This window comes from Streptomyces sp. LMG1-1-1.1, from assembly GCF_040815545.1.
Taxonomy (GTDB): Bacteria; Actinomycetota; Actinomycetes; order Streptomycetales; family Streptomycetaceae; genus Streptomyces.
In genome coordinates this window covers 1-112210 of record NZ_JBFPNH010000043.1, presented here as the reverse complement: position 1 = coordinate 112210, position 112210 = coordinate 1, and the positions used below count along the sequence as shown (strand labels likewise).

General features: G+C 71.0%; 106 protein-coding genes and 7 pseudogenes (1 of these 113 cut by a window edge). 70 read left to right on the top strand and 43 right to left on the bottom strand.

Translation table 11 applies throughout. The features are described 5' to 3' along the window. Window positions 1-227, top strand: partial view of a hypothetical protein gene (locus MRBLMG1_RS24555; RefSeq protein ID WP_367826264.1) — the 3' portion only. 46 nt of this gene lie to the left of the window's left edge; 227 of the gene's 273 nt are visible here — the last part of the coding sequence; its start codon lies off the left edge, out of view; it ends in the stop codon at window positions 225-227. 9 nt (window positions 228-236) lie between these two features. Here the strand turns inward: MRBLMG1_RS24555 and MRBLMG1_RS24550 are convergent, their stop codons facing one another. After that, window positions 237-2132, bottom strand: coding sequence for a hypothetical protein (locus MRBLMG1_RS24550; RefSeq protein WP_367826263.1), 1896 nt, complete (start codon window positions 2130-2132; stop codon window positions 237-239). Window positions 2133-2372: 240 nt separating this feature from the next. Here MRBLMG1_RS24550 and MRBLMG1_RS24545 point away from each other — a divergent pair, with 240 nt between their 5' ends. Continuing rightward, entirely contained in the window at window positions 2373-2780 is a 408-nt protein-coding gene (locus MRBLMG1_RS24545) for an isocitrate lyase/phosphoenolpyruvate mutase family protein (RefSeq protein ID WP_367826262.1), read from the top strand. Window positions 2781-2890: 110 nt separating this feature from the next. Here MRBLMG1_RS24545 and MRBLMG1_RS24540 read toward each other — a convergent pair whose 3' ends face one another. Continuing rightward, window positions 2891-3520 carry a DUF6368 family protein gene (locus MRBLMG1_RS24540; protein ID WP_367826261.1) on the bottom strand — a complete coding sequence of 210 codons (630 nt, stop codon included), beginning with the start codon at window positions 3518-3520 and terminating at the stop codon, window positions 2891-2893. Window positions 3521-3958: 438 nt separating this feature from the next. Between MRBLMG1_RS24540 and MRBLMG1_RS24535 the strand changes: the two genes are divergently transcribed. From MRBLMG1_RS24535 to MRBLMG1_RS24485, 11 genes are all read left to right on the top strand, one after another. Further along, window positions 3959-5254 (top strand): alpha/beta fold hydrolase, encoded by a 1296-nt coding sequence (locus MRBLMG1_RS24535; protein WP_367826260.1) that lies wholly within the window; start codon window positions 3959-3961, stop codon window positions 5252-5254. Between the two features lie 317 nt (window positions 5255-5571). Next, window positions 5572-6708 carry a hypothetical protein gene (locus MRBLMG1_RS24530; protein ID WP_367826259.1) on the top strand — a complete coding sequence of 379 codons (1137 nt, stop codon included), beginning with the start codon at window positions 5572-5574 and terminating at the stop codon, window positions 6706-6708. A 521-nt stretch (window positions 6709-7229) separates the two neighbouring features. Beyond that, window positions 7230-7979 (top strand): MarR family transcriptional regulator, encoded by a 750-nt coding sequence (locus tag MRBLMG1_RS24525; protein WP_367826258.1) that lies wholly within the window; start codon window positions 7230-7232, stop codon window positions 7977-7979. Window positions 7980-8076: 97 nt separating this feature from the next. Then, the gene (locus MRBLMG1_RS24520) at window positions 8077-8451 is read left to right on the top strand and encodes a roadblock/LC7 domain-containing protein (RefSeq protein ID WP_367826257.1); all 375 of its coding nucleotides are present in this window, start codon (window positions 8077-8079) and stop codon (window positions 8449-8451) included. 5 nt (window positions 8452-8456) lie between these two features. Beyond that, window positions 8457-8885 carry a hypothetical protein gene (locus MRBLMG1_RS24515; RefSeq protein ID WP_367826256.1) on the top strand — a complete coding sequence of 143 codons (429 nt, stop codon included), beginning with the start codon at window positions 8457-8459 and terminating at the stop codon, window positions 8883-8885. 136 nt (window positions 8886-9021) lie between these two features. Next, entirely contained in the window at window positions 9022-10728 is a 1707-nt protein-coding gene (locus MRBLMG1_RS24510; RefSeq protein ID WP_367826255.1) for a hypothetical protein, read from the top strand. A gap of 130 nt (window positions 10729-10858) precedes the next feature. Beyond that, complete coding sequence (locus tag MRBLMG1_RS24505; RefSeq protein WP_367826254.1) at window positions 10859-11788, top strand: squalene/phytoene synthase family protein; 930 nt, start codon at window positions 10859-10861, stop codon at window positions 11786-11788. A gap of 367 nt (window positions 11789-12155) precedes the next feature. Next, window positions 12156-13886: a lysyl oxidase family protein gene (locus tag MRBLMG1_RS24500; protein WP_367826253.1), complete on the top strand. Its 1731-nt coding sequence runs from the start codon at window positions 12156-12158 to the stop codon at window positions 13884-13886. A 361-nt stretch (window positions 13887-14247) separates the two neighbouring features. Continuing rightward, window positions 14248-14481: a hypothetical protein gene (locus tag MRBLMG1_RS24495; RefSeq protein ID WP_367826252.1), complete on the top strand. Its 234-nt coding sequence runs from the start codon at window positions 14248-14250 to the stop codon at window positions 14479-14481. Between the two features lie 293 nt (window positions 14482-14774). Continuing rightward, window positions 14775-15155: a nuclear transport factor 2 family protein gene (locus MRBLMG1_RS24490; RefSeq protein ID WP_367826251.1), complete on the top strand. Its 381-nt coding sequence runs from the start codon at window positions 14775-14777 to the stop codon at window positions 15153-15155. Between the two features lie 92 nt (window positions 15156-15247). After that, window positions 15248-15817 carry a DUF6434 domain-containing protein gene (locus MRBLMG1_RS24485; protein WP_367826250.1) on the top strand — a complete coding sequence of 190 codons (570 nt, stop codon included), beginning with the start codon at window positions 15248-15250 and terminating at the stop codon, window positions 15815-15817. Window positions 15818-15896: 79 nt separating this feature from the next. On the opposite strand, the gene MRBLMG1_RS24480 is transcribed toward MRBLMG1_RS24485, so the two are convergent. From MRBLMG1_RS24480 to MRBLMG1_RS24465, 4 genes are read right to left on the bottom strand one after another with little or no spacing between them, the layout of a single operon-like run. Continuing rightward, window positions 15897-16403 (bottom strand): GNAT family N-acetyltransferase, encoded by a 507-nt coding sequence (locus MRBLMG1_RS24480; RefSeq protein ID WP_367826249.1) that lies wholly within the window; start codon window positions 16401-16403, stop codon window positions 15897-15899. Beyond that, complete coding sequence (locus MRBLMG1_RS24475) at window positions 16400-16819, bottom strand: arsenate reductase ArsC (protein ID WP_367826248.1); 420 nt, start codon at window positions 16817-16819, stop codon at window positions 16400-16402. Before MRBLMG1_RS24475 ends, MRBLMG1_RS24480 begins: the two co-directional genes overlap by 4 nt. Beyond that, window positions 16819-17625 carry an aquaporin gene (locus tag MRBLMG1_RS24470; RefSeq protein ID WP_367826247.1) on the bottom strand — a complete coding sequence of 269 codons (807 nt, stop codon included), beginning with the start codon at window positions 17623-17625 and terminating at the stop codon, window positions 16819-16821. Before MRBLMG1_RS24470 ends, MRBLMG1_RS24475 begins: the two co-directional genes overlap by 1 nt. Beyond that, window positions 17622-18002 (bottom strand): ArsR/SmtB family transcription factor, encoded by a 381-nt coding sequence (locus MRBLMG1_RS24465; RefSeq protein ID WP_367826246.1) that lies wholly within the window; start codon window positions 18000-18002, stop codon window positions 17622-17624. The genes MRBLMG1_RS24470 and MRBLMG1_RS24465 overlap by 4 nt, the downstream gene beginning before the upstream one ends. Before the next feature lie 102 nt (window positions 18003-18104). Between MRBLMG1_RS24465 and MRBLMG1_RS24460 the strand changes: the two genes are divergently transcribed. The 5 genes from MRBLMG1_RS24460 to MRBLMG1_RS24440 all read left to right on the top strand — a co-directional run bounded on the left by MRBLMG1_RS24460 (window position 18105) and on the right by MRBLMG1_RS24440 (window position 23724). Next, entirely contained in the window at window positions 18105-18524 is a 420-nt protein-coding gene (locus MRBLMG1_RS24460) for an ArsI/CadI family heavy metal resistance metalloenzyme (protein ID WP_367826245.1), read from the top strand. 556 nt (window positions 18525-19080) lie between these two features. Next, window positions 19081-19377, top strand: a complete 297-nt coding sequence (locus tag MRBLMG1_RS24455; protein WP_367826244.1) for a hypothetical protein — start codon at window positions 19081-19083, stop codon at window positions 19375-19377. A gap of 130 nt (window positions 19378-19507) precedes the next feature. Beyond that, a complete protein-coding gene (locus tag MRBLMG1_RS24450; RefSeq protein ID WP_367826243.1) occupies window positions 19508-20977 on the top strand; it encodes a fibronectin type III domain-containing protein in 1470 nt (489 codons plus the stop codon). A 250-nt stretch (window positions 20978-21227) separates the two neighbouring features. After that, window positions 21228-22727, top strand: a complete 1500-nt coding sequence (locus MRBLMG1_RS24445) for a DHA2 family efflux MFS transporter permease subunit (RefSeq protein ID WP_367826242.1) — start codon at window positions 21228-21230, stop codon at window positions 22725-22727. Window positions 22728-23037: 310 nt separating this feature from the next. After that, the gene (locus tag MRBLMG1_RS24440; RefSeq protein ID WP_367826241.1) at window positions 23038-23724 is read left to right on the top strand and encodes a hypothetical protein; all 687 of its coding nucleotides are present in this window, start codon (window positions 23038-23040) and stop codon (window positions 23722-23724) included. An 88-nt stretch (window positions 23725-23812) separates the two neighbouring features. Here the strand turns inward: MRBLMG1_RS24440 and MRBLMG1_RS24435 are convergent, their stop codons facing one another. From MRBLMG1_RS24435 to MRBLMG1_RS24415, 5 genes and pseudogenes are all read right to left on the bottom strand, one after another. After that, window positions 23813-24940: an AI-2E family transporter gene (locus tag MRBLMG1_RS24435; protein WP_367826240.1), complete on the bottom strand. Its 1128-nt coding sequence runs from the start codon at window positions 24938-24940 to the stop codon at window positions 23813-23815. Window positions 24941-24987: 47 nt separating this feature from the next. Further along, a complete protein-coding gene (locus MRBLMG1_RS24430; protein ID WP_367826239.1) occupies window positions 24988-26739 on the bottom strand; it encodes a glycoside hydrolase family 35 protein in 1752 nt (583 codons plus the stop codon). Between the two features lie 151 nt (window positions 26740-26890). Continuing rightward, a pseudogene (locus MRBLMG1_RS24425) lies at window positions 26891-27232 on the bottom strand (sugar ABC transporter substrate-binding protein); the annotation flags it as partial. Window positions 27233-27476: 244 nt separating this feature from the next. After that, on the bottom strand, window positions 27477-28739 hold the full coding sequence (locus MRBLMG1_RS24420; RefSeq protein ID WP_367826238.1) for an MFS transporter: 1263 nt from the start codon (window positions 28737-28739) through the stop codon (window positions 27477-27479). Window positions 28740-28942: 203 nt separating this feature from the next. Further along, entirely contained in the window at window positions 28943-29116 is a 174-nt protein-coding gene (locus MRBLMG1_RS24415; RefSeq protein ID WP_367826237.1) for a hypothetical protein, read from the bottom strand. 193 nt (window positions 29117-29309) lie between these two features. On the opposite strand from MRBLMG1_RS24415, the gene MRBLMG1_RS24410 reads away from it, so the two are divergent. The 10 genes from MRBLMG1_RS24410 (at window position 29310) to MRBLMG1_RS24365 (ending at window position 40763) form a co-directional block, all read left to right on the top strand. After that, window positions 29310-30566, top strand: a complete 1257-nt coding sequence (locus MRBLMG1_RS24410; protein WP_367826236.1) for an ATP-grasp domain-containing protein — start codon at window positions 29310-29312, stop codon at window positions 30564-30566. Further along, on the top strand, window positions 30563-31396 hold the full coding sequence (locus MRBLMG1_RS24405; RefSeq protein ID WP_367826235.1) for a Rossmann-like domain-containing protein: 834 nt from the start codon (window positions 30563-30565) through the stop codon (window positions 31394-31396). Before MRBLMG1_RS24410 ends, MRBLMG1_RS24405 begins: the two co-directional genes overlap by 4 nt. Further along, window positions 31393-32502, top strand: coding sequence for a PLP-dependent cysteine synthase family protein (locus MRBLMG1_RS24400; RefSeq protein ID WP_367826234.1), 1110 nt, complete (start codon window positions 31393-31395; stop codon window positions 32500-32502). Before MRBLMG1_RS24405 ends, MRBLMG1_RS24400 begins: the two co-directional genes overlap by 4 nt. Next, entirely contained in the window at window positions 32499-33557 is a 1059-nt protein-coding gene (locus MRBLMG1_RS24395; RefSeq protein ID WP_367826233.1) for a mandelate racemase/muconate lactonizing enzyme family protein, read from the top strand. The genes MRBLMG1_RS24400 and MRBLMG1_RS24395 overlap by 4 nt, the downstream gene beginning before the upstream one ends. Continuing rightward, on the top strand, window positions 33554-34810 hold the full coding sequence (locus MRBLMG1_RS24390) for an MFS transporter (RefSeq protein WP_367826232.1): 1257 nt from the start codon (window positions 33554-33556) through the stop codon (window positions 34808-34810). The genes MRBLMG1_RS24395 and MRBLMG1_RS24390 overlap by 4 nt, the downstream gene beginning before the upstream one ends. Further along, window positions 34807-35631 carry a class I SAM-dependent methyltransferase gene (locus tag MRBLMG1_RS24385; protein WP_367826231.1) on the top strand — a complete coding sequence of 275 codons (825 nt, stop codon included), beginning with the start codon at window positions 34807-34809 and terminating at the stop codon, window positions 35629-35631. Before MRBLMG1_RS24390 ends, MRBLMG1_RS24385 begins: the two co-directional genes overlap by 4 nt. A gap of 137 nt (window positions 35632-35768) precedes the next feature. Next, complete coding sequence (locus MRBLMG1_RS24380; RefSeq protein WP_367826230.1) at window positions 35769-37409, top strand: ABC transporter substrate-binding protein; 1641 nt, start codon at window positions 35769-35771, stop codon at window positions 37407-37409. After that, complete coding sequence (locus MRBLMG1_RS24375) at window positions 37406-38359, top strand: ABC transporter permease (protein WP_367826229.1); 954 nt, start codon at window positions 37406-37408, stop codon at window positions 38357-38359. Before MRBLMG1_RS24380 ends, MRBLMG1_RS24375 begins: the two co-directional genes overlap by 4 nt. Window positions 38360-38400: 41 nt before the next feature. Then, window positions 38401-39207 (top strand): ABC transporter permease subunit, encoded by an 807-nt coding sequence (locus MRBLMG1_RS24370; RefSeq protein ID WP_367826488.1) that lies wholly within the window; start codon window positions 38401-38403, stop codon window positions 39205-39207. Continuing rightward, window positions 39183-40763: an ABC transporter ATP-binding protein gene (locus tag MRBLMG1_RS24365; RefSeq protein WP_367826228.1), complete on the top strand. Its 1581-nt coding sequence runs from the start codon at window positions 39183-39185 to the stop codon at window positions 40761-40763. Before MRBLMG1_RS24370 ends, MRBLMG1_RS24365 begins: the two co-directional genes overlap by 25 nt. A gap of 51 nt (window positions 40764-40814) precedes the next feature. On the opposite strand, the gene MRBLMG1_RS24360 is transcribed toward MRBLMG1_RS24365, so the two are convergent. Together MRBLMG1_RS24360 and MRBLMG1_RS24355 are read right to left on the bottom strand one after the other, a co-directional pair. Continuing rightward, the gene (locus MRBLMG1_RS24360; protein ID WP_367826227.1) at window positions 40815-41795 is read right to left on the bottom strand and encodes an ATP-grasp domain-containing protein; all 981 of its coding nucleotides are present in this window, start codon (window positions 41793-41795) and stop codon (window positions 40815-40817) included. Further along, a complete protein-coding gene (locus MRBLMG1_RS24355; RefSeq protein ID WP_367826226.1) occupies window positions 41792-43090 on the bottom strand; it encodes an MFS transporter in 1299 nt (432 codons plus the stop codon). Before MRBLMG1_RS24355 ends, MRBLMG1_RS24360 begins: the two co-directional genes overlap by 4 nt. A gap of 950 nt (window positions 43091-44040) precedes the next feature. Here MRBLMG1_RS24355 and MRBLMG1_RS24350 point away from each other — a divergent pair. Both MRBLMG1_RS24350 and MRBLMG1_RS24345 read left to right on the top strand, forming a co-directional pair. Further along, window positions 44041-44919: an AfsR/SARP family transcriptional regulator gene (locus tag MRBLMG1_RS24350; RefSeq protein WP_367826225.1), complete on the top strand. Its 879-nt coding sequence runs from the start codon at window positions 44041-44043 to the stop codon at window positions 44917-44919. Further along, complete coding sequence (locus MRBLMG1_RS24345; RefSeq protein WP_367826224.1) at window positions 44916-46205, top strand: MFS transporter; 1290 nt, start codon at window positions 44916-44918, stop codon at window positions 46203-46205. Before MRBLMG1_RS24350 ends, MRBLMG1_RS24345 begins: the two co-directional genes overlap by 4 nt. 75 nt (window positions 46206-46280) lie before the next feature. Here the strand turns inward: MRBLMG1_RS24345 and cs1 are convergent, their stop codons facing one another. From cs1 to MRBLMG1_RS24320, 5 genes are read right to left on the bottom strand one after another with little or no spacing between them, the layout of a single operon-like run. Beyond that, window positions 46281-47258 carry a clavaminate synthase Cs1 gene (gene cs1, locus MRBLMG1_RS24340; RefSeq protein ID WP_367826223.1) on the bottom strand — a complete coding sequence of 326 codons (978 nt, stop codon included), beginning with the start codon at window positions 47256-47258 and terminating at the stop codon, window positions 46281-46283. Window positions 47259-47260: 2 nt separating this feature from the next. Next, complete coding sequence (speB, locus tag MRBLMG1_RS24335) at window positions 47261-48163, bottom strand: agmatinase (protein ID WP_367826487.1); 903 nt, start codon at window positions 48161-48163, stop codon at window positions 47261-47263. Between the two features lie 53 nt (window positions 48164-48216). Next, window positions 48217-49500, bottom strand: coding sequence for an ATP-grasp domain-containing protein (locus MRBLMG1_RS24330; RefSeq protein WP_367826222.1), 1284 nt, complete (start codon window positions 49498-49500; stop codon window positions 48217-48219). Then, window positions 49497-51029: an asparagine synthase-related protein gene (locus MRBLMG1_RS24325; protein ID WP_367826221.1), complete on the bottom strand. Its 1533-nt coding sequence runs from the start codon at window positions 51027-51029 to the stop codon at window positions 49497-49499. The genes MRBLMG1_RS24330 and MRBLMG1_RS24325 overlap by 4 nt, the downstream gene beginning before the upstream one ends. 1 nt (window position 51030) lies before the next feature. Beyond that, window positions 51031-52752 carry a thiamine pyrophosphate-binding protein gene (locus MRBLMG1_RS24320; protein WP_367826220.1) on the bottom strand — a complete coding sequence of 574 codons (1722 nt, stop codon included), beginning with the start codon at window positions 52750-52752 and terminating at the stop codon, window positions 51031-51033. 144 nt (window positions 52753-52896) lie between these two features. Here MRBLMG1_RS24320 and MRBLMG1_RS24315 point away from each other — a divergent pair, with 144 nt between their 5' ends. The 6 genes from MRBLMG1_RS24315 to MRBLMG1_RS24290 all read left to right on the top strand — a co-directional run bounded on the left by MRBLMG1_RS24315 (window position 52897) and on the right by MRBLMG1_RS24290 (window position 60597). Continuing rightward, window positions 52897-53979, top strand: coding sequence for a GNAT family N-acetyltransferase (locus tag MRBLMG1_RS24315; protein ID WP_367826219.1), 1083 nt, complete (start codon window positions 52897-52899; stop codon window positions 53977-53979). Beyond that, window positions 53979-55607: an ABC transporter substrate-binding protein gene (locus MRBLMG1_RS24310; RefSeq protein ID WP_367826218.1), complete on the top strand. Its 1629-nt coding sequence runs from the start codon at window positions 53979-53981 to the stop codon at window positions 55605-55607. Before MRBLMG1_RS24315 ends, MRBLMG1_RS24310 begins: the two co-directional genes overlap by 1 nt. Before the next feature lie 97 nt (window positions 55608-55704). After that, on the top strand, window positions 55705-57357 hold the full coding sequence (locus MRBLMG1_RS24305) for an ABC transporter substrate-binding protein (RefSeq protein ID WP_367826217.1): 1653 nt from the start codon (window positions 55705-55707) through the stop codon (window positions 57355-57357). A gap of 221 nt (window positions 57358-57578) precedes the next feature. After that, window positions 57579-59675: a SpoIIE family protein phosphatase gene (locus tag MRBLMG1_RS24300; RefSeq protein ID WP_367826216.1), complete on the top strand. Its 2097-nt coding sequence runs from the start codon at window positions 57579-57581 to the stop codon at window positions 59673-59675. 121 nt (window positions 59676-59796) lie between these two features. Then, the gene (locus MRBLMG1_RS24295) at window positions 59797-60255 is read left to right on the top strand and encodes a DUF6325 family protein (protein ID WP_367826215.1); all 459 of its coding nucleotides are present in this window, start codon (window positions 59797-59799) and stop codon (window positions 60253-60255) included. A 57-nt stretch (window positions 60256-60312) separates the two neighbouring features. Beyond that, a complete protein-coding gene (locus MRBLMG1_RS24290) occupies window positions 60313-60597 on the top strand; it encodes an SHOCT domain-containing protein (RefSeq protein WP_367826214.1) in 285 nt (94 codons plus the stop codon). A gap of 122 nt (window positions 60598-60719) precedes the next feature. On the opposite strand, the gene MRBLMG1_RS24285 is transcribed toward MRBLMG1_RS24290, so the two are convergent. Together MRBLMG1_RS24285 and MRBLMG1_RS24280 are read right to left on the bottom strand one after the other, a co-directional pair. Continuing rightward, a complete protein-coding gene (locus tag MRBLMG1_RS24285; protein ID WP_367826213.1) occupies window positions 60720-61574 on the bottom strand; it encodes a universal stress protein in 855 nt (284 codons plus the stop codon). Further along, window positions 61571-62251, bottom strand: coding sequence for a CBS domain-containing protein (locus tag MRBLMG1_RS24280; RefSeq protein ID WP_367826212.1), 681 nt, complete (start codon window positions 62249-62251; stop codon window positions 61571-61573). The genes MRBLMG1_RS24285 and MRBLMG1_RS24280 overlap by 4 nt, the downstream gene beginning before the upstream one ends. A gap of 282 nt (window positions 62252-62533) precedes the next feature. Here MRBLMG1_RS24280 and MRBLMG1_RS24275 point away from each other — a divergent pair, with 282 nt between their 5' ends. The 5 genes from MRBLMG1_RS24275 to MRBLMG1_RS24255 all read left to right on the top strand — a co-directional run bounded on the left by MRBLMG1_RS24275 (window position 62534) and on the right by MRBLMG1_RS24255 (window position 66121). Beyond that, the gene (locus MRBLMG1_RS24275) at window positions 62534-63439 is read left to right on the top strand and encodes a universal stress protein (protein ID WP_367826211.1); all 906 of its coding nucleotides are present in this window, start codon (window positions 62534-62536) and stop codon (window positions 63437-63439) included. Further along, complete coding sequence (locus tag MRBLMG1_RS24270; RefSeq protein ID WP_367826210.1) at window positions 63436-64362, top strand: universal stress protein; 927 nt, start codon at window positions 63436-63438, stop codon at window positions 64360-64362. The genes MRBLMG1_RS24275 and MRBLMG1_RS24270 overlap by 4 nt, the downstream gene beginning before the upstream one ends. Before the next feature lie 155 nt (window positions 64363-64517). Then, the gene (locus tag MRBLMG1_RS24265; RefSeq protein ID WP_367826209.1) at window positions 64518-64976 is read left to right on the top strand and encodes an Hsp20/alpha crystallin family protein; all 459 of its coding nucleotides are present in this window, start codon (window positions 64518-64520) and stop codon (window positions 64974-64976) included. Next, window positions 64973-65476: a flavodoxin domain-containing protein gene (locus MRBLMG1_RS24260; RefSeq protein ID WP_367826208.1), complete on the top strand. Its 504-nt coding sequence runs from the start codon at window positions 64973-64975 to the stop codon at window positions 65474-65476. Before MRBLMG1_RS24265 ends, MRBLMG1_RS24260 begins: the two co-directional genes overlap by 4 nt. Before the next feature lie 48 nt (window positions 65477-65524). Beyond that, on the top strand, window positions 65525-66121 hold the full coding sequence (locus MRBLMG1_RS24255) for a hypothetical protein (protein WP_367826207.1): 597 nt from the start codon (window positions 65525-65527) through the stop codon (window positions 66119-66121). Window positions 66122-66217: 96 nt separating this feature from the next. Here the strand turns inward: MRBLMG1_RS24255 and MRBLMG1_RS24250 are convergent, their stop codons facing one another. The 5 genes from MRBLMG1_RS24250 to MRBLMG1_RS37390 form a co-directional block, all read right to left on the bottom strand. Beyond that, complete coding sequence (locus MRBLMG1_RS24250; RefSeq protein WP_367826206.1) at window positions 66218-67123, bottom strand: potassium channel family protein; 906 nt, start codon at window positions 67121-67123, stop codon at window positions 66218-66220. A 188-nt stretch (window positions 67124-67311) separates the two neighbouring features. Beyond that, window positions 67312-67680, bottom strand: coding sequence for a CBS domain-containing protein (locus MRBLMG1_RS24245; protein ID WP_367826205.1), 369 nt, complete (start codon window positions 67678-67680; stop codon window positions 67312-67314). Between the two features lie 80 nt (window positions 67681-67760). Beyond that, a complete protein-coding gene (locus MRBLMG1_RS24240; protein ID WP_367826204.1) occupies window positions 67761-67994 on the bottom strand; it encodes an MBL fold metallo-hydrolase RNA specificity domain-containing protein in 234 nt (77 codons plus the stop codon). A gap of 451 nt (window positions 67995-68445) precedes the next feature. After that, window positions 68446-69432 (bottom strand): Acg family FMN-binding oxidoreductase, encoded by a 987-nt coding sequence (locus tag MRBLMG1_RS24235; protein ID WP_367826203.1) that lies wholly within the window; start codon window positions 69430-69432, stop codon window positions 68446-68448. Between the two features lie 57 nt (window positions 69433-69489). Next, window positions 69490-69744: a CBS domain-containing protein gene (locus tag MRBLMG1_RS37390; RefSeq protein WP_414721639.1), complete on the bottom strand. Its 255-nt coding sequence runs from the start codon at window positions 69742-69744 to the stop codon at window positions 69490-69492. Between the two features lie 368 nt (window positions 69745-70112). Between MRBLMG1_RS37390 and MRBLMG1_RS24225 the strand changes: the two genes are divergently transcribed. Both MRBLMG1_RS24225 and MRBLMG1_RS24220 read left to right on the top strand, forming a co-directional pair. Beyond that, window positions 70113-71015, top strand: coding sequence for a universal stress protein (locus MRBLMG1_RS24225; RefSeq protein ID WP_367826202.1), 903 nt, complete (start codon window positions 70113-70115; stop codon window positions 71013-71015). Then, a pseudogene (locus MRBLMG1_RS24220) lies at window positions 71012-71572 on the top strand (hypothetical protein); the annotation flags it as partial. The gene MRBLMG1_RS24225 and the pseudogene MRBLMG1_RS24220, both read left to right, overlap by 4 nt. Here the strand turns inward: MRBLMG1_RS24220 and MRBLMG1_RS24215 are convergent. Further along, window positions 71510-71797 carry a hypothetical protein gene (locus tag MRBLMG1_RS24215; RefSeq protein ID WP_367826201.1) on the bottom strand — a complete coding sequence of 96 codons (288 nt, stop codon included), beginning with the start codon at window positions 71795-71797 and terminating at the stop codon, window positions 71510-71512. The pseudogene MRBLMG1_RS24220 and the gene MRBLMG1_RS24215 sit on opposite strands and share 63 nt — an antisense overlap. A 37-nt stretch (window positions 71798-71834) precedes the next feature. Between MRBLMG1_RS24215 and MRBLMG1_RS24210 the strand changes: the two genes are divergently transcribed. Both MRBLMG1_RS24210 and MRBLMG1_RS24205 read left to right on the top strand, forming a co-directional pair. Beyond that, window positions 71835-72065 (top strand): universal stress protein, encoded by a 231-nt coding sequence (locus tag MRBLMG1_RS24210; RefSeq protein WP_367826200.1) that lies wholly within the window; start codon window positions 71835-71837, stop codon window positions 72063-72065. Between the two features lie 185 nt (window positions 72066-72250). Further along, window positions 72251-73987, top strand: coding sequence for a GAF domain-containing protein (locus MRBLMG1_RS24205; RefSeq protein ID WP_367826199.1), 1737 nt, complete (start codon window positions 72251-72253; stop codon window positions 73985-73987). A gap of 153 nt (window positions 73988-74140) precedes the next feature. On the opposite strand, the gene MRBLMG1_RS24200 is transcribed toward MRBLMG1_RS24205, so the two are convergent. Then, entirely contained in the window at window positions 74141-74824 is a 684-nt protein-coding gene (locus MRBLMG1_RS24200; RefSeq protein ID WP_367826198.1) for a response regulator, read from the bottom strand. Window positions 74825-74890: 66 nt separating this feature from the next. On the opposite strand from MRBLMG1_RS24200, the gene MRBLMG1_RS24195 reads away from it, so the two are divergent. Continuing rightward, entirely contained in the window at window positions 74891-75097 is a 207-nt protein-coding gene (locus tag MRBLMG1_RS24195; protein WP_367826197.1) for a hypothetical protein, read from the top strand. Here the strand turns inward: MRBLMG1_RS24195 and MRBLMG1_RS24190 are convergent. Both MRBLMG1_RS24190 and MRBLMG1_RS24185 read right to left on the bottom strand, forming a co-directional pair. After that, the gene (locus tag MRBLMG1_RS24190; protein ID WP_367826196.1) at window positions 75078-76904 is read right to left on the bottom strand and encodes an alpha/beta fold hydrolase; all 1827 of its coding nucleotides are present in this window, start codon (window positions 76902-76904) and stop codon (window positions 75078-75080) included. The genes MRBLMG1_RS24195 and MRBLMG1_RS24190 overlap by 20 nt on opposite strands. Continuing rightward, on the bottom strand, window positions 76901-77503 hold the full coding sequence (locus tag MRBLMG1_RS24185; RefSeq protein WP_367826195.1) for a TetR/AcrR family transcriptional regulator: 603 nt from the start codon (window positions 77501-77503) through the stop codon (window positions 76901-76903). Before MRBLMG1_RS24185 ends, MRBLMG1_RS24190 begins: the two co-directional genes overlap by 4 nt. Window positions 77504-77711: 208 nt before the next feature. Here MRBLMG1_RS24185 and MRBLMG1_RS24180 point away from each other — a divergent pair, with 208 nt between their 5' ends. Next, window positions 77712-78509, top strand: coding sequence for a VOC family protein (locus tag MRBLMG1_RS24180; protein WP_367826486.1), 798 nt, complete (start codon window positions 77712-77714; stop codon window positions 78507-78509). 147 nt (window positions 78510-78656) lie between these two features. On the opposite strand, the gene MRBLMG1_RS24175 is transcribed toward MRBLMG1_RS24180, so the two are convergent. After that, a complete protein-coding gene (locus MRBLMG1_RS24175; RefSeq protein ID WP_367826194.1) occupies window positions 78657-79127 on the bottom strand; it encodes a GNAT family N-acetyltransferase in 471 nt (156 codons plus the stop codon). Window positions 79128-79507: 380 nt separating this feature from the next. On the opposite strand from MRBLMG1_RS24175, the gene MRBLMG1_RS24170 reads away from it, so the two are divergent. Together MRBLMG1_RS24170 and MRBLMG1_RS24165 are read left to right on the top strand one after the other, a co-directional pair. Next, the gene (locus MRBLMG1_RS24170) at window positions 79508-80911 is read left to right on the top strand and encodes a sulfatase family protein (protein WP_367826193.1); all 1404 of its coding nucleotides are present in this window, start codon (window positions 79508-79510) and stop codon (window positions 80909-80911) included. A gap of 264 nt (window positions 80912-81175) precedes the next feature. Continuing rightward, the gene (locus MRBLMG1_RS24165; protein ID WP_367826192.1) at window positions 81176-81817 is read left to right on the top strand and encodes a DUF998 domain-containing protein; all 642 of its coding nucleotides are present in this window, start codon (window positions 81176-81178) and stop codon (window positions 81815-81817) included. Window positions 81818-81827: 10 nt separating this feature from the next. On the opposite strand, the gene MRBLMG1_RS24160 is transcribed toward MRBLMG1_RS24165, so the two are convergent. From MRBLMG1_RS24160 to MRBLMG1_RS24150, 3 genes and pseudogenes are all read right to left on the bottom strand, one after another. Next, a complete protein-coding gene (locus tag MRBLMG1_RS24160) occupies window positions 81828-82433 on the bottom strand; it encodes a TetR/AcrR family transcriptional regulator (protein ID WP_367826191.1) in 606 nt (201 codons plus the stop codon). 33 nt (window positions 82434-82466) lie between these two features. Further along, window positions 82467-82658, bottom strand: a complete 192-nt coding sequence (locus MRBLMG1_RS24155; RefSeq protein ID WP_367826190.1) for a hypothetical protein — start codon at window positions 82656-82658, stop codon at window positions 82467-82469. 60 nt (window positions 82659-82718) lie between these two features. After that, a pseudogene (locus MRBLMG1_RS24150) lies at window positions 82719-82970 on the bottom strand (aldehyde dehydrogenase family protein); the annotation flags it as partial. Window positions 82971-83413: 443 nt separating this feature from the next. Here MRBLMG1_RS24150 and MRBLMG1_RS24145 point away from each other — a divergent pair. From MRBLMG1_RS24145 to MRBLMG1_RS24120, 6 genes are all read left to right on the top strand, one after another. After that, window positions 83414-83581, top strand: a complete 168-nt coding sequence (locus tag MRBLMG1_RS24145; protein WP_367826189.1) for a hypothetical protein — start codon at window positions 83414-83416, stop codon at window positions 83579-83581. Between the two features lie 4 nt (window positions 83582-83585). After that, window positions 83586-84185 carry a sulfite oxidase-like oxidoreductase gene (locus MRBLMG1_RS24140; RefSeq protein WP_367826188.1) on the top strand — a complete coding sequence of 200 codons (600 nt, stop codon included), beginning with the start codon at window positions 83586-83588 and terminating at the stop codon, window positions 84183-84185. Continuing rightward, the gene (locus MRBLMG1_RS24135; protein ID WP_367826187.1) at window positions 84185-84886 is read left to right on the top strand and encodes a ferredoxin reductase; all 702 of its coding nucleotides are present in this window, start codon (window positions 84185-84187) and stop codon (window positions 84884-84886) included. Before MRBLMG1_RS24140 ends, MRBLMG1_RS24135 begins: the two co-directional genes overlap by 1 nt. Window positions 84887-84920: 34 nt before the next feature. Beyond that, window positions 84921-85205, top strand: coding sequence for a DUF6510 family protein (locus tag MRBLMG1_RS24130; protein WP_367826186.1), 285 nt, complete (start codon window positions 84921-84923; stop codon window positions 85203-85205). Between the two features lie 27 nt (window positions 85206-85232). Further along, a complete protein-coding gene (locus tag MRBLMG1_RS24125; protein WP_367826185.1) occupies window positions 85233-85685 on the top strand; it encodes a DUF5709 domain-containing protein in 453 nt (150 codons plus the stop codon). 134 nt (window positions 85686-85819) lie between these two features. Then, window positions 85820-86788, top strand: a complete 969-nt coding sequence (locus MRBLMG1_RS24120) for an NAD(P)H-quinone oxidoreductase (protein ID WP_367826184.1) — start codon at window positions 85820-85822, stop codon at window positions 86786-86788. A gap of 103 nt (window positions 86789-86891) precedes the next feature. Here the strand turns inward: MRBLMG1_RS24120 and MRBLMG1_RS24115 are convergent, their stop codons facing one another. Continuing rightward, window positions 86892-88085 carry a PucR family transcriptional regulator gene (locus tag MRBLMG1_RS24115; RefSeq protein ID WP_367826183.1) on the bottom strand — a complete coding sequence of 398 codons (1194 nt, stop codon included), beginning with the start codon at window positions 88083-88085 and terminating at the stop codon, window positions 86892-86894. Window positions 88086-88230: 145 nt separating this feature from the next. On the opposite strand from MRBLMG1_RS24115, the gene MRBLMG1_RS24110 reads away from it, so the two are divergent. Continuing rightward, window positions 88231-89718: a long-chain-fatty-acid--CoA ligase gene (locus MRBLMG1_RS24110; RefSeq protein ID WP_367826182.1), complete on the top strand. Its 1488-nt coding sequence runs from the start codon at window positions 88231-88233 to the stop codon at window positions 89716-89718. A gap of 106 nt (window positions 89719-89824) precedes the next feature. On the opposite strand, the gene MRBLMG1_RS24105 is transcribed toward MRBLMG1_RS24110, so the two are convergent. Then, entirely contained in the window at window positions 89825-91285 is a 1461-nt protein-coding gene (locus tag MRBLMG1_RS24105) for a catalase (protein ID WP_367826181.1), read from the bottom strand. 165 nt (window positions 91286-91450) lie between these two features. Then, complete coding sequence (locus tag MRBLMG1_RS24100) at window positions 91451-92185, bottom strand: NUDIX hydrolase (protein WP_367826180.1); 735 nt, start codon at window positions 92183-92185, stop codon at window positions 91451-91453. A gap of 162 nt (window positions 92186-92347) precedes the next feature. Between MRBLMG1_RS24100 and MRBLMG1_RS24095 the strand changes: the two genes are divergently transcribed. From MRBLMG1_RS24095 to MRBLMG1_RS24085, 3 genes are all read left to right on the top strand, one after another. Then, on the top strand, window positions 92348-92782 hold the full coding sequence (locus tag MRBLMG1_RS24095) for an RICIN domain-containing protein (RefSeq protein WP_367826179.1): 435 nt from the start codon (window positions 92348-92350) through the stop codon (window positions 92780-92782). A gap of 236 nt (window positions 92783-93018) precedes the next feature. Beyond that, a complete protein-coding gene (locus tag MRBLMG1_RS24090) occupies window positions 93019-94680 on the top strand; it encodes an alkaline phosphatase family protein (RefSeq protein ID WP_367826178.1) in 1662 nt (553 codons plus the stop codon). Window positions 94681-94885: 205 nt separating this feature from the next. Beyond that, a complete protein-coding gene (locus tag MRBLMG1_RS24085) occupies window positions 94886-97033 on the top strand; it encodes a family 20 glycosylhydrolase (protein WP_367826177.1) in 2148 nt (715 codons plus the stop codon). A gap of 175 nt (window positions 97034-97208) precedes the next feature. On the opposite strand, the gene MRBLMG1_RS24080 is transcribed toward MRBLMG1_RS24085, so the two are convergent. From MRBLMG1_RS24080 to MRBLMG1_RS37380, 3 genes are all read right to left on the bottom strand, one after another. Then, a complete protein-coding gene (locus MRBLMG1_RS24080; RefSeq protein ID WP_367826176.1) occupies window positions 97209-98045 on the bottom strand; it encodes a class II fructose-bisphosphate aldolase in 837 nt (278 codons plus the stop codon). A 237-nt stretch (window positions 98046-98282) separates the two neighbouring features. Further along, window positions 98283-98642, bottom strand: coding sequence for a PfkB family carbohydrate kinase (locus MRBLMG1_RS37385; protein ID WP_414721638.1), 360 nt, complete (start codon window positions 98640-98642; stop codon window positions 98283-98285). Beyond that, on the bottom strand, window positions 98627-98986 hold the full coding sequence (locus tag MRBLMG1_RS37380) for a PfkB family carbohydrate kinase (RefSeq protein WP_414721637.1): 360 nt from the start codon (window positions 98984-98986) through the stop codon (window positions 98627-98629). Before MRBLMG1_RS37380 ends, MRBLMG1_RS37385 begins: the two co-directional genes overlap by 16 nt. A gap of 334 nt (window positions 98987-99320) precedes the next feature. Between MRBLMG1_RS37380 and MRBLMG1_RS24070 the strand changes: the two genes are divergently transcribed. The 8 genes and pseudogenes from MRBLMG1_RS24070 (at window position 99321) to MRBLMG1_RS24035 (ending at window position 106440) form a co-directional block, all read left to right on the top strand. Next, entirely contained in the window at window positions 99321-100121 is an 801-nt protein-coding gene (locus MRBLMG1_RS24070; protein WP_367826175.1) for a DeoR/GlpR family DNA-binding transcription regulator, read from the top strand. Window positions 100122-100442: 321 nt separating this feature from the next. Continuing rightward, a pseudogene (locus MRBLMG1_RS24065) lies at window positions 100443-101702 on the top strand (ABC transporter substrate-binding protein). A gap of 29 nt (window positions 101703-101731) precedes the next feature. After that, window positions 101732-102646, top strand: a complete 915-nt coding sequence (locus MRBLMG1_RS24060; RefSeq protein WP_367826173.1) for a carbohydrate ABC transporter permease — start codon at window positions 101732-101734, stop codon at window positions 102644-102646. Further along, window positions 102646-103551, top strand: a pseudogene (locus tag MRBLMG1_RS24055) (carbohydrate ABC transporter permease); the annotation flags it as partial. The gene MRBLMG1_RS24060 and the pseudogene MRBLMG1_RS24055, both read left to right, overlap by 1 nt. 191 nt (window positions 103552-103742) lie before the next feature. Beyond that, a complete protein-coding gene (locus MRBLMG1_RS24050) occupies window positions 103743-104225 on the top strand; it encodes an ABC transporter substrate-binding protein (protein WP_367826172.1) in 483 nt (160 codons plus the stop codon). 26 nt (window positions 104226-104251) lie between these two features. Further along, window positions 104252-105064, top strand: coding sequence for a hypothetical protein (locus MRBLMG1_RS37375; protein ID WP_414721636.1), 813 nt, complete (start codon window positions 104252-104254; stop codon window positions 105062-105064). Then, window positions 105039-105815 carry a hypothetical protein gene (locus MRBLMG1_RS24040; RefSeq protein ID WP_367826171.1) on the top strand — a complete coding sequence of 259 codons (777 nt, stop codon included), beginning with the start codon at window positions 105039-105041 and terminating at the stop codon, window positions 105813-105815. The genes MRBLMG1_RS37375 and MRBLMG1_RS24040 overlap by 26 nt, the downstream gene beginning before the upstream one ends. Then, window positions 105805-106440: a Fic family protein gene (locus MRBLMG1_RS24035; RefSeq protein ID WP_367826170.1), complete on the top strand. Its 636-nt coding sequence runs from the start codon at window positions 105805-105807 to the stop codon at window positions 106438-106440. Before MRBLMG1_RS24040 ends, MRBLMG1_RS24035 begins: the two co-directional genes overlap by 11 nt. A 53-nt stretch (window positions 106441-106493) precedes the next feature. On the opposite strand, the gene MRBLMG1_RS24030 is transcribed toward MRBLMG1_RS24035, so the two are convergent. The 3 genes from MRBLMG1_RS24030 to MRBLMG1_RS24020 form a co-directional block, all read right to left on the bottom strand. Next, the gene (locus MRBLMG1_RS24030) at window positions 106494-107276 is read right to left on the bottom strand and encodes an alpha-ketoglutarate-dependent dioxygenase AlkB (RefSeq protein ID WP_367826169.1); all 783 of its coding nucleotides are present in this window, start codon (window positions 107274-107276) and stop codon (window positions 106494-106496) included. Beyond that, entirely contained in the window at window positions 107260-108489 is a 1230-nt protein-coding gene (locus tag MRBLMG1_RS24025) for a hypothetical protein (RefSeq protein ID WP_367826168.1), read from the bottom strand. The genes MRBLMG1_RS24030 and MRBLMG1_RS24025 overlap by 17 nt, the downstream gene beginning before the upstream one ends. Before the next feature lie 408 nt (window positions 108490-108897). Then, window positions 108898-109329: a winged helix-turn-helix transcriptional regulator gene (locus tag MRBLMG1_RS24020; RefSeq protein ID WP_367826167.1), complete on the bottom strand. Its 432-nt coding sequence runs from the start codon at window positions 109327-109329 to the stop codon at window positions 108898-108900. 95 nt (window positions 109330-109424) lie between these two features. Between MRBLMG1_RS24020 and MRBLMG1_RS24015 the strand changes: the two genes are divergently transcribed. From MRBLMG1_RS24015 to MRBLMG1_RS24005, 3 genes and pseudogenes are all read left to right on the top strand, one after another. Further along, window positions 109425-109775, top strand: a complete 351-nt coding sequence (locus MRBLMG1_RS24015) for a DoxX family protein (RefSeq protein ID WP_367826166.1) — start codon at window positions 109425-109427, stop codon at window positions 109773-109775. Between the two features lie 165 nt (window positions 109776-109940). Then, window positions 109941-111177 (top strand): annotated as a pseudogene (locus tag MRBLMG1_RS24010) (IS701 family transposase). A 192-nt stretch (window positions 111178-111369) separates the two neighbouring features. After that, a complete protein-coding gene (locus tag MRBLMG1_RS24005) occupies window positions 111370-111942 on the top strand; it encodes a hypothetical protein (protein ID WP_367826165.1) in 573 nt (190 codons plus the stop codon). Here the strand turns inward: MRBLMG1_RS24005 and MRBLMG1_RS24000 are convergent. Then, window positions 111939-112210: pseudogene (locus MRBLMG1_RS24000) on the bottom strand (IS630 family transposase); the annotation flags it as partial. The gene MRBLMG1_RS24005 and the pseudogene MRBLMG1_RS24000 overlap by 4 nt on opposite strands.

Below are 112210 nucleotides of genomic sequence, written 5' to 3'. Positions count from 1 at the left end.
GTCGTCATGTCGACGACGTGTGCGGCGGGATGTCGGACCCTTCCTTCCACGTGTTGGAGGACGGCTCAGAGGCACGGGTGGCCCGGGTTTCAGGGGCGCAGGGTCGGGGTGACGCGTCACAGGTGGCGGGGGAGGTCGCCTTCTTCGAAGGCGGGGACGTCGTCGAGGGAGTCGACGAGGGCGCGGTCGAAGAAGTGGACGGCGCTCGCCGCGTGCTTCTCCCGTGACCGCCGACGTCACGTGCCGCCGCCCCGGGAGCACGCCCCGCAGCCGGATCGGCGGCCCCGACGGATGTCGGGCAAGGTGACCGTGGCCTCCGCTCCGCATGCGCAGCGGCAGGGCCAGCTGTCGGTGGTCTTGCCCGGATAGGTCTCCAGCGGCTCGAAGCCGGCGGCGCGGACCTCGGTGGCGGCTTTCGACGGGTCGGTCCTGCCGCCGGTGCGGGGGCACTTCTTGCAGCCTGTCGTTCCCGCTCGGATGAAGGAGAGCCGGATGGTCACCTCGTTGCCGCAGGAGCAGCGGCAGTTCCAGGGGGCGGTGGCCAGGCCGGGGTACGGTTCCAGGGGTTCGAAGCCGGCCTTGCGTGCGTCGGCTGCGGCGCGCTCGGCGTTCGACGATGTGGAGCTGCAGAACCGGCAGCGGCTCCGGCCGCCGTTCACGTTGGAGTACGTCGGGGTGCTCTCGCGACCGCAGGTGGTGCAGCGGCAGTGCCAGGGGGTCTGGCTGCTGCGGTACGGCTCAAGCGGCTCGAACCCTGCGGCTCGCATCACCTCACCGGCCCTGGGCGCGGTAGCGGCCGCACGCTTGGCCTGGGCGTTTCTGACCCGGCAGATGCGGCAGCCCTGGCCGGCGTTGCGTACGGCATTGAAGGTGGGGCGGCCTTCGTGCCCGCACGTGGTGCACCGTGAGGGCCAGGTCGCGTTCGTGCGGCCCGGGTAGGGCACGAGCGGCTCGTACCCGCGGGCGCGCATCTCGTCGGCGGCGGCTTCGGCGTCGAAGAGGAACGCGGCGCGGGGCCGGTCGCCGTCCCTGGGGGAGTAGGCGTCGGGGGCGCGACGGGACTCCTCTTCGACCATGGCCCACACCTCGGCCGCGCTCACCCGTTCGGCGGCGCAGGTCTCGCTCCAGCCGTTCGGCATGACCTCCTTGGTGAGGAAGGGGCACAGCTTGTCGCCACGCAGCCGCTCCAGCACGGCCTGCTCGACGTCGAAAGCAGCGGCCCCGGTGGGGTACTCGCGAGCCCTGTACAGCTCCCACCCGTGGCGCTCGTGCTGGACGAGACGGGAGGTGTAGCCCGTACAGGCACCGATTCCGACCTTGACCGCCCCCCACTCCCGATGGGTGATCACGTACAGCTTCGCCGCCCCGGCGAGGTCGATCCCGTGCGTCGCGCACATCCGGCAGCCCTTGCCGGTCCGGACACCGGTAAGCCGTAGGTGGACCTCGTGCCCGGACGAGCAGCGACACAGCCACCGCTTGTCACTGCCGGGATACGGCTCCAGCGGCTCGAACCCCGCCGCCCGCATCTCCGCCGCGCACACCTCGGGGTCGAGCGGAGCGCTTCCCGCGCAGTGGCGGCAGCCGTACCCCCGCCCCTTCACCCCGGAGTACATCGGCCTCGACTCCTTCCCGCACACGGTGCAGCGGCAGAGCCAACCCACCGACGCCCCGGGATACGGCTCCACAGGTTCGAACCCGTGTGCCCGCATCAGGGCACCGGCCTCGTCGGGGTCGACCCGCCGGGCCGCACCCCGCCGCTTGTACCCCTCCGCGCGGCACACGAGGCACGGCTCGTATCCGCTCCGCACGCTCGACGCCTTCACCCGCACGACCTCGCCGCAGACGGAGTGGCGGCAGCTCCACGGAGTCGAGGCGGAGACGTAGCCCTCCAGCGGCTCGTACCCGGCCGTCCGCATCATCGCCTCCGCCTGCTCGGCGTTGGCCCTGCGCTTCTGCTCCCCGCCCGCCTTGCGGTTGCAGGTGGCGCACCCCGACGTGGCCCCCTCCTTGATCAGGTTGCGGATCGTCGAGAGACGTCGCGTGCCGACGCCCCCGCACGCGGTGCAGCGACACCGCCACGGCGACTGACTGTTGACGTACGGATCCAACGGTTCGAGACCGACTGACCGCATGTCCGCCGCAGCCCCCTCGGCCCGCCCGGCCCCCTCTGCCTCCCCGGCCCCCTCCGCCTGCCGCGCACGCGCCGGCGGCTCGAACGCCCGAGGCCGCACCTCGTGATCAGGATCGTCATAGGTCACGACCAGGCCCCCGGCCACTCGGCGATGTTCCGTTCCCCGACCGGCCGACCCTACGTGACGTTGGTGTCGGATTCCTGCCAGACGCCGGGCAGACGCCCTTGGTTGGCTGACGGCATGGTCTCCACGCACACGGACAAAGCCCGGCTCTTCCGCTCCCTCCACGACGCCGCGCGCCCCCTGGCCCTCGCCAACGCCTGGGACGTGGCCAGCGCGCGTGTCATCGAGGCCGCCGGAGCCGACGGCATCTTCGTCCCCGGCGTCACCGACCCCGCCACCGTCACGGAACTCGCCACGGCCATCCCCGTACCCCTCAACATCATGGCTGTCCCCGGCGCACCGGACCTCGCCGCACTCGGGCGCCTGGGCGTCGCCCGCGTCAGCGTCGGCGCAGGCCTCGCCCAGACCGCCTACACCGCCACCCACCGCGCCGCCCGGGCCCTGTACGACACGGGCGACTACCACCCGCTCGCCGACGTCATCCCCTTCCCCGAGCTCGACGGGATGTTCCCCGGCACCAGCTGACCCACGACGGCATCCGCCGCCGCGGCCGACCCACGCGCGGCGTGCGATCAGGCGACATGACGCACGCTCCCGTTCGCGGCAGGACCACCCCCGCCGCAGCTCTGTCCGGCCTACTTCACCAGCCGGAAGGCGGGGTGCCCGACCCAGGCCCGCAGGAACTCCGACGTTCCCAGGGCCATCCAGTCGTCCACGATCCCCAGCACCCCCGGAAGGCCGCCGACGACCGCCGCCTGTCCGTCCAGCAGCTCGACCTCGGCCACACCCCCGATGACGTCCATGACGGCGGCGGTCAGCAGGGCCGTGGCCACGTGATCGATGTCGCGGTTGCAGCAGGCGCTGACATTGACGGCATGCGTCGGAGTGAACCCGAGGACGGCCTCCACCTCGGGTTCGTCCGCGTGCTCAGCCCTGAAGGTCTCCTCATCGCCGACATCCGGTCCCATCAAGTAGACGAGAAAAGGCCGCCGCCAGTCCTCGCGCCGCGGATCGAACCCCGCGAGGGCCGCGAGCTCCTCGTCCGCGGAAGCACCACCGAGGAGCGGAATCGGGAGCGCCTTCCGCCAGTCCCCGTCCCGCCCGTCCTGGACCCCCAGTCGCTCCGCGGGCACATGCACATCGAAGGACCCCGGCCGTTCCTCGCCGAAGTTGCAGGAGAGGTCCACCATCAGCGCCCGGAACTCCCGCAGCGCAGCCGGGGAGGGAGGCTCCGCCAAATCGATCACCAACGTCGGACCAGACATACCGGGAGCTTAGTTCGATCCGCTCCGCGACCGCTCGAACAATTCCCGCGCCGACTCCGGCAGGTCCGGGAGCCGGGGGCCTTTCAGGGGTGACCCTGCCCCTGTTTCGGGGATCCCCCGGAGGACGCGGGGTTGTCCGCCGACCTAGCGTGCAAGCATGGCAACTTCCCGACACATCAAGGCATTAGCGGCATACGTGGCAGTGCTCGCCGCGACCACGACCGCGACAACCCCACGACCGCGACAACCACCGCGACCGCGGCAACCACCGCGACCGCGGCAACGACCGCCACGGCAACGACCACCGCTCCCGCAACGACCAACACCCCCGCAGCGACCGCAGCCGACGCGCCGATCGGCGCCCGCTCAGACCCACTGGCCCGCTTCCGCGCCCAACACGTCTACTGGCACGCATGCGCCCTCGGGGCCGGCGACGAGATGGGCAAGGCGCTGGACGGGGCGGGCGCCGCCTGCGCCGACATCACCGTGCCGCTCGACTACGCCGACCCCGGCGGTCGTAGCCTCACCGTCGCCATATCGCGGCTGAAGGCCACGGACACCGCCCACCGCATCGGCGCGCTGCTCCTCAACGACGGCGGGCCGGCCGGTCCCAGCCTCCACATGCCGCTGACCAAGTCGCAGGTGATGGGGGACGTCGCCGGCCGGTACGACCTGATCGGCATGGACCCGCGGTTCGTCGGCCGGAGCACTCCACTGGACTGCGGCTGGGACATCGGCTCCGCCCTCGTCCGCTCCGCGGGTGCCGACCGGGCGGCGTACCGCGAGGAGGTCGCCCTCGCGCGCGAACTGGCCGCGCGGTGCAAGCGCGCGCAGGGCGACGTGCTGCCGTACGTCACCACCCGCAACACCGCCCGCGACATGGACGTCATCCGCGGCGCCCTCGGCGAGAACGCCCTCTCCTACCTCGGCTACTCCTACGGCAGCTACCTCGGACAGGTGTACACGCAGCTCCTCTCCGGCCGCACCGATCGCATGGTGCTCGACGGGGTCAACACCGCTGCGCACTACAGCCAGACCCTGCTGCGCGGCGCCGAGGCGGCCAACGAGGCCGCCCAGCGCGCGTGGGCGTCCTGGGCTGCCGCACGGCATGCCACGTACGGCCTGGGCGCCACGCGTGGCGAGGTCCTGGCGACGGTGCGGCACATCCTCGATGCCGCCGAGCAAGAGCCGCTGAGGATCGGGGCGAAGTACCGCCTGGACGAGCACGTACTGCCCGCCTTCCTCGTCGGCGGCCTCGGCAGCGACCTCGACCAGCGGCGCACCGATCTTGCCGAGACCGTGAGCCTCCTGGCGCGCGCCGCGACCCGCGAACCGGTCGAGCCGTCGGAAGCCCTCGCCGGTCAAATGGAGTTCCTCCTCACCGGTGCGGGATCGGCCCCCTCCAGCCAGATGACCGCGATCATCTGCGGCGACGTGGCCGAACGACGCGGCGTCGGCACCTACTGGCGCGCGGTCGAGAAGTCGCGCGACCGCTACCCCCTCGCCGGTCCCCTGGCCAACAACATCACCCCGTGCGAGTTCTGGGACCGGCCCGCCGCAGCCCCGACCGTGCTCACCAACGACGTCCCGGCCCTGCTCGTCAACGCCACCGAAGACCCCCGCACGCTCTACTCCGGCGCCCGCGCCATGCGCAAGCAGTGGCCGAGCTCCCGACTTCTCACCGTCGAGGGCGCCCGCCAGCACGGCCTGTACGGCGAGTACGGGAACGCCTGAGTCGACGACCGCGTCAACGCCTACCTGCGCACCGGACGGCTCCCCACGCACGACCAGACCTGCCAGGCGTAGTTCCGGCAGCGTCTGTCGGCGGTGCCCGGCGGTGCCCGGCGGTGCCCGGCGGTGCCCGGCGGCGCCCGGCGGCGCCCGGGCCGTGCCTGGCGGTGCCCCGCAGTGCCCGCGCGGTGCGCATGCGTCGCCGGGCCCACACACGCCGGAATGGAGCTCGGGCCGTACTTCGTCGTGCGAGGTCAGACGGCTCGGAAGCGTCACGGCCGCCGGCCCGCACGACGCCCCCCCTCACTACGCTGGCGACCATGATCACGCCGCAGCCCCACCCCCTGACCCTGGAATCGGCCCGGGCCCTTCAAAGCATGCTCCGAACCGAGGTCGGGCCGGGACTCACCGAGCGGGAGCTCGACGGCGTCGAGGCACGATTCGGCTTCACCTTCGCCGCCGACCACCGCGTCTTCCTCTCCGCGGGCCTCCCGTGCGGCTCGTCGCAGTGGCCCGACTGGCGTGACGGTGACGCCGAGGACCTGGCCGGGCGACTGGCATGGCCGGCGGAGGGCGTGCTCTTCGACGTGGAGCACAACCGGTTCTGGCACCCCGCATGGCCGCCACGGCCCGCGGAGACGGCCGACGCGCTCCGCCTCGCGCGGTCGGAGCTGGCGACCGTACCGCAGCTGGTCCCGCTCTACGGGCACCGCTACCTGCCCGGCACGGCGGGGGAGCACGGGCACCCCGTCCTGTCCGTCTGGCAGACCGACGTCATCCTGTACGGGAACGACCTCACCGACTACGTCCACCACGAGTTCGCCGGCCGAGCGAGCGGCCTCCCCGCCACCCGTACGAGCGTCGACTTCTGGGTGTACTTCGTCGAGGGCGGCCCGGGGTTCGACGTCACCGCGCCCACCCCGTTCTCGCCGTACGCGACGACCGCGGAGGAGGCCGTCGACTGCATCCGGATGCTCGCCCTGGAACGCCTGATCGGCCGACCGCACCACCCGGACCAGCTCGTCGAGGCCGGTCTCACGGCCCTGCTGCTCCACGTCGAGACGGAGTCCCTCGTCCTCCTCGCCGGCCTCACGCACGCCGAACACGAGCGGGCCGAAGCCCTGTTCGATGCGGTGTTGACCGAACTCGACCTGCTCCAGGGCCTCCCGGCCGACACGACCGACGTCCCTTGGGAGCACGCCCGCTGGGAACTGGTCCGCTGGTGGCTCCGGTTGATCGTGAACGGCAGCCTGGGGCCCGGTCCGGGCGGTGACCTGATCACGTACGAGGGGTGGGGTGCACTGGCCCGGCCGCGGCAGCTCAGGCCCCTCGTCGACAAGACCGACGCCCACAACGACGGGGCGGCGCTCCGGCGCGGCGACAGGGAAGTGCTGTCGGCCGCGATCGTCCAGGAGGCGGCACGTCTGCTCGCCGGCCCCTGGCCACCACTGGACTGATCTCACCGGCGACGGAGGATGCCCGGGGCGTGCGCCCGCGCGCCCCCGGCCGCCACGACAGCGACGGCCCAGGCGGTCCGCGCTCGGCCCGGCCGCTACGAGCAACCACGGCCCAGGGCGTCCGCGCTCGCGCCCGGCCGCCGCGACAACCACGACCCAGGCGGTCCGCGCCCGCGCCTTCCTGGACGCTACGACCATGATCGAATTCGTGCTCTTCCGGCCTTCCGATCGGTCTCGTATTAGACGTACTTCGACGGGAAGTTGCAGATTCTGTCGCATTCCATCTCTGATGGAATATTTGTCTTGTCGGCTGATACACCTTGCCGTGTCGGCGTCACACCTCGGGCGCCAGTACGAAATCCGGTGTGGCGAGGCTGTGTCGGGCATGGAAAGGGCGGGCTTTGCTGGATACGCGCAACTGCCTTCACCGCGCTGGACACAGACTGCTCCACCTCGCCCTGGCGCAATGCAGGGCGGCTCGCTCCACCATCGTCCTGCGGGTTCACGGCAGGCCGGGCGGGGTGTTCCACCTGCGGCACGGCCGGGTGATCGCGGTCGAGACGCCGGGCGCCCCGGGGGTGGAGGCACTGCTGCTGCGCTCCGGGCGGGTCAGCGCGGCGGACTGGGGGACGCTGACGCCGACCGGAAGGTTCATGCCGGGCGCGGAGCTCGTGGCGCGAGGATCCCTGGGGGCCAAGGAACTGCAGGTGGTCACGGTGATGGCCCTCAGGGACGCGGTGTTCGCCGTGGTCGCGGGGGACACCGCCGAGTGCGTCGCCGTTCCGCGGAGCGTGCCCATGGCACCCGCCCCCGGTGGGGAGGACCCGCTGGAGCTCCTGGACGAGGCGGCCCGGAAGGTCGCGGGGCTCGCGACACTGCCGCAGGCCGTCCTCCCCGACCGCGAACGGGTCATCGCCGGCCATGGTGCCGCGGGCCTCGCGGAAGGCCTGGTCCGGCACCGGAGGGAGATCCTCTTCCACGCCAACGGCAGGCGCACCGCGCGGGACATCGCCTTCGTGGTGGGCCGGGGCGTCTACCACGTCACGGTCGAGATCTCGCGGATGCTCGGCGACGGCCTCCTAGAGCGAGCGGGCCGGGGCGAAGTGCTCGGCACGGCGCAACCGTGGTCGGTCCCGGCGCTCGAACCACGACGCGCTGCGCACGGCCCGGACCCGGTGGTCATCGGCGGTGCGGACCTGCCGTACCGCATCCCCGGGGCCAGCGGTTTCACGATGAAAGCTCTCGTCGCGGACGACTCCGCGACGGGTTGAAGGGCTCCTCACCCGGAGCCGTACCCGAGCAGCGACCATCAAGGCCACCGGCTCCTGGCGCTCGGGGAATCCACGAAAAGGTGCGAAGGGAAACCGCATGGACCATGAGGCATTGACCGGGGAGATGAGGGGACTCCGCGATCAGATACCCGGAATCACCGACACGGCCCTCGCCGCCGTCGACGGAATCCTCATCGCGGCCGACACGGAAGACGGCATCGAACCCAACGGCCTCGCGGCCCTCGCCGCCGCCAGCCTCGGCCTCGCACGCCGCACCACCGGCGCGACCGGCCGCGGCACCCTGCGCCGCACCGTGGCCTACGGCAGCACCGGCTGCGCCGCCGTCTACGCCGTGGCCGACACGGCCCTGATGGTCGTCCTGGGCGACGAGGGGATGGACCTGGAACAACTCCACCTCGAATCCCAGCCGGTCCTGAAGCGCGTCGAAGCGATCCTCTCCGGAAGGAAGTGACGACGATGGTGACAAAACCCGTCGCGCAGGGATTCTCCGACGCCATCCAGGGACTGGTGAAGGAGCTACGCGTCGAAGCCCCCGACTGCGTCGCCGCCGGAGTGGTCGACATGGGCACCGGCATGCTCCTCTCCTACGAGACCGTCGACAGCCACCCCCCTGAGGTCCTCGACCTCCTCGCCGGAGCCACCCTGGACCTGTTCCAGGGCCGCACCGTGGTCCTCATCGAAGACGTGTTCAAAGAGCGCCGCGGCATCGAGAACGACCAGCACTACTTCCAGGAAATCCTCGTCAACAGCGCCAACCTGACCCATCTGTTCATCCGCATGACCGAAAGCCAGGACGTCGTCGCGGTCGTCGTCTGCCGCAAGTCGGTGAACGTGGGCATGCTCTTCGCCCAAGCCCGCCGCGTCGTCAAGGCCTACGGCCTCTGACCGAGCACCCGGTCCCACACCCCCCACACACAGTGCGCGCTGTCGACCCCGTCGGCGGCGCGCGCGGCCGCGTCCGGCTGCCTTGCGCACCTTCGTCCGGTCGGAGCCGGAAAGCCCCAGGGCCGATACTGCCCGCATGGGGGATCACGACACCGTCCGGGAACGTCTCCGCGCAGCCCTGCGCGCCGACGACCCGTGGACCGCACTGCTGGCACTGCACACACCGCATGCCCCGAACACGCCGCATGCACCGCACGCCCCGAGCACACCGCACGCACTCCACAGCGGCGAGTCCGAGCGCCTCGCCGAGGCGGTCGAGGAGCTGTACCGCTCGGAGCCTGACCGATCAGCCGCCCGCCGCCACCTCACCTGGCTCCTCCGAAGCCTCGGCGAACCCGGCGACGCGGTCCTCCTGCGCCTCCTCGCCGACGCCACGCTCGGTCCCGACGACCGGCAGGACCTGCTGAACACCGCCGTGACGCGCGGTCTGCGCCTGCCGGCCGAGCTGCTCCATACGTACGCGTCGGAGGCCCCGGGCTCCGACGCGCGCGGCGGCGTGCGCTCCGGCGACACACCGACCCCCGAACTCGTCGACGCCATGGGCCTCTCCGGCGACCCGTCCTTCGCACCCCGCCTGGGCGCCCTCCTGGCCGACCCCTCCGCCCCGCGAGGCCGCGCCGCACTCGCCCTGGGTCGCCTCGGCGCACGCGAGTGGACCCAGGCGATCGCCACACGGCTGCACGAGGTGACCGGACTCGACCACACCTCGTTCGCCGTCGCGCTGGAGCTGATGGGCGACCCCACCGCCGTGCCGCACCTCCTGCGATGGCTCACCGAGGGCGGCGAGCAGCGGGTGTACGACGTCCACCACGCCCTCGTCCGCCTCACGGGACACGACCCCCTCCTCCCGGAGCGCGCCAGAGGCGAGGCGTACGCGGCAGCTGTCCGCGCCGCCTGGTCGGACCACCGCCCCCAGCCCACGCCCGTAGCGATACGGGACGTCGTCATCGAGTCCGGCACGCGGGCCCGCTTCTCCGTCGACGGGGGAGCAGGGCGGATCCGCGTCGCCTTCGACCCGCCTTCGCCCGGTTCCTCCTGGCCCCGCTGGGACCGCTCCCTGACCTACGACCGCAAGCCGCTGTACCGGTTCGGCTCGATCTGCGACACCTGCGAGCTCGCCCTGTCCCTCCTCGGCTGGCCGGACGACACCGCGCCCCGCATCGCGGCCCGCATGCGCGAACGCCTGACCGACCTCCACCGGCTCGACGCCGCCTTGCTCGCCGAATGGAACCCCGTACTCGCCGAACTGGAGACCGGCCACTACCGCGCCCTCCTCCTCGACCTCCCCCTGGAACGCGTAACCGATCCCGCCCAGTCGTGGTGGCACCGCCGTGCGGCGGCCCGTACGGACGACGAGCCCGACGACACCGACGTCGCCGACGACCACCCCGAGTACGACTGGCCCGGCGTCGCACACTTCCAACTCACCGCGCCCGTCCCCCACGGCCGGATCCCGCGCACCTACGGCGTCCTCCTGCCCTCACAGCCGCCGGAGTCACTCGACCCCGCGACCATCGCCCGGCACACCTCCGCCATCACGACGGGCGCCCGCCCCGCAGCCGTGGTCCTCGGCTGGGTCGACGACCGTTACGTGCAGGCCGAACACGAGGAGCGATGGCTCATCGGCGCGGTCCTGGACGGCCACCACCGCCTCACCGCCTACGCGGAGGCCGGGGTCCCGGCCCGCGTGCTCCTGCTCGCCCGCGTCGACGGCGGCTGCGGCGAGGACGGCGGCCTGGAGGGACTCGCGGAAGTGACCACGGCGTACGGCTGCCGAGACTGACGCCGCTGCTGCTGCTGCCGCTGCCGCTGCCGCTGTGCTGTACGGCCTCGTGCCGACAGAGCGCCGGGGGGTCCTCCGAGTTCCCGCCGTGCGCACGTAGGCTCGCAGCCGACGACGAGGGGAGATCGGCATGTGGAAGAGGGCCCTCGACCGGGCCGGGGTGAGGGAACCGCGGCTGCGGGGGGAGTACACGGAGCAGCGGCGGGCGGTGCGGAGGTACAGGACGGCCGAGTACGCGGCGGCGCGGCTGCTGCTTCCCGCAGCGGTGCTGCCGCACGTCGTGGCCGCGGTCGCGTTCATGCACGACACCGACGACCGGATCGACCGCGGTGGACCGGAGGAGCGGGCCGCCGCGCTGGGGGAGTGGACCGGGCTCGTCGGGAAGGCCTTCGCCGGGGGTGACTCCGAGCTGTCCGTGCTGCGTTGCCTGGTGCGTACGGCCCAGCGGAACCCGGACGTTCGCGGTCACGTGGACGAGTTCCTGCGGGGCTGCGAGCGCGAGGTCGCGTGGCGGACCATCGCGGACGACGAGGAACTGGAGCAGTACGTACGGGAGTACAGCCTGCCCGCGCTGATGCTCACGGCCTGCCTCGTCGCGCCCGTGGACGCGACGGCGAGGGCGGAGTTCGAGGACGGCTGCCATCGGCTCATGCGGGCCATGCAGCGCATCGACTTCCTGGAGGATCTGCCCGAGGACGTCCGGGCGGGTCGGCCGGGTGTCCCCGTCGACGCGGTGGCACGCCACGGCGCGGACCTCATGCAGCCCGGCGTGGAGCTGGGCCGGCTCGTCGACGAACAGGCCGGGCGGGCCGCCGCGGACCTGGCGGCTGCCGCCCCGCTCGCGGGCGCGGTGGACCCCTCGTACCGGCCCTTCATACGGGCACTCGTCGGTGTGCAGCGCCTGCGGCTCGAAGCGGTGCGCCGAGCGGGCGCGTCCCTGGCGACGCGGTCCTCCGGTCCTTCGGCGCCGGCGGCCGCCGTACTGCTTCTGAGGGAGACGGTGGCGGCACAGGTCCGACGGGCTCCTCGGGTCGCTCACCAGGGAACTTCCGGCCGGTAGGGTCGCCGTGGGCGCGGCGACACCGCCGCCGGCGCTGAACCGATCGGCTTGCGGGCGGCGAGGCCGAGAACCGGAACCGTCCCTTCGGGACGGGCCGGCGGCCGGGCCCTTGACGCCGCGACGCCTTGCCGGCCGGTCGATTCAGCGCCGGCGGCGTCAACCGTCTGTTTTCGTCCACAGGGTCGCGATTCGGCCAACATCCTGATGATCTCGACCCTCCGGACAACCCGGCGTCGCCTCTCCTCCTCTCACCGCACGGGCGAAGCGAGTGCCTCCCACCACATCGGTCGGACGAATCTCCCGACCCGTCGGTCCGGGCCGCCCGCCGTCCGCTTCCTTGTCACAGCACCCGGAGAACGAGGGAACGATGACCACCACGCGCACCACCCGGCTGCGGCGTCCGCTGCTCGCCGGCACCACGGCCGTCGCCGCCATGGCCGTGACGGTCGGCTTCATGGCCGCCACGCCGGAGCAGGCGAAGGCCGCGGCGAGCCCCAAGCTGAGTCTCATCGCGGCGACCGACTCCGTCACGCTCACCTCCTGGAAGGAGGACCCGGGTGTGTACCTCGACCTGGGGACGTACCTGACGGCGGAGGGAACGCCCCTTGAGTTCAAGGTGACCCGGAAGTCGTACAAGGACCCGGTGACCATCACGCAGACCGTGTACGAGGGCGGCAAGGCCAAGGCGAAGACGCTGCCCCTGGGCACCGTGAAGGACTTCTCCGGGCTGCCCGGCTTTGCGGAGATCACCATCACCGACAAGGACGGCAAGAAGGTCGTCAGCCGGGCGGAGAGCTTCTGCCCGAACAACGCCAGCGGCCGGGTCCGGCCCGACGCGCCGTCCACCTCGAAGTATCCGGAGAGCTGCCCCACCAACCCGTTCACCCTCGGCTCCGTCTGGGGAGTCGAGAAGGGGTGGGCCGCCAACACCTACGGCGGTTCCTACACCCAGCCGGTGAAGCTCGCCGCCGGCGCGTACACGGCCAAGATCGGGGTCGCCAAGAAGTACCGGGACCTCTTCGGGATCGCCGACAGGCCCGCGACCGTGAAGCTCACCGTGCAGGAGCGCAGCTGGGAGGAGGGTCGCGGCACCGGAGGCGCCCGATCGACCGCCGCCGGCGCGCATCAGGCGCCGGCCGGCCACGCCGGGCACGGGCCGGGGCACGCGCCGACCCCCGCCCAGGCCGCCGCACCGGACACGAGCGGCGCGGGTCCCTCGTACAACGTCGGCCACGGCCCGCTGAAGGCCGCGCCGCCGGCGGTGCCGTGGGCGGTGAAGAAGCAGCAGGCCGCGCGCGCCGACATGCAGGCCGGCGACACCGCCGGACAGACCGACGGCTCGCGGCAGGCACCCGCCCTCACCCCGCAGACCAAGCGCCCCACCGGGACCCCGTCCGTCCCGAACGTCCCCAAGCCCGACCTGCGGTCGCTGCCGGCCTACGGCATCACCGTCAGCGACGGCGGCCAGAACGTCCCCGGCAAGGACTACCTCGCCTTCAGCGCCAACGTGTGGAACGCCGGACCCGCCCAGCTCGTGGTCGACGGCTTCCGCTCGCCCGGCAAGGACAAGATGGACGCCTACCAGTACTTCTACGACGCCAACGGGAAGCAGGTCGGCTACACCCCGACCGGCACCATGGAATGGGACCCGCGCCCGGGGCACGTGCACTGGCACTTCACCGACTTCGCCAGCTACCGGCTCCTCAAGGCGGACCAGAAGGTAGCGGTCCGCAGCGGCAAGGAGGCCTTCTGCCTGGCCAACACCGACGCCGTCGACTACACGGTGAAGAACGCCAACTGGCACCCCTTCAACACCGACCTCTCCACCGCCTGCGGCCAGGAGAACTCCATCTCCGTCCGCGAAGTCCTGGACGTCGGCTCCGGCGACACCTACACCCAGGACCTCCCGGGTCAGTCCTTCGACATCACCGACCTCCCCAACGGCACCTACTACATCCAGGTCCTCGCCAACCCCGCCAAGCGCCTCAAGGAAACCAACCTCGACAACAACAGCGCCCTCCGCAAGGTCGTCCTCGGCGGCACCCCCGGCGCGCGCACCGTCACCGTCCCCGCGCACGACCTCGTGAACGCCAACTGATCACCGAGCAGTCAGATCACCGAGCAGTCACGAAAGTGGCCGGGCCGGCGCCGAGTGGCGATGCCGGCCCGGCCTCGTGTGTGCCGACAGCCGACAGCCGACAGCCGACCGTCCACCGCCGGCTGGGCGACGTACGGACTCGTCGTGGGCGTGCAGCGGCAAGAGAGTGACAAACACCAGGTCACCGGGGTGAAGACGATTCCCAACGGGGCGTTGGAGAGCATCGTTTCTGCGCTCGCCGAACCTACGCGATCGACTGTCCGGCATTGGAGTGAGACGCCGTGTCTCGTGCCACCGTGGGGCGTTTGACCGCCCGACGAGCACTTCCTGGCACGTCATTCGGAGATATCGAGGAGTAGTTATGCGTTCTCTGGCCGCGTCTGTCCTGGCCGTTGGCATCCTGCTGGGCGGCGCCGGTGCCGCGCTCGCCCACGACGGCGTCGGAATCGGGGGCTTCTCCGAGGGTGGCGCCGGCTTCACTTCGCACTGTTCGGTGAGCGGCGTTCCCTCCGTGTACGGAACCATCTTCACCGGTTCCTGCTCGGACAGCGGCTGGGAAGAGGGCGCGGAGCACACCTACCTCGGCGCCCACTGACCTGCGGCCACGGCAGGCAGCGGGAATCGCTAACCGCTTGACCGCTTGACTGCTTGATCGCTCGACTGCTTGATCGCTCAGCAGTCCCGCGTGTACGTGCTTCGCGCACGGCCCGCGGCAACGGCCCGCCCTCGCACCCGAGAGCGGGCCCGTTTGTTCGGCTCCCGTGCCGTTCGGTGTGGCTTCTCGATGCTGCGGTACGAGTTCCGCCGTGGTACGAGTTCCACCGCGCAGGACGCCCGCAGACTGTGTCGCGGAAGGCGATCGGATGCCGCCCGACCTACGGTGGCTCCATGAGCGACCCGGAGAAGAACAAGGCCACGGCCAAGGCGTTCTACGACCTGATGTTCAACGAATGCCGCCCCGCCGAGGCTATCGACCGGTACGCCGGCGACACGTACATCCAGCACAATCCGCATGTCGGCGACGGCAAACAGGCGTTCATCGACTACTTCGAGCGCATGGCCGCCGAGTACCCGGGCAAGCGCGTCGAGTTCAAGCGCGCCTTCGCCGACGCCGACCACGTCGTACTGCACTGCCGCCAGGTCTGGCCCGACGAGGAGTACGCGGGCATCGACATCTTCCGCTTCGACGCGGACGGCAGGATCGTCGAGCACTGGGACGTCCTCCAGGTCATCCCACCCACGTCCAAGAACGACAACACCATGTTCTGAGTGGGCGGCCCGCGAAACACGTCGGTGACGTACCCGCTCACCACCGATGATCCGGCTCCGAGCCGAGGAGCGGCCGCTCCTATGGTGGGCACATGCGTTCGCATGCGGGTGGTGAGAGGCGGCCGGAGCTGAACCCGGCGTTGAGCGGGGACGAGCTGGCCCGCTGGTACTGGACGCTGGCCGAGCTGACCGTGCTGGCCCGGGAGCTGGGGGTGCCGCGCGGCGGCGGGAAGGCCGCGCTCGCCGACCGGCTGCAGGCCGCGCTGAACGGCGAGGCCCCACCGCCGCCGCGCCGGAGGCGCCCCGCCGGACGCCAGCTCGCCGCACCCGTGAACGGCTCTACCGTGATTCCCCAGGGGCAGCGATGCAGCCAGGTGCTACGCGAGTACTTCCGCCGCGAGATCGGCCCCGCCTTCCACTTCGACGCCTACATGAGGACGTTCGTGGCCGAACATGCGGGAGGCACCCTGGACGACGCCGTCGCCCATTGGCACGCCACGCGCCGGGCCGCCGCCCAGCCGCACGAGATCGGCTCTCAGTTCGAACTCAACCGCTTCCTCCGCGACTGGAACGCCGAACACCCGGCCGGCGGCCACACCGAAGCCCTCGCGGCCTGGCGCGCCCACCGCGACCGACCCCGTGGCGGATCGGCCGCGCGGTGAGCGCCCGAAGTCTGCGTGAGTCGAACGGCGTGTTTGCCCTCGGGGACGCCCGGCCCTGATCCGGCCGGGGGGCGGTAGGTCAGGTGAGGGTGGGGCTGCGGCGTTCGACGAGGACGACGTCGCGCCATGTGCCGTGGTGGCGGCCGATGCGTTCGCGGGTGCCGATGACCCGGAAGCCGGCGCGCTGGTGGAGGGCGAGGCTGGCGGTGTTCTCCGGGAAGATGCCGGACTGGACGGTCCAGATGCCGGCGGCGTCGGTGGAGGCGACCAGCGCGGTGAGCAGCGCGAGGCCCACGCCGCGGCCTCGCGCGTCGGGGTGGACGTAGACGGAGTGCTCCACGACGCCGGCGTACGCGCAGCGGTCGGAGACCGGCACCACGGCGACCCAGCCGAGCACCCTGGCGCCGTCGAGGGCGACCAGGCGGTGGGCGGGCAGCTTGGCGGTGTCGAACGCCTGCCAGGTCGGGGCGGCGGTCTCGAAGGTGGCGTCGCCCTCGTCGATGCCCAGCTGGTAGATCGCCAGAACCTGCTCCGCGTGCTCGGCCCGAAGGGGCGCGATGCGCACGCCGGCCTCGGCGGCCTTCACGCCGCGGGCTCGATGCCGAGTTCGGTGAGCAGACCGCGGATGCGTCCCTCGATCTCGTCGCGGATCGGGCGGACGGCCGCGACTCCCTGCCCGGCCGGGTCCTCCAGCGACCAGTCCAGGTACCGCTTGCCGGGGAAGTAGGGGCAGGCGTCGCCGCAGCCCATCGTGATCACCACGTCCGATGACTGCACCGCCTCCGAGGTGAGGACCTTCGGGGTCTCGGCCGAGACGTCGATGCCGGACTCCCGCATGGCCTCCACCACGGCCGGGTTCACCGCGCTCGCGGGGGCGGAGCCGGCGGAGCGGACCTGGACCCGGTCTCCGCCGAGGTGGGTGAGGAAGGCGGCGGCCATCTGGGACCGGCCGGCGTTGTGCACGCAGACGAACAGCACGGACGGGGTGGTGGGAGTGCTCATCAGGCCAGGGCGCTTTCTTCAGCGGAATGGGTGGCGGGCTGCGCTCCGCGACGGGGAACGACGTCCTTGCCATCGTCGTCCTCGTCCTCGCCCTCGCCCTCGCCCTCGCCACGGCCCTCGGCGGCCGGGTGGCCGAAGCAGACGGCGACCAGGCCGAGACCTGCGGCGGCGCCGAGCAGCTGGGCGGCGAGGAAGGGCAGCACGGAGGTGGGGGCGATGCCGGCGAAGGTGTCGGTGACCGCCCGGCCGATCGTGACGGCCGGGTTGGCGAAGGAAGTGGAGGAGGTGAACCAGTAGGCCGCGCCGATGTAGGAGGCGACCAGCAGCGGCGCCAGGTGCGTGCGGCCGGCGCGGGCCAGGCCGAAGACGAGCCAGACCAGCCCGGCGGTTGCCACGACCTCGCCCAGCCACAGGTGTCCGGACCACCGCTCGTGGGTGGAGAAGGCCACCAGCGGCTTGCCGAACATGGCGTCCGCCAGGATCGCGCCGACGACCGCTCCGGCTACCTGGGCGGGCACGTACGCGGCGACGTCACGCAGGGGGGAGCCGTCGCCGGTGCGGCGGCCGGTGAACCAGGCGGCCAGGGTGACCGCCGGGTTGAAGTGGGCCCCCGACACGGGGCCGAGCAGGGCGATCAGCACGCCGAGGCCGAAGACGGTGGCCAGGGAGTTGGCCAGCAACTGCGTCCCGACGTCGTGGGTCAGCTCGGTGGCCTGGATTCCGGAGCCGACCACCACCGCGACCAGCGCGGCCGTGCCAAGCCCCTCGACCGTCGCCCGCCGCGCAAGCGGCGCGGGAGCGCTCACGCGGGTGCCTTCGCGTACACGGCGGGAATCTCCAGCAGAGCGGACAGCTTCGTCAGCGCCTCGGGCAGCACCCAGTAGTACACCCACGTTCCGCGCCGCTCGGAGTCGACCAGCCCGGCCTCCCGCAGTACCTTCAGGTGATGGGAGATCGTCGGCTGGGAGACGTCGAAGGGGCCGATCAGGTCGCACACGCACGCCTCGCCACCCTCGTGTGAGGCGATCAGCGACAGCAGCCGCAGTCGGATCGGGTCCGACAGCGCCTTGAACATCCGCGACAGCTCGGCAGCCGCCTCCTCGCCCAGCGGCTCGCGGACCATCGGCGCGCAGCACGCCGCATCGTCCTGACCGATCACCGGCAGACCAGCTTGTTTCGACATTCCTCAATATTGACATCCGTCGATCGCAAGGGCAAGGTCGACTGTATCGACAGACGTCGAAGTAAGTCGGAACGAGTCGAAACAAGTCCTTGGGAGACCGCCATGTCCCGTGTCCAGCTCGCCCTGCGCGTCGCCGACCTCGAAGCCTCGATCGCCTTCTACTCCAAGCTCTTCGGCGCCGAGCCGGCCAAGCGCCGCGAGGGGTACGCCAACTTCGCCCTCACCGAGCCCCCGCTCAAGCTCGTCCTCATCGAAGGCGAGAGCGGTGAGGACACCCGCCTGGACCACCTCGGCGTCGAAGTCGCCTCCACCGAGCAGGTCAACGCCGCCACCACCCGCCTCAAGGACGCGGGCCTGGCCACCTTCGAGGAGAACGACACCTCCTGCTGCTACGCCCTCCAGGACAAGGTGTGGGTCACCGGCCCCGGCAAGGAACCGTGGGAGGTCTACGTCGTCAAGGCCGACGCCGACACCCTGGCCAAGAGCGCCGACGGCACCCCGGACGCGTGCTGCGGAAGCTGACCTTGGTGCTGCTTGGTGCTGCTTAGTTCCGCTTGGTGCCGGCGGGTGCCGGCTGGCGCTACTTGGGGGCTGCTTGGGCGCTCATCGCTGCTTCGTCGCACTCATGCCGTGTGCCGGAGGTGGCGGTGCCCACGGTCGCGTGGCGGCAGCCCGGTACGTCGGCTCTGACGGTCCGGCGCCACGGGACAAGGTCGGCATCCGGCCACTAAGCACGCGTCGCGGGGCGGCAGTGCGGCGTGGGGGTGGGTAGGGATGGAAGCATGAAGCACCGCACCAGCCGATCGAATGGACACGCGAAGTGAGCATCCCACCCGGACCGCGCCCGACGGGCAGAACCTGGACCGTCCGCCTTACCGGGCACCCTGACCGCTCCGCGACGGTGTCCTGCAGCACCGCGGCGTGCCGTATGCCGCCTCGGTCCAGGGACATCAACGCGCTGCGTCTCTTCGCCCATCAGCACGTCCAGGCCCACGCGCGCCTCGCCGTCCCGCGTGCCCAGACGACCTGTGCCTGTGCCGAGGTCGAGTGTCGGTACCACACGGCCAGGGCGACGTGCATGGGCCGAACCATGCTGCTCCTCATCCACAACCGCGCCGCGGGCGACGTGTGGACCCTCGCCGAGATCTGCCAGAGCTGCGCTCCGCACATCACCCACACCACGGTGATGTCCGGTGCCGCCGCTCCGGCCGGCCGCTCGGCTCCCGCGCCCAGGACGCCGCCACCGGCCCCCGTTCCGATCACCTTCTCCTCCGAGCAGACTGCCGGCCCCGACGACGCCGCCGCCGTCCGCCGCAGTCAGCGACCTCCGCGAAGCCGGTCCAGTCGAGGCAACACCGGCCGTCGCGCCCGGTAGCCCACACGATTTTCGTCTCTATGGCACCGCACGCCACACTTCGACTGCTGGAAGTGGTGGGACGACATGTGGGCGAGGAACGCGTGTTCTCCTCAGGATGGCGGCATCTCACCCCCACCTGGAGACGCGAATGAAGATCAGGAAGCTCCTCGTGGCCGCTCTGGCGGCCTTCGGAATCGCCGCGACGACGGTGGGTGGCGCGACTGCCGCCGTCCCGGCGCCGACCCCGGGTTCGCTGCAGCGGTACGACATCAGCGCGACGTACGTGAGCGGGCTCTCGTCCGGCGGGTTCATGGCCAATCAGATGCACGTCGCGTACTCCGACGTCTTCAAGGGTGCGGGCATCTTCTCGGCGGGCCCGTACGACTGCGCCCAGAACAACCTCAACACGGCTTTGTACGGGTGTATGGACACCTTCATGGCGCGCAAGACGCCCGCGCAACTGGAGCAGCTGACCCGGGACCGGGCCGCGGCCGGCAAGGTCGACCCGGTCGCCAACCTGGCGGGCGACAAGGTCTGGCTGTTCCACGGAACCAACGACAGCACGGTCAAGGCCCCGGTGAACGACGACCTCGCCACCTACTACCGTGACTTCGGCGCGGACGTGGTCTACGACAACACGTCGTCATCGGGCCACGCCTGGGTGAGCCCGCTCGGCCCCAACTCCTGCTCCTCCACCGACTCGCCGTACATCAACAACTGCGGCGGGGACCCGGTGAAGGACATGCTGACCCACCTGTTCGGCAGCGTCGCCCCCGCGAGCGCCGCCGCCCTGACGGGGAAGCTGGTCACGTTCGACCAGAGCACGTACGCCCCCGGTGGCAGCCCCAGCGCGATCAGCATGGGAAACGAGGGCTTCGCCTACGTCCCGAAGTCCTGTGAGGGCGGTGCCTCCTGCAAGCTGATGGTCACCCTCCACGGCTGCTACCAGTACTACGGCCTGGTCGGAAACGCCCTCATGGACAAGGGCTACCTCAACGAGTACGCCGATACGAACAACATGATCGTCCTCTACCCGCAGGCCACCACCATGACCGGCAACCCGCGCGGCTGCTGGGACTGGTGGGGATACAAGTCGGCCGACTACGCGCAGAAGAGCGGCCCGCAGATGACGGCCGTGATGAACATGGCGAAGGCCCTCGGCGCCACGACCACCGGCGCCCCGGCGACACTGCCCGCCCCGACCGGACTGGCGGTCACGGGTACGACCGCCGCCGGCGCCTCGCTGGCCTGGAACACCGTCTCGGGCGCGGCGTCGTACAACGTCTACCGTGACGGCACCAAGGTCAACGCCACCCCCGTCACGGCCGTCACCTTCACGGATACCGGCCTGACCGCCGGCACGACGTACAACTACACGGTCGCGGCCGTCGACGCCTCCGGCACCGTCGGCTTCAAGGCCGCTCCCGTCACCGCCACCACCACGACCGCACCGACGTGCGTGACGGCGAGCAACTACGCCCACACGCAGGCCGGCCGTGCCCACCAGACCGGGGGCTACGCCTACGCCAACGGCTCGGACCAGAATCTCGGGCTGTGGAACCTCTTCACCACCAGCACCGTGAAGGAGACCTCCCCGGGGTACTGGGTGACGTGCTGACCCTGCTGACCCCGACGCGCTGAGAACACGCCTTGCCCGTGATCCCTCACGGGCAAGGCGTGGGTCGGACTGGCGTAATCAGGACGCTAGTTGGCTCATCGGCGATGCTTCGGCCATCCGTTCGGCAAAATGATTTGAGCGTCGGCGGTGGCACCGACAGGATGGGGGACATCGATGAGTTCTTCCCGGGGCCGCGGTCTGTCAGGGTGACCCGCCCCGTGCGGAGGACACTCACATGACGGAAGGCGCCATGCTCGCTCCAGACTCAACCCCCACGCTCGCGCCCGCGCGCGTCACCGCCGTACTGCGGATCCTCGTGCTGTCCACGTTCGTCGTCCTGCTCAACGAGACGATCATGGTCAACGCGATCCCGCGACTCATGCGCGAGTTCGAGGTCACGGCGGCAGCCGCAGGATGGCTGTCCACTTCCTTCATGCTCACCATGGCCGTGGTCATCCCGGTGACGGGATGGTTCCTCCAGCGCGTGACCACGCGTACCGCCTTCGGCCTGGCGATGGCGCTGTTCCTCGCCGGTACGGCCCTGGCCGCGGCCGCGCCGGCCTTCCCCGTGCTGCTCGCCGCCCGTGTCGTCCAGGCGAGCGGCACCGCCGTCATGATGCCGCTCCTCATGACGACACTGATGACCCTCGTGCCCCCGCACGACCGCGGCCGGGTCATGGGCAACATCACGCTCGTCATCTCCGTGGCACCCGCGCTCGGCCCCGCGGCCTCCGGCGTGCTGCTGCAGCTGGGGACCTGGCGCCTGCTGTTCCTGGCCGTTCTGCCCATCGCGGGTGCCATGGCCCTGTTCGGACGGCGCGAGCTGGTGAACATCGGCGAGCCGCAGGCCGGCCCGATCGACTGGCCGTCCGTCCCCCTCGCGGCAGCGGGCTTCGGCGCCCTCGTCTACGGCCTCAGCGGCCTCGGTGCCGGGAACGCGGCCCAGGGACCCGTGTCCCCGTCGGTCATGACCGCCGCCGGAGCGCTGCTGGTGGCCCTGTTCGTGTGGCGGCAGCTGGCCCTCCAGCGCTCGTCCACGCCGCTGCTCGACCTGCGCGCCCTGACCTTCCGCCACTTCTCCGTGGCACTGGCCCTGATGTGCCTGTCCTTCATGGGCCTCATGGGCGCCTTCATCCTGCTGCCGATCTACCTGCAGGAGGTGCGCGGCCTGACCTCACTGCAGACCGGGCTCCTCCTCATCCCGGGCGGTCTCACCATGGGTCTGCTCGGACCGCAGGTCGGCAAGCTCTACGACCGGTTCGGCGCGCCGCGCCTGGTCGTACCCGGAGCCGTGGTCACGGCACTCTGCCTCGCGCTGTTCGCCTTCACGGGCGAAGAGACCTCGCCGTGGGTGGTGCTCGCCGTCCACGTGGCGCTGAGCGCGGGCATGGCCTTCGTCTTCACCCCCGTCTTCACCTCCGGCCTCTCCGTCCTGCCCCCGCACCTCTACCCCCACGGCTCCGCCATCCTCGGCTCGCTCCAGCAGGTCGCCGCCGCCGCGGGCACCGCCCTCGTCATCAGCGTCATGTCGGGACACGCCGCCACGGCCCTGACCGACGGCGCCGACGCCACCGGCGCCCTCGCCACCGGCATCCGCTGGGGCTTCGGCATCGGCGCCGTCCTCGGCGCGCTGACCGTACTGGTCGCGCTGCTGGTCCGTACCCCGCCCACTCCGCAGATGCCCCCGGCGGCGGAGCCCCAGGAAGAAGACGGCACCACGACGAACAAGACCGCTCAGGCACCCAACTGACGCGTTGGTCGATCTGACGGATCTGACGGATCTGACGGATCTGACGGGTCCACTGCACCTCTCGGATCTGCCGGAATCTGCAGTGTCGGCCCGGCGCTCGCCTCGACGAAGCGAGCGCCGGGCCTCGGCCGTGTAGGGAGTGCCGGGCAGCGGGTCACGGGTCACGGCTCGTCCCGGCGCCCGCGGGCCGGATCTGCGGGTCCCGCCGTTCCCGAGGGGTACGGGCGCGGGCCACATGAGTACGGGTACTCACTCCGATCCCGGCACCGCGCCCATCCGGCGCGCCACCCGGCTCCCCTAGGGTCCTCGTATGCCCGACGAGACCATGCCAAGCCTTCCCACCCCCGACGCCACCGACATGCCCCGAGCCTCCTCATGCCTCGGGGGAGCCCTGGGATGCGGCGGTGCCGTGCTGCTCGACGTACTCGCTCTGGTCGTCGCCGTCGCGTGGGGCTCCGGGGGGTCGACGGACTTCCCCCGCGTCGCGCCCGAGGAGATGGCGAACCGCGCCCTCCAGCGGTCCCATGAGGCCTACGACGTCCTGGGGTTCACCCGCACCATCGAACCCGGCGTCGAGGACATCGGCGTCAGCACCGAGAACACGCTCGGCTCCAGCTTCTGCTACGACGGCGGTCCGCTCGGTCTTGAGGACAAGACCATCGACGGCGCCTACTCGATGAGCCACCAATGGGCACTGGACGACGTCCCGGGCACCCAGGCGATGCCCGGCCTGCGCCGACTGCACCAGTACTTCAAGGACCACGACTGGAAGATCTCGGCCTACCGCGAAGGCGAACAGGGTCGGGACTGGGAGCTGTTCGTCCAGCGCGACGGCGGCGACGAGCGGATGTCCTTCGTCTGGTACGCGGACCGCAACTACTTCACCGGCGGCGCCAGCGTGCCCTGCGCCTACGACCCGACGTGGAGGACCGGCGACGCCGGTCCCGCCGGGGACAACGAGAGGCCTCCCGCCTTCGGGCCCACGCCTCAGGGATAGACCGTGTCGTCGGAACACCGGGCGCACCGGAGGAGGAAGCCCGCGATGGGGCGTCCGGCCCGGTGGGCGGTGGCGTTCTCGTCATCGGTCAGGACGTGACGGGGGCAGGCGTAGGAGCGGGCGCGGGGGCATCGTCGGCGTCCGGGCCCGGGGTGTCGTCGCTGAGTTGCTCGCGGAGGTAGTTCCAGAAGACGGCGATGATGGCCGCCGAGGGGACGGCGAGGAGGCTGCCGACGATGCCGGCGAGGCTGCCGCCGAGGGTCACGGCCAGGAGGACGACGGCCGCGTGGAGGCCGAGACCGCGGCTCTGGATCATGGGCTGGAAGACGTTTCCCTCCAGCTGCTGGACCACGATGATGACGGCCAGGACGATCAGGGCGTCGGTGACGCCGTTCGAGACGAGTGCGATGAGGACGGCTACCAGGCCGGCGAAAAGGGCACCCACGATCGGGACGAAGGCGGAGACGAAGGTCAGGACCGCGAGGGGGAGGACGAGCGGGACGTCGAGGAACCACAGGCCCAGGCCGATGAACACGGCGTCGAGGAGGCCGACGAAGGCCTGGCTGCGCACGAAGGCGCCCAGGGTGTCCCAGCTGCGCTCCGCCACGATGGGGACGTCGACGGCGAGGCGCCCGGGGAGCTGGCGGGTGAGCCACGGGAGGAACCGGGGGCCGTCCTTCAGGAAGAAGAACATCAGGAAGAGGGCCAGGAAGGCGGTGACCACGCCGTTGAACACCGTGCCCACGCCGGTCGCGACCGCGGTGACCATGCTGCCGATGCTGTCCTGGACGCGGGCCATCGCCGTGTCGAACGCGCCGGAGATCTCGTCGTCACCGATGTTCAGCGGTGGCCCGGCCGCCCACTCGCGCAACCGCCCGATGCCCTCGATCACACCCTTGGAAAGCTCCCCGGACTGAGACGCGACGGGCACCGCGATGAGCGCGATGACCCCGGCGACGAGCAGGAGGAACGAGACCGTGACGACTCCCGCGGCCAGGGCCGGAGGCCAGCCGCGCCGCCGCAGGAAGCGCGTCAGCGGCCAGGTCAGGGTCGTGAGGAACAGGCCGACGACGAGCGGCCAGACCACCGACCACATGCGTCCCACGATCCACAGGGTCACCCCGGCCATCAGCAGGACCAACAGCGACTCGGCGGACACCCGAGCCGCTGTTCGGAGTGCGGCGGTGGCTTTCGTGGAGCGCAAGGTGGCAGACATGGGCCCACCCTATGGACCCATGGCGGCCACGGTGTCGCCGGGTGTTCCTACTCCTCGGTGGGGCCGAGGTCGGGCGTGTCGCGGAGCTCGACCGTGCCGGCGCGGTGCGCCGCGTGGAGTTCGAGGACGACGATCTCGTTCGTACCGGCGCGCAGGACCGGGGCCGGGACGTACAGGGACCGCTGCGGGCCGCGGGACCAGAAGCGGCCGAGGGCGAAGCCGTTGACCCACGCGTTGCCCTTGGTCCAGCCGTCGAGGTGGAGGAAGGTGTCGGCCGTGGTGGTGACCTCGAAGGTGCCCCGGTGGAAGGTGGGGCCCACGGGAGTCCGCGCGGTGGCCGTGAAGGGGATGTCCTCCAGAGTGGCGAGCGGGAGGGGGCGGTTCGTCCAGGCCGTCGGCTCGACGCCGTCGAGGGCGACCTTGCCGAGCAGGCCCTTGCGGTCGTGGATGCCCCGGCCGTAGTTCACCCGGCCCTGGTTCTCGACCAGGATCGAGAGCGCGGCGCCGGCGCGGGGGACCGTGAAGGCGAGCGCGTGCTCGTGGTTCTCGCGCTCCAGGACGCCTACCGGCTGTCCGTCCACGAAGACCTGGGCGCGGTCGCGGACGTGCTCGACCTCCAGGAGCGTGGGTCCTTGCAGCGGCACGGTGGTTTCGTAGAGGACGAAGCCGAAGTCCTGTTCCAGCTCCTCCATGGTGAGGGGGCGGCGGGAGTCGATGCGTGCGGTCAGCGCGGCCGCGCTCGGCAGGAGCTCGGCGCTCTCCGTCAACACGACTGTGGGGACGGCCAGTTTGCGTCCGGTGGCGGGGACCGGCTCGCTCGGCACCGGCGCGTACTTGGCGATCACGTCGCGGAAGGCGGTGAACTTCGCGGTCGGGTCGCCGGCCTCGTCGAGGGGGGCGTCGTAGTCGTACGACGTGACGGTGGGGCGGTAGGTGTGCTTGTCGTTGGCGCCGTTGGTGAAGCCGAAGTTGGTGCCGCCGTGGAACATGTAGAAGTTCACGGAGGCGCCGGTGGCCAGGAGCTCGTCGAGCTCGCCGGCCGCGTGCTCGGGGTCGCGGACGACGTGGTGGGCACCCCAGCGGTCGAACCAGCCGATCCAGAACTCGGTGCACATCAGCGGGCCCTTCGGCTGCTGTTCCCGCAGCGCGGCCAGGCCCCCGGCCGCACCGCTGCCGAAGTTGGCGGTGGCGAGGACACCGGGCAGGGCGCCCCGCTCCAGGTCGACCGGCTGGTCGCAGGTGAACAGGGGGACGTCGACCCCGCAGCGGCGCAGCGAGTCGGCGATGTGTTCCAGATAGGCGGTGTCGTCACCGTACGCCCCGTACTCGTTCTCCACCTGTACGGCCAGGACCGGGCCGCCCTGCGAGGCGAGGTACGGCCGCAGCGGGGTGAGCAGGCGGCCGAAGAAGTCGTCCACCGACGCCAGGAACCGGGGGTCACGGGAGCGCAGCCGGATGTCCGGCTCGGCGAGCAGCCAGGACGGGATGCCGCCGCCCTCCCATTCGGCGCAGATGTACGGGCCGGGGCGCAGGAGGACGTGCAGCCCTTCGGCCGCGGCCAGATCGAGGAAGCGGGGCAGGTCGAGCCCGCCGTCCATGACGAAGTGGTCGGGGCGCGGCTGGTGCAGGTTCCAGGGGACGTAGGTCTCGACGGTGTTGAGGCCCATGAGGCGGGCCTTGCGGAGCCGGTCCTGCCACTGCTCGGGGTGGACCCGGAAGTAGTGCAGCCCGCCGGACAGGAAACGGAAGGGCTGACCGTCGAGCAGGAAGCCGGCCTCGTCCATCTGGAGATCGGGCATGCGGTGTTCGCTCCTGTACGTGAAGGGTGGTGCGGGTCGGGGGTGCCCGCTCTTATGTTTACGCAAACATGGGAGGCGTGGCAACCCCTCCACGGCGTGACGGGGGCGGGGTCGCGCTTGCGGCTCCGCCCGGGTGTGCGTGCGGGTGGGACTACTTGTTGACGGTGAAGCCCTGGTCGTTGCCGTACTTCACGCTGGCGTCCTGCCAGGCCTTGAGGCCGGCGTCGAGCTTGGTGGAGGTGACGTAGGCCTTGCCGACGGTGTCGTTGAAGATGGAGTTGGCGTAGACCTGGTAGGGGAGGTAGGTCCAGTCGGGTCCGACGTTGCGGGCGGACTCGGCGAAGATCTGGTTGGCCTTCTGGCCGCCGAAGTAGGGGAACTCGGTGTCGAGGAAGGCCTTCGATTCGAGGTCGGCGCGGGTGGCGGGGAAGGCACCCGCGGCGACACGGGAGGTGGCGCCGGCGCCGGTGGTGGCGAACTCGGTGAAGGCGTAGTCCTGGACGAGGACGAGCAGCTGAAGGCCGGGCTGTGCCACCCCGCGCCGGCGAACTTCTCGCGCTCGCCTCCGCCGACAGCCGGGTTCGCCTACGATTACTGGCTCGACGACGGCCGGGCCCCGGACTTCGCCCGGGGCGTGGAGATCCACAGCGAACCCGGCTCCACAGCGAACCCGGCTCCACCGCGAACCCGGCTCCACCGCGAACCCGGCCACGACCCGGCCGAGCTCTTCTTCTCTCTCAGGGGCGCGCGCGTTCTCCGGACGCCTCGCGCACCACGGAAGCGGCCGGTGCGGTCGCGGGCCTGTCGCGGCGCTCCACGGCGACCGCGGCGAGACCCGCGGCCAGCGACATCAGGCCGCCGGCGAGGAAGGCCCAGCGGACACCCCAGCGGTCGGCGAGCGAACCGACGAGCAGGGCGCCGAGGGGTGTGGATCCCTGGAGGATCAGCGTGTACAGGGCGAGGACGCGGCCGCGTAGTTCGGGTGGGACGCCGAGCTGGACCCGGTGGTTGGCGGCCTGCGCGAAGTAGATCGATGCCCCGCCGGTGAGGAAGAGCAGCATCATAGAGGGTCCGTACGACGACACCAGGCCCACGGCGGCCTCCAGTGCGCCGAAGCCGACGGCGGCGCCCGCCACGAGCCGGGCCGACGGGCGGCCCCGCCGAACGGTCGTCATCATCGCCGCGACCAGCGATCCCGCCGCGAACACGGCGGTGACCACGCCGAACGTCGAGGCACCGGCGTGGTGCACCTGCGCCGCCAGCAGGGGAAGGGTCAACTGGAAGTTCAGGCCGAACAGCCCCACCACCGCGACCAGCACCAGCGGCACCACCAGATCGAACCGGGCCGCCGCCTTCAGCCCGTCCACCACCCGCACCCGGTCGCCGCGCCGCCGCGCCCGCCCCGCGCTGCTCCGCATCAGGCGCAGCGCGACGACGGTGGCGGCGTAGCTCGCCGCGTTCACCAGCATCACCCAGCCGACACCGGCCACCGAGATGAACAAACCCGACAGCGCCGGGCCCACGACCCGGGCGACGTTGAAGTAGGCGGCGCTGAGCGCCGAGGCGTTGGGCAGCAGTTCCGATCCCACGAGTTCACCGACGAAGGCCATGCGCGCCGGCACCTCGACGGAGTTCACCACGCCCAGCGCGCAGGCGAACACGTACACGTGCCAGAGCTGTACCTCGCCCGCGAGCACCAGCACCGCCAGCATCAGGGCGAGTGCGCACGACGCGACGTTCGCGACCGTCAGCAGGGCCCGCTTGTCGTAGCGGTCCGCGAGCCGCCCGCCGTACAGCGTGAGCAGCAGCAGCGGCGCGAACTGCAGTGCCGTCACCGTGCCCAGGGCACTCGCCGACCCGTCGGTCAGGCCGAGGACGAGCCAGTCCTGCGCGACGACCATCATCCACGTGCCGGCCACCGAGACGATCTGGCCGAGCACGAACAGCCGGAAATCCCGCACGCGCAGCGCACGGAAGACCTCGCCGAAGCCGCCGCTCACGATTCCGGCTCCGTAGGGGCGCCGTCCGCCGCCGGCCGCTCCTCCGCGAGCGCTTCGGTCGCGGCGGTCGTGAGCCGCCGCCCGGGAACCCGCGCGCTCCCGACGCCGTCCACGCTCCCACCGGCACGACAACCCACCGCGTCAGCCTCCTTGTTCGACCTCGGCGCCACCACGGACCGGCCGACGCGGAATGTGCCCGGAGGCTACCGACCGGAGGTCGGGTCCCGGTCGAGGCGGTCACGGCGTTCCTTCAGCGCGGCCTTCGCCTCGGCGACCTCGCGGTCGATCTCCTCCCTGAGGAGGCGTAGCCGTGCTTCTCGTTCCGCGCTGGTCAAGCCCGTGAGGCCCAGCCTGGCGTCGCGTTCTTCCTGGGACACCGCGTCCCTCCTCTCCTGGGGAGCCCATCGTCCCGGGTCAGCATCCGGCTGTGAAGGATCCGCCGCGAGACCGCTAGATGACAATGAAAACGATTATCGATAAGGTCCCTTCAGTCAAGCGAGCGCGACGCCCTGCACGGCGCTGCCTCCATGACCGTTTCGCACCTCAACCACGCCGTGAAAAGGGGAAGTCGTGGCTCATCTGTTGATGGTCGAGAGCTGGGTCGGGTCCATGAGCAGACTGCTGCCGAGGGCCATGCGCGAGGGAGGACACGAGTTCACCTTCCTGACCCGCGACCTGCATCACTACCTGCGCTCCGCGCCCGAGGGCACCGCGCACCCGCTCCTCGCCGCCCGCCATGTGCTCACCGCGGACACCAACGACGGCGACACGCTGCTGCCGTTCGTCGAGCGTGCCCACGAGGTCCTGCGCTTCGACGGAGTGGTCACCTCCTGTGACTACTACCTGCGGACGGCCGCGCGGATCGCGGGTCGCCTGGGGCTGCCCGGACCCGCAGCCGAGGCGGTCGAGAACGCGTGCCGCAAGGACGCGACCCGCCGCGTGCTGGCCGAAGCCGGCCTGCCGGGACCGCGCTTCGCCGTGTGCGCGGACTGGGCCGAGGCCGCCGCCGAGGCGAAGCGCATCGGCTATCCGCTGGTGCTCAAGCCCGTGGACCTGTGCGCCGGCATGTTCGTGCGCCGCGCCGACGACGAGGCGGCGCTGGGGGAGGCCTACCGAGCGCTTGCCGCGTTCCCCGTCAACGCCCGCGGGCAGCGCCGCGCACCGGTCCTGCTCCTCGAAGAGCTGCTCGAAGGACCGGAGGTCAGCGTCGAGACCGTGTCGTACGACGGAGCCGTGCACGTCGTCGGCGTCACCGACAAGAGCGTCGGAGGAGCTCCCGCGTTCGTCGAGACCGGCCACATGTTCCCCGCCGCGCTGGATCCGGCGGACACCGAAGGCGCCGCGGAGACCGCACGCAGGGCGCTGAAGGCACTGGGCCTCGACGGGGTGGTCGCGCACACCGAGATCAAACTGACGCCAGACGGGCCTCGCATCGTCGAGGTCAACCCGCGGCCCGCCGGCAACCGCATCACCGAGCTCGTGCGCCACGTCACCGGCATCGACCTCGCCGCAGCCTGCGTGGACGTCGCGCTCGGCAGGGAGCCGGACCTGCGCCGCCGCGCCACCGGACTGACCAGCGCCGCGATCGGGTTCCTCGTACCGGACGAGGACGGCGTCCTTGAGGCCGTCGACGGCGTCGAAACGGTCCGCGCCGCGGACGGCCTGCTGGAACTCCGGCTCGCCGACCCCGGCTCGGCCGTCAAGGCCGCGGGCAGCAACAACGAGTACCTCGGCCACGTGATGGCCGGTGACACCCGGGGCGCGGCCGCCCGGGACCGCGTCGCGGCCCTGCTCGACCAGCTCGGTCCCCGCGTGGTGACCCGATGACCGCGCTCACCGACACGTCCGCCGTCGCCTCCTCGTACGACGACCTCGTCGAGCGCGTCCTGACCGGCGCATACGGCCCCGACCCCCGCACACGACGCGTCTCGGTGGCCTTCACCACCCGGCAGGCCGTACGACACGAGGGGCGTGCCTCCGGCTACCGGAACGAGGTGCTGAGCCTGCGCCTCGCCGAGGCGGTCGGGTCCTGCGCCGTCGAGCCGGGCGAGCTGCCCGACGGTGCCGTCGAGGACTGCGTCGGCGCCGACGTCGCCCGTCTCCTGGAGCACGGGGCGGCGCCGGTCCGGGTCGCCGCCCTCGACGCGTACCTCGCGCACGTCCTGCCGCACGGCCCCGAGAACGGCGCACGGCCCTGCCCGCTGCCCGCCGGCACGTCACTGGAGAAGTCCCGCGCCAGGGCCGCGGCCGTGGTGGACCTGATCGGCGTCCCGCCCGGGGCGACCGTGCTCGTCGTGGGCGTGGTCAACTCCCTGCTGGAGGCCCTCCGGGCGCGCGGTCTGGCGTACGTCCCCTGCGACCTCAAGGGCGGGACGACCGAATGGGGCGAGCCGGTCCGCACCGACGCCCTGGCGGAACTGGAGCGCTGCGACGCGGTCCTGGCCTCCGGGATGACCCTCGGCAACGGCAGCTTCGAGCCGCTGCGCCGGCGCGCGCGGCACCGAGGCGTCCCGCTGGTGATGTTCGCGCAGACCGGCAGCGCGGTCCTGCCGCGCCTGATCGGCTCCGGTGTCACCGCGGTGTGCGCGGAGCCGTACCCCTTCTTCTGGCTCGACGGCGGTCCCGGGACCGTGCACCGCTACGGAGGCACCCTGTGACCACCGCCGTCCTCGGCTCCCCGTGCCGCACCGCGGGCAACCGGGAGCTCCTCGCCCTGCTGGGCCGCACGCCCCTCGCCCGCGTGACCGCCGACCTGCCCTGCCCCCAGCCGGGCTTCTGGGCCAAGCTCGAAGGACTCGGCGTCGGCGGGATGAAGGCGCGCGCCGCCGTCTCCATGCTGCTGGGAGCGGAGGAGCGCGGCGAACTGCTGCCCGGCGCACCGGTGGTGGAGTCCACCTCGGGGACGCTCGGCATCGGACTGGCCTTCGCCGGGCAGGCCCTCGGGCACCCGGTCGTGCTGGTCGGCGACACCGAGCTGGAGCCCTCGATGCGGCAACTGCTGCGCGCGCACGGCGCCCGGCTCGAACTCGTCGACCGTCCGGCGGCCGAGGGCGGCTGGCAGGCCGCCCGGCTCGCCCGGCTGCGGGACCTGCTCGCGCGGCTGCCCGGCGCCTACTGGCCCGACCAGTACAACAACCCCGACAACACGGCGGGTTACGCCTCCCTGGCGGCCGAACTCGCCACCCAGCTCGACCACCTCGACGTGCTGGTGTGCAGCGTCGGAACCGGCGGCCACAGCGCCGGCATCATCGGACCGCTGCGCCGCCACTGGCCCGACCTGCGGCTCATCGGTGTCGACGCCACCGGCTCCACCATCTTCGGCCAGCCCGCCAGGCCACGCCTCATGCGCGGCCTCGGCAGCAGCATCCATCCGCGCAACGTCGCCTACGACGCCTTCGACGAGGTCCACTGGGTCGGCCCCGCCGAAGCCGCCGACGCCTGCCGCCGACTGGCCCGTTCCGCCTTCGTCACCGGCGGCTGGAGCACCGGCGCCGTCGCCCTCGTCGCCGCCTGGGCCGCCCGCGTCCACCCCGGCGCGGTCGTCGCCACCGTCTTCCCCGACGGCCCGCAGCGCTACCTCGGCAGCGTCTTCGACGACGACTTCACCACCACCCACGGCATCGACCCCGCCACCGCCGCCACCCGTCCCGTCGAGATCCCGCACCCCCGGGCCGTCGAGGCCACCGGCTGGGCCCGCTGCCGCACCGTCACCGACCCTCTCCGGACCCGATCGACCGCCACCACCCCGGAAGAGACCCCGTGAAGTCCCGTCAGCGCACCGTCCGCCTCACACTCACCGAGCCACTGCGCATCTCCCGCGCCACCATGGCGGCCCGTGAGGCCGTCTGGCTGACCGTCGAACACGACGGGCAGCGCGGCCACGGAGAGGCCGTCACCAGCGTCTACTACGGGCTCGACGCCGACACCCTGGGACGGCTGCTCCACGAGGAATCCCGCCGACTGACCCACTTCCCCGACCCCGAGACCGCCCTCGAAGCCCTCCGGGACGGCACGCGCCGGACAGCCGCCCCACCCGCCGTGACCGCGGCCGTCGAGTCCGCGCTGCTCGACCTCGTGGGCAAACGCGCGGACCTCCCGGTCCACCGCCTGCTCGGCACCCAGGGAGCCCCGCCCCGGGCCACGACCGCCCGCACCGTCGGCATCACGGCACCGGAGCGGGCCGGGGCGCGGGCGGCCCGCCTCGTACGCGACGGATTCACCGTCCTCAAGCTCAAGGCCGGCGCCCCCGACCCGGGCGACGACCTGGCCCGCGTACGGGCCGTCCGCGCCGCCGCGCCCCACGCCCGGCTGCTCCTCGACCCGAACGGGGCCTGGACCGCCCCGGAAGCCGAGCGGCTGATCCCGCGCTTCGCGGAACTGGGCGTCGAGGCCGTCGAACAACCCCTGGCCCCCGGCGACCCCGAGGCGCTGGCCAAGCTCGCGGAGCGCTCGCCCCTTCCCGTCATCGCCGACGAGGACGCGGTCGACTTCGAGGACGCCCGCCGCCTCGCCGGACGCGTCCAGGGGATCAACGTGAAGCTGGCCAAATGCGGCGGCGTCGGCCCCGCGCTCCGCATCGCCGAACTCCTGGCCGACACCGGAACCGAGCTGATGCTCGGCTGCCTGACCGCGAGCACCCTCGGCATCGCCCCCGCCGCCCACCTCGCCGACCGCGCCCGCTGGGTCGACCTCGACGGCCACCTGCTGCTCGCCGACGACCCGTGGACGGGAATCGGCGGCACCGACGGCACCGTACGGGCGAGCGCCCACCCGGGCCTGGGCGTACACGAACGCGCCGCCGAGGAGGCACGGACGTGAGGACATGGCACGAGATACGCGGCTTCCCGCCGGCCATCCGGCTGCTCCTCGTCAACCAGCTCGGCGTCAACACCGGCTTCTACCTGCTCGTCCCCTACCTCGCCCTGCACCTCACCGAGGACCTGGGGATGTCGGCCGCCGTCGTCGGCATCGTCCTCGGCGTGCGCAACCTCAGCCAGCAAGGACTGTTCCTCATCGGCGGGACGGCATCCGACCGGCTCGGAGCCCGCGGCGTCATCATCGCCGGATGCGCCCTGCGCACCGTCGGCTTCGGACTGTTCGCCCTCGGCGACGGACTGCCCGTCCTCCTCGCCGCGTCCGTGCTCAGCGGCCTCGCCGGAGCCCTCTTCAACCCGGCCGTACGGGCCTATCTCGCCCTGGAGGCGGGGGAGCGCAAGGCCGAGGCGTTCGCCCTGTTCAACGTCTTCGCCACCACCGGCGCCCTGATCGGACCCCTGCTCGGCAGCGCCCTCCTCCTCGTCGACTTCCGCGCCTCCGCGCTCACCGCGGCCGGGATCTTCGCCGTACTCACCGCAGCCCAGGCCCTGGTCCTGCCGGCCCGCCGGGTCGCGCCGACCGGCAACAGCGTGCTCGGCGACTGGCGCGAGGTGATCGGCGACCGGCGCTTCCTCGCCTTCGCCCTGGCCATGGTCGGCATGTTCACCCTCGACAACCAGCTGTACCTGCTGCTTCCCGACGCCGCCCGCCGGGCCACCGGATGGGACGGTGCCGCCGGGCTCGTCTTCCTCGTCGGCACCCTCGCCAGCCTCGCGCTGCAACTACGCCTCACCACCACGCTCAAGAAGCGCGGACCCGGAGCGCGCTGGATAGCCGCCGGACTCGCGCTGATGGGACTGTCCTTCGTCCCGCCGATGGCCGTGTCGGGCTACGGAGGCACCCCCGACGGCCTCGCGGACGCGGCGCGCCTGCTACCCGTCCTCGCCGGCGTCCTGCTGCTCCACCTGGGAACGATGCTGGCCCAGCCCTTCGTGATGGAACTGATCCCCGCCTTCGGCCGCACAGAACTCACCGGCACCTACTTCGGCCTGTTCTACGCCGTCTCCGGCGTCGCCGCCGCTGTAGGCAACGCCCTCGTCGGCTGGGCCATGGACACCGGCCACCGCACGGACACGCCCTGGCTGCCGTGGGCGTGCTGCCTCACCTTCGGTCTCGCCTCCGCCGCCGGCCTGGCCCTCCTGCACCGCCGCGGCGTCCTGCCCGCGCGCCCCGCCGCCGTACCGGTGACCGCATGAGCACCACACCACCCGTGCCCGGCATCGACGCGAACCTCCTCACCGACAACCCGGCGCTGTACGAAGCGCGTTTCCCCGACCCCGACCGCCTCGCCGCACGCTGGGCCGAGGACTGCCTCCGCCGCTACGGCCCACCCGGCTCCCGTGTCCTGGACATCGGCTGCGGCACCGGCCGCGACGCCGCACACCTCCACCGCTCCGGTCGTACGGTCATCGGCGCCGACCTGTCCGACGCGATGCTGACCTACGCCCGCGCCCGGCACCCCGGCCCCCTGTACGTCCGGGCCGACCTCCACGGCTTCGACCTGGGGCAGCGCGCCTTCGACGCGGTGGTGTGCCTGGACAGCGCCCTGCTCTACTGCCACACGAACGAGCAGCTCGACGGCCTGCTGACCTCCTGCCGCCGGTCCCTCGCGCCGGGCGGCCTGCTCGTCGCCGAGATGCGCAACGGCGCCTTCTTCCTGGGGCGCACGGACCTCCTCTCCGCCCCCACCGCCGACGACTTCACCTGGCAGGGCACCGCCTACCGCTCCACCACCACCCTGTCCGTGGACAGGACGGCCCAGCTACTGCGCCGCCGCCGCGTGTGGACCGCCGACGACGGCTCGCCGCCGGTCGAGCAGCGCTCCGCGTGGCGCCTGCTCTTCCCCCAGGAACTGCGCCACGTCCTCACGTCCCACGGTTTCGAGGTACTCGCCCTGCACGACGGGCCGGGGCCGCGCACGGACCCGCCGTGGCGGGAGGGCGACCAGCCCTCCGGGGCAACGGACGGCGACCGGATGCACCTCGTCGCCCGCCTCGCCGTGCCCTTCCATCCCTGAGTTCCCGTACGGCTCCTCTGTCTCGTGTGCAGCAGGCCAGCCAGCCAGACAGGCAGCCACCCGGCCGGCCACCGAGCCACCCAGCCGACCACCGAGCCACCCAGCCATCCCTCTATCCATCGCAAGGAACCATCGCCATGAACGACATCGCCGTGCGCGCCACCCCGGTCGACGACACCTCCGCCCACGACCCTCGCTTCCCCGGTCTGCGCCGCCGGGGCTTCCTCGCCGCCGCAGGAGGCGCCGCCGGTCTCGGCGCTCTCGCCCTGACGGGGTGCAGCGGTTCCGGACCGGCCGGCGACACCGACCGAGCCGCAGGCACCGCCGACGCCGAAGGCAAGCCGCGGCGCGGCGGACGCCTCCGCACCGCCTTCGCCGGCGGCGGAGCGAGCGAGACGCTCGACCCGCACCTCGCCAACCTCTTCGTGGACGGGGCCCGAGCCAAGGCGCTCTTCGACAAGCTCGCCGACTACGGGCCCGACCTGTCCGCGCGGCCGCGCCTCGCCGCACGGTGGGAGCCCAACGCCGCCCTCGACCGCTGGAAGGTCACGCTGCGCGAGGCCGACTTCCACCATGGGAAGCCGGTCACCGCCGCCGACGTCCTGTACAGCTACCGGCGCATCACCGACCCGAAGAAGGCCTTCCGCGCCAAGGCCTCCCTGGAACCCATCGACCGGGAGGCCAGCCGCGCGGTGGACGACCGGACCGTCGAGTTCGTGCTCAAGCGCCCGACCGCCGAATTCCCCAACGTGCTCGCCGCGTTCGGCGCGTACATCGTGCCCGAGGGGGAGCGTGACTTCGACCGGAACCCCGTCGGCAGCGGTCCCTTCCGCTTCGTCTCCTTCGCGCCCGGCAAGTCCGCGCTCTTCCGGCGCAACGACGACTACTGGGACGGCGCCCCCTACCTGGACGAGGTGGAGTTCCTCGTCGCCAACGAGGAGTCCGCCCGCGTCAACGCCCTCCTCGGTGGCCAGATCGACTACGCCCACGAGCTCCACCCCACCACCGGTCGCGCCCACGAGGGCGGAGGCCGGGTCGAGATCATCCGGCTCCGCAACAGCACCATGCAGTCGTTCGCGATGAAGACCGACCGCCCGCCGTTCGACGACAAGCGGGTACGCGAGGCGTTCTTCCTGATCGCCGACCGCGAGGAACTGGTCGCCGGCGCCCTGTCCGGCGCCGGCGAGATCGGCAACGACCTGTTCGGCAAGGGCTACGAGTACTACGCCGCGGGCCTGCCCCAGCGGGCACAGGACCTCGACCGGGCCAAGGCCCTGCTCAAGGAGGCCGGCGCCGAAGGCCTCAAGGTCACCCTCGACACCTCGCCCGTCGCCGCCGGGTTCACCGAGGCCGCCACCATCTTCCGCGACCAGGCGGCGAAGGCCGGAGTCACCGTCACCGTCAGGACGGGCAGCAAGGACAGCTACTGGAAGGACATCCTCGATTCCGGCACCCTCTGCTCCTACCGCTCCGGCGCCATGCCGATCGAGGCCCACATCTCCCAGCGCCTCCTCACCGGATCCACCACCAACGCCACCAAGTGGCACCACAAGGACTTCGACGACCTCCACCGCCAGGCCCAGTCCACCAGGGACAAGACCTCTCGCACCGCCGTCTACCAGCGCATGCAGCGCCGTCTGCACGCCGAAGGAGGTTTTCTCGTCTGGGGCTTCGCCGACTGGATCCTCGGCACCGCCCGCAACGTCCGCGGCGTCGAGACCGAGGCGCCGGCCAACTCCCTCGACTGGGCACGCTTCGACAAGGTGTGGCTCGCGTGACCGCACCACGCCCCTGGATCGCCCGGCGGCTGCTGCTCGGCGCGGCGCAGACGGCAGCCGTCGTCTTGCTCGTCTTCGCCCTCACCGAGGCCCTGCCGGGCGACGCCGCCATCGCCCTCGCCGGCGACCAGCCCGACCCCGAACGCATCGCCGCCCTCCGCGAGGCGATGGACCTCGACCGGCCCGCACACGAGCGACTCACGGACTGGGCGGCCGGTCTTGTCCACGGCGACCTCGGCACCTCCCTGACCTCCGGCCGGCCCGTCGGCACCTACATCACCGACGGCTTCGGCCCCACCCTGCTCCTCGCCGCCCTCACCCTCGCGCTCCTCGTCCCGCTCGGCGTGGGCCTCGGCGTCCTCGCCGCCCGCCACGAAGGCCGGCTCGCCGACCGGCTGATCAGCTCGGCCACGCTCGGCACGTACGCCGTGCCCGAGTTCGCCCTCGGCATGCTCCTCGTCACCGTCCTCGCCCTGCGCCTGGGCTGGGTCCCGCCGACCGCAGTCGGCTACGGCACCGACCTCCTCGCCCACCCCACCGCCCTGGTCATCCCCGTACTCGTCCTCCTCTCCCGCCCGGTCTGCTCCCTGTCCCGCCTGGTACGCGCCGGCATGATCGACGCCCTGGCCTCGCCGTACACGACACACGCCCGCCGCTACGGCGTCCCGGGCGCCCGGATCCGCTACGGCCACGCCCTCCCCAACGCCCTCGCCCCCGCCGCCCAGCAACTGGCCCGCACCGTCGACTGGCTCCTGTGCGGCGTCATCGTCGTCGAGGCGCTGTACGTGATTCCCGGCCTCGGCACCGTCCTGATGAGCGCCGTCGCCGAACGCGACGTACCCGTCGTCCAGGGCCTCGCCGTCGTGTTCGGCGTCACCACCGTCGTACTCAACCTCGGCGCCGACCTGATAGCCCACCGCTTCGCCCCACGGGCGGAGGTGGCCGCGTGAGATCCCGCGCCGCGAAGCGCCTTCCGATCGGACGCGGCCGGGTGAGGTCCCGCTTTGCCCTCGGCGCCGTCCTGGCGGGCGCCCCTCTCGCCCTGGCTCTCCTCGGCCCGCTGCTCGCCGGCGCCCCCGGGCCCCGTGCCGCCTCGTTCGCCCCCGGCGGCGGACACCCGCTCGGGACCGACTTCGTCGGCCGTGACGTCTGGCACCAAGTCCTGCTGGGCGGACGCTCGGTGGTGCTCGTGGCGCTGGCCGCGACCGCCCTCGCCTACCTGATCGCCTTCCCCCTCGGCGTCGTCAGCGCCCTCACCCACCGCACGTGGCTCGAAGAACTGCTGATGCGACCGCTGGACGTCCTCCTGGCCGTCCCGTCCCTCCTGCTGATCCTTCTCGTCGCCGCCGCCTTCACCCCCGGTGCCGCCGCCCTCGCGCTCCTCGTGGCCCTCGTCAACATCCCTGACGCCGCCCGCATCGTCCGGGCCGCGGCAGCCGAAGCCGCGTCCCGACCCGCGGTCGAAGCACTGCGGATGCAGGGGGAGACCTGGTGGCGCACGGCCGTCGGCTACGTGGGCCGATCCCTCACCCGTACCCTCGCCGCCGACGCGGGCGTACGCCTGACCGGTGTCCTCTACCTCGTCGCCACCGCGGCGTTCCTCGGCATCGGCGTCGAGCCGGACGCCGCCGACTGGGCGGTGATGGTCGACCGCAACCGCACCGGACTGCTCGTCCAGCCCTGGGCCGTGTTCGTCCCCGCGCTGCTCATCGTCGCCCTGACCACGGGCGCCAACCTCCTCGTGGACGCCGTACTGGAGAAGAGGAAACCGACATGGATACCGCCGACGCCGGCGTGAGCCCCGTAAGCCCCGTCAGCCCCGTGAGCCCCGTGAGCGCGGTGGCCGAGATCAGCGATCTGCGCGTGGAGATCGACGGCCGGGCGATCGTCGACGGGGTCGACCTCCGGGTGCTCCCAGGAACGATCACGGCGCTGGTGGGCGCGTCCGGGAGCGGCAAGACGACCACGGGCCTCGCCCTCCTCGGCGAGTACCCCGCCGGTGCCCGCGTGTCCGGCGACGTGCGCGTTCCCGACGGCCCGGTCGGCTACATCCCGCAGCACCCGGCGGCCGTCCTCAACCCCGCCCGCCGGATCGGCGCCCTGCTCCGGGACATCGCCCGCACACAGGTGCGGCACCTGCCACGGAGAGACCGCCGCACCGCCGTCCGCGAGCGCGTCCTCCGGGCCCTGACACAGGCCCGCATTCCCGACGCCGAGACGATCCTTCGGCGCTATCCCCACCAACTGTCGGGCGGCCAGCAACAACGGGTCGTCCTCGCACAGGCGCTGCTGCTCGGCACCAAGGTGCTCGTCGCCGACGAACCGACCACGGGCCAGGATCCGTTGACGAAACGGGGCATCGTCGAACGACTCGCCGCCGTGGCCCGTGATGGCATCGCCGTCGTCCTCCTCAGCCACGACCTGGACGTCGTCCGGGCACTCGCCGACGAGGTCCTCGTCCTGCGCGACGGCCGGGCGGTGGAGTCCGGGGCGCCCGAACGCCTCTGGCTCGCACCGCGGCACCCCTGGACCGCCGAGCTCCTGGCATCCGCGTCGGGCACCACCCCCATCGGACCGGCGCCCACGGGTGGAACGGTCCTGAAGACCGGCCCCCTCACCGCCCGCCACGGAAGGACGGCCGTGCTCCGCCTGCCCGGCCTCGCCCTCCGCGCCGGAGAATGCCTGGCCGTCGTCGGCCGCTCGGGCAGCGGCAAGACCACCCTCGCCCGCTGCCTCGCCGGTCTGCACCGGCACCACGACGCGGACATCCTCCTCGACGGCCTCCCGCTCCCGCGCAGCCTGCGCGACCGCACACCCCGGCAACTCGCCGCCGTCCAGTACGTCTTCCAGGACGCCCGAGCGGCATTCGACGAGCAACGCCCGGTCCTCCACCAGGTGGCCCGCACGGCGGTCCGGCTCCGCGGGGCGGCCGAAACGGCCGCCCTGACCGAAGCGCTCACCACCCTCGGCGCCCTCGGACTGAGCGAAGCGGTCGCCCGCCGCCGCCCCGGCGCACTCTCCGGCGGCGAACTCCAGCGCGCCGCGCTCGCCCGCGCCCTGCTGGCCCGCCCCCGGGTCCTGATCTGCGACGAGATCACCTCCGGCCTCGACACGGTCACCCGCCGGGGCCTCCTCGACACCCTCGCGGGACTCGTCGGCGACCGACGCGACCTGTCCCTGGTGCTCGTCACCCACGACATGAGCACCGCCGCGCCGGCCTCCCGCATCGCCGTACTGGAGGCCGGCGAGCTCGTCGAGGAGGGACCGGCGCAGCGGCTCATCACGGCGCCCCGGCACCCGCTCACCGCGCGGCTGACGGAAGGCCTCGCAGCCCTCAGGCGCACAGGTGCCTGAGGGCCGCGTTCCCGGACGTGGTCCGTCCCGACGGGTGCTGATCGAGGGCGATCAGAGGGGGCGAGGCGCCCCCTCGTCCAGGCGGCGGCGGATGTACTGGACGAGGGCGTCCGCGACACGCTGACGATCCAGGTCGGGCAGGTCCTCGTAGGCCGCCGAGACGGTCATCCACTCGTTGAAGACATGGCCGCCGTCGGTCACCAGCCAGTCCACGCACAGGTAGTCCGACTCCAGACTCCGGGCCAGCCGCTCACTGAGCTCGACCACTTCGGCCGGCGGCTCGTATCCGGAACCGCTGCCTCCCTGGCTCACGTTGGCCAGGTACGCCTCTCCGGTCGGCTCGCGCAGCAGTGCGGCGATGACCTTGCGTTCGTGTACGTAGACCCGGACGTCGCCGTCGTTGGGCACATGAGGCTGGATCAGGCAACCCAGTCCGCCGGGCGTCAGCAGGTCGATCGCCGAGGAGAGGTGCTGGGCCGTGTCGGCCTTGAGTACTCCGAAGCCCATGGCCATGGAGCGCGGTTTCACGACGTACGGTCCGGCCGGCAGCTCCGTGCCCACGGCGTCCAGAGCGCGTCGGGCGTAGCGCCCGAAGGGAACCGACACGGTCGGCAGCACGGGGGCCCCCAGAACGGCCGCGTGGTGGTACATGGCGAGTTTGTCGAGGCCGAGGACTTCGGGATCCAGGGTTCCGTCCGTGAGGAGGACGCAGTCGGAGGCCCGGATGGTCCGCGTGATGGCCTCCAGGTGCCGGGTGACGGCCGGGTCCCAGGACCAGGAGGTGACGAGGAATCCCGCGTACTCGGCGAGCAGGTCCTCCTTTCGCCACAGGAGGCGGGGCCTGCCGTTCCAGGCGGGGACGATGTCGCAGGAGTGGGCGATGCGCACGTCGAAGCCCGCTGCACGCAGCATGTCGACGCGTTCGGACCCCTCGCGTTGCAGACGCTCCTGCACGCTCGGGTCGTAGTTGTCAGGGGTGGTGATCCACACCAGCTTCGGAGGTGCGGAGGGCTCGGTGGAGGTGTCGTTCACAGCGCTTCCTTGGTGACGGACGACTCGGACGAGGGCTGCGCGAGCACACGCATGCCGCGCAGTGGGGAACAGAGGAGCCAGAGTGAGGCGAGGGCCGTCCCGGCAGCCCCCACCCAGACCGCGGACCGGGCGCCGTGGAACTCGGCGAAGACGCCGCCCAGGAGCATGCCCAGCGGCCGCGCGCCCCAGGCGAAGAAGCGGACCGTCGCATTCACCCGGCCCAACAGGTGCGCGGGCACGGTGCGTTGGCGGTAGCTCACCTGCGCGACGTTGTAGATGACCAGTCCCGCCGCGAAGGCGAACTGCGCACAGACCACGAAGGCGAGCCGTGCTCCGGATCCCGCCAGGCCCGCCAGCAGGGTGCACGGAGCGGCCAGGGTCACGCTCACGACGACGGCCCGTCCGTCACCGAAGCGTTCGACGACGCGTCCGACGACCGCGGTCGCGCACAGGCCGCCCGCACCTCCCGCGGTGAGCACCAGCCCGATGGTGACGGCGGACACCCCGAGATCCTGGGCGAGCAGCACCAGGAGCATGCCGTAGCCCATGCTCCAGCAGAAGGTGACGGTAGTGGAGCAGGCCACCAGCCAGCGGAGCACCGGGTGGCCCCACAAGTACCGGATGCCCTCCAGGATCGAGCGGCCGAGGCGGTCGCGCGGGGCGCGGTCGACCGGCTCGGGGTCCCGGTCCTTGATGCGGGCCACGCAGAACGCCGAACCCACGTAGGCGATCGCCGACACCATCACCGCCAGCGGCGCCGTGACGGCCTGCACGATCAGACCGGCGATGCCGGGTCCCGCCACCGCGGCCGTCTGGTCCACGGCGACGAGGCGCGCGTTGGCCGTCACCAGCCCTTCGGCGCCGACGAGATGGGGAAGGTAGCTCTGGTCGGCCACGTCGAAGAAGACGGTGGCGAGGCCGACCACGAACGCGACACCGCAAAGATGGGCGACGGTGAGCGCGTCCAGCGCCCACAGGACGGGAATCACCGCGAGTGCCACGGCGCGGGTGAGGTCGGCCACGATCATGATCGGACGTTTGCGCATCCGGTCGACCCAGACGCCGACAGGCAGTCCGATCAACAGGAAGGCGACCGTCTGCGAAGCGGCAACCAGGCTCACCTGAAAGGGCGTTGCGCGGAGGACGGTCGCCGCGAGCAGGGGCATCGCGAGGTTCAGGACCACGAATCCGCCCTGGCTGAGCGACTGCGCGACCAGCAACTGGCGAAGACCTGGGAACGGCGTGGGAGGTCCGGTCGTCCGGGTCACGCCGCTGCGGAACTTGCTGAGCTGCATGGCACCGCCGTGAAATCGTCTGGGCATCATGCGCCGCGGAGGGGGAGGCGCCAGGACGTGCAGAAGCTATGTGCTTTACGCGTGCCCCGCAACGGCCCCCGCGAGCCGGGCGCGGCGGCGCTCTGGGCATCCATGCAGGTCAGCGCTGTGGAGCGAGCGCCGGGCGGCGCCGGTGCGCCGGTGAAGGGAGAGCCGACCGAGAGTTGGGCAAGAGCCGCCCCGCGGGGGTCTCGACCGACGGCCGGTGTGCGTCCCGACGCCGTCCCCTCCACCTGTCCGCGCGTCGCGACGGGCCGATTGGCCGAAAAGACGCTGGGCTTCACGCCGCGTGCCCTGGAGGGGCGGAAATCGTGGCGGCGTGGGCGCGTGGGTGCGGAGGCCGCCACCCAGACCGTCGCCGGCCCGTCGGCGGGTGCGCGAGGCCGGTCGGACCCCACCGCGAGGACGTCGCCCCGCCGGTCCGTCTCGGTCGGCGCCCAACCGGAGCGGGTGCTTCACCGTGTTCGTTGACCGTTCTCGGGAGCGAACTCCCGCTTTGCAACCCGCACTTGGCTGCGCCGTGTCATCGGTGTCACCTGTGGAAGGCGGGCGAGAGGTTCGCCGGATCCTCCGCGGCCGGCGCGGTGCGGGACGTTGCGCGAGCACGTCGGCAACGTCGGGTGCGCCCCCCGATCGCGACTGCGGCCCCGCCCGGTGCGCGCGAGGAGGAGGGCACGTCGGCTCCGCGGCGTCGACCGGCGCAGGACTTTTTCCGTCCCGTGCGTCCGCTCTTGTGCAACCGCTGTCCGACATTCGGTGTCCCCGGATCGGGTCTGATCACCTCTGGACGAAATCAGCCAATCAATCCGCTGGTAGAGGCGTCCATTGACACACCCCCTGCACCTTCCGTCTACTTCTCACGCACAGTTCGACCGGCAGTCGACGCGCGTCACCACGTGAAGGGTCCCAGGATGTTCACCGATGACACTGATGACACTGATGGCAGATATCGACCGGTTCGTATAGGCGTGTTAGGGCCGCTCGAGGTCAGAGTCGGTTCGGATCTCGTGACCGTGCCGGGCCATCGGCAGAGGGGGATCCTGGCCGCGCTGGCGCTTCAGTCGGGGCGGGTCGTGGCCGCCGATCACCTGGTCAAGGCGGTGTGGTACGACAAACCGCCGCGGACCGTCATGGGGCAGGTGCAGACCGGTATCTGGATGCTCCGGACGACCCTCATCGAGGCCGGAGCGCCGGCGGAGGCGGTCCAGTCGTGTGCCACCGGCTACCGGCTGAACGGCGAGTTGTGCTCGGTCGACGTGACGAGCTACCGCGCGAAGCTCACGGAGGCCCGCGCCCTGCAGCGCCGGGGCCAGCTCGACGAGGCGGTGCGGCTCGTGCGATCAGCGCAGGCTCTGTGGCGTGGCCCCGCCCTCGTGGACCTCACCCATCAGGGCTTACGCAGCTGGTCCACTCGTCTCGAGGAGGAGCACGTCGTCGCGCTCAAGTATCGGGCTTCCCTCGAACTCCAGCTCGGGCGCCACGAGGAGGTCATCCCCGAGCTGTTCGAACTGGTGGACAACTATCCCTTGAGGGAAGGTCTCCACGCCGATCTCATGCTCGCCCTCTACCGGTCGGGCCGTCAGGCGGACGCCTTGGAGGTCTTCCACGGCGTGCGACAGACCCTTGCCGAGGAGCTCGGCATCGACCCGGGCCCTGAGCTTCGTACGCTGGCCCAGGCCATTCTCTGTCAGGACAGCAGGCTAACACCCAACTTGACGGGAAGTCAGCCGTCTTTGCACACAGCGCTGTCCGCGCCCTCGGCGGCGCTGTCCGGAGGGGACCTGCTGTGAGCGCCGGGCGCAGGACCGACGACAGCGCAGGTGTGACCCCGCCGGGCGCGGGAGCGACGAAGCGCGCCCGGACGATGCCCCGGGGCGAAGGGGTCGGCTGGTTCGGCACGGCCGCCTTGGTCAACGCGATAGGCACCGGGTTCTTCTACCCCTATCAGCTGTTGTTCTTCATCGCGGTCACGGACCTCTCGCTCACCACCGTGGGCGCCGGTCTCACGGTCGCCACCCTGATCGCCCTGCCCGCCGTCTTCATGGTGGGGCGGCTGGTGGACCGCTGGGGACCCAGGACCGTGCTGATCGTGGCAGCGCTCGTGCGGGCGAGCGTCTTCGTGGGGTATCTCTTCGTCCACCACATCGTGGCCTTCGTCGCGCTCGCGGTCGTCGCGGCGGTGGCCCAGCGCGCCGAGCAGATCTCCATGCCGGTGCTGGCCGCGGGGCTCGCCCCGGGGGAGGAGGTCGGCCGCTGGCTGGCCCTGACCCGGGTCTCCTTCAACCTGGGCATGGGCTTGGGGGGTCTGCTGGCGGGCCTCGTGTTCGTGGGAGCCGGCGACGATTCGGGATTCGTCGCGATGGGGCTGCTCAACGCCGCGAGTTTCGCCCTGGCGGCGCTCCTGTACCTGCCGCTGGCCGCCGTGCGCCCGTCGAGCTCTCGGAAGACCGCCGGGGCGGGGCGCCCCTGGCGCGACGCGGCCTTCCTGCGGGTGGCGGTGGCGAACTTCGTCCTCATCACCGTCATCGTCGCCACCGAGGTGGGGCTTCCGGTCTACCTGATCGACGAGTTGCGCACGCCCACCTGGACGGTGGGGCTGGTCTTCGCCGTGAACACCGTGCTGATGGTGCTGTTTCAGCTCCCCGTCACCGGGCGCGTCGAGGGCCGCGCGCCGCTGCGGGTCATCGCCTTGGGAGGCGCGCTGCACAGCGCCCTCCTGATCGTGCTGGGACTGGCCGGAGTCCTTTCCTTCGCGGCGCTGCTTCCCCTGCTCGTGCTTGGCGTGACGATCTACACACTGGGGGAGATCCTGGCCACCCAGGCACTCTCGGTGCTGCTCGTGAAACTCGCTCCGGAACGGGAACTCGGGGTCTACCAGGCCTTCAACCAGGTGCTCGTCGGTCTGTCACTGGCCGTCGTGCCGTTGCTGGTGGCCTTCCTCCTCACGCACGCGCCGGCTGGTCTGTGGTGGTTGCTCACAGCCATGACGGTGGTGCTGTCCCTCGGCATGCTGAGCCTGCACCGGACGTCGCCGGCGGCGGCCGGCGGTGTGCCGTCCGGGGCGAGCGGCTCCTGAAGGACGTCGGTGTCATCGGCTGTCGCGTCCGGCGCAGGTCCCGCCTGCTCCGGACGCGACAGCCTCGCCGTGGACCTACCGGCGCGGGGTGAAGGTGATGACGTCGCCGGCGCGCTCGCCACCGGTGGGGAGCTGGCCGTGGGAGTTGGTGCGGATGTACACCCGGTGCAGCCACCGGTCCTTGCCGTCCCAGCGGGGCGAGAAGGGCGTACGCGCGTGCGTGGTACGGAAGTTGTCGATGATCAGGAGGTCTCCCGGGGTGAGGAAGACTCCCTCGGTGACATCGTCGAGCGCCTGGGACAGCTTCGCCACGGCGTCGGCGTCCGGTCCCTCGTGGGGCTTGAGCAACTCCCGGTCGTAGCCCAGGAGCGGGTCGTCCTGAGGGCCGTACAGCGGCTTCACCCTGGCGATGGCCCCGGGGTCCGGGACCCCGCCGCGGAACGCCACGTCGACCTCGCACGGCTGCTTCTCTTCGTACAGCCGGTCGATCGTCTCCCCGTCCAGGAGCCGGATGGCCTTGCGTATCGAGCCCACGAGCGTCTGGGCCTTGCGCTCGTGGTCGGCCCTGGAGCACGCCAGAAGCACGTAGTTGGGCTGCAGCGTGTGGTAGGCCATCTCGGTGTGGAACTCCAAGAGGGTCTCGCTGGTCTCCGACGACAGGTGGTGCGCGCCCGGCGACGGGTACACGTCGTGGTAGACCGTTCCCGAACGCAGTTCCGCGTAACCGGTGTGCAGACCCAGGCGGCGGCCGATGATCGCGAGGAACGCCTCCATGTTGAGGCGACCCCGATCGACCGGCGCCGGCGTGCTCGTCGGTGTCGTGGGCAGCTCGTCGTCCGGCTCGACCGGAAGCCCGCGGATCAGCAGGTAGCCGTCCTCGTTGCCGACCTGGTTGAAGGCGTCGAGCGTGTCGCTGATCTCGTACGGCAGTTGCTGCGCGAGCTTGTGCGCCGCGTCGAGGAAGCCGTACAGGTCCTGACGGGGCACGGTGGGGAGCTGCGACACGAGCGACAGCAGCTGCTCCCGGTGCTCGGTGGCGTCCAGAATGGCCATTCCTACCTCTCCTCTTCCCTCTTCTTCGTCTGATGCGCGCGGGCGTACTGGAAGAGCAGCTCCGCACCGACCTCGGTGGCCAGGAGGCAGGTGATCCCGGCGTGGTCGTACACGGGCGACACCTCCATCACGTCGAACCCGACCGGATTCAGCTCGCCGACCGTGCGCAGCAGGGCGAGCACCTCCCGACTGGTGGGGCCGCCGGGGGCCGGCGTGCCCGTGCCGGGGGCGAACGCGGGGTCGAAGACGTCGATGTCCACCGAGACGTACACCGGGCGGTCTCCGAGCCGTTCCTTGATCAGGTCCGCCGTCGCCTTCACACCCAGGTCGCCGAACTCGTCCGCGGTGACGACGCGCACCCCGTGACCGCGTGCGTAGTCGAGGCTGTCGGGCTTCGGGTTGTGCCCGCGGATGCCGAGCTGGATCATGGCGTCCGCCTGGATGAGCCCTTCCTCGATGCCGTGCCGGAACGGCGTCCCGTGGTGGAACTCCCCGCCGATCATGGCGGGGTTGGTGTCCGAGTGGGCGTCGAGGTGGAGCACGGCCACAGGGCCGTGCCGGCCGTGCACGGCGCGCAGCGCGGACAGCGTGAGCGAGTGGTCGCCGCCGAGCATCAGGAAGGCGCCGTTGTCCGCGAGCAGCGCCGCCAGGTGCTCCTGCGCCGTCCGGATGGCGATGTGCTGGTTGAACGGCGTCAGGTCGATGTCGCCGCCGTCGACCACCTTGATCAGGTCGAAGACGCCGGGGCCGCGGTCGATGCCGACGCCGTGGATGAGTCCGGATTCGGTGCGGATCTGCTGGGGGCCGAACCGCGCGCCCGGACGGTAGCTGGTGCCGCCGTCGTAAGGGGCCCCGATGACCACGACGTCGGCCCCCCGGGGCGCCGGATCGTGCGGAAGCCGCATGAACGTGGGGATCTGCGCGTACCGCGGCGAGACGCTCGAGTTGATCTGACCGCTCACGGTGCCGTCCTTCGGGTGTGGATGTGGATGCGTGCCGCCGCGCGCCGCGCCTTGTCCAGCGCTTCCTCGGCGGTGCCGCCGTGGGCGTAGACGAAGCCGACGGAGGCCGAGTTGTCCAGCCTCTCGGCGACCAGGTCGCCCGGTTCGTGGTGCAGGCGAACCACCACGTCGAGCCGTTCCGCCTCGTCCAGGCCGTCGATGTGGGTGAACTCGCCGCTCTCGTCCGGGAACAGCACCACCACGGCGGCGCCTCCCGCCACCCCCTGACCGGGCTCTCCGTCCGGTGTGTGCTCCAGACCGAGAGCGAGCAGCTTCGCGTCGAGATGGGGGTTGGTCCCGCAGACGTCGGTGACCATCATGGAGATCATGTGGGCCGGCAGCCGCGGGTTCACCTCGATGACCCGCGGACCGTCATCGGTGAGCATCACCTCGGTGTGGGCCGGGCCCTGCCGGTACGAGATCGCCCGCAGGGTCCGGTCCACGCAGGACCGGATCCCGTCCCAGACCTCGGCTTCGAGTGCGAGCGGGAAGGAGTGCGCCTCCTCCAACATGGTGTGTTTGTGGAGGTACTTGGAGGTGGCGCCGAAGAAGTGGGTGACTCCGTCCACGGTCATCGACTCGACGCTGACCTCGGTGCCCCGAACGTACTCCTCGACGAGCACGTACCCGGGACGCGGCTGCCCCCGCAGGGACTGCCGGATGACCGACAGCTCTCGCCACGCGTCGACCGCCTCCGCGCGGGTCGCGCACTTGCGGACCCCGTAGGAGATGGCCTCGGACGGGGGCTTGGCGATCAGGGGCAGCCCGACGTGGGCGATCGCCTCGTCCAGTTCTTCGGCACAGGTCACCAGCCGCCACCGCACATTGGCCGGGTCCCCGTCCAAGGCGGCCCGCAGCAGGTGCTTGTGGTTGGCCGCGCGCACCGCGGCCAACCCCTGCGAGGGCAGGCCCAGGGCCTCGGCCGCCCGGGCGGTCACCTCCGTGTGGTAGTCGGAGAACGACAGGACCCCGTCCACCAGGGGTTTGCCGTCATCGTCGGTGAGGGCGTCGACCACGGCCCGCCAGTCGTGCGTGTCGACGTGCAGCACGCGGTCCACGCGGCCCAGCGGATGCTCGCTCAACGGTCGCCCGCCGCCGGTGTACCACTCCTCGCCCTGCACCAGCAGCCACACCTCGCAGCCGAAGTCCCGCGCGCGGTGGATGCCGGAGTAGAACGCGTCGTGCAGCATCGACTCGACGACGGCGAGCCGTCTGCCCTGGAAGAGCTCGTATGTGGTCACCGTCTGCCCTCGGCCAGGATCTTCCCGATGATCTCCTCGACGGCGATGTCGTCCGGGTGTACGCCGCCGATCACCGTCAGGTCGAACAGCTGCTGGACGACCCGCGCCTTGACGGCCGCGATGTCGTCCTCCGCCACTCCGGCCCGGCGGACCAGCAGGGAGAAGGACGCCGTCGTCCCGGACCCCTCGTGCACACCGAGTTTGGGGCGGTTGACGGTCTCGGCGGGCAGTACGTCGGACATCGCGGCGCGCAGTACCCACTTGTCCCGCCCGTACCGGCGTTTCAGACCTGCCTCCAGCACCGTCAGCAGCTCCAGCACCTCGCGGTCCCAGTACGGATGGGTGGACCAGTGGCCGGCCACCGCCGACAGGACGGGGCTCATCTCGTTCAGCCCGTCGAAGGTGTCCATGTCGTAGGCCACCGCGGTGTCCAGGTTCGGCAGCCGGTCCTCCCGGTGCATGCCGCCCAGGGGGATGTCGGCCCCGTACCCGGTGAGGATCCTCCGCGGCGGCCCGTCGATGCGGCGGTACAGCGCGGTCAGCGGCAGCAGGTACTCGATGACCTCGGGGTCGAGTGACTCCGCCGCGTGCACGGTGTGCGGGAGCAGGGCCAGCAGATCCTCGGAACCGACGGTGAGCTCGCGGTGCCGCGAGTCCAGATGCTCCGCGACGACCCGGGCCTGAGGGAACTCGTTCGAGACGTCCGTGCCCATGGACAGGGTGTCGATCCCCGCGGTGGCCGCACCGGCGGACAGTGCGGCCACCGCGGAGGAGTCGATTCCGCCGGACAGGACCACGAGCGGCCTGCGGCCGGCGGGAAGGCGCCGGATCACGGCCTTCTCCAGCGCTGCGCGAACGTTGTTGAGGGCCTCGCTCTCCGTCACCAGGCGGCGGTGCACCGGAGGTGTCCAGGTGCGGTGCACCGTCACCTCTCCGGTGCCCACGCGGATGTCGAGCACCGCACCGGCGGGAACCTGGTGGACTCCAGGAAGCCTCCGGATGCGGCGCGTCCCCGGCACCGGGGCGCCGCGGATCGCCCCGCCGGCCTCCGCCAGCACCTTCACCTCGGTGGCCGCCAGCACGTGCCCCGGTTCGGGGCGTACGTACAGCGGCACCGACCCCGCGTGGTCCGTGGCGGCGAGTACGCGTGTGCCCGCCACGAGCAGCGCGGCGTACCGGCCGTTGATCAGCCGGAACGCGTGGTGACCGTACTTCTCGAAGAGGCCGGAGACCACTTCGGCGTCCGAGGCGTTCGCGCCGTTCGCGGCTGAGCCGAGGGCGTCGTCGATCTCGTCACGGTTGTAGATCTCCCCGGCGAACAACACCAGGACGTCTCCGTCACAGGCGTGCGCACCGCCCGAACCGTCATCGGGATGGACCAGAACGGCGTCCACGGTCTGCGTGGGCAACCGCTCGGACAGCGGGGTGCGGCGGCCCCGCGTGGCGAACACCGCCGCGGGGATGGTGCCTCCGCCGGTGTGGGCGGAGGCCAGGAAGCCGAAGGCGGCGGGAAGGTCGGTCTGGGCCATGTCAGATCTTCAGCGCTCCGAAACCGCCGGCGGTGAACTCGTAGTTCACCGGCACCTCGATCAGGTACGGGCGGCCCAGCTCGACGCCCTTGCGCAGCGCGGCGAGCAGCTCCTCGCGCGTCGTCGCCCGGGTTCCCTCGACGCCGTTGGCCTGGGCGAGCTGCACGAAGTCCACTCCGGTGAACTTGATCGCCGGGGCGTGGCTGCGGTGGTGGCCGATGTTCTGGTAGAGCTCGATGAGGCCGTTGGTGTCGTTGTTGACGACGACGGTCACGATCGGCAGGTTGAGGCGGGCGATGGTCTCCAGGTCGGCGCTGTTGGAGTGGAAGCCGCCGTCGCCGGCGATCAGGAACGTCGGCTGGCCGGGGCGGGCCATCTGAGCGCCGATGGCGGCGGGGATGCCGTAACCGAAGCTGGAGCAGCCGGCCGAGGTGAGGAAGCCGTACGGCTGGTCGGCGCGGGCGAAGAGGACACCGTAGTGACGGAAGAAACCGATGTCCGAGACGATCGTGCCCTCGCCGTCCTCGGCGGTCTCGCCCATGACGGAGTTCATGCAGTCGATCACCTGGTGGACGCGCATGCCGTCGTCGTACGACTCGGGGTCGGACAGCAGCTCGGCGATCCGCTCGCGCACGGCCGAGATCTCGTGGCGCTCCTTCGCCTCGACGTCCGCGGTGCCGGCGTCCAGGTGCTCGACGAAGGCGAGCACGTCCGTGACGACGTCCACCGTCGGGCGGTAGATCCGCGGCACCGGGTTGGCGGTCGGGGAGACGCGGACGGTCTGCTTCTCGCCGCCCCGCTCCCACATCGAGGGGCGCAGGTCCTCGGCGTAGTCGTAGCCGAGGGTGAGGATGACGTCGGCCGGGCCGAAGAGGGACTCCAGGGCCGGGAACGACAGGATGCCGTCCATGTAGCCGGTGACGGCGCCGTAGTTCAGCTCGTGCTTGTGCGGCAGGACGCCCTTGGCGATGTACGTGGTGATCACGGGGATGTTCAGGCGCTCCGCGAGCGCGCGGATCGCGGGGACCGCTCCGGCGCGGATCGCGGCGGCACCGACGACGAACACGGGGTTGGCGGCCTCGCGCACCAGGGCGACGGCCTGGTCCGCGCGCTTCTCCCAACCGGGCTGGATCGCGGTGATCGGCTTCTCGGGGGTGAGCGCCGGACCGTGGTCCTTGTCGAGGTCGATGCCCTCGGAGGAGCCCAGCAGGTCCACCGGGAGGCTGATGAAGGAGGGGCCGACGGGCTCCGTCATCGCGGCCGAGACGGCCGAGTCGACGAGGTCGGTGATCTCGTGCGGGCGCTCCAGCTCGACGGCGTACTTCGAGATCGGCTCGGCGATCTTGACCAGGTCGAGGCACTGGTGCGTGTCGTTCGGGAAGATGTCGTGCGACTCGGACTGCGCCGCCATCGCGATGACGGGGGAGCGGTCGAGGGCGCTGGTCGCCATGCCCGTCGCCAGGTTGGTCATGCCGGGGCCGAGCGTGGCCCAGCACGCCTGCGGGCGACCGGTGATGCGGGCCAGCACGTCGGCGGCGACCCCCGCGGTGAACTCGTGGCGGGTCAGGACGAACTCGATGCCGTCCTGCTCGTCGAACAGGATCGAGGCGGCTTCCCGGCCGACGACGCCGAAGACCTTCTCGACTCCGTGCTCGCGCAGGCGCTTGAGCAGAGCGTGCGCGGTGGTCGGCTGCTCACTGGGGCCGGTGGATACACGGGACATGAAACGGGTCTCCTGTTCGTGGGGTGACGAAGAATCAGGCCACACACTCCGGCCGTGTGCTCTCGTCTTGCTCTCAAGTGGCTATCAGGGACCAGGGACCCGATAGAGAGTGGACTGAGACCGTCCCCGCCGAGGATCTGCCGCGTGACCAGTGGAGTTGTGATCAACCAATGGCAGACGCCCGAGGACGCGCGCGATGCCGGCTGGAGCGCGCTGGTCGGCGGTGAGGACTTCTTCCTCACCCCCGACTGGATGCGCGTCCTGCAGGATTCCGCCGGGGCGTGGATGGGCTATCTCACCGCGCGGGCGGACCACCGCGTGCTCGCGGCCCTGCCGATGGTCCGGGCCACGCGCGAGTCCCCGTGGGCCCTGGGCCGTACCGACCTGCTGGTACGGCATTGCGCCGAGGAACACATGGACGGCGCCGCGGAGGTCCTCGCCGGACTCGGCGACCTGGACCGCCTGATGCCGTCGATGATGTGCGGCGGCCGGCACCTGGGCCGCACTCGCCTGATGCTGCACCCCGACGCCGGCGCGGACACGGCGCACCGGATCCTCGAGGAGGCCGAGCGCGTCGCCTCCCGCGACGGATGCCGATCGATCTGCCTCCCGTACGTGGACGCGTCCGACCGCGTCCAGCGCGACGTGCTCCACGACCGCGGCTACATCTCCCACCAGTCCGGACAGTTCGCCTCCCTCACCCTGCCCGGCGAGGGATTCATGGACTACGCCCTGGCACTCCCCGCACGGCGCTCGCGCCGGGTCCGCTCGGAGCGGCGCCACATCGAGGCCTCGGACCTGCGGATCACCCTTGCCCCGCTCGACCCCGCCGACGTCCCGCGGCTCGCCCTCCTGGAGACCGAGCTGTTCGCCAAGTACGGCATGTCGAGCTGGGACCCGAAGCGCTCCGAGGCAGTCCTGACGGCCGCCGCGGAACGGCTCGGCGACCGCGCACTCGTCTCCAGAGCCGTGCTGCACGGAGACGTCGTGGGCTTCGCCCTGGTCCTCTCCCACGGCGACACCTGGTTCGCCCACCGCGCCGGCTTCGACTACGGGGCGGTGGGCAAGCTCCCGCTGTACTACGAGCTGCTGTACTACACGCTCGCCGACCATGCCCCGCGACACGGCGTCAGGACGGTCCACTACGGCATAGGTTCCACGGACGCGAAGGTGTCCCGCGGGTGCTCCCTGTCCGCGCAGTACCTGTACGTGAAGGAGATCGGCTGATGTCCGGCTGGAACGGCGCCGTCAAGAGCGTGGCGAATCCCGGTGGCAGGCCCGGCGGCCGCCTGGCCATGGTGGCCTCGGCCGACGTCGACTCGCTCGATCCGGCCCGCACCTACTACGTGTGGTCGTGGCTGCTCCAGCGGACCATGCACCGCACGCTCATGGCCTTCGGAACCGACCCGGTCACCCCCACGGTGGTACCGGACCTGGCGAGCGGCCCCGGCGAGGTGTCGGACTCCGGCCTGACGTGGACCTACCGGATACGCGACGGCGTCAGGTTCGAGACCGGTGAGGTGATCCGCGCTCGGGACGTCGCCTACGCGGTGGAACGCATCTTCGCGCAGGACGCCCTCCCCGGCGGGCCCACGTACCTCCTCGACCTGCTCGACCACGGCGACTACAAGGGCCCCTACGGCGGCCAGCGCTGCCGGGCCGTCGAGTGCCCGGACGACGAGACCCTCCGCTTCCGCCTCAAGCGGCCGTTCGCGGACTTCGACTTCGTGATGGCGCAACCCAACACGGCACCCGTCCCCGCGCACGGCGACACCCGCGAGGACTACGAGAAGGCGCCGGTGTGCTCCGGGCCGTACCGCATCCGGAGCTACCGCCCCGGACACTCCCTCCACCTCGTCCGCAACCCGATGTGGGACCGCGCCACCGATCCCCTCCGGCCCGCCCTGCCGGACGACATGACCGTCACCTTCGGAGTGGACGTCAACGAGCTGGACAGCCACCTCATCGCCGGCACGTTCCACATCGACGTCGAGGGCCGCGGCATCCAGCACTCCGCACGTGACGTGATCCTCGCGGATCCCGTCCTGCGGGCCCGGGCCGACAACCCGGCCACCGGCTTCCTCCAGTACATCACCGTGCAGACGTGCGTGCCGCCGTTCGACGACGTCCACGCGAGACGCGCCGTGTTCTACGCCGCGAACAAGGCCGCGCTCCTGGAGGCGCGCGGCGGGGACGGAGTGGGCGGGTCGCTCGCCACCAGCCTGATCCCTCCCACACTGCCCTCCCACACCGGTCACGACCGGTACCCCTGCGGCACGGACCTCACCGGCGACCTGAAGGCCGCCCGTGCCGAACTGGAGGCCGCGGGGCTCCCCGACGGCTTCGAGACCAGGATCGCCACCCAGCCGGGCAAGTTCGAACTCGTCGCCCGGACCCTCGCGGACTCCGTCGCCCGGGTGGGCATCCGAGCGCACGTCGAAGTCCTCGACACCGCCTCGTACTACCGCTCCGGCCTGGGCCACCCCGACACCGTGCGCACGCTCGGCCTCGGCCTCGGCGTGACCGACTGGGGAGCCGACTACCCCACCGAGTACGGCTTCCTGGCCCCCCTGATAGACGGACGGCAGATCAAGCACGGCGGAGGCAACTTCAACTTCGCCGAGCTCGACGACCCGCTCGTGCGGCGCCTCGTCGACGAAGCCCAGGCCCTCGCCGACCCCGTCGCCCGGCACCGGCTCTGGCAGCGGGTCGAGGAGACGGTCATGGAACGGGCCGTCATCCTTCCGATCGCCCACGACCGCACGCTGCACTACCGGCACCCCGACGTCACCGATGTGTACGTGCATCCCGCGTTCGGGCTGTACGACGTCCAGGCCATGGGACTGGCGCAGTGAGGCTCCCCCTCACCGCCGACGACCGGGCACCTGAGCCGCGTCGCCGGACGCACGAGCCTTCCCCACCATCCGTACGACGAGAGGCACTGAAGACCCCGTGGCATTGAACGCGCAGGCACGAGCCATCGTGAACCCGTCGGACCACCGGGGCGGGACGCTCAGGTACGTCCGCACCGACGACTTCGACTCGCTCGACCCCGCCGACACGTACTACGCGTACACCTGGAACTTCATCCGGCTCATCGGGCGTCCCCTCGTCGGCTACACGACCGACGAGGCGGGCAGCCCGCAGCTCGTACCGGACCTGGCGGAGGCACTAGGCCAGGCGACCGAGGACTCCCGCACCTGGACCTACCGACTGCGCGAGGGAGTCCGGTTCGAGGACGGCACGCCCGTCACGTCCGAGGACGTGAAATACGCGGTGCTGCGGGCCGCCTACCCCGAAGCGGTCTACGGCACGCCGGTCACGCGCGGGGGACCGGCGTACTTCCGCCAGTACCTCACCGGTCCGGAGGGGATCGAGACCCCGGACGCGCGCACCCTCGTCTTCCGGCTGCGCGAACCCTTCGCGGCCTTCGACTACCTGGCCGCGCTGCCCACCACCATCGCGGTGCCGCGCGAGCACGACACCTTTCCCGAGTACCACCGTCACCCGGTGTCCTCGGGCCCGTACCGCATCGACACGTACACGCCCGGCGCCCAGCTCACCCTCCACCGCAACCCGCACTGGGAGGCCGACACCGATCCCGTACGGACGGCCCTCCCGGACCGGATCACCGTCCGGCTCGGCGTGAGCGGCCCGGAGGTCGACCGCATCCTCCTCGACGGGGAGGCGGACATCGACCTCGCCGGCGTCGGGGTGCAGCCCGAGACCCAGGAGTCGGTGCTGGCCGACCCGGAGCTGCGACAGCGGGTGGACAATCCGCGCACCGGGTTCGTGTGGCTCTACTGCATCAACCAGAACATCGGCCCGCTGACGAGCGTGCACGCTCGGCGCGCCGTGCAGTACGCCACCGACAAGACGGCGATGCTCGCCGCCTACGGGGGCGACGCGGCGGGCGAGATCGCCACCACCCTGCTGCCCGCGTCCGTGGTGGGCCACGACCCCTTCGACCGCTATCCGGTCGGCCCCGAGGGCACGGGGGACCTGGAGGCGGCCCGACGCGAGCTGGCACGCGCCGGCCTCCCGGACGGCTTCACCACCAAGATCGCCGCCCGGGAGGACCGCACCAAGGAGTGGAACGCCGCGCTCGCCCTGTCCCGCGGCCTGGCGCGCGTCGGCATCCGGGCCGAGGTCGTGCCGTTCACCTCAGGTGACTACTTCACCAAGGCGGTCGGCGTCCCCGCGTACGTACGGCGACACGAGATCGGGATCGTGATGTTCGGCTGGGCCGCCGACTTCCCCGACGGCTACGGCTTCCTCCAGCAGATCGCCGACTCGCGGGCGATCAAGGAGACGGGGAACCAGAACCTCGGAGAGCTGGCCTCCCCCCGCATCGACGCGCTCCTCGACACCGGGGCCGCGACGCGCGACGACAAGGAGCGCGCCCGGATCTGGGCCGCCGTGGACCGTGCCGCCATGGACGAGGCCGTCATGTGCCCCTACATGTACGTCAAGTCGGTCGTGTTCAGGGGACCGCGGGCCGCCAACATCACGATGTCCCCGGCCTACGGCATGTACGACTACGCCGTGCTGTCTGTCCTGGACGAGAACGCGCAGCGGGGCGGCGAGGACACCGGCGCCTCGTGAGGCCCCACACGTCCTGCGGACTCCCGTAGCGACGAGGAGGACGAAGCGCCGGGTCGGACGGCCACGGGAGCGGAGGGGGGAAGGCGCGCCCAGCTGGAACCTCGTCCGATGGGGGACGGAGCCCGCGTGTCCGGTCCGCGCGACGAACCGGGGGCGCGCGCCCATACTGGGGAGGACGGCGGCCGTCCAGGGGTGCGTAGGGGACGAGAATCGCGGTGGCGATGGAGCAGGTGCCCTTCGACGAAGTGACCACCAGCGCGGCCCGGGACGCGGGCGGCTGGCTGGGGGCCCTGCCGGTCGCCGTGGTGGCCACCGGCGCGGACGGGGCCATCGTCCGCTGGGACAACGCGGCGGAGGCCCTGCTCGGCTACACCCCCCACGAGGTCCTCGGCCGCCACATCGCCGACCTGCTGCACCCGGGCGCGGACCGCGGTCTCGGCCGGTCGCTGTGGGAGGGCGCCGCCACCGGGCGCGGCGTCATGGGCACGGTGACCGCCTGGCACCGCGAGGGACGCCCGCTGGACCTGGAGATCTGGGCCTGCCCGGTGCCGGCCCGGCACCGCGGCGGGACGACAGTGCTGGTGTTCGCGGCGGAAGCGGAGGCCGCACGCCGCATCCGCGGCTCGTCGGCGGTGTGGGACGGCCTTTTCACCCGCTCCCCGGTCGGCATCGCGGTCCTGGACACCCAGCTGCGCTTCCTCCGCGTCAACCCGGCCCTGGTGGCGATGAACGGCCTTTCGCAGGCCGCCCACATCGGGCGCCGCCTGATCGAGATCCTGCCCGACGTCAACGCCGCGGACATGGAGCGCGCGATGCGCCGGGCCCTGGACGAGGGACGGCCCGTCCTGGACTCCCGCCGTACGGGCCGCACGCCGGCCGACCCCGACCACGACCACGTGTGGTCGGGGTCGTACGTCCGGCTGGAGGACACCGACGGACGTCCGATCGGGATCGCCGCCACCCTGATCGACATCACCGCCAAGGAACAGGCACAGCTCGAAGCCGAGGAGAGCCGGCGCCATCTCGCCCTGGTGAACGAGGCCACGCTGAAGATAGGCACCAGCCTGGACCTGGAACGCACCGCACAGGAACTCGCCGACGTCGCCGTGCCCGACCTCGCGGACGCCGTCACCGTCGACGTCCTGGAGAGCCTGGCCGCCGACGGAGAACCCGGCGCGGGCCTGGTGGGCGGCGCTGTGCTGCGCCGGCTGGCCAAGGCCCCACTGACGGGATCACCCGTCACGGCCGCCCTCGCCCCACTGGGACGCACTCTCGACTTCCCCGTCAACGCGCCGTACACCCGGGCACTCGGCGAGCGCCGCCCCTATGTCGTACCCGAGTTCGACGCCCGGTCCATCGCTCCGGCGGCCGGACACTCCGCCAGGCCCGTGGAGCTGCTCGGGCTGGGCGTGCACTCGTTCATGATGGCCCCGCTGCTCGCCCGCGGCGTGGTGCTGGGCCTGGCCACCTTCTACCGGACCCGCCCCGTCGGCCCCTTCACCCAGGACGAGGTCGACCTCGCCGGCGAACTGGCCGCCCGCGCCGCCGTCTGCGTGGACAACGCGCGCCTCTACCGCCGTGAACACGACACGGCCGCCGTGCTGCAGCGCAGCATGCTGCCCCAGCACATCTCCCCTCCGCCGGGGATCGAAGTGGCCCACCGCTACCTGCCCGCCAGCGACGTCAACGAGGTCGGCGGCGACTGGTACGACGTCATCGCGCTGGAGGACGGCCGGGCCGTGCTCGTCATCGGGGACGTGATGGGGCACGGCACCGCGGCCGCCGCCGTGATGGGACGCCTCTCCGCCAGCGTCAGGGCCCTCGCGCGCCTCGACCTCGCCCCCGAGGACATGCTCCACCAGCTGGAGGCCGCCCTGCGCGATCTCGCCGAGCCGATGATCGCGACCTTCCTGTCCGTGATGGTCGACCCGGCCACCGGCCACTGCCGCATCACTCGCGCGGGTCACCCGCCCCCCGTGGCCGTGCTCCCCGACGGCGCCGTGCGCCTGCTCGACGTGCCGCCCGGGCTGCCGCTGGGCGTCGGCGGCGAGGCCTTCACGACCACCGACGTGACCCTGCCCCCCGGGAGCCTGCTCGTCCTGTACACCGACGGCCTGGTCGAGTCCCGGAACAGCGACATCGACGCCCGCCTCACCGAACTGACCGATCTGCTCGCCGAACCCGTCCCGTCGCTGCCCGCCCTCTGCGACCGCCTGCTCACCCACCTCGTGCCGGCGTCCGCGGACGACGACATCGCCCTCCTCGTCGCCCGCCTCGCCCCCGCGTCCCGGCCGGGACCGGGCGGCCGGCGGCCGTGAATATGCGGAGGGCTCCGACGAATGCTGCAATGGAACCAGGACTGGCCCCGGACACGCCCGCCGACATGCGGCGGCCACGGGGTCGGGCTCCGTCATGTCCTCCCAACGGTGTGGAGCGGTGATGAGCGACGAATTCCAGGACATGGGGCCGGTCGACTATCTGGTCATCGAGTTCCCGGGCAACCGCATGACAGGCAAGGGAATGTCCCTCCTCCTCGACCTGGTCGACCGGGGGATCGTCCGCATTCTCGACTTCACGTTCGTCCGGAAGGACACGGACGGCAGCGTCATCGCGGTCGAACTGCGTGATCTCGACGACGACGGTGAGCTGGACCTGTCCGTGTTCGAGGGTTCCTCGTCCGGACTCCTCGGCCAGGACGACCTCGACGAGGCGGGCATGGCCCTCGAACCGGGCAATTCGGCCGGTGTCCTGATCTACGAGAACCTCTGGGCCGCCCCCCTCGCCCGCGAACTGCGGCGCGGCGGTGCGCAGCTCGTGGCCGGCGGGCGCATTCCGGTGCAGGCGCTCCTGGCCTCGCTGGAGGCCGTGGAGACGGACGGCGGCAGCGCCGCGGCCTGACGTCCGAGGACGACCCCGGAAACCGATCCACTCGAACAACGGCCAAGGAGGAACGACATGCCAGGACTTCTTCGCGGTGTGGCGCGCACGGCGGTAGTGGCCGGGACGGCGACCGCCGTCTCCAACAGGGTCTCGCGACGTCAGGCGGGCCGCTGGGCCCAGCAGGAACCGGCCCCGGCACAGTACGCCCCGCCCCCCGCCCAGGCGCCGGCGCCCGCCGCACCGGCCCCCGACATGAGCAGCAAGATCGAGCAGCTCAAGGAACTCGGACAGCTGAAGGACCAAGGCGTGCTGACCGAAGAGGAGTTCGCGGCGCAGAAGGCCAAGATCCTCGGCTCCTGAACTGTCCCCGGTGGCGTCACGCGCGAGGTCGCTCGTGGCGTCACCTGCGAGGTTGCTCGTGGCGTCACTTGCGCGGGTGCTCGCGGGGTCACTCCCGGCGTCGCGCGCGCGTCCCTCGTACGTCACTCGTGGGGTACGAGGGCGACCGGCGCGCGGCTGTGGTGCAGCACCGCGTGGGCCACGCTGCCGATGTGCGCACCGGCGGCCGCCGGCCGAGTGTGCCGGCCGACCACCACGAGGGAGGCGTCACCCGAGGCCTCCAAGAGCGCCTGTCCGGCCGAGCCGATCACGACGCGGTGGACGGCCGTCACCTCGGGGTACTTCGCCCGCCAGGGCGCCACGAACTCGCCGAGCGAACGCTCGATCTCGGGTACGACGGCGAGCCGGATGTCGGGCACCATCGCGGGACCCAGGCCCGCGAAGGCGCCGAGCTGCACGGCGAACAGGACGTGTACCCGCGCGTCCCGCCGAGCGGCCTCCTCGAAGGCGAATCCCAGGAGCGTGTCGGCGGACCGCCGCACGTCGACACCCACCGTCACCGGTCCTCCCGGCGCGGTCGAGCCGTGTGCCCGTACGAGGACGACGGGCCGGTCGACCGCGCCGGCGACCGTCAGACCGGTCGACCCGACCAGATAGCCGGCCACGCTGCCGAGCGCGCGCGAGCCGAGCACCAGCAGGTCGCCCTCCTCGCCCGCGGCGATGAGGGCAGCAACGGGCCCGTACGGCGACAGCCGGGTGGTGACCAGGATGCCGGGGTGCCGTGCGCGCAGCTCCGCCGCCGTACGGAAGAGCAGGTCCTCGGCCCAGGACTCGTCGGGCTTCCGGGAGACGAGCGGCAGTAGCAGCTCGGGCGAGGGCTCCTTCACGTGCACCAGGCGCACGCCGGTGTCGCGCAGCACGGCCTCGTCCGCCGCCCACTCGGCGGCGGCGCGCGCCTGCTCCGTACCGTCCACGCCGACCACGATTCCCTGCGTCATGATCGTCCACCTCCCGGTGAGTCGTCGTCCTCGTCGTACGTGAGCCGGGTGCGGGAGACCGAGACGACCCCGTCGACGGTCACGCACATGCGCTCGATCGCCGGGATCACGGCCTTGTCGGGCACGCTCCCGCCGAGCTCCACCCGGCCGTCCCGCACCTCGACCACCAGGCCGGCGGGATCGAGGCCGAGGGTGCCGGCGAGCACGTCCTCGGTGATCTCCCGACGGATGTCGGCGTCCGCACGGAGGAAGACGCCCAGCAGATCCCGGCGACTGACGATGCCGACCAGCCGGTCCTCGTCGTCGACGACGACGAGGCGCTTCACGCCCTGCACCTCCATCAGACGCGCCGCCTCCACCGCGGTCCACTCGGAACGCGCGCACAACGGCGGCGCCGACATCAGCTCCTCGGCGCGCGTGCCCTCGGCCTTCTCCCGCTCCCACGCCCCGAGCCCCGGCACGGCCGGCACCTCTCCCGGGTCCGCGGCACGGTCCGCGGACTTCCGCAGCAGATCACCCTCCGACACGACCCCGATCACCCGGTTCGCGCCGTCCACCACCGGCACCGCGGTGACCCGGTGCCGCGAGAGACTCCGCACGATCTCCTTGAAGGGCGCGTCGCCGCGGACACTCACCACCTCACGGGTCATCAGCTCGCCGATCCTGCGATGACGCATCACCCGCTCCTTCCGTGCGCGGTCGCCGTCGACCAAGGCCGGTCTCCGTCTCCGTCCCTCCCACCGTGACCCGCGGACCTTCCCGACAGGAGTGCCGAACGGTCCCCTTCCGGGACCGGTGGCCCCACCCTGCGGGCGGGCCTGCAAGTCCGCAGGGTGCCGGGCGGGTCGCGATCGGGGCCGAACGGCCCCTCCCCATCGGGACCCTCCTGGTGCCAGCGTGGGAAGGGGCGCTCCCGTGGCGTTGCTCCCGGCGCCCGGGCGCAGTCCGGAGGAGGAAGCATGGACAGCGAGATTCCCGTCCGGCCGGAGCTCGGCGACGTCGTCGTGGGAGTCGACGGGTCCCCTTCCGCGCGCACGGCCGCGCTCTGGGCAGCCGCCGAGGCGGACCGCAGGGGCCGCACCCTGCGCCTCGTGCACGCCGCCGACACCGACCGGCGCGCCTATTGGACCGATGCCGAGACGATGCAGGCGGTACGCGAGGCGGGCCGCGACCTGCTGACCGGGACGGCCGGAGCGGTTCACGAGCGGTGTCCCGACCTTCCCGTCACGAAGGAACTCAGCCGTCGCGAGGCCGTGTCGGGTCTCCGGGAGGCCGCCGGCGACCGGGGGACGATCGTCGTGGGCAGCCGGGGGCTCGGCGGCTTCTCCGCCCTCATGCTCGGCTCGGTGGGCCTCGGCGTCGCGGCCCGGGCCGAGGTGCCCGTGATCGTCGTACGCGGGGGAGACGAGCGGCCCGAGACGGGCTCGGTGACCGCGGCCGTGCACGACACCACGGACCTCGACTGGCTCCCCCTGGCCGCTGCCGAAGCCGATGCCCGCAAGGCGGCCCTGCGCATCGTGAGCGTGTGGAACGTGTTCACGCACGTCGGCAGCGTCGCCACCATGCTCGACGACCTCGACGGGATCGCCCGTCAGCGCGTCCGCGAGGTGAAGACGCTCGCCGACCGGGTGCGCGCGCTCTACCCCCAGTTGATCGTCGGGCAGCACGTGGAGACCGGCACGAGCACGCCGGGCATCCTGATCGAGGCGAGCGGTCGCACCGACCTGCTGGTCATGGGCCGGAGCCGCCGACGGCGAGGGCCGGTGCCCTCCCTGGGCCGCGTCGCGCACGCCCTGATCCATCACGCCCACTGCCCGGTGGAGATCGTCCCCTCGGACTTCGTGACGCGGGACGAGGAGCCATGAGCGACATCCTGGTCGGCATCGACCCCCGCGAACTCTCCGTCCCCGCTCTCGTCTGGGCCGCCGACGAAGCCGTACGCAGAGGTGCCAGGCTGCGCCTGGTCGTCGCCGTGCCGCCGGTCCACGACCGGCTCCCGTACGGCGCGGTCGCCCACCAGAACTCCTTGCGCATCCGAGCGGAGTCGGCACTCGTCAACGCCGAGGACCTCGTACGGGAGCTGTACGACGGGCTGTGGACCGCGACGGAACTCGTCGACGGGACCCCCGCCACCGTGCTGCGCGACAGGACACAGGGAGTCGCACTCGCCGTGGTCGGCTCACGACACCTCGGCAGGGCCGCCGAAATCCTCGGCGAGGGCTCGGTCATCGTCCCGCTGACGGCACGCGCCGACTGCCCGGTCGCAGTGATCCGACAGCCGGAGCACACCGCCGTCCACCCGCCCGTGATCGTCGTCGGTGTGGACGGCAGCAGGGACTGCCGGGCCGCCGTGGCCTTCGCCGCGGCGGAGGCGAGTCTGCGGGAGGCGCGGCTCACCGCGGTCTGGGCGTGGCCCCGCCCCCTCTTCCCCCACGGCGGTGAGACCGAAGACCCGGCCGACCACGAGCGACTGCTCGCCGAGTCGGTCGCCGGTTGCGCCGAGCGCCAACCGGACGTCGACGTGGCGGCGGTGGTCATGCGAGGGCACCCCGTCGAGGAACTCACCCGGGCCTCCCGCGAGGCCCTCGCGGTCGTCGTCGGACGCAGGGGCCGAGGCGGCTACTCCGGCATGCGGCTCGGTTCCACGGTGCACGGACTGCTGCACCACGCCGCCTGCCCCGTGATCACCGTTCCCCTGCCCGAGAAGGGAGAGACGGACACGACCCCTTCCGGGGCCGAACGGTCCCGGTCCCGGTCCCGCAAGGACCCACCGGCCCGGACGGGCTGACCCCCTGGGCACTGGAACGCCGAGGCACCCGGCGGCACGCTGGAAGTAGGAGAACCACCCCGGACCGCCGTCCGGCCCCCCGGAAAGGTGAGCACGACGGAGCGGATCCGTCAGCCACCACCACGGCCCGGGAAGCGCACACGAGGAGCAGAACGATGACCGGAGACAAGGCGGAACGGAGTCGGAGGCACAGCCTCCTCCCCGACTTCAACGACTGGTTCAACCGCGAGTTCCCGGGGCTGCCCGGCTGGCGTCCCGGCAACGCCGCGCACTCCATCCCGGTGGAGGTGTCCAGAGGCGGCGGCACCTACGTCCTGCGGGCAGAACTGCCCGGCGTCGACCCCGACGACGTCGCCGTCACCATCGACGACGACCTCGTCACGGTGAGCGCCGAGCACAGCGAGAGCGAGGAGGACAAGGACCACTCCGAGTTCCGCTACGGCTCCTTCCGGCGGACCGTACGGCTCCCGATGGCCGTCCCCGCCGAAGACGTCGACGCGTCCTACGAGGACGGCATCCTCACCGTCCGCGTCCCGATGCCCGAGGAGAGGACCGGGATCCGGCGGAGCATCCCCGTGCGGCGAGCCGGCGGCAAGGACGGGGCGCGGCCGTGAACCCGAAGCGTGTCCTGGTCGCCCACGGCGGCAAGCACGGCGCGACCGCCGGCATCGCCGACGAGATCGGCAGGACGCTCCGCGACGACGGCTTCGACGCCGTCGTCGCGCCCGCCGACACCGTCACGGACGTCGGCGACTACGACGGAGTCGTCCTCGGCGGCGCCCTCTACGCCGGGCGCTGGGACGGCAAGGCCCGCCGATGCGCCCGCCGCAACGCCGACCAGCTCAGCAGGCGACCGGTCTGGCTCTTCAGCAGCGGGCCCGTCGACAGCTCCGCGGAGCAGCACGACATCCCGCCCGTGCCCGGAGTCGCCCGCCGGATGACGTCACTCGGCGCACGCGAGCACATCACCTTCGGCGGCGCCGTGACCGCCGAGACACCCGGGCGCATCGCCCGGTCCACGGTCCGCCACGGCAAGGGCGGAGACTTCCGCGACCCCGCGCGCATCCGGGCGTGGGCGCACCACATCGGAAGCGAACTCGGCGCCGCGCGCTGACCGGCGTCGCTCCGACCACCGGCCGACGTCTCACCCGGGAGGTGCGGCATGAGCCACCAGGAGCAGTCGGACCCGGGCCCCACCGCGTCCGGAAGCGGGCGGACCGGGGGGCGCGCCGCCCTCACCCTCGTCCTCGCCATCGCCCTCATCTGCGGGGCCGTCGTCGCCGGGATGCTGTGGAACACCGGAAACAGGGTCGAGCGCTCTCTCGCCGCCCACCGGCACCACGTGCAGGCGACCACGACCGGACGAGCCGGGGAACCGAGTGCCGCCGCCCGGCAGGGCGTCGCAACGAGCGCCGTCGCACCCGCGGTCTGGGAGTACCCCGACCACATCCGAAGGTCGGGAAGCGTCCCCGTGCCACCCCGGACACCGCAGGGCCGCACCGTCTCCATCTGGGTGGACGACCAGGGCGCACCCACCCGCCCGCCGGGCGGCACCGCGAACCTCGCGCTGACGGCACTCACGGGCGGCACGGCCACCGCGGCCGCGGTCGGGGCGGCGGGCGCGGGCGTGCTCACCCTCGTACGACGACGCACCGAGGGCCGCCGGCTGGCGTCCTGGGAACGGGAATGGGAACAGGTGGAGCCCATCTGGTCCGGACGGCTCCGGAGGGGCAGCGGCCCCGGGTCCGGCGAGGAATGACCGCACCGACGGCGACGCCGGCGGACGCCGTCCGGTGCCTCTCGCCGCCTTTGTCGGCCAGGCCCCGTGCGTTCGTCGACGCGGCTTCTCTCAGGATCACCCGCTTCCGTGGGCCGGGGGAGGGCCGTCGGGCCCCCGGGAGCGCCCGTGGTCGGCGGCGTAGGCCGCGAAGACGCGATCGGGCGGTCCTTCGGTGCGCAGGAAGCGCTCGTCGAGCACCGTGGCGAGGTCGTCGAGGGCGGTGCGCAGCACCGCCCCGGACAGCCGGACGTCCGGGTGGCGCGCCGAAGCGGCCCGGTTCGCCAGGTCGGCGGCGTAACCGAGTTGGCCGGGCAGGGACGTGTTCTCGTCCCCGTCGTCGAAGTAGTAGGACTCGGCGTACTGAAGGAAGTCGACCGTGATCGTCGACAGGGCCGAAGCGAGCCCGTCCAGGAGCGCGGCACCGCCGTCCGAGTCGATCGCCCGCGCGGTGGCCGGGCTCCGCCGCACGTGCGAGACCCTCAGGGCGAGGGCCCGGCGGCGGGCCAGCGCCGGATAGACGCCGAGGATCCAGGCGACGGTGGCCGAGAGCAGCACGAAGCCCACCAGGGCCTCCAGCGGGGCGAGGGCACGCAGCCAGCCCGCGGTCGGCGCGATGTCGCCCAGGCCGAGGGTGGCGAGTGTGACCAGCGACAGGTAGAGGGCGTCGACGGGGCCCGCGTGCTCGGCGGGGTCGAGCCCCGGGGCGTACGAGAAGCCTTCCGGCATCCGGGGCCAGTAGACGAGGCCCCAGCCGACGGCCACGGTGAGCGCCCACACGGCGACGACCGTCACCATGCCCAGGGGACCGGCGAGCCCCGCCGACCGCCACCGCGTGCCGCCCAGCGCCGACAGCCGCCACACCGCCCTCATCACCCGCCGGCTCAACCCGCCGTGACGTGTGGGATGCCAGAGCGTGTGGAAGACGTCCCGGAGGACGAACAGGACCAGCACGGCGCCCGCGAAGGTGCCAAGCCACGCCATTCCGGCTCCCTTCCGCACAGGGCACGGGCCTTCCGCCGCCACCGCCCGGGGGCGGCCGGTCCGTCGCCCGCCGTCGGGCCCCCACGAGGGCGCCCTCGTGACTCCCACTGCTCGGTGCTCGTCACGTCGGACGTGCTTCGAGCATGCGCGCCCGAGCGGACCTCCGCACGGGGGGCGGCGCGCCACGACTACCCGGCGGCGCCGGTGAGCCGGCACCGTACGTCCACCACGCCTTCGACGGCCTGCGCCAGGCGCGCCGCGAGCGGGATCAGCGAGCTGTCGCCGACCCCGCCGGTCAGGGTCACGACACCGGCCTCGACCTGGACGTCGACCCGGTGGTGGGAGAGCGGGAACAGATGCTCCACGACATTGCCGCGGAGGAGCAGGTCGGCCTCGGAGACCACGCCGACGACCCGGCCTTCGCCCTCCAGGACCGGGACGGCGGTCACCTTCCACCGCTCCAAGGCGGCGACGATCTCCTTGAACTCCGCGCCGCGCCGCACGGCGACGACCTTCGGGGTCATCACGTCGGCGACGGTGAACCGCTGCACGGTCATGACGCGTTCCTCCTCCCGTGAGTGCGGTGCCGGTCCCTCCGAGGCCGCGCCGGGCGCGGCCGTGGACCGCGGGCGCCGCGTCAGCGGACCAGGACGGCCACACCCGAGCGGGGCACCACGGCCGTCCAGCCCAGCTCGTGGTCGACGCGGTCGCGCAGCGCCTCGGACGCGGCCGGTTCGCCGTGGACGAGGTAGGTGGTGTGCGGGGGCGGTGCGCCGCGCAGCCAGTCGATGATCTGCCCGGCATCCGCGTGGGCCGAGAAGTGGGGCACGTCGGCGACCTCGGCCCGTACGGTCACGTACTCGCCGAACATTCAGGGCGCACGCGCCGTCCAGTCAGTTCGTGGAGCATGGCCTCGGTCCGGTCGATGGCGAAGGCGGGGATGACGACGGTCCCGCTCCGGGCGAGGACCCGCGCGACCACGGCCGCGAACTCCGACCGCCCGGTCTCCTGGTCGTGGCGCCGATCTCCGTACGTCGACTCCACCAGCAAGCACGTCCGCACCGGAGAACGGCTCCGGAGGCAGCAGCAGGGGATGCCCGGCCCGCCCGAGGTCCCCGGACACGGCCAGCGAGTGCCCGTCCTCCCACGTGAGACGGGCCCGCGCCGAACCGAGGATGTGCCCACCGTGACGAAGCGTGAGCCGCGTCCCGGCCACGATCTCCACAGAGCCGGCCGCGGAGCGGCGGGGCCGGGTTCGGGGCTTTCGGACATGGCCTGCCCTCCTTCGGAATGCGGTACGTACTCCACCGTCGCACGGGGGCTCAGACGAAGGTGAGCACCTCGGACACGGGCCGCCGGGGGGTGGCCGTGCCGTGGGGCCCGTATCCCAGGCGGAGCACCATGTGGACATAGCCGGTCGGGGAGGCCGGATCGCGTGCGTCGGAGCGGAGTTCGGGCCATTCGAGGGGTTGGGACATGAGGGACGTGGACAGACCGTCGAGCGTGGCGCGGAGCAGCACGCGCTGGAGGGCTTGGCCGGCCTTCAGCCAGTCCCTCGGGGTGTCCTCGGTCGTGCCGAGGAGGACGATCCTGGGGCGCTTCTCGAAGCTGGCGGAGGAGCGACCGGTCACACGGCGGGGCGCGTCGAAGTCCCGTACCGGAGACGTCACGTCGTACTGGCGCGGACCGAGGGCGTACGGGGGGATGCCCTCGGTCGCGGAGCCGTCACCGGTCGCGCCCGCGCGGATCCAGGTGGCGACCTCCGCACGGACCGAGTCGTCCGCGGCCTCGAACAGCTCGGAGGTGTGCACGAGGCCCATGACGGTGTCGGAGTGCCAGTCTCCCGGCACTTCCAGCCGGCAGCCCTCCAGGAGGGCGGCGGCCTGGAGACCCTCCAGGACCTCCGAGGGGACGGGCTCCTCGGTGAAGGGGAATCGGCTCGTGTGCCGCTTCCGCAGAGCCGGACGGAGTACGGCCAGGCCTTCGTCACCGGCGGAATCCCGGACGCGGACGTCCGCGACGTGCCAGGGGTCCCCACCGGTGGGCAGCAGCGAAGGCACGGCCTCCAGACCACGGTGGGCGGCGGCGACGCGCAGGCTGAACAGAGCGGCGCCGCAGCCCAGATGCAGGGCGCGGTGGTCGGGGTCCTCACGCGGCATCTCGCGCGCAGGGTCCCCGTACAGCTCGATGACGTCGGTGCCCGTCCGGTGGAGGAACCTCCACGGCTGTGCGTTGTGCATCGACGGCGCGGTGACCGCGTCCTCGACCAGCGAGGTGACGAGCGGCCGGGGCAGATCGGTGGTGGACACGGTTCGTCCCGTCTGTGTGCGCGGATTGGACACGGTTCGTCCCGCCTGTGTGCGCGGTCATGCGAAGACGCCGCGGGCGGTACGCGCCGCGGGCGAGAGCCGGATGTCGTCCCCCTGTGCCGAGAGCCGGTCCACAACGGCGAGGAGATCGCGGCGGGTCACCCTCCCCACCAGCCGTTCCTCCTCGTCGAGGACCGGAAGGCGCTCCATCCCGCGACGCACCATCAGCCGGGACGTGTCCGCCACCGACTGCTCGGCGTGCACCGTGATCGCCGGGACGGTCATCAGGCCGCCGACCTTCGAGTGCTTCATCGCCGCTCCTCCTGTTCGAGGCTGCCGCCGCGCCGCCCCTCGTCACCACCGTCGTCGGTCCGCGAGCGGCCCGCGAGGGCCGAACGGTCCACCGCCGGGCCCGACCGGCCTCGGAACGGACCCTCCGTGCTGCCGCGGTCCGACGGGCCTCCGGAGCAGACATCTCCGGGCTGCCGCGGTCCGACGGGCCTCCGGAGCAGACATCTCCGTGCTGCCGCGATGCGACCGGCCTCGGAGCGGCACGCACCGGAGCCCGTGTGCTCCTGGTGGGACCTTCGGCCCCATGCCTTGGACCCGGTGGCCCTCCTGCCCGCCGGGCCCGGATGCCACGGTGAGACCAGTCCTCTCGGAACGGACGAGGAGGGATTATGGAAGCGTCCTCAGGCCGCCCGGGCCCGGGCCCCGGCAGGGTCGTCGTCGGTGTGGACGGATCGCCGTCCGCGCGCTCGGCGGTCCTGTGGGCGGCCCGGGAGGCCGCGCTGCGAGGCAGCGGCCTGGTCCTCGTGCACGCGACGGACACCGACGCGGCGACCCCGTTCCTCCGCGGGACGGAGAGCGACCGGAAGCAACGGGCCGGTCGCGAGCTGCTCGACGAGACCGTGGCGGCCGTCGCGGCACGCCGTCCCGAGCTGGCGCTCCGCACCGAACTCGGCCATGGCCCGCCGTCCGACGCACTGCGGCGGGCCGCCGGCCACGGCGGAACGATCGTCGTCGGTCACCGTGGGCTCGGCGGGTTCCCCTCCCTCCTCCTGGGCTCGGTCGGTCTCGACGTCGCGTCGACGGCCACCACACCGGTGGTCGTGGTGCGCGGTGCGGCCGAGCCCGCCGTCTCCGGCTTCGTGCTCGCGGCGGTCCGGGACGCCGCCGACCTCGGCTGCGCCACGGCGGCAGCACGCGAGGCCATGCTGCGCAAGGCTCAGCTGCGACTCCTGCACATCTGGAGGGAGCCCCCGGGGGCCCGCCTGATGTCGCGGCGCGGCGCGGAGCACGACGCCCGGGACCACGTGCTGCCGTTGTCCCAGGTCGCCGACCACGTGCGGGAGGAGTTCCCGGAACTGACGGTGCACGCCGACGGCGAGAAGAGCCACAGCGTGGCCGGGGCCTTCGTCGACGCGTCACACCACGCCGACCTCCTCGTCGCCGGCGGCCGACGGTCCCCGGGACGTCTCGGGCCCACCCTCGGGTGGACCACTCTGAGCCTGCTGCAATACGCCCACTGCCCCGTGGAGCTCATCCCTCGGCACGATCCCGGACACGGGAGCCCCTCATGACCGGAACCAACCGGCGCAGCGATGTCGTCGTCGGCGTCGACCCCGTCAGGAACTGGCACCTCGCCCTCGCCTGGGCAGCCGACGAGGCGCACCGGCGAGGCGTGGGACTCCGCCTCGTGGTCGCCGTACCGCCGCCGGACGGCCGCAATCACGACGGTCAGCACGGCGGAAATCACGTCGGTCAGCACACCGGTCAGCACGGCGGAAATCACGTCGGTCAGCACACCGGTCAGCACGGCGGAAATCACGTCGGTCAGCACACCGGACAGCACGGCGGACATCACGACGGTCAGCACACCGGACAGCACGTCGGAACTCACGACGGAAATCACGACGGACAGAGTCTCGGTGACACCTCCCGGCAAGCGGCACGGGCAGCGGCGGGCCGGGACGCCCTGCACGCCGCACTCGACTGGGCGCGGGCCCGTCAGCCCGGTGTCCCGGCCGCCTCGGCCCTCGTCGACGGCTTCCCAGCGGGAGTACTGACCGGCCAGTCACGGGACGCGTCCATGGTCGTACTCGGCTCCAGGCACCTGAGCCGTACCGAGGAGTTCCTGAGCTCCGGCTCCCTCGTGGTACCCGTCACGGCCCGGGCGCAGTGCCCCGTCGTCGTCGTGGGGGACGCGGAACACGTCACCCAGCAGCCGGCCCACATCGTGGCCGGCGTCGACGGCAGCGACGCCTCCATGGCCGCGCTCGCCCTGGCCTTCGAGGAGGCGGACCTCCGACGCAGCCGGCTGCGCGCCGTCGCCGCGTGGCAGCCGCCCGTCTTCAGCCTGCACACGGGGGGGCACCCTGTTCCACGCCGAGCGGCGCCTGATGTCGGAGAGCACCGCCGGCTGGGCACAGAAGTACCCCGACGTCCGGGTCACCCACGAGGTGCTGATCGGCTCACCCGTGGAGACGCTGGCGCACGCCGCCGAACACGCCCTCGCCGTGGTCGTCGGCCGGCGGGGCCACGGCGGGTACACCGGGATGCGCGTCGGCTCCGTCGTCCACGGGCTGCTGCACCGAGCGCACTGTCCGGTGATCACCGTTCCCGGCGGGTGAGCCCGCGGTGACGACGTCGGCGGCGGCCCGGGACGCCATCGTCGGCAGGCGGCCCACCTCGTCCTCAAGGCCGGGAACCGTGTTCCGTCGGACGAGTCCGGCAGGAACGGAACGGACATCCGGACTACCGTGAAGGAGGGCGCGACGGGTGCCGTTCGCGCCTCTGACGCGACCGGAGGTGTCCGATGGGCCCGGAGGACGCCGAGTCCGCGGACACGCGGCTGCCACGGCTGAGACTGGACGAACTCCTCGACGAGCTGCAGGCGCGCATCGACGACGTGCGGGGCACCAGGGACCGGCTCAACGGGCTGCTGGAAGCCGTGATGTCGGTCGGGCGGGAGCTCGACCTGTCGCAGGTGCTGCGCGGCATCGTGGAGGCCGCGGTGACCCTCGTGGACGCCGAGTACGGGGCGCTGGGCGTGATCGGTGACGACCGCAGGCTCTCCGAGTTCGTGCCCGTCGGCATCGACGACGGTCTGCGCGGACGGATCGGCGCGCTGCCGTCCGGGCACGGGATCCTGGGCGAGCTGATCCGCAACCCGAAGCCGCTGCGCCTGTCCGAGCTGTCCGAGCACCCCGCCTCGTACGGCTTCCCGCCCCACCACCCACCGATGCGCACTTTCCTCGGTGTCCCGATCCGCGTGCGCGACGAGGTGTTCGGCAATCTCTACCTCACCGAGAAGCGGGGCGGAGCCGACTTCGACTCGGAGGACGAGGCGGTGGTGACGACCCTGGCCGTCGCGGCCGGCATCGCCATCGAGAACGCCCGGCTCTACGAGGAGGGACGACTGCGCCAGCGGTGGCTGGCCGCGAGTTCCGGCATCACCAGCGCCCTCCTGTCCGGAGCGGAGGAGACGGAGGTCCTCAGCGGGATGCTGGAGGCCGCCGTGGACATCGCAGCCGCAGACATCGGGGTCTTCTACCTGGTCGGACCGGGCGGCGAACTCCGCGGATCGCTGGCCGGCGGTGAGGGAGCCGAGGCCCACCGAGGGGTCGTCCTGCCGAGCAGCGAGGGAACGCTCGCCGCCGCGGCACTGACGCGCGAAGGCCTGATCACCGTGGCGGACGTCGAGAACGACCCCCGCATCACGGTGCAGCCCGAACGCTGGAAGGGTTTCGGACCGGCGGTGGCCGTCACGGTCGGCACGAAGGAACGGCTGAGCGGTGTGCTGATCCTCGCCCGACGCCACGGGCGGACGCCCTTCGAGGGCACCGAGATCGTCGCCCTGCCCGGATTCGCCGGACAGGCGGCACTCGCCCTCGAACTGGCCGAGCGGCGCCGCGACGCCGAGCAGGTGAGCCTCCTGGAGGACCGCGACCGCATCGCCCGCGACCTGCACGACCTGGCCATCCAACGCCTCTTCGCCACCGGCATGACCCTGCAGAGCGCCCGCCGGTTCGTCGAGCACCCGGAGGCGGCGGACCGGCTGACCCGCGCGATCGACGACCTGGACGCCACCATCAAGATCATCAGATCGACCATCTTCGCCCTGCGGGAGCACGACACCCCCGGGACCGCCCCGAGGCTGAGGAGCCGCATCGTCAAAGCGGTCGACCAGGCCGCCGCGGCGCTCGGCTTCGCCCCCGCCCTGCGCATGGAGGGCCTCCTCGACACCGACGTGCCGACCGAGGCGGCCGTGGAAGTCGTCGCGGTCATCGGCGAGGCGCTCACCAACGTGGCCCGCCACGCGCGGGCCCGCCACGCCGAGGTGGCCGTCGCCGTCGAGGACGGCATCCTCGCGGTGACGGTGAGCGACGACGGCATCGGTGTCCCGCCGGGTGGCTCCCGCAGCGGACTCCGCAACCTCACCGAACGGGCCGAGCGACTGGGCGGCGACCTGTCGGTCGGACACCGACCGGACGCGGCGGGCGGCGGCACCGTACTCGAATGGCGTGTCCCGCTCCCGACTGGCCGGGAGTGAGGGAGCGGGCAGCCTCGCCGGCATCGTCGGCAGCCTCCTCGCCGTCCCCTCGGCGGCCATCATCGCCGTCTCTGGAACTACCTCCGCGAGCAACTCAGCGACGACACCCCGGACCCGGACCCCCACGAGGCCCCCGGCCTGCCGGCCGGGCAGCTACCCCGTTTCGGACTCGTGCCCGTGGACCTGCGCCGCGATCACGGCCGCCTGGACACGGCGCTCCACACCCAGCTTGGCGAGCAGCCGCGAGATGTGGTTCTTGACGGTTTTCTCCGACAGGAACAGCCGTTCGGCGATCTGCCGGTTGGTGAGCCCCTCGCCGATCAGCTCCAGCACGGAACGCTCACGCTCGGACAGTGCCGCCAGGCGCTCGTCCTCCGGTGGCTCGGCGGCCTCAGGGTCGCGCAGCGCATGCATGAGCCGGGCGGTCGTGGCCGGGTCGAGCATCGACTGCCCGGTGGCCACGGTCCGTACGGCCGACACCAGATCGGCACCCTTGATCTGCTTGAGCACGTACCCCGCGGCCCCCGCCATGATCGCGTCCAGGAGCGCGTCCTCGTCGTCGAACGACGTCAGCATCAAGCAGGCGAGCCCCGGCATCCGGGACCGCAGCTCCCGGCACACGGCGATCCCGTCGCCGTCGGGCAGCCGCACGTCCAGAACCGCCACGTCGGGGCGCAACGCGGGCCCCCTGGCCAGTGCCTGGTCCGCCGTGGACGCCTCCCCGACCACCTCCATGTCGGGCTCGTCGTCGATCAGGTCGCGCAGACCCCGCCGTACGACCTCATGGTCGTCCACGAGGAAGACCCTCGTCGTACCGCCGGCCGGCAGATCGGTCATGGCAGCCCCTGTGGTCGGTAGGTGTCCACCAGCCCCCACAAGGATTGTCCGTCATGCGGCGGATTCGTGGGCATCGAGATCCATCGCTTCGTGGGCGTCGACATCCGCGGCTTCGTGGGCGTCGACATCCATCTGGACGTCGACGCGACCCACCTGCCGACAGCGTCACGGGCGTGCGTTACGGCGGTGACGCCCCCTTCAATCCCGTGGGCCGAGGCCGGGGCCGGGGCCAGCGGCCAGGGGCTGGGGGCCATCACCTGCTCGCCGCGATAGCCCGAGCGACCTCTTGTGCGTGGGTCAGCTGCGGATGGTGCCCCGCACCGGCGATCACGGTCACGGTGGCGTGGGGGAGGGCGTCCAGCAGGGACTGTCCCTCAAGGGTGAGCGGATCGTCGGAGCCCACGATGATGTGGACGGGCCCGGGGTACTGCCGCAGTCCGGCCCGCAGGTCCGCGCGCCACCGCGGGTGCGCACTGGCGGCCAGGAGCCGGGCCGTGGTGGTCGCGGTGGCGCCGCGGCGAAGATCCGCGACGGCCGATCGCAGCGAGGCCGCGTGGTCCGTGCTGCCGGTCAGCCGCTCGGCCAGCGCGGCGGGAGCGATCCGGCCCAGGAACCAGCGGGTCAGGGGCGTCCACGTGGCGGCGCGCGGCGGGGCGGCCTGAAGGAAGAAGGGCGATACGAGCGTGAGGCGATCCACCGCGTGAGGGTGCGCGGCCGCGGCCTCGACGGCAGCGGCGGCGCCGATGGAGTGACCCACCAGGTGACGGGCGCCGGTCTCGGTCACCAGCGCGGCCGACCAGGACGGCCAGTCCTCGCGGCACCCGGTGCTCATGCCCAGGCCGGGGAGATCGACGGCGCGGGCGTTCCCGACGGCTGCGACGACCGGTGCCCAGGTGTCCGCGTTGACCGGCAGACCGGGGAGCACCACCGTGGGCGCACCGGCCTCACCCAGTTCGAACGTCCGTATGCCGCCGGTCGTCGTGAACCGCCTGTCATCCGCGGGGGCGTCGTCACCGAAGCGGTGGGCCGCCAGGTGGTCGGCCCAGCGGCGGATCGTCGTCGCGGTGTCCGGCATGGTCAGCCCGTGCCGGGCGGCCACGGCATCGGCCGAAGCGGTCGGATAGCGATCGGTCGACAAGAACGTCAAGGTCTCCGGATCCGCCTGCGTGAGCCGGCGGGGGAGCCGTCTGAGCAAGGGCACCGGAATACGCACCCGGGGTGCCTTGACGCCGTACTGCTCCGCCACGAGCGTGAGCAGGTCCGGCAGCGCGGGCGTGTCGTCGTCCAGGAGCCAGTACGCGGTGTGCTCCGTGGCCGCGTCCGTCGGCAGCAGGGTCATGAACCGGGCGAGGTAGTCGGCCGCGACCACGGGGACGAACGTCTGCCCGTTACCCGGGAACGCGGGCAGCGAGCCCCGCCAGAGGGCGTTCAGGTTCGTGGCGAGCCCGAGGTACTGGTCGCTCTCACCGGTGACGCTGTCGCCGATCACACTGGCCGGATTGACGATGGACCACGGAACGCCCAACCGCGTCGCCAGGTCCCGGAACACGGCGTCCGCCTCGACCCTGGACGCCTCGTAGGCGCCGAGCGCCCGGTAGGTCTCGCGCCGGCGTTCCTCACTCCACGGCTCCGCGTCCTGCCCGCCCACGCGGTACCCGGAGATCTGGACCAGACGGCGCAGCCGCGGCAGTCGCGCCGCGAACTCGACGACCGCGCGCACACTGTCGACGTTGGCATGACGTGCCTCGTCCTCCGCCATCCCGAACCGGAAGGCACCGGCGCAGTTGTAGACCTCGGTGATCCCGTCGAGATCCCCCTTGCGGTCGCTGTTGCCATGGCCGATGCCGTCGCTGTTGCCATCGCCCCCGATGAGCGACGCCTTCGTGTAATCGACCCGGAAGTCGGCCGGAGCCTCGCCGAACCCGCGCCCGGCCAACCACCGCGCCAGCCGCTGGGAGGACGCGTCACTCCGACTGGCCGTACTCACCCGCACCCCGGCCTGTCCCAGCGCGAGCACCACGTGGCGCCCGATGAACCCACTCGCACCCAGCACCAGTGCGTGCCGCTCCTCCGCACTCACGCCGAGCCCTCCGCACCCTCTGCCAGCAGTACGGCGATGGCCTGCGCGGCGCAGTCCAGCGGCTCGGTCGACCGCTGGGCACGCGACACGATCACCGCCCCCTCCACCATGCTGACCACCGCGGTCGCCAATGCACGGGCGACGGCCCGAGGACGGCCCTTCGCGACGAGCAGCTCGCCCACCGGCCCGATCCACGACTCGAACGCATCCGCACACGCCCCGCGCAGCCGCTCGCTCTCCGCCCCCATCTCCAACGTCACGACCGACACCGGACACCCCAACCGAAAGTCGCTCCCGTCAAGCATCCCGGCCAGCTCATCGATCACCCGCCCCAACACCTCACCCGCCGTATCCGACCCCATCGCCGAATCCGCCACCAACGCCCCGAACCGTGCCGCCGCCAGCTCCACCGCCCTCGCCCCCAACTCCTCCTTCCCCTCCGGAAAGTGGAAGTAAAGCGACCCTTTCGGCGCCCCCGCATGCTCCACCACCGCGTTCAGTCCCGTACCGCTGTACCCATGCCTCTGGATCAGCTCCAACATCGACTCCGCCAGCCGCGAGCTGGTCTCGGTTCCCTTGTTCCCCTTGGCTCCAACCATGCCTGAAGAATAGACCGGTCTATATATTTTTCAAGCTCCTGGCCACGCGGCGCGACCCGGGCCACCTGAACCATCTCGAGGTCGGAGTCGGCGGCGACCGCCACCGCCCGCGGGCTTCACCCGTACGGCTCGATTCCGTGCGCGCGGCCCGGGTACGGGATGGCCTGTCTTTCCCCGAGCGCATTTCCCGGAGGTATCCGTGCCCGAGATGAACGTTCCCTACAAACCCGGCACGCCGTGCTGGATCGATCTGATGGCCCCTGACCAGCAGGCCGCGATCGACTTCTACTGCGATCTCTTCGGCTGGCAGGGGGAAGTGGGACCGGAGGAGACGGGCGGTTACGCGGTCTGCACGCTCAAGGGCAGGCCGGTGGCGGGGATCATGAAGGCGATGAACCCGGATGGGACGGTTCCGGACCTCATGCCGCCGACGATGTGGACGACGTACTTGTCGACGGACGACATCGAGTCCACGGTCAAGTCCGTCACCGAGGCCCACGGCACGGTCATGATGGGTCCGGCGGACGTCATGGACCTGGGCCGGATGGCCGTGATCGCCGACCCGGCGGGCGCCGTCGTGGGCCTGTGGCAGGCCGGTACCTTCGGCGGTGCGGGCATCGTCAACGAGCATGGCGCGCTCATCTGGAACGAGCTGGTCACCGGCGACCTCCCGGCCGCCTCCGCCTTCTACTCCGCGATCCTGCCTGTCAGCACGGCCCGCTCCGAGATGCCCGGGGGCGAGGGGTACGTCGAGTTCAAGGTCGCCGGTCGTGCGGTGGGAGGCATGATGGACCTGGCGGCCATGCCGCCGGGCGTGCCGCCGCACTGGCAGCCGTACTTCCACGTCGACAGCGTGGATGACATCCAAGCGGCCGCGGTCCGGGCCGGCGCTTCCGTCCTGGCTCCGGCTTTCGACATGGCCGCAGGTCGTATGGCGGTCCTGGCCGACCCCCAGGGTGGTGCCTTCTCCCTCATCAAGTCGCCGACACAGGAGGACCCCGCCTGACGCGGACGGGCGCGCAGGGAAGACCTCCCCGCGCGCCCTCGTTCCTCACCCCGCCATGCGGCGCAATTCTCGCCCCGGCGGTCCCGGCGGTCCCGGCCGCCCCGGCGGTCCCGGCGGTCCGGGCGGTCCGGGCGGTCCGGGCGTCCGTCAGGACACTTCTTTCGCAGGTCGCCAGACGTACCGGATGTCCGGCTCGCGTTCCTCGTTGCGTCGGCCGTCGGTGCGCTCTGCGGCGACGAAGCCGTGCCGCTCGTAGAAGCGACGGGCAGACCCGTTGACCTGGAACGTCCAGAGCGCCAGCCCTGCCGGACGGTGCTGCTTCGCCAGGTCCACGAGGCGGCCGCCGATGCCTTGGCCCTGCCAGGCCGGGTCGAGGTAGAGCTGGTCCAGGTCTTCGCCGTCCAGGACCATCAGGCCCACAACGGAGCCCTCGACCGTCGCCACCCATGTCTCCCGGCCGGGCACGACCACCTCCTGGAACCAGGACCGGACTTGGTCGTCCGAATGGGCTCGGCGCACGTTCGGGAGTGCCGCCGCGAAGGAACGCAGCCACACCTCGGCCACCGCGGCGGCGTCGGAGTCGACCGCACGGCGGACGACGAAGTCGGTGATCTTCACAGCGACGCATGCTCGCAGAGAGGCGACGTGGCCGCACGCGAGTTCTCGGCGAGGGCTCCGGTCCGATCGCGAAGAGGGCGGAGCGGTGCGCCATTTCATCCGCCGTACATGGAGTGGCGGATCCACTCCGCCTAGTGTCGTGGCCATGGCAGCAGGAATCCTCACTGCGCGCCGCCACGTCGACCAAGGGCACGTGGCCAGCGCCCTCTGTACGGTCGCCCCGGCGCGCTGATCGCGCCGCTCCCCCCACGGGATCCCCACCTGGCGCCCCCGCCTGACTCCCGTCTCTTCCCCTTCTCCGCCGCGGCACCGACGTGCGTTCCGCCGTGCGTCCGTCCGTTGCGCCCCCTTGTGCAGTCGCACCCAGAGGAATGGACATCATGAGCGAGAATCGACGCCCGCAGGTGAGCCGGCGAGGCTTTCTCGGCGGTGCCGCCGCGGTCGCGGCCGCGACCGCCGTGCCCGCCTTCGCGCAGGTCGCCGGAGCCACCCCCGCCGCTGCCGCGGGCCGGCCGAACATCCTGCTGATCGTCACCGACGACCAGCCCAAGCAGACCGATTGGGCGCTGCCCAAGACCCTGGGCTGGCTCGCCGACCAGGGCGTGAAGTTCACCCACGGCCATGTCACCACCCCGCTGTGCTCGCCCTCCCGCTCCAGCGTGTTCTCGGGCCGTCACGCCCACAACCACGGCGTACGCAACAACAAGGCGTCGTACGCGCTCGACCAGAGCACCACCGTGCAGAAGTACCTCAAGCAGGCGGGATACCGCACCGGCCTGTTCGGCAAGTACCTCAACTCCTGGACCCTGGCGGACAACCCGCCGCACTTCGAGGAGTTCGCGCTCCTCCAGCCCGGCTACGTCGACGCCCAGTGGAACGTCGACGGCACCGTCCAGACGATCAACGGCTACACCACCACGATCGTCAAGAACCGCACCTTGAAGTTCCTCGACAAGGCCGCCACCGACACGCGGCCCTGGTTCGCGTACGTCACTCCGTACGCGTCCCACGGCCCCCGTACCCCCGAGGCGAAGTACGCCGGCACCCCCGTGCCCGACTGGAACGGCCGGCCCTCCGTCCCCGAGAACGACCGCAGCGACAAGCCGGCGTACGTCAAGAACGCCACCGGCACCCTTGCCGACGGCCGGACCATCCGCGCGGAGCAACTGCGCACCCTGCTCTCCGTCGACGACGCCGTACAGGCCTTCAAGGACAAGCTCCAGGCCCTCGGTCAGCTCGACAACACGCTCGTCATCTACATCGGCGACAACGGGTTCAGCTGGGGCGACCACGGCTGGACCGCGAAGTCGGTGCCCTACCGCCCGGCCCACGAGGTGCCCTTCTACCTCTCCTGGCCGGCCGGCGGCCTCGGCGCGGGAACCGTGGACAACCGCATCGTGGCGAACATCGACATCGCGCCGACCATCCTCGACGCCGCCGGCATCACGCCCGCCGCCCCGCAGGACGGCACCTCCCTGCTCTCCTCCCAGAGCCGCGACCACCTCCTGGTGGAGTGGTGGAAGCAGGGCACCGCCGCCGGAGGGGTGCCGACCTGGTCCTCGTACGTGGCGAAGGACAAGCAGTACACGGAGTACTACGACCTGACCACCGACGGGAACGGCACCGTCTCCGGCACCGACCAGGTCAAGTTCCGCGAGTACTACGACCTGGTCAACGACCCGTACCAGCTGACCAACAAGCTCTACCAGGCCACCCCGTCCGACGAACAGGCCCTCGGAATCCCCGCCCTGGCGACCCAGCTCGCCGCCGACCGCACGGCCTGACCGGTACCGCCGCCGAATCGCAGACGCAGACGTCGGCGGGGGATGCCTCCACGGGGCGTCCTCCGCCGACCGGCGGGCGAGCCGTCGGTCCTTGCGGCCCTCCTCCCGCGTCACCAGCGCGGTAGGGGCTGCCCCACCCCGTTCCAGGGGGGTTGTCGGAGTGCCCGCGCTCGGCGCCACATGATCGGCTGTCCGTACGGAAATCGCGCGACGGAAGGCGAACAGGTGAGAGTCCGGATCGGATACGCGGCATGGATCGTGGGCGTGGTGCAGTTCTTCGTCATCCACGGGATCGCCGAGTCGGCTTGGGTGAGACCGTACAGCTGGGCGCGGAACAACATCAGCGACCTGGGCAACGCTCATTGCGCGTTACAGGCGGAGCCTGAACCCCGGTACGTCTGCTCTCCCGAGCACGGTCTGATGAATGCTTCCTTCGTCGCCCTGGGAGTGCTGCTCGTCGTCGGCGTCGTCCTGACCGCCGGTGTCCTGTGGCGCGAGAATCGGACCGCGGCCGCGGCCCGCCTGCTGCTCGCCGGCGCCGGCGTGGGATTCGTGCTGGCCGGACTGGCTCCCGCGGACGTCGACGAGAACCAGCATGTCCTGGGCGCCCTCCTCATCATGGCGGCGGGCAACATCGGGCTCGTTCTGGCAGGGTTCGGCCTTTCGGAGCGCATACCGACCCGCTTGCGGTGGGGCACCGCGGCCCTGGGAGTCACGGCTTTCGCCGCCCTGGGACTGTTCCTGTCCCGCCAGTACCTCGGTCTCGGCATGGGAGGAATGGAACGGGTCGCCGCATTCCCCGTCCTGCTCTGGGCGCTGGCTGCCGGCATGCGCGGCCTGGTCATCCGTCGAGCGGGTCGCATGGTCGAGGCGATGCCGACGGGGCGGCTCAGCCGCGCGGGTTGAGCGGCGCCGGTCAGTTCGCCGTGTCGGCCGTCTGGAGGGCGGGGGCGGCGGCGAACAGGGCGAAGACGGAGGTGCGGACCTGGCCGGCGACGACCTCGGGCGTCGACGCGTCGAGCTTGCCGTCGAGGTGGAGGAAGGCCAGGCCGTGGACGAGGGCCCAGACGGTGGTCGCGAGTGCTGCGGTGTCCTCGGCGGCGGGGAAGGCGCTACGGACGATGCCCTGGACGTACTGGGTGATCGCTTCCGTCGCGGCGACGCGTTCCTCGCTGGTCGGGTCGCAGGGCTCGGCGAACATGGCGCGGAAGAGCGCGGGGTGGTCGAGGGCGAACCGGACGTAGACGACGGCGACGGCAGCGAGGTCGTCCGGGGTCGAGGGGGCGGGATGGGCCGCCGCCAGGTGCTCGGCGAGCTCACGGTAGCCCTCGGCGGCGACGGCGGAGACGAGCGCTTCGCGGTCCGCGTAGTGGCGGTACGGTGCGGTCGCCGAAACCCCTGCCCTGCGCGCGACCGCGCGCAGGGAGAGGCCCGCGCTGCCGTCCTCCTCCAGTAGTTCCCGTGCCGCCCGCAGGCAGGCGGCACGCAGATCGCCGTGATGGTACGTACTGCTGTGCGCCATGGGACCCACTCGTCTTCCTGATATGTGCGGTGTTCACGTCGTGATTCTGATGTGAACGGTGCATACATCATAAAGGATCGAAAGGGAAGAGGGAACCGGGAGGGAAAGTGAGCCGTTCTCCTGCCGCTCCTGCCGCTCCTGCCGCTCCTGCCGCTCCTGCCGCTCCTGCCGCTCCTGCCGCTCCTGCCGCTCCTGCCGCTCCTGCCGCTCCTGCTGCTCCGGCACTCCTGTGTCCCGTGACCCCCGTGCCCCACCCCCGTGGCCCTGCCCTCAGCGCTCCTGCGGTCAGCGGACGCCGACCGCCTTCATGACCTTCAGGGCGCCGGTCAACAGAGTGGCCCACCTCTCGGGGCTGATGCGGGACGGCGGGTGGAACCCCTGGAGGCGCTGGTGGGCGACGGTCTGGGCCTCGGTGTACTTGAGGATGCCGTCGGCGCCGTGGCGGCGGCCGAGTCCGGAGTCGCCCATGCCGCCCATCGGGGCGTCGACGCTTCCCCAGGCGGCGGCGAAGGCCTCGTTGACGTTGACGGTGCCCCCCTCCTGGGCAGGAGGCGATGAGCGGCAGCGCCCGCAGCATCCTGCGGCGACACCGGCCGCTCCGGCAGGGCCGTCCTCCACCGCGGCCTTCCGCAGCGTCCCGGGAAGCGATCCGTACGCGTTCGTACGCGGTGGTCACGCCCGCGCCGCAGCAGCGGTTACCGACGAGTTGCGGGTGTTCGCCCACCGCCGCATCGCAGGAGGACGTGCGGCAACAGGGACCCGGGCACGCCGGGTTGCGCGTGTACGGCAGGCGGGGATCATGGAAGGAAGAGCAGGGACACGGTGCGCTGTGTCCCCATGGCGGGTTCCGCGGAGCCGGCGTGCGTGCGGTGGTGGGACCCCGCCTTCCCAGTCTGTCGCCGACAGACAGCCGGCAGACGGCCGACGACTTCAGGTCTTCCAGCCGTCGATCAGGACTTCCAGCCCGACAAGAGGTTCCCATGAAAGAACCCGGCGATTCCCTCGCCTCGTGGACTGGCCGCCTCCTTCGGCTCGGCGTCGGCATTTCGCCCGAAGACGCGCGGAGATTCGTGCACGACCTGTACACCCAGGCCCAGGCCGATCTCGACGACGAGCGGGCGGAGGCCGACTTCGAGCGGGAGGAGTGAACCCATGGGCAGCTTGTCACCGGGGTTCCATGGGAGGACTCACGCGTTCGAAGGACGGCTGCCACCAGGGCAGTACCCCACGGAATCGTTTCCCGTCCTGTCCGCCGGACCCACCCCGCACGTCCCCACGGACCGGTGGTCGTTCACCGTGACCACCGACGCGGGGGAGACGCGGACATGGACGTGGGACCAGATGATGGCCCTCCCGCAGGAGGAGCCCACCGTCGACATCCACTGCGTGACCAGGTGGTCGAAGTTCGACACCACCTGGCGCGGTGTCTCCCTCGACGTCTTCCTGGACGAGGTCGAGACCGCGGCCGGCTTCGTCGTCGCCGAGTCCTTCGACGGCTACACCACCAACCTGCCGCTTGAGGACGTGACCGACGGCAAGGCATGGCTGGCGCACTCCTACGACGGGTACGCGCTGTCACCGGACCACGGCGGCCCGGCCCGCCTCGTCATCCCCCACCTGTACTTCTGGAAGTCGGCCAAGTGGGTCAAGGGCCTCATCCTCACGCCGGACGACGAGCCCGGCTTCTGGGAGTCGGCCGGCTACCACGCCTACGGCGACCCGTGGCGCGAGCAGCGCTACCGGAGTGACTGATGCGCGGGTGGCGACGGGGCCGACTCACCGACCGGACGCGACAGACGGCGACCGGCCGCACACTGACCCTTGACGTTCCGCACTGGCCCGGACACCTTCCGGGTCAGCACGTCGACGTACGGCTGACGGCGGCGGACGGGTACCAGGCCGTACGGAGCTACTCGCTGGCCGCCCCCGCCGACACCGACCGCATCGAGCTGGGAATCCAGGCGGCATCGGGTGGCGAGGTCTCCCCGTACCTGGCCGACGATCTCCCCGTGGGTGCCGAGGTCGAGGTCAAGGGACCTCTCGGAGGCTGGTTCGTATGGACGCCACAGGAACCGGGCCCGCTGCTGCTCATGGCCGGAGGCTCCGGCATCGTGCCGTTGATGGCGATGCTCCGCGCCCGCCTCGCCTCCGCGTCGTCCGAGCCCTGCACCCTGCTCTACTCCGTCCGAGACCCGCACGAGGTCTGGTACGCCGAGGAACTCGACACCACCGACCCCCACGTCCGCGTCCGGCGCCTCTACACCCGCCGCGCACCGGACGGCTCCGAGCGGCCCGCCGGACGCATGACGAAGCTCGACCTCGTGGACGTGCCGCCCGCGGCGGAAGCCCGCTGCTACGTCTGCGGCCCGACGGGGTTCGTCGAGCACGCCGGCACCCTCCTCCTGACCACCGGGTACGCGCCCGGCCAGATCCGTACCGAACGCTTCGGCTGACACCCGCGCCGCCGACCGGTGAGGAACCCCGCCCATGAACGAGCACCCGCTGTACCTCGACGGCAACGCCCTGGCCGGCCCACTCGGGGACATCTTCACGATGGACCCGACCACGGCCTGGCGCCTGTGCCCCTCCTGCCGTCTGCCGGCGACCCTGGCCCAACTGCACGTCTACGGCCCCGAACCCGGCCTGACCGCCCGCTGCCCGGGCTGCGAGGCCATCGCCCTGCGCGTCGTCACCCAGCCCCGGTACCTCTGGCTCCAACTGGGCAGCGGAGCAGGTGCCTTCCGCTTCGCTCTTCCCCCCACCACGCCATGAACCGCGGTGCGGCGAACGGAGTTCCACATGACTGAGACCGAGGGATGGGGCGACGACGTCTACCAGCCCGACGGCAGCGAGGTCCAGGACGACGCGGGCGTACTGGACTACGAGGACACCCTCTACGCGCCCGCCGGCGACCCGCTCGACGAGGGTTACTCGCCGCCCGAACGCCCCCTGGGCGTCGAACACGAGGGCGTGACCGCGGCGGAGCGCGCACGCGGCGAATCCCTCGACTCGCGGCTCGCACAGGAAGTGCCGGAGCTCGCCGCCCCGGACGGCGACGGCCTCGGCGACGCCACGGACACCGACGGGGAACTCCTCGACGACCAGGTCGGCGGCCGCCGCGCGGGGCGCCTGCTCTCCGAGGACCAGGGCACCGGCCCCGCCCGGTACGAACTCAACGCGCGCGACCTCGGCATCGACGGCGGCGCGGCCTCCGCCGAAGAGGCCGCGATGCACATCGTGGACGAGGACTGAGCCCCGAATGTTGACACTGCACACTTCGGAACCTAATGTATGTGATGTAAACATTCGGCTCCCGGGTGTGTGGACCCACCCCGTCCGCAGGACCCGTGAGAGCCCTGCGTCACGGTCGTGGGAACGGAGTTGTCGTGAAGGCCGTATCGATCACGGAGCACGGTGGTCCTGAAGTCCTGGAGTGGGTCGAGGTCGAGGACCCGACGCCTGCCGCCGGCGAGGTGGTCATCGACGTCGTGGCCAGCGCCCTGAACAGGGCGGACGTCATGCAGCGCTGGGGGCTCTACCCGCTGCGGCCCGGCTGGTCGCCGTATCCGGGGCTGGAGGTCTCCGGCCGGATCGGCGCCCTCGGCGAGGGAGTCACCGGCTGGCGGGTGGGCGACGAGGTCTGCGCCCTGCTGACCGGCGGCGGCTACGCGCAGAAGGTCGCCGTTCCCGCCGGACAGCTCCTCACGATCCCCAAGGGAATCGGACTGACGGAAGCGGCAGGCCTCCCCGAGGTCACCGCCACGGTCTGGTCCAACCTCGTCATGACCGCGCACCTGAAGGCCGGCGAGACGCTCCTCGTGCACGGCGGCGCCGGCGGTGTCGGCACCATGGCGATCCAGATCGCCAAGGCCCTCGGCGCCCGGGTCGTCACGACGGTCGGCGGAGCCGAGAAGGCCGCCCAGGCCCGGGAACTGGGCGCCGACGTGGCCATCGACTACCGCACCGAGGACTTCACGGAGCACGGCCCGTACGACGTCATCCTCGACGTCGTCGGCGGTGACTACCTGGAGTGGAACGTCCACTCCCTGGCGGCCGACGGACGCCTGGTCGTCATCGGCCTCCAGAAAGGCCTCGAGGGCCGGCTCGACCTCGCCGAGATCGTGTTCAAGCGGGCCTCCGTGCACGGCACCACCCTGCGGACCCGCTCGAAGGCGCACAAGGCCGAGATCGTGGCCGAGGTCCGGAAGAACGTCTGGCCCATGATCGAGAACGGCACCGTGAAGCTGGTCGTCGACCGGACCGTGCCCATGGCCGACGCCGCCGAAGGACACCGCCTCATGGAGGCGGGCGGCCACGTCGGCAAGATCCTTCTCGTCAACGACGAGGGCGCATGACGGCAGGCAGCCGAACGCCGGCGCATGACGGCAGGCAGTCGAACGCCGGCGCGTGCAGGCAGGCAAGGTGCCGCCGCCGTACGCTTCGCGAAGGCGCGGGCGATCAGTACCTCGTCGTGGCCGGTCCCGCGTCGACACGCCCTGGATCGCGGACCGCCAGGAGTGCCGCGCCGATGTCGGCCGCCGCTCGCGGATCGGAAAGGGAGCGGCCCGTCAGCTCCTCCACGCGGCGCAGGCGATAGCGGACGGTGTTGGGGTGGACGAACAGGCTCCGGGCGGCGGCGGCGGCCGAGCCGGCGGCGTCGAACCAGTGCTCCAGGGTGCGCAGGAGCCGGGCTCGTTCCGCGGCCGGCAGGTCGAGCAACGGCCGCAGCACCAGCTCCATCAGGTGCGTGGCCTCTTCAGGAGCCGCGGCGACGACCATCGCCAGCGGATTGTCGTCGAAGCGTGCCACACCAGGTCCCGCACCCGCCGGTCCGGCGAGGGCCAGACGGGCGAAGCGCAGTGCCTGGGGCGTGTCCCGCAGTGAGTGGAAGAGCGGGCTGAAGCCGACACGGGCGCGCGTCCGGCGCAGGACGCGCAGACATGTGGCCTCCGCCGCCGCCGTGGGCAGGGCGATCAGCGCGAGCTGCTCGTCCGGCAGGAGCCGCCAGGCGGAGGGAAGGTTCGCCTGGCGCAGGGCCGTCTCCGAGCCGGTGAGGGGCCCCTCGCCGGGGGTGTCGGCCTTGGCCGCGGCGACGGCGTAGGGCCCGTGCTCGGGCAGCTCGAGTTCGCGGGCCGCCTCCCACAGCGTGCGGTCGGTCACGGTGCCGGTGAACAACGCCTCCACCAGCGCGGAACGCCTGGCCTGCCCCTGTGAGGTGAGTTCCGCGGCCGCCTCCCGGTAGGCCACCGCCACCGCCTCCGCGTACAACCCGGACAACGCCCAGAACTCGGCCGACTCCGTCAACAGCAGGTCGTCCGACACGTCCGGGCGCGTACGGGCCTCGGCGAGGATCGCCGTCCACAGGAGTTGCGAGCCGATCCGGTAGGCGTGCAGCGTGTCCGCAAGCGGCACCCCCTGCTCGGCGCGGAGCCGCCCGGTCTCGCGGGCCGAACTCGCGTCCGGAGCCCCTCCGACGCGGAGGTGGGTGAGGATGAGGTCCGCGTTCGCGGTGCAGGAGCGGTGCAGCGAATCCAGGGTGATCAGCGACTCGTCCCGGTACGCCTCGACGTCCGCGCGGATCCGCAGCGCCATGCGCTCACCCAGCTCTGGAAGCCCCGCCAGAAGCGTCGCCGCGACACCCGCAAGAATCATCTGCGCAGCTTAATGCCCTCATCTTGTGGTGGAGGACAATGCGCGGGCTCATGCGTTGTCCCGCAGGCCATAGGCCCGGGCCGCACCCGGCTGCAAGATGTCGACGATGTAAACATCCGGCGATGCGGTGTAACGGAGGCGGGTCATGGCCAATCTGGCAGGGTTCCTCGTGGAGACGGCGCGACGGCAGCCCGAGCGCCCCGCGCTGCGCCTGGGGACGCAGGTCATCTCCTACAGGGAGCTGGACGAGCGCAGCGCCCGCGCCGCCGCCCTGCTCAGGTCCGAAGGCGTACGGCCCGGAGACCGCGTCGCCCTGATGCTTCCGAACGTCCCCGAATTCGTCGTGCTGTACTACGGCGTCCTGCGTGCCGGAGCCGTGGTCGTCCCGATGAACCCCCTCCTGAAGACCCGGGAGACGGAGTTCCACCTCGCCGACTCCGGCGCGGTCCGGCTCTTCGAATGGCACCAGGCCCCCGGTGAGGGCGCGCAAGGAGCAGCCGCCGCAGGGGTACGGCACACGGCCGTCGAACCCGCCGCCTTCGCCGCCCTCCTGAAGCTGCACGAGCCGCTGGCCGAGGTCGCCGACACGGACGACGACGACATGGCCGTCCTCCTGTACACCTCCGGCACCACCGGCCGCCCCAAGGGCGCCGTCCTCTCGCACGCCGGGCTGCGCCACAACACCGAGGTCAACACCGTCCACGTCCAGCGGATGACACCGCAGGACGTGGTGGTGGGCTGCCTGCCGCTGTTCCACATCTTCGGACAGATCTGCACCATGAGCGCGGCCGTCCGCAGCGGCGCCTCGCTCGTCCTCATCCCGCGCTTCGACCCCGCAGCCGTCCTCGAAGCCATCGCCCGCGAACGGGCCACCGTCTTCGAGGGCGTACCCACCATGTACGCGGCGCTGCTGCAGCACCCGTCCGAAGCCGACGTGTCGACCCTGCGCATGTGCATCTCCGGCGGCGCCTCGCTGCCGGTCGAGATCCTCCACGGATTCGAGCGCCGCTTCGGCTGTCCGGTCCTCGAAGGCTTCGGCATGTCCGAGACCAGCCCGGTGGTCACCTTCAACCACCCCGACCGCCCGCGCAAGGCCGGCTCCATCGGCACCCCCATCCAGGACGTCGACGTACGCCTGCTCGACGACAAGGGCCAGGACGTCACCCCCGGCGAGATCGGCGAACTGGCCGTCCGGGGCCCGAACGTGATGCGGGGCTACTGGAACCGCCCGGAAGAGACCCGGGCCGCCATCCCCGACGGCTGGCTCCGCACCGGCGACCTCGCACGCGCCGACGACGACGGCTACCTCTACATCGTGGACCGCAAGAAGGACATGATCATCCGGGGCGGCTACAACGTCTACCCGCGCGAGATCGAAGAGGTCCTCCACGAGCACCCCGCCGTCGCCCTCGCCGCCGTGATCGGCGTCCCCCACGCCGAACTGGGCGAGGAGGTAGCCGCCGCGGTCACGCTCCGCCCCGGCTCCAGCGCCACCCCCGACGAGCTGCGCGCCTACGTCAAGGACCAGGTGGCCGCCTACAAGTACCCCCGCCAGGTGTGGGTCGTGGACCAGCTCCCGCTGGGGCCGAGCGGTAAGATCCTCAAGCGGGAGATCACCCTGCCGACGCCGTGACGCCCACCCACCGCGAAGCCGCCGCTCCGGGAGGAGCGCCCACCCACCGCGAAGCCGCCGCTCCGGGAGGAGCGGCGGCTTCCGCACACCCGAACCTGCCTGACCGCTACGAACCCTGCTTGGCGCGCACTCCGTCGGCGATGCGGGCACCGATGGCCGCATCGATGTTCCTCCAGTACTCGAACGCCCGTTCCAGGACCGGCTCGCTCACCCCGTCGAGGAGGTGCCCGACCACGTTGTCCACGAGCCGGTCGCGGGCCGCGTCGTCCAGGACCTCGCGGACGAGGGTGCCGGGCTGCCCCCAGTCGTCGTCCTTCGGGTGGGAGACGTAGGCCGCCCGGGTGATCTCGCCGTCGGCGGCCCAGCCCGGTGGGGTCCCGTACCGCTCCGTGTCGGCCGCCGGTCCGCCCTTGGAGTTCGGCGCGTAGACCGGATCGGACGTCTTCCGGTACGCCATCGCGCCGTCCTTGGAGTACGTGTGGACGTCGACGACGGGGGCGTTCACCGGCAGCTGCTGGTAGTTGGTGCCGATGCGGGCGCGGTGCGCGTCCGCGTACGAGAAGAGCCGGCCCAGCAGCATGCGGTCCGGACTCGGCCCGATTCCGGGGACGAAGTTGTTCGGCTGGAAGGCCGCCTGCTCGATCTCCGCGTGGTTGTCCGTGGGGTTCCGATCCAGCGTCATCCGGCCGACGGGGATGAGCGGGTAGTCGCCGTGCGGCCACACCTTCGTGAGGTCAAACGGGTTGAACCGGTACCCGGCCGCATCCTCGTACGGCATGACCTGGACGTGCAGCGTCCACGACGGGAAGTCCCCGTCCCGGATGTGCTCGAACAGGTCCCGCATGTGGAAGTCGGAGTCGACGCCCGCCATGCGGTCGGCCTCCTCCTGGGTGAAGAACTCGATGCCCTGATCGGTCTTGAAGTGGTACTTCACCCAGAAGCGCTCACCGGAGGCGTTGATCCACATGTACGTGTGCGAGGTGTAGCCGTTCATGTGGCGCCACGTCCGCGGGATGCCGCGGTCGCCCATCAGCCACGTGACCTGGTGCGCGGACTCCGGGGACAGGGTCCAGAAGTCCCACTGCATGTCATGGTCGCGCAGGTTGTTGTCCGCCCGGCGCTTCTGGGACCGGATGAAGTGCTGGAACTTCATCGGATCCTTGATGAAGAAGACCGGCGTGTTGTTGCCGACCATGTCGTAGTTGCCTTCGCTGGTGTAGAACTTCACCGCGAAGCCCCGCGGGTCGCGCCACGTGTCCGGGCTGCCGCGCTCACCGGCCACCGTCGAGAAGCGGGCCACCAGATCGGTACGCGTCCCCGGCTGGAACACCGCCGCCTTGGTGTACCGGCTGACATCGTGCATGACCTCGAAGCGGCCGAACGCACCGCTCCCCTTCGCGTGCGGCTGGCGTTCCGGGATCCGCTCCCGGTTGAACTGCGCCATCTGTTCGATCAGATAGGCGTCCTGCAGGAGGATCGGCCCCCCAGGCCCCAGCGTGAGCGAATGCTCGTCACTCTCCACCGGCGCGCCGGAATCGGTCGTCGTCGCAGGTCGGCCTTCATTCATCACAATGCCCTTTCGTCGCACCCCGCCTACCCTCCCCCGCCCCGGCCACCCCTGCGACCCGAGACGTCCTGATCGGTGATCCCCCGAGCGCCGCCCCGCGCACTCGGCCCGGATCACCACGGACCCCCCCCCGTGCCAGGACGTCACCCTCCGTCACCCCGGAACTCAGGCCTCGAAGTACCGGTCGAGAACCTGGGGCAGGTAATCCGCGGTCGGCCCGTGCAGGTCAGCACGGGAGGGAGCGGGTACGAAGGCGAGCGCGTCGAGTTCGGGTACGTCGTCGTGCCCTGTCGACGGTGCGGCAGACAGGCCCGCCCACCTCCGGCGCACGAGCCCGGCGGACGTCGGCGGGCAGAGGAAGTGGAAGCCGAGACTGCCGAACCGGCGTCCGCGGGTGAGCCCCCACAACCGCAACTCCGCATCGGCCACGAGGACGCCGGTCTCCTCGGCCAGCTCGCGAGCCGCGTGCTTCCGCAGCACCTCCGTGTCCAGGGGCATCCCGGAGGGCGGCGGCTCGGCCGCGCCGCCCGGGAGGGTCCATCGGCCTGGCGCCGCCGTGACGGCCGATCCGCGTCCGATCACGATCCCTTCCTCCGTGGGGAGCAGGGCGGTGACGAAGACCGACCCGGGGACCCGCTCGGGCGGCCGGAGCCGGCGCAGCGCCCTGTGGCGATAGGTCATCGGTGCCCACCCCACCACCAGGCGGCCAGCCACCCGCTGGTCGACCGTGAGGCTCGCGACCAGAGGGCCGTCGAACGTGGCGGGATTCCGGGCCCGCGTCTCCTCCCACAGACGGTCCACCTCGCTCCGCTCCCGTGGCGAGAGCACCGGCGGGGCGTGCTCGACGAGCGTGAGCCCGCCGGGATCGAGGAACTCGGCGGGCTGGGCTGAACGGGTCACGGGACTCCTCGACCGATCGCGATTCCCTGCAACGACATTGTAGGCAAGGGTGGTTGTCCGAAACGCCGACACGAGGCCCGCCCCCCCTGTGGGGAGCGGGCCTCGTGTGCCGGTGATCGTCAGGGATGGATGGTGAGGGCGGTGTCGTCGAGGAGGAAGTAGGTGGGGGCGGCGAGGTCCTCGGTGGAGGTCCGCAGCAGCGGCAAGTGCGCCGACGTCTCCGACTTCGACTCCGCGGACGGTGCCCGGATCGTCCAGTGGGGCTGCGGTGGGGACATCAACCAGCAGTACTGGTTCAAGAACGTGGGCACCAGCGGCTACGTCCAGATCATGGCCCGCAACAGCGGCAAGTGCCTCGAAGTGAGCGGAGCGTCCGTCGAGGACGGCGCGCCGGTCGTCCAGAGGACGTGCGGCTCCGTGAAGGCCCAGCACTGGAAGGTCGAGCCGACGGGCGACGCCGGCTACAGCCAGCTGGTCGCGCGGCTCAGCGGCAAGTGCCTTGACGTCTCCGACTACTCGTACGCCGACGGCGCCAAGCTCGACCAGTGGACCTGCAACAGCGGGCAGAACCAGCAGTGGCAGCGGACGATCGCCTGACGGCGGCACCGCTTCCGGGCCGCCCCTCCACCCTCGCGGTGGAGGGCGCCCGTCTGTATACGGGCGCCTCCCCTCGGAAGGTCACAACAGCCTAACGGGTCTGAACCAGACGTCGTCGACTGTTCACCTGTGATGAGTTTTGAGCAAATCTGTTCATCCTCGGCCGGGCTCAGGCTCATCAACGCCCGGCCGAGAGCGCCGTGCACCCCAACCACCGTCCTCTCCAGAGAGCTTTCGTGCGCCTGTCCCGTTCTGTTCGCGCTGCCCTCGCGGGCACCGTCGCGGTAGCCGTACTGCCGCTCGCCGCCTCCGCCCATGCCGCGAGCGACAAGGCGGGAGGGTCCGCCGGCGCCGCCGCGGTCACCAAGCGCCCCAAGTCGCTGGTGATCGGCATCGACGGTGCGACCTTCGCCAAGTTCGACAAGGCGAAGATGCCGCGGGTCAAGGGCCTCATGGCGGCCGGCATGACCTCCACCTCCAACCTCTACGCGAACCCGATGGCCCCCACCTCCTCGGGCCCGGGTTGGTCGACCATCGCCACCGGCACGTGGCCCGACAAGCACAAGGTCGTCGACAACAGCTTCAACGGCGCCCGCTACGACCTCTACCCCGACTACGCCACCCGCCTCGAAGGTGCCCAGTCCTCGCTCAACACCCTGGTCGTGGGCACCTGGAGCCCGATCCCCGGCACCGTCTTCGGGCCCGGCGTCGACACCCGCCTCGGGGGCGTCAGCGACGCGGACACCACGGCGACCGCCGTCTCCAAGCTCACGACCACCGACGCGGACGCGACCTTCGTCCACCTCGACGACGTCGACGGCGCCGGCCACTCCTACGGCACCGAGCACCGGGCCTACCTGGACGCGCTCAACACAGCCGACACCGAGATCGGCCGGATCCTCGACGCCGTCACCTCCCGCGCCACGTACGCCGACGAGGACTGGCAGATCATCGTCACCGCCGACCACGGCCACATGCCCAGCGGCGGCCACGGCGGGAACACCCCCGCCGAGCGCCAGACGTTCGTCATCGCCAAGGGGGCCGGCTTCACGCCGGGCTCGGTGCGCTACGACGTCAAGGTCACCGACATCGCCCCGACCGTCCTGAACCACTTCGGGGTCACCCCCGACCCGGCGTGGCAGCTCGACGGCAAGCCGATCGGCACCCTCGCGCCCGACGCCTTCGACGCCCTGCGGCCCTCGCTCGGCACCAGGGTGGACGAGGGCGCCCTGTCGTCCACCCTCAAGGGCTGGACGACCAGCGCACCCACCGGCTGGACGATCGACAACTCGGCCATGCCCACGGGCGGAGTGACCGAGTGGCGCGGCTGGTCCTTCGCCACCGACGAGTTCTGGACCAACACCGATCTGGGCCAGAGCCGCGAGACCAACGTGAGGGCGCGCAACGTCTTCGCCGTCGCGGACTCCGACGAGTGGGACGACAAGGCCCACGGCGCCGGGCAGTTCGACTCCACCCTCGTCAGCCCGGCCTTCGCCGTGACCGGCGGCGCGTCGGCGACCGTCTCGTACGCGACGAACTACAAGGTGGACGGCCCGCAGACCGGCGACGTCTACATCTCCTTCGACGGCGGCCCCCAGCAGCTCCTGCAGTCCTACCGCGCCGACCGCAACGCCGTCGAGCGCCTCACCGTCGCCGTCCCGGCCGGCGCCGCCACGGCCCGCCTCTCGTTCCGCTACACGGGCACCAACAGTGCCTTCTGGACGATCGACCAGGTCGCCCTCACCTCCTGGTCACGCGCCCCGGCACGCCAGTGCCACGGGCCTCGGCGGGTGAGTGCAATCTGCAATGATTACGTAAACATGAGCATCTCGGCAAGAGTACTGTCGAGATGCTCATGTTTCGTCCCCGGAGTTCGCGGCGAGGTCCGCACCCGGTGAAGCTACGTCCAGGTAAGCCTTGACGCCCTCACTCCACGACTGTCACGGTTCGTTCGAAAGTGCTCGGCAGTGGGCCTGATTTAACAACATCGCGCACGATCAGTGTTCGTAACTGCCTTCTTCCTGTCGTCACCTCACTCCCGTCGTGCTGCGCGCGCTCAGCCGCGCCCGCAGGTGTGCGTCCCTTCCAGCGAAGGAGTCCTCCATGCGCTTGTCGCGCAGGCGGAGAACAAACCTCTCCACTCTCGCCGCTCTCACCCTCGCCCTCGCCGCGCCGCTGCCGGCGACGGCCACGGCGACCGCCGCATCGGCCTCGGTCGCCGAGACCACCGCCCCGGCCGTCGTACCCCAGCCCGCGTCACAGACGAACCTGACCGGCAGCGGCTTCACCCTCACCGCGCAGACGCCGGTGAACGTCGTCCCGTCCGCCGATCCCGACGCGGCGGGCATGGGCACGTACCTCGCCGCGCTGCTCGCCCCGGCGACCGGCTACACCCTGCCGGTGACGTCGACCTCCCCGTCTGGCGGCCAGGCCGTCGTCCTCGACGCGAACGGCCCGTCGAGCCTCGGCGCCGAGGGCTACACCCTGTCGTCGACCGGCACCGGCGTGACGGTGACCGCGCACGGGGCGCAAGGCCTCTTCCGTGGAGTGCAGACCCTGCGGCAGCTGCTGCCGGCGGCGATCGAGTCCACCACGGTCAAGCCCGGCCCCTGGACCGTCGCCCCCGTCCAGATCTCGGACACGCCCCGGTACGCCTACCGGGGCGTCATGGTGGACGTGGCCCGGCGCTACTTCCCGATGGCCCAGCTCAAGAAGTACATCGACCAGGCCGCGGCCTACAAGATCAACACTCTGCACCTGCACCTGACGGACGACCAGGGCTGGCGCATCGCGATCGGGGCCGTTCCGAGCCTCACCACGATCGGCGCCAGCACGCAGAGCGGCTTCACCGGCGGGACGACCTGGTACTACACCGCCGCGGAGTACCAGGAGATCGTGGCCTACGCCAAGTCCCGCTTCATGACCGTCGTCCCCGAGATCGACGGCCCCGGTCACACCAGCGCCGCGCTGGCGTCCGTCGCCAACCTCAACTGCGACAACAAGGCGATCAAGCCGTACTCCGGCTTCGACGTGGGCATCAGCCTCTACTGTCTGAGCGACGCCCAGCACATATCCAACGTCAGCGGCTTCCTCACCACCGTCATCGACACCGTGGCGGCGATGACTCCCGGCCCGTACGTCCACCTCGGTGGCGACGAGACGCCGCAGGCCACCACGTCCCAGTACAACGCCTACGTGTCCGCCGCCACTTCGGCGGCGACGGCGCGGGGCAAGACCGTGATGGCGTGGCACCAGCTCGGACAGTCCACGATCCCCGCGAACAGCATCATGCAGTGGTGGGGCGACGCCGACGACCGGGCCAGCATCGGCACCGCCGGCGAGACGCAGGACGTCCAGTTCGTCCGCAACGCCGTCCAGCAGAACGCCCGGTTCGTGATGTCTCCCTCGGACCACGCGTACCTCGACATGAAGTACGACGCGTCGACGCCGTACGGGCTCTCCTGGCAGGGCTACGTCCCGGTGAGCAAGGCCTACGACTGGGACCCCTCCACCTCGACGGCCAAGCCCAACGGCACCGGCTCGCTCGTCCCGGCCGACCGGATCGCCGGCGTCGAAGCGGCCCTGTGGGCCGACCGCGCGTACGCGGGCAGCCAGAGCCTGCCCCAGTCCACCAGCCAGTTCCCCGAGCCGTACGTGTACGCCGAGTACATGACCTTCCCGCGCCTGCCCGCCATCGCCGAGATCGGCTGGTCGCCCCAGTCCACCCACGACTGGACCGACTTCAGCCGCCGGCTGGGGATCCACGGACCGCGCTGGACGGCGGCGGGAGTCGGCTACTACGCCGCCCCCGACGTCCCCTGGGCGAGCGCTTCCGGCGGCAGCCTGAACGGCGTCCACACCCTCGCCTCCGGCACCCAGGCCCTGGACGTCCCCGGCAGCTCCACGTCTCCGGGGACGCGGCTCACCACCTGGGCCCTGCACGGCGGGAACAACCAGAAGTGGACCCTCACCGAGCAGTCGGACGGCTCCTACACCCTGGTCAACGTCGCCTCCGGGCTCTGCGCCGACGTCAGCGGCGGTTCCCTGTCCGCCGGGGCCGCCGTCGTCCAGTGGACGTGCACCGGCGGAACCAACCAGCGGTGGCGGATCACGCCGGTCGCCGGCGGCACCCACACCCTGGCATCGGTCAAGAGCGGCCTCCTGCTGACCACGGCCTCGACGGCCAACGGCGCACTCGTCGCCCAACAGCCCGACAGCGGATCGGCGTTGCAGCGCTGGACCATCGGATGACACACCGCGTCTGACGGCAGGGCGGTGCGATGAGCGGGACTTCCCGGCCCACGGCCCCCGCCGTGGGCCAGGGAGGCTCCGCGGGCTCGGCGGGGCCCCGTCGCGTCGCCGGCACAGCGTGAAGGGCCCCGCTGCGACCGCAGCCGGGCCCTCCTCTCCCTCTGTTCCTCGCGGGTCAGCGGCCGGCGAGGACACGCAGCAGGCGTGCCACCTCCGCGGCCACCGCCTCACGCGCCGGACCCAGGTACCCGCGGGGGTCGGCGACCGCCGGGGCGGCTTGGAGCCGTTCCCTGATCGTGCGGGTGAAGAGCTGGTTGAGGTGGGTGGAGATGTTCACCTTCGTCATCCCGGCGGCGACGGCCTTCCCGAGGTCCGCGTCGTCGACGCCGGAGGAGCCGTGCAGGACGAGAGGGATGTCCAGGGAGGCCTTCAGGCGCGCGATGAGGCCGAGGTCGAGCACGGCGTCCCGGATGATCATGGCGTGCGAGCTGCCCACGGCGACGGCGAGCGCGTCCACCGCCGTCGCGGCGGCGAACTCGCGTGCCTCGTCCGGGTCCGTACGGACATGGGGGGCGTGGGCGCCGTCCTTGCCACCGACCTCGCCGAGCTCCGCCTCGACCCAGACATCCGCCCGGTGGCAGTGGTCGGTGATCATGCGGGTGGCGGCGACGTTCGCCTTGTACGGCAGCTTCGAGGCGTCGAACATGACCGAGGTGAAGCCGAGGTCGACGGCTTCCTGGACGAGTTCGGCGGACTCGGCGTGATCCAGGTGGACCGCCACCGGCACGGCCGCGGCACCGGCTATCCGGAGCGTGGCCAGCGCGATGGGCGCGAGGGCGCCGTGGTAGCGGGCGGTGTTCTCGCTGATCTGCAGGATGACCGGCAGGCCGGCCTGCTCGGCTCCGGCGACGATCGCCTCGGCGTGCTCGATCTGTACGACGTTGAACGCGCCGACACCGGTGTTCGCGGCGCGCGCGGGCTCGACGATGTCGTCCGTGGGGGTCAGGGGCATGGGGTTTCTCCATGGAGCGGTGACGGAGGAGTCAGCGGGTGGGGCGGACGGCGGTGTCCGCCGCACCCGCCTGACGAGGGCGGCAACGGTGGGGTCGAGGCTCCGGGGCCGTCGGGGATCACGGAGCGGGGCAGGTGGCGAGGACGCTGCGGGGCGTCAGCGCGGACCTCGAAGAGGTGGACGGGGCGGCGCCGAGTGCCGTGGATGCTGCCTGGAGTGCGCCGACTTGACCCGCCATCAGGCAGGTGAGTCCGTTGCGGTTCGGCGGCGGGGTGGCGCGAGTTCGTCCACCCGGACCTCTCGCCGGAACTGTGAGTAGACCGCGGCGTCGACCTCGCCCGCGACCGGGCACGGCACGGCCGCGGCCGAGAGGGCCACCGCCTCGCGCAGGATGTCCGGCCAGGCCGCGCGGGCGGCGAGGCCGGACGCGATCGCGGCGACGCAGGCGTCTCCCGCGCCCGTGGGATTGCCCGAGAGCGGTTCGGGTGGGGCGGCCCGCCAGGCCCCGTCCGGCGTGATGGCCCGCAGCCCGTCGGGGCCCGCCGATGCCACGACCGTCCGCGCGCCACGGCGGCGGAGCTCTATGGCGGCTGCCACTCCGTGGCGGTCACTGCCGGACCCAGCCCGTTGAAGACGGTGGCGTCACCGTCGTTGCGCGAGACGACGGTGACCGTACGGCGTGACTCGCCCGCCACGGTGACGAAGGAGGTGCGGATCCCGGCGGACCGCAGGCCGTCGTGGATCAGGCGGCCGGTCGGTCCCCCTGTCAGGCCGGTGACGAGCGGCGAGTGCCCGAGGAAAGCGAGCACCCGGGCGACGTTGACCCCCTTCCCTCCGGCTCGCTCGTGCGCCGCGCGGACGCTGTGGGACGCACGGGGCCGCAGGTCGGATACCTCCCAGGTGACGTCGAGGGCGGCGTTGAGCGTGACGGTGACGATCATGGCGTGGGGGCTCCTGTGAAGGACGTCTTGAGCTGACGTTCAATCAAAGTGATTGGTTATGCGTTGTGCGAGCATAAAACGAACACATTCACGCAGGCTAGATGCGCAGAAAAGCTACTGCGGGGTACCGCTCGGTGTACGTGGCACGGCAGGGAGTGCTCTTCGCGAGCGGCGGCACCCAGTCCACGGCGATGCTCGATGTCGTCGCGCTACGATCAACTTCGCGCACGCCTCACCGGTGCGATGGTCCGACGGTCAGACGCCGGGCGGTCGCGCCGCCGAGGACTCGGGCGCGCGGTGGGGGCGTCTCAGGGACAGCGAAGGGTTGCGGCACATGTCCAAGCAGGAGCGGTGGAGCAGGTTGCTCGAACTGTTGGCGGTCGAGGGCAAACTGGACGTGGAGCAGGCCGCTGTCGTCGTCGACGTGTCGCCCGCCACCATCCGGCGGGACCTCGACGAGCTCGCCGAGCAGCGACTCCTCGTCCGCACCCGCGGCGGGGCCCTCGCACACGGTGTGTCGTACGAGCTTCCGCTGCGCTACAAGTCCTCCCGACGGGCCTCCGAGAAGCAGCGCATCGCCAGGGCGGTGGCGGACCTGCTGACCCCCGGAGACGTCATCGGTCTCAACGGGGGGACGACGAGCACCGAGGTGGCCCGCGCGCTGGCCCTGCAGACGGGTGGCGGCGCGGGTGCTTCAGGGGAGGGGCAGGCCGGTCCCTTGTACACCGTGGTGACCAACGCGCTGAACATTGCCGGCGAGCTGGCGGTCCGCCCGCAGTTCAAGATCGTGGTGACCGGTGGCGTGGCCAGGCCGCAGTCCTACGAGCTGGTGGGGCCGCTGGCGGCAGGAGTGCTGAACGAGGTGGTGCTGGACGTCGCGGTCCTGGGCGCCGACGGCGTCGATCCCAAGCTGGGGGTCATGACGCACCAGGAGGAAGAGGCCAGCATCAGCAGGCTCTTCGCCGAGCGCGCCCGCAGGGTCGTCCTGGTGGCCGACTCCTCCAAGATGGGCAAGCGCGCCTTCGCCCGGATCTGCGGCCTCGACCGCATCGACACCCTCGTCACCGACTCCGGCATCGCCCCGGACGCGGTGGCCAGGCTCACCGAGGCCGGCATCGAAGTCATCGCCGTCTGACCGCACTCGCCCCGACACGACGCCCCCCGCACGCCAGGACGTGCGGGGGGCGTCGTGCTGTCCGGCGTCGTCCGGAGTCCTCGAAGGTCCGCTCCCCGGGGGTGCCGGGCGCCCAACATCCGGGCGATTAGGCGTCGTTCGCGTAACGCCCCCTGGTACCGAAGCCCTGTCGTCGCGTCTACTTTGCCCACAGCAGATGCTCGTTCCTGAGCGAAAGCATGAACTAGCAGTCAGGTTCACGCAGGCTCCGAGCAGCTGTCGCTCCTTCACCCCACCGACCGCATCGTCCGACGGTCGGTAGATACAAAGGCGGTACTGACGATGAACAAGCGGATGTTCGTGGTGGCCTGCACCCTGGGCGTGCTCACCCTCACGGCCTGCGGCGGCGGCAAGGACGGCGGCGACTCGGCGAACGGCGAGGTGACACTGAAGCTCGTCGCCGCGGACTACGGAGACACGGCGTCGAACAGCTCGACGGCGTACTGGAACGACGTGGCACGGCGCTTCACCGCGGCCAACCCGAAGATCAAGGTCGACGTCCAGGTCATCAACTGGAACGACATCGACTCGCAGGTGAAGACGATGATCCAGAGCGGCAACATGCCGGACGTCCTCCAGACGGGCGGCTACGCCGACAAGGTCGCCGACGACCTCCTGTACAAGGCCGACGAAGTGTTGTCGGAGACGACCCGGAAGAACCTCATCGACAGCTTCGCCAAGGCCGGCGAGGTCGACGGCACGCAGTACGGCATTCCGTTCGTCTCGTCGGCGCGCGCCTTCTTCTACAACAAGGACCTGTTCGCCCAGGCCGGCATCACCGAGGCGCCCCAGAGCTGGGACGAGCTCAAGGCCGCCGCGCAGAAGATCAAGGCCAAGGTCCCCGGCGTCACCCCGTACGCCCTCCCGCTCGGCCCCGAGGAAGCACAGGGCGAGTCCCTGATCTGGGAGCTCGGAAGCGGCGGCGGCTACACGGACGCCAAGGGCGGCTACACCCTCGACGCCAAGGCCAACGTCGAGGCGTTCTCCTGGCTGAAGGCGAACCTCGTCGGCCCCGGACTGACCTACGCCAACCCCGCCACCACCGACCGGAAGACCGCCTTCGCGGACTTCGCGGCCGGCAAGACCGCCATGCTCAACGGCCACCCCACGCTGATCCAGATGTCCAAGGACGGAAAGGTCGACTACGGCGTCGCGCCCATCCCCGGCACGTCCGGACCGCTGACGTCCACGCTCGGCGTCGCCGACTGGATGATGGCGTTCAAGGACGGCGGCCACAAGGAAGAGGTCCGCACGTTCCTCGACTTCGCGTACTCCAAGGAGAACACGCTGAAGTTCGACGAGACGTACAACCTCATGCCGGTCACCGAGGACACCCTCGAGGAGATGACCGCGAACGGCAAGCACAAGGACCTCGAGCCCTTTCACCCTGCTGCCGCACGCCGTCTTCTATCCGCTCGGCGACACCACCTGGGACGCCGTCTCCGCCGAGATCAAGAAGAGCGGCGGCACCGCCGTGAACTACCCGCGAAGGTGCTGGGCGAGCTCCAGAAGAAGGCCGAGGCAGCGGTCGCCGACCAGTAGGCCCGCGCCCCGTCACGGAAGGCACCCTCGTGTCCACCACCTCATCCGCCACCCGCCCCGGCCGCAAGGGCCCGGGCGGCCTGGCCCGCCTCGGCCCGCTGCCCTGGATCGGACCCGCGGCCCTGCTCATCGTCCTGGTCGTGCTCTGGCCCGTCTACGAGATGGTCCGGACCTCGTTCCTGAAGATCAGCAGCAGCGGCTTCGTCCGCGGCTCCGCCGGAACCGACAAGTACACGCAGCTGTTCGAGGATCCGGCCCTGCCCTCGGTCGTCGTCTCCACCGTCATGTGGACCCTCGTCGTGGTCACCACGACCATGGTGATCTCCCTGGCACTGGCCCAGCTGTTCAACCAGAAGTTCCCCGGCCGCCGCGTCACCCGCTGGGCGCTCATCGCCCCGTGGGCCGCCTCGCTCGTGATGACCGCGATCGGCTTCAAGTGGATGCTCAACCAGACCTCCGGCGTCCTCAACACCGTCATGAAGGACCTCGGCCTCGTCGACGGCCCCAAGGACTGGCTCGGTGACCCGTCCACCGCCTGGCCGTGGATGATGTTCGTCGCCGTCTTCGTCTCGCTGCCCTTCACCACGTACACGCTGCTCGCCGGACTCCAGACCATCCCCACCGAGGTCTACGAAGCCGCCAAGGTCGACGGTACGAACACCTGGCAGACGTACCTGCGGATCACCCTGCCGCTGCTGCGCCCGGCGCTGCTCGTCGGCATGGTGATCAACCTGATCAACGTCTTCAACTCGTTCCCCATCATCTGGAGCATGACCCGAGGCGGCCCGGACAGTGACACCGCCACCACGACGGTCTTCATGTACCAGCTGAAGAACGCCGACATCGGCCAGTCCGCGGCGATGTCCGTCGTCAACTTCGCCCTCGTCGTGGTCGTGGTCGTCCTCTTCCTGAAGGTCGGCCGCTGGAACCAGGAGGAGAACTGATGACTCAGCGCACCTTCACCGTCGTACCCGCCACGGCCCCCACCCCCCACCCGGAATCCCCCTCCCCGGCCCCGCGGGCCCGGCCCCCGCGGGCCGTCACCCCCCGCACCCTGCTGACCGCGGCAGCCGCATGGCTGCTGGCCGCGGTGTTCCTCTTGCCGTACCTGGAGATGGTGATCACCGCCCTCCGGCCGGCGCACGAACTGCGGGACGCCACCTACCTGCCGAGCGACTTCGAGTGGGCCAACTTCATCGACGTGTGGCGCGAGTCCCACCTCTGGGACAACCTCCGCGTCACCCTGCTCGTCTCCGCAGGATCGACCCTGCTCGTCCTGCTCGTGGCCGTCCCCGCCGCGTACTACACCGCCCGCATGAGGTTCCGCGGACGCAAGCTCTTCCTGCTGCTGGTCCTCATCACGCAGATGTTCCAGCCGACGTCGCTGCTGGTCGGTCTCTACCGCGAGTTCTACCAGCTGGACATGCTCAACTCGGTGTGGACCCTGATCCTCTGCAACGGTGCCTTCAACCTGGCCTTCGCGATCTGGATCCTCACCGCGTACTTCTCCTCCATCCCGGAGGCGCTCGAAGAAGCCGCCATGATCGACGGCCTCGGACGCGCCGGCGCGCTCCTGCGGATCACCCTGCCGCTGGCGATGCCCGGAGTCGTCACCGCGATGATCTTCACCTTCATCGCCGCCTGGAACGAGTTCGTCATGGGCCTGACCCTCTCCACCGTTCCGGAGAACCAGCCCCTCACCGTGGGCATCAACAGCTTCATCGGCAACTACACCGTCCAGTGGAACTACCTGTTCGCCGGCTCGGTCATCGCCATCGTGCCCGTCGTCGTCCTCTTCGCGCTCATCGAGCGCAAGGTCGTGTCCGGCCTGACCGCCGGCTCCGTCAAGTGGCCCGTCGCCGGCCCGCTCCCCGCCGCACGTCCGACGAACGGCGGGGAGCGGGCCTTTCCGTGGCGCACAGCAGAGGGAAGAACCGTGCCCGAACACCGACATGCCCTGACCGCGGCCACCGCCGCACTCGTGCTCTGCGTGCGTCGGCAGGCTGCGCGAACACCTCAGGCGAGGTCACCCTGAGACTGGTGGCCGCCGACTACGAAGTCGCCGCGGGCCGGTCCGACAGCACCGAGCGGTACTGGGCGGAGCTCGTCCGTGCCTACGAGTCCGCCCATCCCGGGATCAACGTCGAGGTGGAGATCGTGTCCTGGGACCACATCGACCGCCAGTTGGCGGACAGGGTCAAGGCCGGCAAGGCTCCAGACATGGCGCAGATCGCCTCGTACGCCGAGTTCGCCGAGCGCGGCGAGCTCTACCGGGCCGACAGCCTGCTCTCGATCCCCGTGGAGGCGAACTTCCTGCCGGCCCTCGCCGAAGAGGGGCGGTACCAGGGGACGCAGTACGGCATGCCGTTCACGTCCTCGACGCGGCTCCTCTTCTACAACGAGAAGGCGTTCGCCCGGGCCGGCATCGACAAGCCACCGACGACGTGGGCCGAACTGAAGGCGGCGGCCGAGCAGTTGCAGCGGCGCACCGGAATCGCGCGTACCCCGTGGCGGTGCCCTTAGGCCCCGAGGAGGCACAGATCGAGGCGATGGCCTGGATGCTCGGAGGCGGTGGCGGCTACACCGGACTGAACGGCTCCTACGAGATCGACTCACAGAAGAACATCAACAGCCTGAACTGGGTCAAGGACAATCTGGTGAAGACGGGACTCACCGGTCCCGTCCCGCCCGAACGCCTCAACCGCAAGGACGCCTACGCGGCGTTCGTACGCGGCGAGGTCGGGAAGGTCAACGGGCATCCCTCCCTGCTGCAGCCGGCGCGGGCCGCAGGCATCGAAGTCGGCAAGGTGCCCGTCCTCGGCCGGGACGGCACGTCCCACGCCGCGCCCGCGGTGGTCGACTGGATCATGGCGTTCAAACGCAGCGGACACCCTCAGGAGTTCGGGAGCTTCCTCGACGTCCTCTTCAGCGACGAGAACGTGCGCGCGTTCGCGGCCCGCAACAACCTGCTGCCGGTCACCGTCTCGGTCAACCGACAGATGGCGGCCGACGACCGGCACCGCGACCTCCGCGAGTTCCTGCACGAGCTGCCGACCTCGGTCCTGCCCCCCCGTGGGCAAGACCTCGTGGGGCGCCGTGCGAGAGAGCACCAAAAAGTAGCCCCCTGGGATGTCTTTGACGGTCCGGACATGCGAGTTGTCCACGGCCCAGTCGCCAGGTCCAACGCGTCCACGCGGCGTAACTCGGTCAGCAGAGCGGCATGGACGGCCAGACGCCGGATTCGGCCCGGTCCCGCAGCCGCCGCCAGGCTGTCACGCCGGAGCAGTCGACGGTCGTGGCTGGGACATCGCGCCAGGCAACGCCGGTTCGCAGTAGATGGGCGGCGCCAGAAATTTGCGTGACGAGGCTGCGAGCCTTTGGCATGATCGCTTAGTTGTCGCTGACCGGTTCTGGAGGAACGCCACGGCTATCAACTACGAGCTCGCTCCGGCCTGGCTGCCGTGGTCTGCCGTCGATCCTGATGTCGTTGCCTTTGCCTGGGATGAAACGGAGGCGTCTGAGATCACCACGGTGATCGCCTCGATGGTGCCTTCTGACGGCGCCCGGTGGGAAGAGAAGCATCGCTTCACCAGCGAGGTCACGGTGCTCTTGGCCGCCCGATATGGCCGCTGGGCCTGCGGATGGCATTGGGCGGTGGGTGAGGGCGGTGGTGGTGGTGTCGTCACCCACTGGTGTTGTGCCTCCCATTCGGTGGGCGGACCCGCGGTGACCGCCGCCAAGGTGGTTGCTTCGCTGCTTGAGTGGCGTGACTGGCTGGAGGAGTTGGCGGAGCGGTTCGAGCAGTTGACTCCGCCCGACGGGGCGGATGTCGAGGATCGCAGCTGGCATCTGGAACGGGCGGCCACCCGACTCGTGACGGTGGTCATGGACCGCACCGGGGCCGAATGCGGCTGGTACGGGCTCTGCCACACGGTGCTGACGTGGTTCCTCTCTTCCACGGGCATGGGGGCCGAAGGCGCAAAGAAGGCGGTCAACGCCGCGATCGGTGGACGGTTCAAGAGCTGGACCATGCCGTCGCGGACCCTGATCGATGCAGTGGGTGAGGATCTCGCCGTAGATCTGACCGGAACGCAGCCCTACCGTGAGCGCTGACGCCCTGGCCGCCTGGGTCCAGACCAGGAATCAGATCGACTGGACTTCCGCGGCCGGTGAGGCGCCGGCCTCGATCGAGCCCATCGTGGACGGCCTCACCACCTGGTGCGGCGAAGGGGGCCGTTCCTCGGACCTCGCTCGAGGTCACCGGTTGCTCGCGGCGCTGGCTAAGTCGCGCACAGACGCATCCCGCAAACGCCCCCTCACCTGCGCGCTTCTGACCGGATGGCAGCAGCTGGTGCTTGGCGTGCCTGAGGTTCGATTCCGGCAAGGCGACGCCTTCGCCAAGGGCGGCCGGGAACGCTACGTACTGACGCCCCACACCGAGCACGACTTCGAGCAATGTCTGCGCGATAGTGCCGACCTGCGAGTCCCCCTCGCCTCCCGCGCGGCCAGGGCCTATCTGGACGTGGCCTTCTTCCACCCCTTCCCGGACGGCAATGCGCGCCTCGCCATGCTCACCCTCGCCTACGTCCTGGAGCTGGAAGGAGTTCGACTGGACAACGTCGGCCCCTTGCAGACCACACGCTACGCGGACGACGACGCCGGGGCGGCAGACCTGGCCACCCTGGTCTTCATCCTCATCCGCTCGACCCACCAACGGGCCACCGGACTCCCTCCCTGAGGGATCAACCCACCACGATCGCCACGGCTTCTGGCATCAACGTCCCTCCAAGGTCACTCGGGCGGCATCAGATCGCTTTCGCTGAGGGTGTAGGTAAGCGGAGGGTAGGCGAAATCCGTTTCGTGGTTCTCGCGGCGTCGCAGTGCGTAAAATTCGCGCCCCTGCTCGTCGTCGGCCAGCGTGAGGCGCTCACCCTGGGGGAGGTATGGTTGTCCGTCACGAAATCGGACCAGGGTCTTTGACGTTCGAAAGGTCACGCCCAGCCATTGATTGTCAGTTGTCGGGGCGGGTGCATCGAGTACGATCTTGTGTCTGAATCGTCGATTCGAGTCGACAGAAAACGCGACGACACTGTTGTGGGTGAGAGGGATCTCGAACTTCTCGGCATCGGAAGGGTGCTTTGATTCGAAGATCAATTTCCTTGGTGGGCTCGCTTCGGGATGCCGATAGCAGGAGAAAACGGCGATAAAAGACTCGTTGTTCAGATCGATGGCCTGGTCGGAATGGCTGCCCATGGTCTTGTACGCGTTCGTGTAGGTCTCGATGAGTGCGTTGTTGAAGCCGATCGACAATGCCGCACGATCTTGAATCTCTTGCGCCAACCGTGCGTGCACCGACCGGAAGCGCTGCGCCGGACTGACGTATCGAGTGGTAGTGCGTACGAGAGGCACGCCAACCGCGCCATCCGCGTCGTCGATCTTGGTAAGTACGGCACCTCGCCGACCTTTGCCTACGTCTTCCATGCGAGTCGAAGCGGACAGCTCTCCAAAGAGATCCGCCTCGATCGGCAAAGCACACGAGATGATCTGAGTCGAGATCCTAGACCTGTGGGGCAAGGTAGTCTCCCGTGTTCATGCTGAAGCGAAATTCGTCGCCGTACTCAATGAAGGACGAGGTCCTGTTCTCCTCGGCGTACAGTCGGCGGAGCTCGTCCAGGCCTGCTGGCGTGGGCGGCCGCAGCTTCACCAAATCTCCGGCGACTTTGAGGAACGTGTCGCCGTTCTTGTGCACGGCTTCGGCGCTGGAACAGCGCACCACGTATCCGAGGCGAGTGGGGAGCAGTGCGGCGTCCAGCGTTGAGGGGCGGATCTCGTGCGTGTACAGACGGTTGGTGGAAAGCGGCATGAAGAAAACGGAGCCTGGATAGAGCGTCAGGGTGAACTGGCCGGGGAGTGTGACCCCGTCGTGTTCTTCGACTGAATCCTTGAGGCGAAAGTGGAGTCGGGTCAGTCCGCTGGCACCCTTCACGCCGTAGTCAAAGGCGTCTTCGGCCAAGGGCTGCAGCGCATCGATACCTTCATAGAAGGTGCAGAAGGCCATCACACCATTGGTGGGCATGTCCTTAGTCTTGTCGGCATGGGCCGAGATCTTGGCTTTGGACTGCTTGCGTTCGGCCGTGGCGAGGGTGTTGTGATAGATCTGAGCGAGGACGTGATTCAGCGGTGCCTGGTTCCGGAAGACGGTGGCGGCCTCGCGGTTGAGTGCCTCGACGATGCGCGTGTCGGTCGGACGGAAGCTTTCGGTCGGCCCTGAGAGGTTTGTGGAGCACCGGAGCAGTCGGAAATGGAGATCGTCGCCGCTTCGTGTGACGGGCGTCAGGTAGATTCCGCTGCGATGGGCTGTTCCCGGCTTGGTGGACTCCGTCAGGGACTGGAACGCGTGTTCGTCGCGGATCCGTCCGAAGTCGTCGGCGTCGGGATCGAAGAATCGGCGGTAGTACACGCCGACGCCGTGTACCCGCGCGGGAACTCGGCCGAGGTCGACGAGGGACAATGGTCGGTCGGCGGCCTCGTGGTAACCGTGTGATAGCTCCCGGATGACGAATGCGCGGGCAGCCGAACGCAGTTGGCGGGTGCGGATGGCAGATATGTCGCCACACAGGTAGACGGTCTTGTGCGCAAGGTCGGGCGAACCGGAATCGAGGTCCTCTGGTGTGATCGTGGACCCGAAAAAGTCCCTGACGAATTCGTCGCCTTGCAGGCTCGAAGGTGCAACCAGGATGTTGCTCGAATCATCAACGCGGGCTTCTTTTGGTTCTGTTGAGTGCATCGAGTGGTACCTGCCATTCGTAGGACGTGGTGAATTGATCGAGGGTCCTTGGGCCGTTGGTGCGCGACAGGCAGACGCCAGTAGTCCAGCTGTAGTTCTTGATCACTGTTGCGGAGCGACCTGTCGTTGCCGCCGCCCGTCGTCGATCGTGGGTGGCCTCATCCGTGCCGCTGCGCCGGGAGGACTGGATGGCTGAGCTCATGGCTTCGAGCATTGTCGTCCCGTACACCGAGTATCTGCGGACTGGTGTGAGCGCCCTATGGGTTCGGTTGCGGGAGCTCCTTCAGGACCAGGGGCTTGACCCTGAGGCGACGGTCGTCGTTGGCCTCTTGCAGGAGGGCCCCGATCACGAGGATGGCCAAGTCTCTGGCGACGGCAGGGTCTTACAGGTTCAGCCTCTTCTATTGATCAGAAACGGCTCGGGTACTCATCAACAGGAGGGGTCTTCACCAGGGTCGCCTGATCCGCCTCGATGGTCCTGGCCGCCTCGGCTGCTTCCCGGAAGGTGACGACAGCCTCGCCGTTCTCCCGCGCCCATGCGGTGAGCATCCTGATGGGCTCCTCCAGGGTTCGCCCGAGATCGGTCAGTCCGTACTCCACGCGCGGCGGCGCCTCGGCGTACGCGTGCCGCTCGACGAGCCCGTTGGCTTGGAGCCGGCGCAACGTCTGGGTCAGTACCTTGCGCGAAATGCCACCGCTCAGCTCGACCAGCTCGCCGTGGCGCAACGGGCCGTCGGTCAGCGCGAAGAGCGTGACCATGGACCACTTGCTGGAAATGATCTCCATGGCCAGGAGAGCGGGACAGTCGGCGAGGAAGGCTATTCCGGGTCGCAGGCTCATGCCCCGAAGGTTACCTGGAGGTACCTGGTGGCCGCCTATCGTCGTCGAGGTGCGCACGGCCCCTTACTCGCATCTCACAAGATTGAGGTTTAGCCATGTTCGTCTCCCTTGCCGTCGTCACCGTGTTCATGTCGGCGCTTCTCCTGGTGTCCGCTGGGGCCAAGTCTCTGCGGACGCGGCACATCACCGAGCAGATGTCCGCCCTCGGACTGCCGCACCGCATGATGGCCTTCCTGATCGGCGCTCAGATCGCGGGCGCGGCGGGTGCGATCGCCGGACTCTGGTGGGGACCCATCGGAATCGCCGCCGCGATCGGCCTGACGCTCTATTTCGCCGGGGCGGTCGCCTTCCACCTGCGCGTCGGCGACCGCAAGGGCGCGTCTCCGGCGGGGGTCCTCACCGTGGCCTCCGTCGCCCTGATCGTGCTGCGTGCTGCCACCCTCTGACAGCGGACAGCCGGTCTGGCGCTGGCCTTGATCGAGCTGAGTGAGGTCGGTCTCCTCTGAGGGCAGCCACCGTTGATCATCGTGAGTTGTGTCGACACACGAAGATCAGCCGGTGGCCGTGGGACGCGTGACCTTGCCCGGTGGCAATCTGTATTCGATGGCCTGATGGGCAAGGTGGCGGGCCCGTTCGCCCGGGTGGAACCGCGCCGCCGGGCGAGGGCGTTCGTGTTGGGGTTGCTCGCGGACCTGCCGAGGAAGAACTGCTGGACGATCGCCGAGTACGCCGGTGACGCCAGTCCGGCCGGCATGCAGCACTTTCTCAGCCGGGCCGCTGGGATGCCGACGAAGTCCGCGACGACATAGGGGACTTCGTAGTCGAGCGCCTCGCCGACGAGGACGCCGTACTGGTTGTTGACGAGACCGGGGACCTGAAGAAGGGCACCGCGAGCGTCGGGGTCAGCGCCGGTACACCGGAACCGCGGGCCGGATCGAGAACTCCCAGGTCGCCGTATACCTCGCCTACGCGAGTGCGGCCGGGCACGCCGCCATCGACCGCCGCCTCTACATCCCGCGCTCCTGGGCCCAGGCCCCCGATCGGTGCCGCACGGCAGGCGTCCCCGACGACCTGACGTTCGCGACCAAGCCCGCACTGGCCACCGAGATGATCGCCCGAGCTCTCGATGCCGGCGTCCACGCGGCGTGGGTCACCGGCGACGAGGTCTACGGCGGCGATCCGCACCTGAGCGCCGAGCTGGAGAGACATCAGATCGGTTACGTCCTGGCCGTCTCACGCAAGCGACCCATCGCCACCCGCGCGGGCGTCTTCCGGGCCGGCCAACTCGCCTACGGCCTGCCGAAGAAGGCCTGGCAGCGGCTCTCGGCGGGCACCGGCGCCAAGGGCCATCGCTTCTATGACTGGGCCCAGTTGACATGGCCAGCTCGCCCGGTAGCCCCGTCACCGCTGGTTGCTGGTGCGGCGCAACCGGCGCACCGGTGAATTCGCTTTCTACCGCTGCTACTCGGCCCACCCGGTTCCACTGAGCACCCTGGTCAAGGCGGCTGGACGCCGCTGGACGGTGGAGGAGACCTTCCAAGCCGCCAAGGGCCTGGCCGGACTCGACGAGCACCAGGTCCGCAGCTGGTCTCCTGGCACCGCTGGACCACCCTGGCCATGCTCGCGCACGCCTTCCTCGCCGTCACCGTCGCCATCGAACGGGCCACGACCACCGTGAACCCCGAGCTGAGCCCGCTGACCTGCAATGAGATCCGACGACCGTTCGCAGCCCTGCTTGCGCCGGCCCGCGACCTTGCTCACCGCCTGCGCTGGTCTGCGTAGCGCCGCCTGCACCAAGCACGCTCGCGCACCAGCCACTACCAGCGACAAGCCGCCCAACGACCATGAAGATCACGATCTACGGCCGGAGTACTAGCCCAGCGACCGAGGGCGTGCCGAGAGTGGTCCCGAAGGGGAGTTGTCCACCAGAGGGGTCCCGCCGATCTTGGCCATAAGTTGAGTGCGGCACGATCAAGCCGAGCAGGTCTTACGGATGGGGATGGGGGTACCGGGTTGGGTCGGCAGGAGAGGTACCGCAAGGTGTTCAGACCGCTGCTGCGAGCCGGGCTCGAGGTGATACCCGACGCGGTTCCGAGCTCGGCGATCCCGCATGTCCTGGGGTACGAGCGAGAGCGGGTTTTCGGGTTCTGCCTGGTCGAGTACGAGGACCCGCGATTCGTGGAACGGCTCAACCAGGCCTGGTACGACCTCGCCACATCCTCGGGCCTGATCGACGAGAACCGCGAGTTCCTCCTCATGTTGCCCAGGGGAACCTGGACCGCCGAGGAAGACCGCCGGCGACGCACGATGAACGTCTGGCACCGGGTCCGCCTGCTGGAACGGTGGGACCTCATGGGGGCCGGCGCCGCGACGTTCCTCGGCATACGCGCCGGCCACCCCGGCTTTGCCATGTTGGCCCTGGACAACAGCGTCTGGCTCCTGGCCGACACGTACGAAGCGGGTGCGGCCGTGTACGCGGTACGCGATCCCGCCGGTTCTCCTGGGGTCCTGCGCGAGTTGAAGTGGGAGGTGGAGTGGCTCGCCGAGAGGGACGCGGACCCGGAGTTCCGACGTGATGTCAGGGTTTGGCTGGAGAGCAGGCGACAGCTCTAGTCTTCTGAGTCAGGAATTCTATTCAGATATGAGGCGAGGCGTTCGAGGATCTCGTTCGCGGTCTTGGTCCAGATGTAGGGCCTGGGTTCGGTGTTCCAGGCGGCGATCCAGGTCCGGATGTCCTGCTCCAGGGCCTGGACGGTCTTGTGGACGCCTCGCCGTATCTGTTTATTCGTCAGCTCGGCGAACCATCGCTCCACCAGGTTGAGCCAGGACGATCCGGTGGGTGTGAAGTGCAGGTGGAACCGGGGGTGGGCCAGCAGCCACG

Excerpts from the sequence above, each read along its gene's own strand:
- MRBLMG1_RS24550 (WP_367826263.1), bottom strand. The coding sequence starts at position 2,132 with ATGCGGTCAGTCGGTCTCGAACCGTTGGATCCGTACGTCAACAGTCAG.
- MRBLMG1_RS24545 (WP_367826262.1), top strand. The coding sequence starts at position 2,373 with ATGGTCTCCACGCACACGGACAAAGCCCGGCTCTTCCGCTCCCTCCAC.
- MRBLMG1_RS24540 (WP_367826261.1), bottom strand. The coding sequence starts at position 3,520 with ATGTCTGGTCCGACGTTGGTGATCGATTTGGCGGAGCCTCCCTCCCCG.
- MRBLMG1_RS24535 (WP_367826260.1), top strand. The coding sequence starts at position 3,959 with ATGGGCAAGGCGCTGGACGGGGCGGGCGCCGCCTGCGCCGACATCACC.
- MRBLMG1_RS24530 (WP_367826259.1), top strand. The coding sequence starts at position 5,572 with ATGATCACGCCGCAGCCCCACCCCCTGACCCTGGAATCGGCCCGGGCC.
- MRBLMG1_RS24520 (WP_367826257.1), top strand. The coding sequence starts at position 8,077 with ATGGACCATGAGGCATTGACCGGGGAGATGAGGGGACTCCGCGATCAG.
- MRBLMG1_RS24515 (WP_367826256.1), top strand. The coding sequence starts at position 8,457 with ATGGTGACAAAACCCGTCGCGCAGGGATTCTCCGACGCCATCCAGGGA.
- MRBLMG1_RS24510 (WP_367826255.1), top strand. The coding sequence starts at position 9,022 with ATGGGGGATCACGACACCGTCCGGGAACGTCTCCGCGCAGCCCTGCGC.
- MRBLMG1_RS24505 (WP_367826254.1), top strand. The coding sequence starts at position 10,859 with ATGTGGAAGAGGGCCCTCGACCGGGCCGGGGTGAGGGAACCGCGGCTG.
- MRBLMG1_RS24500 (WP_367826253.1), top strand. The coding sequence starts at position 12,156 with ATGACCACCACGCGCACCACCCGGCTGCGGCGTCCGCTGCTCGCCGGC.
- MRBLMG1_RS24495 (WP_367826252.1), top strand. The coding sequence starts at position 14,248 with ATGCGTTCTCTGGCCGCGTCTGTCCTGGCCGTTGGCATCCTGCTGGGC.
- MRBLMG1_RS24490 (WP_367826251.1), top strand. The coding sequence starts at position 14,775 with ATGAGCGACCCGGAGAAGAACAAGGCCACGGCCAAGGCGTTCTACGAC.
- MRBLMG1_RS24485 (WP_367826250.1), top strand. The coding sequence starts at position 15,248 with ATGCGTTCGCATGCGGGTGGTGAGAGGCGGCCGGAGCTGAACCCGGCG.
- MRBLMG1_RS24475 (WP_367826248.1), bottom strand. The coding sequence starts at position 16,819 with ATGAGCACTCCCACCACCCCGTCCGTGCTGTTCGTCTGCGTGCACAAC.
- MRBLMG1_RS24465 (WP_367826246.1), bottom strand. The coding sequence starts at position 18,002 with ATGTCGAAACAAGCTGGTCTGCCGGTGATCGGTCAGGACGATGCGGCG.
- MRBLMG1_RS24460 (WP_367826245.1), top strand. The coding sequence starts at position 18,105 with ATGTCCCGTGTCCAGCTCGCCCTGCGCGTCGCCGACCTCGAAGCCTCG.
- MRBLMG1_RS24455 (WP_367826244.1), top strand. The coding sequence starts at position 19,081 with ATGGGCCGAACCATGCTGCTCCTCATCCACAACCGCGCCGCGGGCGAC.
- MRBLMG1_RS24450 (WP_367826243.1), top strand. The coding sequence starts at position 19,508 with ATGAAGATCAGGAAGCTCCTCGTGGCCGCTCTGGCGGCCTTCGGAATC.
- MRBLMG1_RS24445 (WP_367826242.1), top strand. The coding sequence starts at position 21,228 with ATGCTCGCTCCAGACTCAACCCCCACGCTCGCGCCCGCGCGCGTCACC.
- MRBLMG1_RS24440 (WP_367826241.1), top strand. The coding sequence starts at position 23,038 with ATGCCCGACGAGACCATGCCAAGCCTTCCCACCCCCGACGCCACCGAC.
- MRBLMG1_RS24435 (WP_367826240.1), bottom strand. The coding sequence starts at position 24,940 with ATGTCTGCCACCTTGCGCTCCACGAAAGCCACCGCCGCACTCCGAACA.
- MRBLMG1_RS24430 (WP_367826239.1), bottom strand. The coding sequence starts at position 26,739 with ATGCCCGATCTCCAGATGGACGAGGCCGGCTTCCTGCTCGACGGTCAG.
- MRBLMG1_RS24405 (WP_367826235.1), top strand. The coding sequence starts at position 30,563 with ATGACCGCGCTCACCGACACGTCCGCCGTCGCCTCCTCGTACGACGAC.
- MRBLMG1_RS24385 (WP_367826231.1), top strand. The coding sequence starts at position 34,807 with ATGAGCACCACACCACCCGTGCCCGGCATCGACGCGAACCTCCTCACC.
- MRBLMG1_RS24380 (WP_367826230.1), top strand. The coding sequence starts at position 35,769 with ATGAACGACATCGCCGTGCGCGCCACCCCGGTCGACGACACCTCCGCC.
- MRBLMG1_RS24365 (WP_367826228.1), top strand. The coding sequence starts at position 39,183 with ATGGATACCGCCGACGCCGGCGTGAGCCCCGTAAGCCCCGTCAGCCCC.
- MRBLMG1_RS24355 (WP_367826226.1), bottom strand. The coding sequence starts at position 43,090 with ATGCAGCTCAGCAAGTTCCGCAGCGGCGTGACCCGGACGACCGGACCT.
- MRBLMG1_RS24350 (WP_367826225.1), top strand. The coding sequence starts at position 44,041 with ATGTTCACCGATGACACTGATGACACTGATGGCAGATATCGACCGGTT.
- cs1 (WP_367826223.1), bottom strand. The coding sequence starts at position 47,258 with ATGGCCATTCTGGACGCCACCGAGCACCGGGAGCAGCTGCTGTCGCTC.
- speB (WP_367826487.1), bottom strand. The coding sequence starts at position 48,163 with ATGCGGCTTCCGCACGATCCGGCGCCCCGGGGGGCCGACGTCGTGGTC.
- MRBLMG1_RS24325 (WP_367826221.1), bottom strand. The coding sequence starts at position 51,029 with ATGGCCCAGACCGACCTTCCCGCCGCCTTCGGCTTCCTGGCCTCCGCC.
- MRBLMG1_RS24320 (WP_367826220.1), bottom strand. The coding sequence starts at position 52,752 with ATGTCCCGTGTATCCACCGGCCCCAGTGAGCAGCCGACCACCGCGCAC.
- MRBLMG1_RS24310 (WP_367826218.1), top strand. The coding sequence starts at position 53,979 with ATGTCCGGCTGGAACGGCGCCGTCAAGAGCGTGGCGAATCCCGGTGGC.
- MRBLMG1_RS24300 (WP_367826216.1), top strand. The coding sequence starts at position 57,579 with ATGGAGCAGGTGCCCTTCGACGAAGTGACCACCAGCGCGGCCCGGGAC.
- MRBLMG1_RS24295 (WP_367826215.1), top strand. The coding sequence starts at position 59,797 with ATGAGCGACGAATTCCAGGACATGGGGCCGGTCGACTATCTGGTCATC.
- MRBLMG1_RS24290 (WP_367826214.1), top strand. The coding sequence starts at position 60,313 with ATGCCAGGACTTCTTCGCGGTGTGGCGCGCACGGCGGTAGTGGCCGGG.
- MRBLMG1_RS24285 (WP_367826213.1), bottom strand. The coding sequence starts at position 61,574 with ATGACGCAGGGAATCGTGGTCGGCGTGGACGGTACGGAGCAGGCGCGC.
- MRBLMG1_RS24280 (WP_367826212.1), bottom strand. The coding sequence starts at position 62,251 with ATGCGTCATCGCAGGATCGGCGAGCTGATGACCCGTGAGGTGGTGAGT.
- MRBLMG1_RS24275 (WP_367826211.1), top strand. The coding sequence starts at position 62,534 with ATGGACAGCGAGATTCCCGTCCGGCCGGAGCTCGGCGACGTCGTCGTG.
- MRBLMG1_RS24270 (WP_367826210.1), top strand. The coding sequence starts at position 63,436 with ATGAGCGACATCCTGGTCGGCATCGACCCCCGCGAACTCTCCGTCCCC.
- MRBLMG1_RS24265 (WP_367826209.1), top strand. The coding sequence starts at position 64,518 with ATGACCGGAGACAAGGCGGAACGGAGTCGGAGGCACAGCCTCCTCCCC.
- MRBLMG1_RS24255 (WP_367826207.1), top strand. The coding sequence starts at position 65,525 with ATGAGCCACCAGGAGCAGTCGGACCCGGGCCCCACCGCGTCCGGAAGC.
- MRBLMG1_RS24250 (WP_367826206.1), bottom strand. The coding sequence starts at position 67,123 with ATGGCGTGGCTTGGCACCTTCGCGGGCGCCGTGCTGGTCCTGTTCGTC.
- MRBLMG1_RS24245 (WP_367826205.1), bottom strand. The coding sequence starts at position 67,680 with ATGACCGTGCAGCGGTTCACCGTCGCCGACGTGATGACCCCGAAGGTC.
- MRBLMG1_RS24240 (WP_367826204.1), bottom strand. The coding sequence starts at position 67,994 with ATGTTCGGCGAGTACGTGACCGTACGGGCCGAGGTCGCCGACGTGCCC.
- MRBLMG1_RS37390 (WP_414721639.1), bottom strand. The coding sequence starts at position 69,744 with ATGAAGCACTCGAAGGTCGGCGGCCTGATGACCGTCCCGGCGATCACG.
- MRBLMG1_RS24225 (WP_367826202.1), top strand. The coding sequence starts at position 70,113 with ATGGAAGCGTCCTCAGGCCGCCCGGGCCCGGGCCCCGGCAGGGTCGTC.
- MRBLMG1_RS24210 (WP_367826200.1), top strand. The coding sequence starts at position 71,835 with ATGTCGGAGAGCACCGCCGGCTGGGCACAGAAGTACCCCGACGTCCGG.
- MRBLMG1_RS24205 (WP_367826199.1), top strand. The coding sequence starts at position 72,251 with ATGGGCCCGGAGGACGCCGAGTCCGCGGACACGCGGCTGCCACGGCTG.
- MRBLMG1_RS24200 (WP_367826198.1), bottom strand. The coding sequence starts at position 74,824 with ATGACCGATCTGCCGGCCGGCGGTACGACGAGGGTCTTCCTCGTGGAC.
- MRBLMG1_RS24185 (WP_367826195.1), bottom strand. The coding sequence starts at position 77,503 with ATGGTTGGAGCCAAGGGGAACAAGGGAACCGAGACCAGCTCGCGGCTG.
- MRBLMG1_RS24180 (WP_367826486.1), top strand. The coding sequence starts at position 77,712 with ATGAACGTTCCCTACAAACCCGGCACGCCGTGCTGGATCGATCTGATG.
- MRBLMG1_RS24170 (WP_367826193.1), top strand. The coding sequence starts at position 79,508 with ATGAGCGAGAATCGACGCCCGCAGGTGAGCCGGCGAGGCTTTCTCGGC.
- MRBLMG1_RS24160 (WP_367826191.1), bottom strand. The coding sequence starts at position 82,433 with ATGGCGCACAGCAGTACGTACCATCACGGCGATCTGCGTGCCGCCTGC.
- MRBLMG1_RS24145 (WP_367826189.1), top strand. The coding sequence starts at position 83,414 with ATGAAAGAACCCGGCGATTCCCTCGCCTCGTGGACTGGCCGCCTCCTT.
- MRBLMG1_RS24140 (WP_367826188.1), top strand. The coding sequence starts at position 83,586 with ATGGGCAGCTTGTCACCGGGGTTCCATGGGAGGACTCACGCGTTCGAA.
- MRBLMG1_RS24135 (WP_367826187.1), top strand. The coding sequence starts at position 84,185 with ATGCGCGGGTGGCGACGGGGCCGACTCACCGACCGGACGCGACAGACG.
- MRBLMG1_RS24130 (WP_367826186.1), top strand. The coding sequence starts at position 84,921 with ATGAACGAGCACCCGCTGTACCTCGACGGCAACGCCCTGGCCGGCCCA.
- MRBLMG1_RS24125 (WP_367826185.1), top strand. The coding sequence starts at position 85,233 with ATGACTGAGACCGAGGGATGGGGCGACGACGTCTACCAGCCCGACGGC.
- MRBLMG1_RS24115 (WP_367826183.1), bottom strand. The coding sequence starts at position 88,085 with ATGATTCTTGCGGGTGTCGCGGCGACGCTTCTGGCGGGGCTTCCAGAG.
- MRBLMG1_RS24110 (WP_367826182.1), top strand. The coding sequence starts at position 88,231 with ATGGCCAATCTGGCAGGGTTCCTCGTGGAGACGGCGCGACGGCAGCCC.
- MRBLMG1_RS24105 (WP_367826181.1), bottom strand. The coding sequence starts at position 91,285 with ATGAATGAAGGCCGACCTGCGACGACGACCGATTCCGGCGCGCCGGTG.
- MRBLMG1_RS24085 (WP_367826177.1), top strand. The coding sequence starts at position 94,886 with ATGCGCTTGTCGCGCAGGCGGAGAACAAACCTCTCCACTCTCGCCGCT.
- MRBLMG1_RS24080 (WP_367826176.1), bottom strand. The coding sequence starts at position 98,045 with ATGCCCCTGACCCCCACGGACGACATCGTCGAGCCCGCGCGCGCCGCG.
- MRBLMG1_RS37380 (WP_414721637.1), bottom strand. The coding sequence starts at position 98,986 with ATGATCGTCACCGTCACGCTCAACGCCGCCCTCGACGTCACCTGGGAG.
- MRBLMG1_RS24070 (WP_367826175.1), top strand. The coding sequence starts at position 99,321 with ATGTCCAAGCAGGAGCGGTGGAGCAGGTTGCTCGAACTGTTGGCGGTC.
- MRBLMG1_RS37375 (WP_414721636.1), top strand. The coding sequence starts at position 104,252 with ATGGCCTGGATGCTCGGAGGCGGTGGCGGCTACACCGGACTGAACGGC.
- MRBLMG1_RS24040 (WP_367826171.1), top strand. The coding sequence starts at position 105,039 with ATGGGCGGCGCCAGAAATTTGCGTGACGAGGCTGCGAGCCTTTGGCAT.
- MRBLMG1_RS24025 (WP_367826168.1), bottom strand. The coding sequence starts at position 108,489 with ATGCACTCAACAGAACCAAAAGAAGCCCGCGTTGATGATTCGAGCAAC.
- MRBLMG1_RS24020 (WP_367826167.1), bottom strand. The coding sequence starts at position 109,329 with ATGAGCCTGCGACCCGGAATAGCCTTCCTCGCCGACTGTCCCGCTCTC.
- MRBLMG1_RS24015 (WP_367826166.1), top strand. The coding sequence starts at position 109,425 with ATGTTCGTCTCCCTTGCCGTCGTCACCGTGTTCATGTCGGCGCTTCTC.